Here is a 114262-nt window from a genome sequence, read left to right on the forward strand (position 1 = left end):
CCCCTCCCCACAACTTTCTTCCTGCAGGGGGGGGTTTCCCTCCCCCCCCCCCCCCCCCCCCCCACCAAAGGGGGGTGGTGCCTTTTTCCCAGGAAACCCCCCCCCCACCCCTCGGGGTTCATCACCGGCCGGCGCCTCGCAGGGAGGCACTGCCGCTCCGCGTCAGGCGGCGAGCGCCTCGCGCCATGCGGACTCGGCAGCCTCGGTCGCCGCCGTGGCGTCGGCCGTCACGCCATGGGCCTCCAGCCCGGCGGCCAGCGCCGCCAGCGAGGACTGCACCACGGAGAGATCAGCGGCCCGGCCGTAGTGGTTCACCCGGATCATCTCCGTGGCGAGCGCCCCCGCCGCAGCCTGGACCGGGACAGTGCCGTCGGCCGTCAGCGCAGCCTCTACCACCTCGCGGGCGTCCAGCCCGTCCGGCGTCCGGAGGGTGGTCGCCGCCGGGGCCGCGTCCTCGTCGCGGGTCACGTACGGGGTGAGCCCGCCCAGCGCCCGGATGCCCGCCCGGGTGGCGGCCGACGCCGCGCGGTGCCGGGCGATGGCCGTGTCCAGCGTCTCGGCGTCGACGCGGTCGACGGCCTGCTCCAGGGCGAGCATCTCCAGCTGGGCCGGGGCGTGCGGGAGTGCGGTACGGCCACCGTCGATCCAGCGGTGCTTCCAGTCCAGCAGCGAAAGGTACGAGCGCCGGGGCGCCTGCGGATTGGCCTCGATCTGCCCCCAGGCGCGGGCGCTGACCGACACCGCGGAGACGCCCGCCGGGCCCGCCAGCGCCTTCTGCCCGCCGATCACGCAGAGGTCCACGCCCCACTCGTCGGTGAGCAGCGGCTCGGCGCCCACCGAGGCCACCGCGTCCAGCATCAGCAGCGCGCCGTGCTCCCGCACCACGGCGCCGATCTCCGCCACCGGGTTGGTGTTGCCGGTCGCCGCCTCCGCATGCACCAGGCTGACGAAAGTGATCTCCGGGTGCTCCCGCAGCGCCTCCGCGACCTGCTCCGGGGTGACCGCTCCGGTGAACGGTGCGCTCACTGTCACCACCTCGGCGCCGCAGGACCGCAGCCAGCCGCCGAAGGTCTCGCCGTACGGGCCGGTGATGATGTTGAGCGCCGTGCTCCCGGGCCGTACCGCCGAGCGGATGCACGCCTCCAGCGGCAGCAGCGCCTCCCCCTGCGTCGCCACGACATCGCAGCGGGTCCGCATCAGCGCGGCGACCTTGTCCTCGATCCGCGCGAAGCGGGCCGCGTCGAGCGGCGGCAGATCCAGCAGAACCGGGGCTTCGGCATTCGCAGTCACGGCAGTCACAGTGGCCTTCCAGCGGTAGCGAGCCGCACGGTGGCGCGGCTCCTGACGTCTCGCTCGACTGTACGTCCGGGCCTGCCACCCCCGCCGTACGGGCCCGAGACACCTGATGGTGGCCCGCACAGGCGACCTGTGCGGGTCCCACAACCGGCAGGAGTCAGACCCGCCAGCCCTCCGGATCCACACCGCCCGGCACCGGTGCCTGCGGTGCGTACGGGCCCCGGGTGAGGACGAATGTTCCCAGGTCGAGATGGCTGACGGACCCGTCGGCGTCGCGCACCACGCGGAGCGTCTCGCCCGCGTAGTAGCCATCGAGGCCGGTCCAGGTGCCGTCCGGTTTCACGTGAAACCGTGAGGCGCGGCCGGTGCCGGAGAGAGGTGACAGCTCCAGCCACCGCGCCTCGCGCAGCCGCAGTGCGAACGGGTTCGCGCCCCAGTACCAGGGGCCGGTGAGCGCCAGCAGCTCCTCGTCCAGCGGTCCCGACAGTGGCCGCCACGGCTCCGGGATGCGCGGTTCGCGGTCGGCCACGGTCTCCAGCAGACCGGTGGCGATCCCGGAGATGGAGGGCCCGTGTGTGCAGTTGGCCAGCGCGATGGCGGCGAGGTCCTGGTCAGGGTCGCACCACAGCGAGGCGAGGAAGCCGGGCATCGACCCGTTGTGCCCGGCCGACAGCCGCCCGCCCGGCGCCTGCGCCGTCCCGTCCGGCGCCGTACGAGGGCTCGTCCGCGCCAGTTGCAGGCCCAGGCCGTACCCCGCGTCCCAGCCGTCGCCCTCCGGCGGCACCGCGGGGACCCGCATCTCCGCGAGGCTCGCCGCGGACAGCACCCGTTCGTCACCGCGCAGCAGGAACGCCGCCCACCGGCACAGATCCTCCACCGTGGACCACAGCTGACCTGCCGGGCCCATCAGCCCCGTGTCGTGCGCCGGTTCCGGCAGCAGCGCGTCGGCCCACGGGTGCACCGCCCAACCCCGCGCGTGCGGCTCCCGGGGCCGCGTCGTCGTCTCCTTCATGCCGAGCGGCTCCAGCACCTCCGCGCGCAGCACGTCGTCCCAGGAGCGGCCGTCCCGGTGCCGTTCGACGAGCGCGCCCAGCAGCGCGTAGCCGAGGTTCGAGTAGTGGTGGCGGACACCGGCCGGCAGGCGCTGCGGACGGTCGCCGAAGAGGTCCGCGGGCTCCGGACGCAGCGTGCCCGCGGTCCGTTCCCACCAGGGGCCGCGCGGCTCGGCGGCGAGCCCGGACCGGTGCGCCAGCAGCTGCCCGATCGTCGCGTCGGGCGCCTCGGTCCCGTCGAGATGACGCCCCAACGGATCGTCCAGCCGGAGTACGCCCTCGTCGCGCAGCCGCAGCACCAGCACCGCGACGAAGGTCTTCGTGAGCGAGCCGATGCGGTACTGCACGGTGCCGTACGACGCGGGCGGATCCGCCGCCCGCACCCCGCTCCACACCATGCGGCCACCCCGCACCACCGCCCCGACCACGGACGGCGCCCGCCCCTCCCGCTGCCCGACCGCGAGCCGGTACGCCAACTCCCGCCGGGTCTCCGGCAACAGCCCGGCGAATTCCTCGTCCCCGGGAAGGGCCGCTACGGCCCCGCCTCCCGACACACGGACGGACTCAGGACCCGAACCCTCGGACGGCACGGTGGACATGCTCCTCCTCGACAGCGGCCAACCGGCGGACCCGGCCCGGCCCGCCGCCGCGTCCACTCTTCCTCACCGGGGCGCACCGGGACACCCGGTCCGCGTCGTCCACGGCGCTTCGGTCGGCCATGGCCTGGCGGAGAAGGGCGGTGAGCACCTCATGCGCAGCGGGAGTCCCGGTGACCGGGTGTCAGTCTCCGGCGGTGCCGGATGCCGGTGGGACGGTGGCCGGGGCGCGGTGACGTGCTCGGACGCGAACGGCCAGCACCGTCATACAGAGGAGAGCGACCGCGGCGGCAAAGTACTGCACCGCGGCAAGAAGTCCGGCGACGGTGGCGAGGAAACCGACTCCGATGACGGGCAGGCCGACCCCGAGGTAGATGATCACGTAGAAGCTGGACAGCACCTCGGCCTGACGGTGGGGCGGAGCTGCCTGGCTGACGGCGGTGAGGCCGCCGAGGAACGCCCACCCCTGGCCGACACCGGCGACCACCGTCGCGGTGATCAGCAGCGCCGACGAGGCCAGGGCGCCCGCGAGAGCGAGCAGCACCAGGCCGGTGGCCAGCAGCGGAAGGCCGAGCAGCTCCAGGGTCCGGGCCGGCCGGCCGTAGCCGACGAGTTGGGCGAGGGCGGAGCAGATCAGCATCAGGGCCACGGCCGCGCCGCCCCACAGGAGGTTGCTGCTGCCCGACAGGGTGGTCACGTAGGTGGGGATGAGGGTCAGGAACAGCCCGATCACGGCGAACGCGAGGAAGCCGGCGGTCCCGCTGGTGGCGAAGGTGGCCCGCATCGCGGCGGGGATCCCGGGGCGGCGGGGCCGCCGGCGGGCCGTGGAACGGGTCACCGGCAGCGCGATGATCACTGCTGCCGCCGGTACCAACAGCACGACCTCCACCGCGAACGGCAGCACATACGGCGCCGGGGCGTACTGGGCGAGGAGACCGGCGAGCACCGGACCCAGGCCGAGGCCGGCCACGGAGGCGAGGGTGGACACCAGCGCCGCCTTGCGCCGGTTGCCGCCCGGTTCCAGTTCCGTCAGCGCTGCGGTCAACGACCCCGAGGCCGCACCGAGCGCTACACCCTGCAGAATGCGCGCCGCGAAAAGCCACCCCGTATCCGCCGCGAAGGCGAAGACCACCGACCCCAGGGCGGCCAGGGCCACCGCCGGCAGCAGCACCTTCCGGCGTCCGATCGCATCCGACAGCGGGCCTGCCACCAGCAGGGAAGGGATCAGTGTGACGACGTACGCCGCGAAGATCAGCGTGACGACGAGCGGTGAGAAGCCGAACCGCGCCGCATAGCCCCGGTACAGCGGGGTGGGCAGGGTCGCGCCGGCGAGCAGGATCAACAGTGCATAGGCCGCACCCCAGAACCGCCACCTGCCCATCGGCCCGGGACCCGTGTCCTGCTCTGTACGCGGTAACCCCGAGGGCTCGGCCCTGCGGTCGCGGCGCGGTGGCCGGCAGCGGTGCTCGGCGGAAAGTCGATCGAGCGGCATGCGTTCCTCCACAACCTCATGTTCGAGTAGCGCGAACATAACAGATGTTCGCCACCCCCGAACATGTTTGGTTATGCTGCGGACATGGCCAGCCGTACCGCGACGAAGCTCGTGCACCCCGACCGCGCCCACCTGCGGTTCACCACCGTCCTGGCAGCGCTGAGCGACCCGGTCCGGCTGGCGATCGTCGCCCGGCTCGCGGATGCCGGGCCCAACGGCGAACTGGCCTGCACGACGTTCGCGCTACCGGTCAGCAAGTCCACCCAGAGCGGCCACTTCAAGGCGCTTCGCGAAGCGGGCGTGATCCACCAACGGGACGAGGGGACCCGACGGCTGAACCGGCTGCGCCGGGACGATCTCGACGCTCGCTTCCCCGGCCTGCTCGATCTCGCCATCCCCCAAGGGCGGGCCGTGATCTCCGGTTGGTGACTACGCCGCTCAACGGTCCGCCGAGCCCTCAATGCCGACGGGGCCGCCGCAGTGGATGCGACGGCCCCGCCCGGTGACGGCTGATGGCAACGACTACGTCTGCGCCATATCCACAAACCGCGAGTAGTGCCCCTGGAACGCCACCGTGATCGTGGCCGTCGGGCCGTTACGGTGCTTGGCGACGATCAGGTCCGCCTCGCCGGCGCGGGGGGACTCCTTCTCGTAGGCGTCCTCGCGGTGCAGCAGGATGACCATGTCCGCGTCCTGCTCGATGGAGCCGGATTCACGCAGGTCGGAGACCATCGGCTTCTTGTCGGTGCGCTGCTCGGGGCCACGGTTCAGCTGCGAGAGGGCGATGACCGGGAGCTCCAGCTCCTTGGCGAGCAGCTTCAGGTTTCGGGACATGTCCGAGACCTCCTGCTGGCGGCTCTCGGCGCGCTTGGAGCCGCCCGACTGCATCAGCTGGAGGTAGTCGATGACCACCAGCTTCAGTTCGTTGCGCTGCTTGAGGCGGCGGCACTTCGCGCGGATCTCCATCATGGAGAGGTTCGGCGAGTCGTCGATGTAGAGCGGCGCGGCGGACACGTCCGGCATCCGGCGGGCCAGCCGCGTCCAGTCCTCGTCGGTCATCGAACCGGACCGCATGTGGTGCAGCGCCACCCGCGCCTCGGCGGAGAGCAGACGCATCGCGATCTCGTTGCGCCCCATTTCCAGGGAGAAGATCACGCTCGGCAGATTGCTCTTGATCGAGCAGGCGCGGGCGAAGTCCAGCGCGAGGGTCGACTTACCCATGGCGGGACGCGCGGCGATGACGATCATCTGGCCCGGGTGCAGGCCGTTGGTGAGCGCATCGAGGTCGGTGAAGCCGGTGGGGACGCCGGTCATCTGGCCCTGGCGGGAGCCGATCGCCTCGATCTCGTCGAGCGCGCCCTCCATGATGTCGCCGAGCGGGAGGTAGTCCTCGCTGGTCCGCTGCTCGGTGACGGCGTAGATCTCCGCCTGGGCGCTGTTGACGATCTCGTCGACGTCGCCGTCCGCCGCGTATCCCATCTGCGTGATGCGGGTGCCGGCCTCGACCAGGCGGCGCAGCACCGCTCGCTCGTGGACGATCTCGGCGTAGTACTCCGCGTTGGCCGCCGTCGGGACGGACTGCACCAGGGTGTGCAGATAGGAGGCGCCGCCGACGCGGGCGATCTCGCCGCGCTTGGTCAGCTCCGCCGCGATGGTGATCGGGTCGGCCGGTTCGCCCTTGGCGTAGAGGTCGAGGATGGCCTGGTAGACCAGCTCATGGGCGGGGCGGTAGAAGTCCTCGCCCTTGAGGACCTCGACGACGTCGGCGATGGCGTCCTTGGACAGCAGCATGCCGCCGAGGACGGACTGCTCGGCGTCCAGGTCCTGCGGCGGGACGCGCTCGAAGCCGCCGGACCAGGAGCCGCCCTCCTCGTCGCGCTCGGAGCGGTCACCGCGGCCGCGGCCCTTGCTCTCGCCCCGGCGGAAGCGGCCGGCCGGCAGCCGGTCCCCCGGACCGGAGTCCGCCCAGGGGTCGTCCATGGGCTCTGCCACGCTCACCCCGGCACCTCCTCCCGTCCGCGGCGCGGACCTCGCCGTGCCTCTTCCTTCTTACGGCACGGCTCCGACAATTGAGACGCCCGACTCCGGTTACGGCGCGTCGAGTTCACTGGACACTCGGGCCGAAAACAGGTGGCGGGCGCCGGTCAACGGTAGGCCCGTACGCACCGTCCGCCAATCTGGTTATCCACAGGCGGTGTGGATGAGTGGCCCTCAGCTGTGGAGAACTCCCCCGTTCCTGTGCACGGCCTGGGGGAAACCACTGTGGACAAGCACACAATCAACCCGATCGCACCCCTGTGACCTGCGGATTCACCATCCATAGGCTGTGGGGGAGAAAAACTTCGACAACCTGTTCATGATCGACGCCTCAGACGCGCATCCCCTCACCCCGTCCAGCGAAAAGTAAGGATCACAATCGTCTTGCGTCTATTACCTGTGGAAGATTAGATTGTGCGCATGACACAGGCTCCCGCGACGCCACGGCGCTCCGCCCGCCGCCACGACCGCGAGATCATCGCACTCGCCCTGCCTGCCTTCGGCTCCCTCGTCGCGGAACCCCTGTTCGTGATGGTCGACAGCGCCGTCATCGGCCACCTCGGCACCCCGCAGCTCGCCGGTCTCGGCGTCGCCGCCGCGCTGCTGACCACCGCCGTCTCCGTCTTCGTCTTCCTCGCCTACGCCACCACCGCCGCGGTCGCCCGCCGGGTCGGCGCCGGCGACCTGCCCGCCGCCATACGGCAGGGCATGGACGGCATCTGGCTCGCCCTCCTCCTCGGCGCCGCCGTCATCGCCGCCGTCCTGCCGACCGCCCCCGCACTCGTCGAGCTGTTCGGCGCCTCCGGCACCGCCGCCCCGTACGCCACCACCTACCTGCGGATCAGCGCCCTCGGCATCCCCGCGATGCTCGTCGTGCTGGCCGCCACCGGCGTCCTCCGCGGCCTCCAGGACACCCGCACCCCGCTCTACGTCGCCATCGGCGGTTTCACGGCCAACGCCGCCCTCAACATCGGCCTGGTCTACGGCGCCGGGCTCGGCATCGCCGGCTCCGCCTGGGGCACGGTCATCGCCCAGTGCGCCATGGCCGCCGTCTACCTCGTCGTGGTGGTCCGCGGCGCCCGCCGGCACGGCGCCTCGCTGCGCCCCGACGCCGCCGGGATCCGGGCCAGTGCCCAGGCGGGCGTGCCCCTTCTCGTCCGCACCCTCTCGCTCCGCGCCGTACTCATGATCGCCACCGCGGTCGCCGCCCGGCTGGGCGACGCCGAGGTCGCCGCCCACCAGATCGTCCTCACCCTCTGGTCGCTGCTGGCCTTCGCCCTGGACGCCATCGCCATCGCCGGACAGGCCATCATCGGCCGCTACCTCGGCTCGGGCGACGAGGACGGCGCCAGGGCGGCCTGCCGCCGCATGGTGCAGTGGGGCATCGCCTCCGGCGTCGTCCTCGGCATCCTCGTCGTGGCCGCCCGGCCACTGTTCATCCCCCTCTTCACCAGCGATCCCGCGGTGCGCGGACCGCTGCTCACCACTCTTCTGGTCGTCGCTCTCACCCAGCCCGTCTCCGGCATCGTCTTCATCCTCGACGGCGTGCTGATGGGCGCCGGGGACGGGCCGTATCTGGCCTGGGCGATGCTGGTGACGCTCGCGCTGTTCGCCCCCGCGGCGCTGGCCGTCCCGGCGCTCGGCGGCGGGCTCACGGCACTGTGGTGGGCGATGGCCCTGATGATGACCGTCCGGATGCTCACCCTCTGGCTCCGGGCACGCTCCGGCCGGTGGATTGTGACCGGCGCCTTCCGCTGAACCACTACCGATCTTCGGAGCGTTGCCGATAATGACGGAGTGCGCCCGCTTGCCTGGAAATCGCTGCTCCCCCTGACGCTCGTGGTCATCGGGGCGGGCGTCCTCACGGGTTATGCGACCGAGGAGCCGCCATCGCCCCTCGCCGCGCCGAACGGCTTCGGGAAATCCGGCACCGGTGACGAGCCGCCCCAGGACCAGGACCCCGCGGCGACCGCCCCCGCATCGGACGGCAGCGCCTACACCCCGCGCCGTACGGAGGAGAACGCCCGGATCGGCGCGGTCTTCGAGAAGGACGACAGCGGCAACCACTTCTGCACCGCCAGCGTGGTGCAGAGCCCCGGGCGGAACATGCTGGTCACCGCCGCGCACTGCGCCTTCGACCCGGAGACCGGAAAGCCGGTCGACGATCTCGTCTTCGCCCCGGACTACCGCGACGGCGACGAACCCACCGGCCTGTGGAAGGTCCGGAAGATCTTCGTCGACCACCGCTGGTCCTCCTCCGACGACGAGGACCTCGACGTCGCCTTCCTCACCCTCGACGGCAAGGGCGGCAAGCAGATCCAGGACGTCCTCGGCGGCAACACCCTCGGCATAGACCGCGGCTTCGAGAACGAGGTCAAGGTCACCGGCTACCCCAGCAGCCGGGACACCCCGATCTCCTGCCAGAACCGCACCACGAAGTACAGCAGCACGCAGATGCGCATCCACTGCGACGACTTCGCGGGCGGCACCAGCGGCAGCCCCTGGCTCGCCGACTACGACCCCAAGAGCCAGACCGGCACGGTCATCGGCGTCCTCGGCGGCCACCTCGGCGGCGGGGACGAGGACGACGTCTCGTACGCCGCCTACTTCGACGAGGACATCGCCGCCCTCTACCGGCGCGCCCAGGCGGGCGACTGAGCCGCCCCGGACACGGCGAAGGGCCGCACCCCGTTCCCGGGATGCGGCCCTTCGGCATTTACTGCCCAGCTCAGGCGGCGACGACCTCAACGCCGACCTTCGCGGAGACCTCGGCGTGCAGACGCACGGAGATCTGGTGCGCGCCCAGGGTCTTGATCGGCGAACCGATCTCGACGCGGCGCTTGTCGATGTCCGGACCACCGGCAGCCTTGACCGCCGAGGCGATGTCGGCCGGGGTGACGGAACCGAACAGACGGCCGGCCTCGCCGGCGCGGACCGCGAGCTTCACCTTGACGCCCTCGAGCTGGCCCTTGACCTCGTTGGCCTGCTCGATCGTGGCGATCTCGCGGATCTTGCGACCGCGGCGGATCTGCTCGACGTCCTTCTCGCCGCCCTTGGTCCAGCGGATCGCGAAACCGCGCGGGACCAGGTAGTTGCGGGCGTACCCGTCCTTGACGTCAACGACGTCGCCGGCGGTGCCGAGGCCGGAGACCTCGTGGGTGAGGATGATCTTCATATCTCGGTCACCCTTCCCTTATCGCGCGGTGGACGTGTAGGGCAGCAGCGCCATCTCACGGCTGTTCTTCACGGCCGTGGCGACGTCGCGCTGGTGCTGGGTGCAGTTGCCGGTGACTCGGCGGGCACGGATCTTGCCGCGGTCGGAAATGAACTTCCGCAGCAGGTTCGTGTCCTTGTAGTCGACGTAGGAGATCTTCTCCTTGCAGAACACGCAAACCTTCTTCTTAGGCTTGCGAGCAGGCGGCTTCGCCATTGTCTCTCTCCAGTGAGTTCAAGAAGTTTGTGCTGACGCCCTGAGGCCGCGGGCCGGAATTCCGAGCCGTTTCACGTGAAACGTCGCGGACGGCCGCACGGACCTAGAAGGGCGGCTCGTCCGAGTAGCCGCCGCCGGAGCCACCGCCCCAGCCACCGCCGCCGCCACCCTGCTGGCCGCCGCCGGAGGGGCCGCCGGTCGCCCACGGGTCGTCGGCGGGAGCCCCGCCGCCGCCCTGCTGCTGGCCGCCGCCGGGGCCGCCGCCCCAGCCGCCGCCACCCTGGCCACCGCCCTGCGGACCGCCGCCGAAGCCGCCCCCGCCCTGGCCACCGCGGCCGCTGGTCTTGGTGACCTTGGCCGTGGCGTTGCGCAGGCTCGCGCCGACCTCGTCGACATCGAGCTCGTAGACCGTGCGCTTCACGCCCTCGCGGTCCTCGTACGACCGCTGCTTGAGACGGCCCTGCACGATCACGCGGGTGCCCCGCGTGAGGGACTCGGCGACGTTCTCCGCCGCCTGACGCCACACCGAGCAGGTCAGGAACAGGCTCTCGCCGTCCTTCCACTCATTGGTCTGACGGTCGAAGGTGCGGGGAGTGGACGCGACGCGGAACTTCGCGACCGCCGCACCGGACGGGGTGAAGCGCAGCTCGGGGTCGTCGACAAGATTGCCGACGACCGTGATGACGGTCTCGCCTGCCATTAGGGGAACCTCTCGGCGGGTGTGCTGCTGGCTGCTGGTGTTGCTGCTACTCGGACCCGGTTACCGCTGACGCCGAAGCGTTCAGTGGGTCTCGGGACGGAGGACCTTGGTCCGGAGGACCGACTCGTTCAGGTTCATCTGACGGTCGAGCTCCTTGACGACCGCAGGCTCGGCCTGCAGGTCGATGACCGAGTAGATGCCCTCGGGCTTCTTGTTGATCTCGTACGAGAGACGACGACGGCCCCAGGTGTCGACCTTCTCGACCTTTCCGTTGCCCTCACGGACGACGGAAAGGAAGTTCTCGATCAGGGGAGAGACAGCGCGCTCCTCCAGATCGGGGTCGAGGATGACCATCACCTCGTAGTGACGCATGTGGAACCCACCTCCTTTGGACTCAGCGGCCACGGTCGTTCCGTGGCAGGAGGGTCGTGATGCGTTCCGCGCCGGCCCTGCCGGGATATCCGGACAGAGATGGGCGCAGACCGTACAGCGTACCCGCTGCCACGCTTCCGGTTGAAATCCGACCGCGAAGCCCCGCAATCTGGAACACATCGGGTGTGAGCGGCGCGACACCGCGCCGCCTCTCATGGGAGGTGCCGCATGGCACAGGCAGTAAGGACCCAGCGCAACCGGCTCGCGTTCCTCAACAGCGACGGCAGGTCACATCCCGTCGAGAACACGCTGGCCACCGTCACCCTGGTGCTCGGCGCCATCGCCGTGTTCACCACCCTCGCGCCCGGCCTGCACCTGGTCAGCTCCTGGGTCGGCATCGTCGGCATCGCCACGGGGCTCTGGAGCCAGTTCGTCTCGTCCACGACCGGTGAGCGCTTCATGACGATCATCGGCCTCGGCGCCTCGGCCGTCGGCCTCTACATCGGCATCGCACACGGCGGCCCCTTCGGCGGCCTCTTCTGACCCCTCCGGACCGCTCCGCACCCGAGGCGGCGCCCACCGCGGGCGCCGCCTCCACCGTGGCCCGCGGCCCCCTCGCCGCCCGGCGGGGCGGGCGCGGACGCGGCTCCCGTACGCCTGAACGGGATGCTCCCCAGTAGGCTTCGGCGCGAGAGCCGGAGCCCCGACCCTGGGGACACACCTGCCGAGGAGCGCCCCGCATGAGCCTGACCCTGAGGACCATCAGCCGAGAGCAGCATCTGGCGTACATCCAGAATCTGCCCGCGGCGAGCCACATGCAGGTCCCGGCCTGGGCAGACGTCAAGTCCGAGTGGCGTTCGGAGAACCTCGGCTGGTTCGACACCAGCGGTGAGCTGGTCGGCGTGGGCCTGGTCCTCTACCGCCAGCTCCCCAAGATCAAGCGGTACCTCGCCTACCTGCCCGAGGGCCCGGTCATCAACTGGTACGCCCCGAACCTGGAGGACTGGCTCCAGCCCATGCTGGCGCACCTCAAGCAGCAGGGCGCGTTCACCGTGAAGATGGGCCCGCCGGTGATCATCCGTCGCTGGGACGCCCCCGCGATCAAGGCCGGTATCCAGGACCCGGACGTCAAGCGGCTGCGCGACGTCGAGGCGACACACATCGAGCCGCGCGCCTTCGAGGTCGCCGACCGGCTGCGCAAGATGGGCTGGCAGCAGGGCGAGGACGGCGGCGCCGGATTCGGTGACGTCCAGCCCCGCTACGTCTACCAGGTGCCGCTCGCCAACCGTTCGCTGGAAGAGGTCCACAAGGGCTTCAACCAGCTCTGGCGCCGCAACATCAAGAAGGCCGAGAAGGCCGGCGTCGAGGTCGTCCAGGGCGGCTACGAGGACCTGGCCGAGTGGCAGCGGCTCTACGAGATCACCGCGGAGCGCGACAAGTTCCGTCCGCGCCCGCTCGGCTACTTCCAGCGCATGTGGACGGCCCTCAACTCCGAGGACCCCAACCGCATGCGGCTCTACTTCGCCCGCCACAACGGCGTGAACCTCTCGGCCGCGACGATGCTGGTCGTCGGCGGACACGTCTGGTACTCCTACGGCGCCTCCGACAACATCGGCCGCGAGGTGCGCCCGTCCAACGCCATGCAGTGGCGGATGCTGCGGGACGCCTACGCGCTCGGCGCGACCGTGTACGACCTGCGCGGCATCAGCGACTCGCTGGACGAGAACGACCACCTCTTCGGTCTGATCCAGTTCAAGGTCGGCACCGGCGGTCAGGCGGCGGAGTACCTCGGCGAGTGGGACTTCCCGCTCAACAAGCTGCTCCACAAGGCGCTCGACATGTATATGTCGCGCCGCTGACCACCCTTGCGTACGTCCTTCCGACACCAAGCCACGAGAAAGGTCCCGGGCCCGGCCATGGCGCTCACCCTCTACGTCGACACCGCGCGCTGGCGGGCGCATCACCAGAGCGTTCTCCAGCAGTTCCCCGGGCTCGTCCCGGTCTGCAAGGGCAACGGCTACGGCTTCGGCCACGAACGCCTGGCGGACGAGGCCGCCCGCCTCGGGGCCGACATCCTCGCCGTGGGGACGACCTACGAAGCGGCCCGGATCAAGGACTTCTTCAGTGGTGACCTCCTCGTTCTGACACCGTTCCGCCACGGCGAGGAGCCGGTGCCGCTGCCCGACCGCGCGATCCGTTCGGTCTCCTCGGTCGAGGGGGTGGGCGGCCTGGTGGGCGCCCGCGTCGTCATCGAGGTCATGAGCAGCATGAAGCGGCACGGTGTCACGCCGGAGGACCTGCCCAAGCTGGCCGCCGCGATCGAGGACGTCCGGCTGGAGGGCTTCGCCATCCACCTGCCGCTGGACCGCACCGACGGCTCCGACGCCGTCGAGGAGGTCATCGGCTGGATGGACCGGCTGCGGGCCGCCCGCCTCCCGCTGCACACCATGTTCGTCAGCCATCTCAAGGCGGAGGAGCTGGCCCGTCTGCAGCAGCAGTTCCCGCAGACCCGCTTCCGCGCGCGCATCGGCACCCGGCTCTGGCTCGGCGACCACGAGGCCACCGAGTACCGCGGTTCGGTGCTCGACGTCACCCGCGTCGCCAAGGGCGAGCGTTTCGGCTACCGCCAGCAGAAGGCCGCGTCCGACGGCTATCTGGTGGTCGTGGCCGGCGGTACCTCGCACGGCGTCGGCCTGGAGTCGCCCAAGGCGCTGCACGGTGTGATGCCGCGGGCCAAGGGTGTGGCACGGGCCGGTCTGGCGACGGTCAACCGCAACCTCGCCCCGTACGTCTGGTCCGGCAAGCAGCGCTGGTTCGCGGAGCCGCCGCACATGCAGGTGTCGATCCTCTTCGTCCCGAGCGACGCGCCCGCGCCGCAGGTCGGCGAGGAGCTGGTGGCGCATCTGCGGCACACCACGACGCAGTTCGACCGGATCGTCGACCGCTGACCTGGGCCCACGGCCCGTACGACGAAGGCCCGGCACCGCGGCACTCCCGCGGCGCCGGGCCTTCGCCCGTCCCGGACGGTCACTCCCGTACGGCGCCCCAGCGCACCCGTGGGGCGGCCTCGAAGTGCACGGCGGGGCGGGGGAGCGGGGGCCGGCCCAGGACGAAGACGTCGGACGCCCGGTCGAGGACGCCGCCGGACGGGTCGTCCTCGCCGTCCCGGCGGACCACGTCACGCTCCGGCAGCAGCACATCGCGGACGACGACGGCGCAGAGGTAGAGCGTGCCCAGCAGATGCACCAGGATCGCCAACTGGTAGCCCTCCGGCGGCAGGCCCTGGTGCTTGTCGCCGCTGCCCGTGTAGGCGAGGTACATCCAGATCCCCAGGTAGTAGAGGACCTCGCACCCCTGCCAGATCAGGAAGTCCCGCCACCGCGGCCGGGCCAGCGCCGCCAGCGGGATCAGCCACAGCACGTACTGCGGGGAGTACACCTTGTTTGTCAGGATGAAGAGCGCGACGACGAGGAAGGCGAGCTGGGCGAAGCGCGGCCGGCGCGGCGCGTAGAGGGTGAGCAGGGCCAGGCCGCCGCAGCCGAGGAGCATCAGCAGCGTGGCGTAGAGGTTGGCGTTCTCCAGCGGGTTGCCGGTGCGCTGGGAGATCAGCAGCCATACGGAGCCGAAGTCGATCGGCCGCTCCTGGCTGAAGGTGTAGAACTTCGCCCACCCCTCGCGGAGGTGGAAGCCGCTGGCGTCGTACGCGAACATCACCGGGAGGTTCACCACGAGCCAGGAGGCCGCGGCGCCGGTCAGACACCGCCCGTAGGCGCGCCAGGTACCGGCCCGCCAGCAGAGCATCAGCAGGGGGCCCAGGAGGAGGACGGGGTAGAGCTTGGCGGCGGTCGCCAGCCCGATGAGCACTCCGGCGCGGAGCGGGTGGCTGCGGGACCACAGGAGCATGCCCGCGGCGGTGAGCGCGACGGCGAGCAGGTCCCAGTTGATCGTGGCGGTCAGCGCCAGCGCGGGCGCCAGCGCGACGAGCAGCCCGTCCCAGGGGCGGTTGCGGTGCGTACGGGCCACGCAGACGACGAGGACGGCGGCGCAGACCATCAGCATCCCGGCGTTGACCAGCCAGTAGATCTGCTCGCGCTGGACGATGTCGCCGCCGTTCGGGGTCATCCAGGAGGCGACCTCCATGAACAGTCCGGTCAGGACGGGGTACTCCAGGTACTCCATGTCGCCGGGCAGGCGGTCGAAGTAGGGGATGAGCCCGTCGGCGAAGCCGCGCCCGGAGAAGAGGTGGGGGATGTCGGAGTAGCAGGCGTGGACGTACTGCGTGGTGGCGCCGAAGAACCAGCCGCCGTTGTAGCAGGGGAGCTTCTGCACCATCCCGAGCGCGAACATGCCGAGGGCGACGAGCACGATCACCCGGACGGGGGTGAGCCGGCTGGTACCGGGCAGCGCCCGGCGGCCGAGCGGGCCACCGAGCAGCTCGCTGCCGGCTGCCGCGACCTCGTCCCGCTGTGTGGGCCGTACGGACTCGTCCCCGCGCACGCTCGTCATGGCCCCATCCTGCCGCACGCCCCTGTGCGGAACGCGGCGAAGCCCCCGCCCGGTCGAGCCGGGGCGGGGGCTTCGTGAGGCGCTGTTTCACGTGAAACAGCCGTGGGTTCGGCTGCCGAGGCGGCGCGCCGTTTCACGTGAAACGGAGGTGGATCAGGGCTTCCCCCCGCTGGGTCCTCCGAGCCAGCCGCCGGGGCCGCCGCCGCCCGTCGGATCCGGCGACTGGGTGTCGCCACCGGTGTCGCCGCCCGGGCCACCGCCAGGACCGCCACCGGGGCCACCGCCGGGACCGCCGCCAGGACCGCCACCGGCACCGCCGTCGTTCTGGCAACCGATGTCCCAGTCGGCACACGTCTCCGTGGCCGTGGGCGTCGGCGAGTGGGTCGGCGTCTCGGAGTGCGAAGGCTTCTCCGAGGGCGTCTCGGACGGCTTCTCCGAGGGCGTGATGGTCGGCGTCGGAGACGGCATGCCCGCCTCGTCGAAACGCTGGCCGATGGGCGTGGCCGCCGGGAAGTCCTCCACCGGCGTGCCCTCCAGCGCCTGGATCATGTACTGCGTCCAGACCTCTGTGGGCAGCGCGCCACCGTGGATCGAGTCGAAGCCACCGACGCCCTTCATGGAGAGCTGGCGGGGGTTCTTCGGGTCCTCACGAAACATCGAGATCGCGGTCGACAGCTGCGGGGTGTACCCCACGAACCATGCCGACTTGTTCTCGTCGGTGGTACCGGTCTTGCCCGCCGCGGGACGGCCCAGCTTCGTCGCCTCCGCCTTGGCCGTACCGTTCGTGATGACGTTCTCCAGCACCTTGGTGACGTTGTTGGCGATGTCCGGGTCGATCGTCGACTCCTTCGTGGGTGCCTCGATACCGTCCACCGCCTCTCCGTGGTGCTTCACCTCGGTGACCGAGTACGGCTCCACCTTGGTGCCCGACTTCGCGAACGTCGCATAGGCGTTGGCCATGCGGATCGCGCTCGGCGTAGAGGTGCCGAGGGCGAACGAGGGGTTGAGGTACTTGTCGAAGCTCGCGTCCGCGATGCCCGCGGCCCGCGCCATGTCCCGCACCTTGCTCATCCCGACGTCCATGCCGAGCTGCACGAACGGGGTGTTGACCGACTGCTCCATCGCCTTGTTGAGGCTGATGTAGCCCCAGGGATGGTTGCTCTCGTTTACCTGGTAGAAGGGCGAGTTGTCCTTCGACAGGTAGTCGGTGCCGTCGGCGTTCTTCACCTTGAGGTGGTCGTTGCCGTTGTAGCGGCTCTCCGGTGACAGCGGTTGGCCGTTGCTGTGCTGTGTCCCGTACTTCATCGCCGCCGCGAGGACGAACGGCTTCCAGGTCGAGCCGACCGGCACACCGAAGGTGTCGGCGTTGTTGCTGAAGTGGCCCTTGTCGTAGCCCTCACCGCCGTATATCGCGACGATCTTGCCGGTCCCCGGCTCCACCGAGGCGCCACCGAACTGGACGTACTTGTCCTTCTCCCGCTTCTCCGGGTTGATGTAGCGCTTGTCGACCTTCTTGACCGAGTTGGCCAGCGCGGTGACCTTCTTCCTGTCGAAGGTCGTGTAGATCTGGTAGCCGCCCTTGTCGAACGCCGCCTGGCTGAGGTGGGTGTTCTTGAGGACGTACTTCTTGGCCGTGTCCATCAGGTAGCCGATCTGGCCGTTCTGGCTGGCCGACGACTTCTGCTGCTTCGGCATGGGGAACTTCGTGTACTTGGCCCGCTCGCTCTTGGACATCAGGCCCACCTGGACCTCACGGTCGAGCACCCACGACCAGCGCTCCTTGGCCCGCCTGGTGTTCTCCTGGGGGCTGGCGTGCGGAACCGAACCGCCCGCGGGGTCGTAGAGCTCGGGACCCTTGAGCACCGACACCAGCAGGGCGGCCTCGTCCGGCTTCAGCTCGCGGGCGTCCTTGCCGTAGTACGACTGGGCAGCCGCCTGGATGCCGTAGGAACTGCGTCCGAAGTAACTGGTGTTGAAGTACCCCTGGAGGATCTGGGGCTTCCCCACCTTCCAGCCGACCTTGATGGAGATGAACAGCTCTTTGAACTTACGGGTGAGCGTCTGGTCCTGGCTCAGCATGGCGTTCTTGACGTACTGCTGAGTGATCGTCGAACCGCTCTGGGTCTCCTCGCCCTTGGCCATCTTGACCAGGGCGCGGACGATGCCCATGGGGGCGACGCCGGAGTCGTCCCGGAACGACGCGTTCTCCGCGGCGATCGCCGCGTTCTGCATCGACATCGGGATGTCGCTGATCGGCACGATCTGCCGGTTGGTCTCGCCGTCGCGGGCCATGACGTCGCCGTTGGCCCAGTAGTAGATGTTGTTCTCCTGGCGGGCCGCGACGCTCTCCTTGGGCACCTCCACCAGCCACAGAGCGATGCCGGCGATCCCGACTATGACGCCGACGAAGGCGACACACAGCGTCGTGACCAACCGCCACGAGGGAACGAAGCGGCGCCACCCCTCGCGTCCGGCCCGCGGGTAGTCGATGAAGCGCTTCTTGGCAGGACCATTTCCACCACGGCCACGGCCGCCGCCCGCACCACCCGCGCCGCCCGCACCACCACCGCGACGACCCCTGCCACCGCCTCGTCCGCCACCGGCTCCCGCCGCGTCGTCCGCCCGCCGGCGACCGCCGCGTTGAGCTGCACGGCGCGCTTCCGCCCGCCCGCCCGGAGGCCGCTCCTGACCGTGCGCGGCGGAATGGGATGTGGAGCCGGAAGCAGCACCACGGGGCGCCGCGCGACGCCCCGTTGATTGCTGCGCGGCACGTCGGGCCGCGGCGCGACCGCCACCTTGCGGCTGTGGCGGTTTGCGACGGTGCTCGCTCATGGAACGGATACTCCTCGGGCAGGCGCGCTATCTCGTCGCCTGAAGGCGGTGGTTGTCTTCAGGTCCCCCCGATGCACGGCCCGTTCCTGACGCGCGGGCCGCACTACACCGAGCACGGGGACGCCAGTTATCGGCCCACGGTTCCCGGCAGTCTGCATGCCGCACAGACTACGCACGGCCAAAACCTGCCCACCGTCTAAATTCACTCCAAATCAGGCAGGTTGGACCCTATGAATCGGTGATGTGACGCCGTTCACCGCCCCCTTGCTTGTCCCGTCCCACATGGCGTTCTATCGTCTGGATGTATCGAGTCGATACATCAGCACGGCATAAAGAGCGCGCGAGGTCGAGGAGGCGGAGGATGAGCAGACGCTCCGGCGTCCTCGAATTCGCCGTTCTGGGCCTGCTGCGCGAGTCCCCGATGCACGGCTACGAGTTGCGCAAGCGGCTCAACACTTCACTCGGGGTTTTCCGTGCGTTCAGCTACGGCACCCTCTATCCCTGCCTCAAGGCGCTGGTCGCGAACGGCTGGCTCATGGAGGAGCCGGGCGGACCGCCCGCGGGCGCGCCCCCCACGGCTCTGACCGGACGCCGGGCGAAGATCGTCTACCGCTTGACCGGGGAGGGGAAGGAGCACTTCGAGGAGCTGCTCTCGCACTCCGGCCCGGACGCGTGGGAGGACGAACACTTCGGCGTCCGTTTCGCGTTCTTCGGCCAGACGTCGCGGGACGTCCGCATGCGCGTCCTGGAAGGACGCCGCAGCCGACTGGAGGAACGTCTCGAAAGGATGCGTACCTCCCTGGCCCGCAGCCGTGAACGGCTGGACGACTACACCCTCGAACTCCAGCGCCACGGCATGGAATCCGTGGAGCGCGAGGTCCGCTGGCTGAACGGACTCATCGAGAGCGAGCGCACCGGGCGCGATCGGCATACGCCCGGGACCGCTGAGCGGGACAAGCAGGATCGGTCAGGAGAGACGGACGGCCTGCCCCGGCACCGGGGTGGTTCCCGGCCGGATCCGTCCGATGACACCACCACATGAGGTCCTGTCCGGCAGGACCTCAGCGAGAACACAGGGAGCAACCGGAATGGGTTCGGTTCGCGTAGCCATCGTCGGCGTGGGCAACTGCGCCGCCTCGCTGGTACAGGGCGTCGAGTTCTACAAGGACGCCGATCCGGAGAGCCGTGTGCCCGGCCTCATGCATGTGCAGTTCGGCGACTACCACGTCCGGGACATCGAGTTCGTGGCCGCCTTCGACGTCGACGCCAAGAAGGTCGGCCTGGATCTCGCGGACGCCATCGGCGCCAGCGAGAACAACACCATCAAGATCTGCGACGTGCCGAACGCCGGTGTGACGGTCCAGCGCGGCCACACCCTCGACGGCCTGGGCAAGTACTACCGCATGACGATCGAGGAGTCGGAGCAGGCTCCGGTCGACATCGTCCAGGTCCTGAAGGACAAGCAGGTCGACGTCCTGGTCTGCTACCTCCCTGTCGGTTCCGAGGAGGCGGCGAAGTACTACGCGCAGTGCGCCATCGACGCCAAGGTCGCCTTCGTCAACGCCCTCCCGGTCTTCATCGCCGGTACCAAGGAGTGGGCGGACAAGTTCACCGAGGCCGGTGTCCCGATCGTCGGTGACGACATCAAGTCGCAGGTCGGTGCCACCATCACGCACCGTGTGATGGCCAAGCTCTTCGAGGACCGGGGCGTCATCCTGGACCGCACGATGCAGCTGAACGTCGGCGGCAACATGGACTTCAAGAACATGCTGGAGCGGGAGCGGCTGGAGTCCAAGAAGATCTCCAAGACGCAGGCCGTCACCTCGCAGATCAGGGACCGTGAGCTGGGCGAGGACAACGTCCACATCGGCCCCTCGGACTTCGTGGCCTGGCTCGACGACCGCAAGTGGGCATACGTCCGCCTCGAAGGCCGTGCGTTCGGCGACGTCCCGCTGAACCTCGAGTACAAGCTGGAGGTCTGGGACTCTCCGAACTCCGCTGGCGTCATCATCGACGCGCTCCGCGCCGCCAAGATCGCCAAGGACCGCGGCATCGGCGGTCCGGTGCTCTCCGCCTCCTCGTACTTCATGAAGTCGCCGCCCGTGCAGTACTTCGACGACGAGGCGCACGCGAACGTCGAGAAGTTCATCAAGGGCGAGGTCGAGCGCTGACGCTCCCCTCATCGCCACGCTCCGCGGGCCTCCGGGTATCTCTCCCGGGGGCCCGCGGGCTGTGTGAGGCTGTGCCTCATGTCTGCTGTGCGCGACCTCGCCGCCCTGCTCCGCCTGCGTGACTTCCGGTCCCTGCTCTCCGCACGGTTGCTCTCGCAGGCCGCCGACGGCGTCTTCCAGGTGGCGCTCGCGGCGTTCGTCGTCTTCTCCCCGGAGAAGCAGGCCACCCCCGCCGCCATCGCCGGTGCGATGGCCGTCCTGCTGCTGCCCTACTCGCTGCTGGGCCCGTTCACCGGCGTACTGCTGGACCGCTGGCGCCGGCGGCAGGTGCTGCTCCACGGAAATCTGCTGCGCGCGGCGCTCGCCACTCTCACCGCGGCGCTGGTGCTCCTGCCGACGATGCCTATCTGGCTCTTCTACGTCGCGGCGCTGTCCGTCACCGCGGTGAACCGCTTCGTCCTGGCCGGTCTCTCGGCCGCACTGCCCCGAGTCGTCGATGACGGACGGCAGTTGGTCGTCGCAAACTCCCTCACGCCCACGGCCGGGACGCTCGCCGCGACGGCCGGCGGCGGACTGGCGTTCGCGGTCCGGCTCCTCGGCCCCCACGCGGACGTCCTCACCATCCTCCTCAGCGCGGTCCTGTATCTGACGGCGTCACTCACCGCACTGCGGATGACGCCGGATCTGCTCGGCCCGGATGTCGTTCAGCGTCAACTGCGCGTGAAAGACGCTGTGTTGACGACCGCACGCGGCCTCATGGACGGGCTGCGCCACCTCGCCCGGCGGCGGGCTCCGGCGCACGCCCTGGCGGCGATGACCGCGGTCCGGTTCTGTTACGGCGCGCTGACCGTCATGGTGCTGATGCTCTGCCGCTACGCCTGGTCCTCCACACCGGCCGACGGCCTGGCCCTGCTGGGGCTGACGGTTGCCGTTTCGGGGGCGGGCTTCTTCGCCGCGGCGCTCATCACGCCATGGGCCATCTCCCGCGTCACCCTCTTCGGGTGGATCGCCTGCTGCGCCGCCCTCGGAGCCGTACTGGTACCGGCGCTGGGCCTGACGTTCACCCTGCGGCCGATGCTCGTCGCCGCGCTGGTGCTCGGGCTGAGTACCCAGGGAACGAAGATCGCGACGGACACGGTGGTGCAGGCGACGGTCGACGACGCCTATCGCGGCCGGGTGTTCGCCGTCTACGACGTGCTGTTCAACGTCGCGTTCGTCGGCGCCGCGGCGGTCGCCGCGCTCATACTGCCGCCGGACGGGCGCTCGGTCCCGCTCGTGATCGTGATCGCCTGCCTCTACGCGGCGACCGTCCTCGTGATGGCCCGCTCCGGACTACTGCGAATCCGCCCGTCCCTGTGAGTCTCCCCGGCAGCCGTACAGGCGGCCGTACGGATCCGCGCTCCAGCAAGCACACCGGCCGATGTTTCACGGGAAACATTCCTTCGGATGGGGTGCCATGTTTCCCGTGAAACGGTCCGTCGGGCCCGATGTTTCACGGGAAACCGAGACACCCCCGCCCGTGTTTCACGTGAAACGCGGCACGCCTGCCCCCGGTTTCACGTGAAACCACGCGGTCGCCCACCCGGTTTCACGTGAAACACCGCGGCCTCAGCCCTGCTGGCCGGCCCACCATTCCTTGAGCGCGGCAATCGCGTCCTCGCGCTCCATCGGACCGTTCTCCAGCCGGATCTCCAGCATCTGCTTGTACGCCTTGCCGACGGCCGGTCCCGGGGCGATGTCCAGGATCTGCATGATCTCGTTGCCGTCCAGGTCGGGCCGGATCGCATCCAGCTCCTCCTGCTCCTGCAGGCGCGCGATGCGCTCCTCCAGACCGTCGTACGCACGCGACAAGGCATTGGCCTTCCGCTTGTTACGCGTCGTGCAGTCCGAGCGGGTGAGCTTGTGCAGCCGGGTCAGCTGCGGGCCCGCGTCGCGGACGTAGCGGCGGACCGCCGAGTCCGTCCATTCGCCGGTCCCGTAACCGTGGAAGCGCAGATGCAGCTCCACCAGCCGCGAAACGTCCTTCACCAGGTCGTTCGAGTACTTCAGCGCGATCATGCGCTTCTTGGTCATCTTGGCGCCGACCACCTCGTGGTGGTGGAACGAGACCCGGCCGTCGCTCTCGAACCGGCGGGTCTTCGGCTTCCCGATGTCGTGCAGCAGCGCCGCCAGCCGCAGCACCAGGTCCGGCCCGTCCTCTTCGAGGTCGATCGCCTGCTCCAGGACCGTGAGCGTGTGCTCGTAGACGTCCTTGTGGCGGTGATGCTCGTCACGCTCCAGCCGGAGCGCGGGCAGCTCGGGCAGCACCCGCTCGGCGATCCCCGAGTCGACCAGCAGCTTGAGGCCCTTGCGCGGGTGGGGCGCCAGGATCAGCTTGTTCAGCTCGTCCCGGACGCGCTCCGCGGACACGATCTCGATCCGCCCCGCCATCGCCTTCATCGCCGCCACGACGTCGGGGTCGACCTCGAAGTCCAGCTGGGCGGCGAACCGGGCCGCACGCATCATCCGCAGCGGGTCGTCCGAGAAGGAGTCCTGCGGGGTGCCGGGCGTCCGCAGCACCCGGGCCGCCAGGTCCTCCAGGCCGCCGTGCGGGTCGATGAACTCCTTCTGCGGGAGGAAGACGGCCATCGCATTCACCGTGAAGTCACGGCGGACCAGATCTTCCTCGATGGAGTCGCCGTAGGACACCTCCGGCTTGCGCGAGGTGCGGTCGTACGCCTCCGAGCGGTAGGTCGTCACCTCGATGTCGAAGGAGCTCTTCTTGCAGCCGACCGTGCCGAACGCGATGCCGACCTCCCACACCGCGTCGGCCCACGGACGGACGATCTTCAGAACGTCCTCGGGGCGCGCATCCGTGGTGAAGTCCAGGTCGTTGCCGAGCCGGCCCAGGAGCGCATCCCGCACCGAACCACCGACCAGGGCAAGTGTGAACCCGGCCTCCTGGAATCGGCGGGCCAGGTCGTCCGCCACGGGGGAGACCCGCAGCAGCTCGCTCACGGCACGGCGCTGCACCTGGCTCAGCGCATTCGTCGACTGCGCAGACCGCTCGGACTGCGGGGCGGGGATGTCATTGTTGGCGTTCGGCACAACTGAAAAGGGTACGTGCCCGTGCCACGCCCGGTGTCCCGCCGTCGAGGGCGCCGCCGTGACCGGCCGGCCCGTGATCTTGTGGCGTGCACCATGGCACGACGCCACTGCGCACCTCGTTACCATGCGGGGACGCACATTCCGACGACCACTGACGACGACGAGGGACGGGCGAGCGCGTGGCCGATGCGGCAAGGTTCCGGTGGACTGAACGGCCGCGCGGGCGCCGGCTACGACGCTGCGCCGCGCTGTTCACCGGGGTGCCCCTGCTCATGGGCCTGGTGCAGCTCCCGCAGGCCCCGGCGGCGCACGCCGCCACCGGACCGCGCACCGTCGACGTCAGCATCGACTCGCTGACCCCGCAGGCCCCCGGCAAGGGCGACACCGTCACCGTCTCCGGCACCGTGACCAACGAGAGCCGGACCACGGTCACCGACGCCCATGTCGCCGTCCGGCGCGGTCCGGCGCTCAACGGGCGCAGCGCGCTCGACGCCGCCGCCCGGCGCACCGGGTTCTCCCCGGCCGAGGACGGCCCCGAGGTCAAGGGGCGCAGCGCCGACATCGACCCGCTCCGGCCCGGCATCAGCCGCTCCTTCTCGCTCCGCGTCCCGGTCAAGGACCTCGACCTCGGCGACGGCGGCGTGTACCAGCTCGGCGTCTCCCTCTCGGGCCGCTCGCAGGGCCAGTACGAGCAGGTGCTCGGCATGGAGCGGACCTTCCTCCCCTGGCAGGAAGGCGATGCGGGGAAGAAGACGCAGCTCACCTACATGTGGCCGCTGATCTCCTCCACCCATCTCACGGCCCAGACCGACGCCGATGCACAGCAGACGCCGGTCTTCCGTGACGACGATCTCGCCTCGGAGATCAAGCCCGGTGGCCGGCTCCAGCAGATGGTCGCGCTCGGCAAGGACCTCCCGGTGACATTCGTCATCGACCCGGACCTCCTCGCGACGGTCGACGCGATGACCAAGCCGTACCGGGTGCACGGCCCCGACGGCCCCGCGGGCAAGAACCAGGCCGTCGCCAAGCAGTGGCTGAACGACCTCACGGAGGCGGTGAAGACCCACGAGGTCGTCGCGCTCCCGTTCGCCGACCCGGACCTCGCCTCCCTCGCCCACCAGGGCAAGAACGTGCCCAGCGCGCTCGGACACCTCGGCCCGGCCACGGAGCTGGCGTCCACGACCGTCGACACGACCCTGGGGGTGAAGCCGCGCACGGACTTCGCCTGGCCCGTCGACGGCGCGATCGACTCCTCGATCGTGGACGTCGCCACCTCCGCCGGTGCCCACAACGTCATCACCCGCAGCGACAGCCTGCGCGAGTCCGACCAGCTGACCTACACGCCCACCGCGGCCCGGCCGATCGGCGGCGGCAACACCGCCGTCGTCGCGGACGCGGGGCTGTCCACCGCCTTCGAGGGGGACCTGACGCAGAGCGGCCGGGCCACCCGCGCGGTCCAGTCGTTCCTCGCCCAGACCCGGCTGATCGGCCTGCAGGACCCCGGCCGGCAGCGCAGCGTCGTCGTCGCGCCGCAGCGGATGCCGTCCACCAGCCAGGCGCAGGCCATGGCCGCGGCGCTGCGGACGCTGGAGGCCGCCGACTGGACGCAGCCGCTGGATCTCGGCGACGCCGCCAACGCCGAGCCCGACGAGTCGGCCACCCGGCACGTCCCGAGCCGCGCCGCGTACCCGTCGTCGCTGCGCCGCCAGGAGATGCCCACCGAGGCGTTCCGCCAGATCCAGGAGACCCAGACGGCGCTGGACGAGTTCCGGGTGAATCTGGACCGCCCCGAGCGCGTGGTGACGCCGTTCGGGAACGCGATCATGCGGGGCATGTCGACGCAGTGGCGCGGCAACCGCGCCGGCGCCGCCGCGTTCCGCGGCTCGGTGCGGGACTACCTCACCGAGCTGACGCGGAAGGTCCACCTGATCCAGAAGTCGAACGCCACGCTCTCCGGGCGCAGCGCGACGATCCCGGTGACGGTGCAGAACAACCTCCTCCAGGGCGTCGAGGGGATGACGCTGAAGCTGACGTCCTCGCAGCCGAACCGGCTGAGCGCGGGCGAGCCGCAGCGCATCAAGGTGGACGGCGGCCACAGCCAGTCCTTCAAGTTCGACACCACGGCGAACGCCAACGGTCCGGTCCGGGTGAACGCCCAGCTCTACACCGCGGACGGAAAGCCGTACGGTCAGCCGATGACGTTCGTCGTGAACGTCACGGAGATCACCGCGACGGTCATGCTCGTCATCGCGGGCGGTGTGCTGCTGCTGGTCCTGGCCGGTGTGCGGATCTACCTCCAGCGCAAGCGGGCGGCCGCCCGGAAGACGGGCGAGGGCCCGCAGGGCGAAGCGGGTCCGGACGGAACCGACGGGCCCGAGGGCCCGTCCGATCCGAACGACCGCGACGACCGCGACGACCGCGACGGCACGGACGCGACCGACGACACGAGCGGCGAGAACGCCGGGCAGCCGAGTGACCCCGCACCGGACTCCGGTTCGGGAAACTCGGGTCCGTCCGGCTCAGGTGAGAAAGTGGACCGTTGATATTTGGCGGGGCCGGAGGGCCGGCGACGGATGAGGTGGGGCAGCGATGAACGCGCCGTTTGACGGTGACCGCGGCCGGGGCGCCGAGGGCGACCCCGCGGGGCCGGTCCCACCGACCCCGCAGGAGCCGTACGGCCTGAACGGCCGGAGCCCCTACGCGCCGGACGGCCCCCGCCACGAGGCGCACCAGGGGCATGCCCCGGGATACCCGGGCGGCGCGGTACAGCCGCCGTCGGGCGCACCTGCCGAACCGTTCCCGCCGCGCCCCGCGGCCCCGTACGCCCCCGAGCAGCAGGGCTGGGGTGCTCCCGCGCCGACCGGTCCTGCGGGCCCGCCCGCCGCCGCGCCGTACCCCGACGCGGCCGAGACCGTGCAGTTCCCCGGGCTGGGCGACGCCTTCGGACAGGAGGCGGAGCAGCAGCCGGAGCCCGATGCGTTCGCGCATCTCTTCCGCGATCAGCAGCCGCACGAGCCTCGCCGTCCGGTGGCGGCGGAGCCCGGCCCGGCGGCCGTGGTGCCCGAGGCGGCCCCCGCTCCGGAGCCGCCGGCGCCCGAGCCGGAGCCGGTCGCGGCCGCCGGGAAGCCGTCCGGGGGCCGCGCCTCCGGTCTGCTCAAGTCCAGCGCCGTGATGGCCGCCGGCACGATGGTCTCCCGCCTCACCGGCTTCGTCCGCTCCGCGCTGATCGTCGCCGCACTCGGCGGCGCGGTGCTGGGCGACTCCTGGCAGGTGGCGTACCAGCTGCCGACGATGATCTTCATCCTGACCATCGGCGGCGGTCTGAACTCCGTCTTCGTCCCGCAGTTGGTGCGCGCGATGAAGGAGGACGACGACGGTGGCGAGGCATACGCCAACCGGCTGCTGACGCTGGTCATCGTCATCCTGGGCGCGCTCACGGTCCTGGCGGTCGTCGCGGCGCCGTTGCTCGTGAAACTCGTCTCGTTCGACATCTCACGCGATCCGGCGGCCAACGAGGTCGCCGTCGCGTTCACCCGCTACTGCGTGCCCACGATCTTCTTCATGGGGCTGCACGTCGTGATGGGGCAGATCCTCAACGCGCGCGGCCGCTTCGGCGCGATGATGTGGACCCCGGTCCTCAACAACATCGTCATGATCGCCACGTTCGGGCTGTTCATCTGGGTGTACGGCACCGCCAAGACCTCCGGCATCGGCGTCACCACCATCCCCGACGAGGGCATCCGGCTGCTGGGTATCGGCACCCTGCTCGGTCTCGTGGTGCAGGCGCTGGCGATGATCCCGTACCTGCGGGACGCCGACTTCACGTTCCGGCTGCGGTTCGACTGGCGCGGGCACGGGCTCGGCAAGGCCGCCAAGCTCGCGAAGTGGACCGTCCTGTTCGTCCTCGCCAATCAGGCGGGCGTCCTGGTCGTCACCCAGCTCTCCACCTGGGCCGGCAACACCGCGGACGGCCAGGGCCACCCCGGCACCGGCTTCATCTCGTACGCCAGCGCCCAGCTGATCTGGAACATGCCGCAGGCGATCATCACCGTCTCCGTGATGGCGGCGCTGCTGCCGCGGCTGGCCCGGTCGGCGGCGGACGGCGACACCGGCGCGGTCCGGGACGACATGTCCCAGGGCCTGCGGACCTCGGCCGTCGCCATCGTCCCGATCTCGTTCGGCTTCCTGGCGCTCGGCGTCCCGCTGTGCACGCTGGTCTACGGCTCGTCCGGCGCGGGCGTCCCGATGGGCTACATGCTGATGGCCTTCGGTATCGGTCTCATCCCGTTCTCGGTGCAGTACGTGATCCTGCGGGCCTTCTACGCCTACGAGGACACCCGGACGCCCTTCTACAACACCGTGATCGTCGCGGCGGTCAACGCCGCCGCCTCGGCCGCCTGCTTCCTGATCCTGCCCGCGCGCTGGGCGGTGATCGGCATGGCCGCCGCGTACGGCATCGCCTACATGATCGGTGTCGTGGTCGCCTGGCGCCGGCTGAGCCGGCGGATGAACGGTGACCTGGACAGCGCCCGTATCGTGCGCACATACGCCCGTCTGGCGGGCGCAAGCATTCCCGCAACCGTCATCGCCGGTGCGGCGGTGTACGGCATCATGCAGGGACTGGGCACCGGGTTCCTCGGGTCGCTGGCCGCGCTGATCGTGGGTGCGGTCGCCCTTCTGGGGGTCTTCTACGTGGCCGCGCGGAAGATGCGCATCGAGGAGATGACGGCGCTGGTCGGCATGGTCCGGGCCAAGCTGGGGCGCTGAGGCACAACCATCGACCGCCACCGCGTGTCGTGCATAGTGGCGGACTGTGGGCACAATTGTCGTGGCTCATTGAGCCTGCAACGGATGGGGAGGCAGGAACGACGGTGGCGGAACGGAGCACGGCTGCCGTCGACGTGGCCGACACGAGCGGTGACCAACCGCTGACCGCCAAGGCGGAGAAGGCCACGGACGACGGTGCGAAGCCCGACAAGGCGTCCGACGCGGAGAAGGAAGCCGTCGGCACCGATGACGCGGCCGCAGCAGCCGACGCGCAACCCTCCGAGCTGCACAGCGGCCACAAGCTCGCCAAGCGCTACCGCTTGGAGGAGTGCGTCACCCGGCTGGAGGGGTTCAGCAGCTGGCGTGCGGTCGACGAGAAGCTGCGCCGCGCCGTCGGGGTGCACATCCTGCCCGCCGACCACCCACGGGCCCGCCCGGTGCTGTCGGCGGCCCGCTCCGCGGCGCTCCTCGGCGACCCGCGCTTCGTGCAAATCCTCGACGCCGTCGAGGAGAACGACCTCGTCTACGTCGTCCACGAGTGGCTGCCCGACGCCACCGATCTGGCCACCGTGCTCGCCGCGGGCCCCCTGGAGCCGCACGACGCCTATCAGCTCGTCAGCCAGGTCTCCCAGGCGATGGCCGCCGCCCACCGCGAGGGCCTGTCGCATCTGCGGATCAACCCCGGGTCGGTGCTCCGCACGGAATCCGGGCAGTACCGCATCCGCGGCCTCGCGATCATGGCGGCGCTGCGCGGGCTCACCTGCGACGAGCCGCAGCGCTCGGACACCGAGGCGATCGGCGCGCTGCTCTACGCCGCGCTGACCCAGCGCTGGCCGTACGAGAACGACGCCTACGGCATGTCCGGTCTGCCCAAGGGCGTCGGGCTGATCGCCCCCGACCAGGTGCGGGCGGGCGTCCACCGCGGTCTGTCCGAGCTGGCCATGCGCGCGCTGGTCAACGACGGTGCCACCGCCTCCCGCCAGGAACAGCCGTGCACCACCCCGGACGAGCTGGCCAAGGCGGTGGCGGCGATGCCCCGCATCCGGCCCCCGGAGACGGCGTTCACCACCCCGCCGCCGTACCAGCGGACCCAGTACCAGCAGGGCAGCTACGGCCAGGCGGCGCGCAACCATCCGATGAGCCGCGCCACCCAGCCCGTGCCCACGCCGCCGCCTCCGCTGCAGAGCCGCACCGGCAAGGCGCTGAAGTGGTGTGTCTCCGCGCTGCTGATCGCCGCGCTGGGTCTGGGCAGCTGGCAGTTGGCGGACACCCTGCTCAAGCAGGAGAACGACACCTCCGGCAGCGGGACCCCGCAGACCAACGCGCACCACGACACCAAGCCGAACGGCAAGCCGCTCAAGATCGAGAGCGCCGCCGAGTACTACCCGGACGGGCGCCCGCAACATCCCGATCAGGTGCGCTACACCTACGACAAGGACTCCAGCACCTACTGGCGGAGCATGAGCTACCGCGACGGCCCCGACATGAACCCGCACTTCAAGCAGGGTGTCGGCATCGTCTACGACCTCGGCTCGGAGCAGCGGGTCGGAGGCGCGTCGATAGATCTGCACTACGCGGGCCAGCACACCAAGGTCACGCTCTACGCGGCGCCGTCCCTGTCACCCTCCACTCCGCTCAGCTCCATGAAGCGCATCGGCGGTGCGGACACCTCGGAGACCGTCGCGAAGGTCCGCCTCGACTCCCCGGCAAAGGCGCGCTACGTCCTGGTCTGGATGACGGCGATGCCCTACGCACCGAGCGACGACTTCAGCAGCGCGGGCTACAAGCAGGCCATCCGGGAGATCTCCTTCACCGGCTGAGCACGGCTCTCAGGACATCCCGCAGGCATCGCAGGGGCCCGGTCGATCCATCGACCGGGCCCCTGCACTCTCCGCTTCCACCGGACGGATCGACCGGTACCGCCGGTTCTCCCCCGCGTTCCGGAACAGGCCCGGTTTTCCCCGTGCACGAACACCGCATTTCTCCCCCTTTACCGCAGGCCACCGCAGCACGGGCCCGTTTCCGCTGGTCAGTGGCCTTCTTGTGAGGCCGTGCACCCGCCGTTTCATTTACTTTCGCCAGGCGGCGGGATTCAATGGGGCGGGGGGAAAGAGCACCTGTGGGAGGGCCGTGCGCGCCGAAGATGACGAAGCGACCACGTCGAGCGACGCCGAGCTTCTTGCGCTGCACGTCAAAGGTGATCCCGATGCCTTCGGGGAGCTCGTCCGACGCCACCGCGACCGGCTCTGGGCCGTCGCGATCCGTACCCTCGGCGACCGCGAAGAGGCCGCCGATGCCGTGCAGGACGCACTGGTCTCCGCCTATCGGGCCGCCCATACCTTCCGCGGCCAGTCGGCCGTCACCACCTGGCTGCACCGCATCACGGTGAACGCCTGCCTGGACCGGGCCCGCAAGGCGGCCTCCCGGCGGACGTCGCCCGTCGCCGAGACCGACCAGCTGGACCAGCTCCTGGAGCCGCAGGAGTCGGCCGCGGTACCGGCGGAGCGCCAGGACCTCCACCGCGAGCTGCTCGGCGCGCTGCGTACGCTTCCGGAGGAACAACGCGCCGCGCTCGTCCTCGTCGACATGCAGGGCTACCCGGTCGCGGAGGCGGCGACCGTCCTCGATGTGCCCACAGGCACGGTGAAGAGCCGCTGCGCACGCGGTCGGGCCCGTCTGCTGCCGCTGGTCCGGCATCTCAGGGCCGACGACGGAAGCGGAACGGCAGGAGCGGCAAGGAACCAGGAGCCGGGGGGATCCGTCCCACCGACACCAGGACCGAACGACACAGGTGCCGTGAAGGGCGGAGGTGGGCGAGCGTGACGTCGACAACCGGCACGGATGAGCACCCGGAGGTCGCGGAGATCTCGGACCTGACGGAGGGCCTGCTGTCTCCGGCCCGTACCACCGAGGTCCGCGCCCACCTCGCGTCGTGCGCACTCTGCGAGGACGTCTTCGCCTCCCTGGAGGAGATCCGGGACGTGCTCGGTACGCTTCCCGGCCCGGTGTCCATGCCCGCCGAGGTCGCCGGGCGCATCGACGCCGCTCTCGCGGCCGAGGCGCTGCTGAACGCCGCGCCTGAGCCCTCGGTTTCACGTGAAACACCCGACGAGCCGGCCACGGATCCCACTGCCGGCGCTGTTCCCGAGCCCCGTGAAAGTCCTGACCCGGTCGGCCCTGTTTCACGTGAAACAGCCGTGGACACCGCCGATGTTTCACGTGAAACCGAGGCCGCGCCACCGCCCCCGGGCGCCGATCGGCCGGCCGGGCGTCCCCGCGGCGCCACCGGCCCCGGGCGGCGCACCCCGGGCAGCCGCGCACCCCGGTCCCGTCGCTGGCCCCGTGTCCTGCTGGGCACGGCCGCGGCCGCCGCCCTGATCGGGGTGGGCGGAATCGTCGTACAGAGCTCCTCGAACGGGACCGGCGACGACGGCGGGCCGGAGCGGCAGACCACTGCGGCGAACAAGGGCACCGCCACGCCCGGGGAACTGTCCTCCGCGACGCTCGCCACTCAGGTCCACAAGCTCCTCGCCACCAAGGGCGCGCAGAAGGCCCCGGAGATCGGTACCCGCAGCGAACCGGAGACCCCGATGCGCGGCGGGGACGCCACCGTGCCGTCCTGCGTCAGCAGGGGCATCGGCCGCCCCGAGGCCCCGCTCGCCGCCCGGCAGGACACCTACCAGGGCAAGAACGTCTATCTTGTCGTCCTCTCGATGCCCGCCGACTCGAAGCGCGTCACCGCCTATGTGGTCGACGCCTCCTGCATCTCCGCCACGCCGCCGGCGCCCGGGGACGTGCTTCTGAGCCGCTCCTACCCCCGGGACTGATCGGCCACTGTGCGCTGCGGCACGCCGGGAATGCTCGGCCCGTAGGATCCGTTGGGTGGGGTGAGAGTTCCCAGAGCCCCAGCAAGCAGTCGGCAGAGACAAGGAAGACACCCGTGAGCGACGTCCGCAACGTGATCATCATCGGCTCCGGGCCCGCGGGATACACCGCTGCGCTCTACACCGCCCGTGCTTCCCTGAAGCCGTTGGTGTTCGAAGGTGCCGTCACCGCCGGCGGTGCGCTGATGAACACCACCGACGTGGAGAACTTCCCCGGTTTCCGGGACGGCATCATGGGTCCCGACCTCATGGACAACATGCGGGCCCAGGCCGAGCGTTTCGGCGCCGAGTTGGTGCCGGACGACATCGTCGCCGTCGATCTCTCCGGGGAGATCAAGACCGTGACCGACACCGCCGGCACCGTGCACCGTGCGAAGGCCGTCATCGTCACGACCGGCTCGCAGCACCGCAAGCTCGGTCTGCCCCGTGAGGACGAGCTCTCCGGCCGCGGCGTTTCGTGGTGCGCCACCTGCGACGGGTTCTTCTTCAAGGACCAGGACATCGCCGTGATCGGCGGCGGCGACACCGCGATGGAGGAGGCCACCTTCCTCTCCCGGTTCGCCAAGTCCGTGACGATCGTGCACCGCCGCGACACCCTGCGGGCGAGCAAGGCGATGCAGGAGCGCGCCTTCGCCGACCCGAAGATCAAGTTCGTGTGGGACAGCGAGGTCGCCGAGATCCAGGGCGAGAACAAGCTCTCCGGCCTGGCCCTGCGCAACCTCAAGACCGGCGAGACCTCCGAGCTTCCGGTCACCGGCCTGTTCATCGCGATCGGCCACGACCCCCGCACAGAACTGTTCAAGGAGCAGCTGAAGCTCGACGACGAGGGCTACCTCAAGGTCGACGCGCCCAGCACCCGCACCAACCTGCAGGGCGTCTTCGCCGCCGGCGACGTGGTGGACCACACCTACCGCCAGGCGATCACCGCCGCCGGCACCGGCTGCTCCGCCGCACTCGACGCCGAGCGTTTCCTCGCGGCGCTCTCCGACGGCGACGCCACCCCCGAGCCCGAGAAGACCGCGGCCGTCTGAGCCCGCGGTTCCCCGCTTTCCACCACCCCTGAAGCAAAAGGAGACTGCCATGGCCGGCGCCACGGTTACCGTTACGGACGCCAACTTCGAAGAGGTCGTCCTCAAGAGCGACAAGCCCGTTCTCGTCGACTTCTGGGCCACCTGGTGCGGCCCGTGCCGTCAGATTGCCCCGTCGCTGGAGGCCATCGCCGCCGAGCACGACGAGATCGTCATCGCCAAGCTGAACACCGACGAGAACCCGGCCACCACCGCCAAGTACGGCGTCATGTCGATCCCGACCATGAACGTCTACCGGGACGGCGAGGTTGTGAAGACCATCGTCGGCGCCAAGCCCAAGGCCGCCATCGAGCGCGATCTGTCGGACTACCTCGCCTGAGCGAGACGCCCCGATGTTTCACGGGAAACGGGCCTGCCCCTGCGGGGGCGGGCCCGTTTCTCATGCCGTCGCTCACAGCGGCCGTAGCGCGGGCTCCTTCTGCACCGCCCCCAACAGCCGGTCGAGCGCCAGCTCCACATCTTCCTTCCACGACAGTGTCGACCTCAGCTCCAACCGCAGCCGCGGGTACCGGGAGTGCGGTCGTACGGTCTTGAAGCCGACGGCCAGGAGATGGTCGGCGGGCAGTACACACGCCGATTCGGACCACTGGGCGTCACCGAAAGCCTCGATGGCTTTGACGCCCCGCCGGATCAGATCCTTCGCCACGGTCTGCACCATCACCCGGCCCAGCCCCTGACGCTGGAAACCGGGAAGCAACCGGGCCGTCAGCAGCTGTACCGCGTCAGCGGAGACCGGGCTCGTGGGGAACGCCATCGCGCGCGGTACGTACGCGGGCGGCGCGTAGAGGACGAAGCCGGCCGGTACGTCGTCCACGTAGACCACTCGCCCGCAGGACCCCCAGTCCAACAGGACGCCGGAGAGCCAGGCTTCCTTCTCCGGACCGGCACGGCCCGCCGCCACCGCGGCGTCCCCGCTGACAGGGTCCAGCTCCCAGAACACACAGGAGCGACAGGGCTTGGGGATGTCCGACAGGTTGTCCAGGGTGAGCGGTACGAGCCGACGGCCCATGGCGCCAGAACCTCACTTCTCTCGCCCGCCGCACGCGGCCGCCCTCCGCACCGTCGGCACCCGGCGAACCGCGGTGCCTCCTCCGGCAGCCGAGCCGGGCCGACGGCGAGCGGTTCCGTGCGGCTCACCGATCGCATGGCCATTCACCGATGTGAGAGCACAGGGTGTGTGAGCCACTCCGCCCGCATCGTATCCAGCCTTCCGTGACGGGAGTACCGCGAGAACGCAAAGGGCGGGCCGTGTCCCGGCATCCCTCCGGTACACGGCCCGCCTTTTCCCCAGCGGTCAGCTCACTTCTTGCCGTCGTTCTCCTGGGGCGCGCCGAGCACGGGGCCTTCGCCCGGGGCGAGGGTGCCCAGGATGCGCTCCAGATCGTCCATGGAGGCGAACTCCACGACGATCTTCCCCTTCTTCTGGCCGAGGTCGACCTTCACCCGGGTCTCGAAACGGTCCGACAGCCGGGAGGCAAGGCCGGTGAGCGCGGGGGAGACGCGGGCACCGGCCCGGGGCCCCTTCGCCTTCGTCTTGGCAGCCGGTTCCGACCCCTGGAGCGCCACGATCTCCTCGGTGGCACGGACCGACAGCCCCTCCGCGACGATCCGCCGGGCAAGCTCGTCCTGCACCTCGGGGTCGTCGACCGAGAGCAGCGCGCGGGCGTGCCCCGCGGAGAGCACCCCCGCCGCGACCCGTCGCTGCACGGACGGGGAGAGCTTGAGAAGGCGCAGCGTGTTGGTGACCTGCGGGCGGGAGCGCCCGATCCGGTCCGCCAGCTGGTCATGCGTGCAGGCGAAGTCCTTCAGCAGCTGGTCGTAGGCCGCGGCCTCTTCCAGCGGGTTGAGCTGTGCCCGGTGGAGGTTCTCCAGGAGCGCGTCGAGCAGCAGCTTCTCGTCGTCCGTGGCCCGGACGATGGCGGGGATCTTCGCCAGCCCCGCCTCGCGGCACGCCCGCCACCGGCGCTCACCCATGATGAGCTCATACCGGCCGGGCGACGCCTGCCGCACCACGACCGGCTGCAGCAGCCCCACCTCGCGGATGGAGGTGACCAGCTCCGCCAGCGCGTCCTCGTCGAACACCTCACGCGGCTGGCGGGGGTTCGGCGTGATCGCATCCAGCTCCAGCTCGGCGAAGTGCGCACCCGCGACCTCCGCGCCCGCCGCCGGACCACCCGTGGACGGCTCGGATGTTTCACGTGAAACAGGGGCCGTCGGCAGTGAGGCCACCTTGGCTGCCGCCACTCCCCGTTCCGGCGCCAGCACCGGAACCGCCGACGGTGACGTCGCGCCGCGACCCACCGCCGGACCACCCTGCTCGGCGCTCTGCGGCGCTGCGGGAATCAGCGCACCGAGCCCACGGCCCAGTCCCCTACGTCGTTCGCTCACTGCGTCCCCTCCGGCGTACCGTGCTGCGGTTCATAATTCACACTCAGTTCCTGTGCCGCGGTACCACCCGCGCCGCGCAGGGCAATCTCTCTGGCCGCCTCCAGATAGGAGAGCGAGCCGCTGGATCCCGGGGCGTAGGTGAGCACCGTCTGGCCGTAGCTGGGCGCTTCGGAGATACGCACCGATCGCGGGATGCTGGTGCGGAGCACTTCTTTCCCGAAGTGGCTGCGCACCTCCTCGGCGACCTGGGAGGCGAGCCGCGTACGGCCGTCGTACATCGTGAGCAGGATGGTCGAGACATGGAGCTTGGGGTTGAGATGACCCCGCACCAACTCGACGTTGCGCAGCAGCTGCCCCAGGCCCTCCAGCGCGTAGTACTCGCACTGGATCGGGATCAGTACCTCGGCGCCGGCCACCAGCGCGTTCACGGTGAGCAGGCCGAGTGAGGGCGGACAGTCGATGAGGACGTAGTCCAGCGGCTGTTCGTACGCCTGGATCGCGCGGAGCAACCGGCTCTCCCGCGCCACGAGGGAGACCAGCTCGATCTCGGCACCGGCCAGATCGATGGTCGCCGGCGCACAGAACAGGCCCTCGACGTCGGGCACCGGCTGCACCACGTCCGACAGCGGCTTGCTGTCCACCAGGACGTCGTAGATGGACGGCACCTCGGCATGGTGGTCGATCCCGAGCGCGGTGGAGGCGTTGCCCTGCGGGTCGAGGTCGACGACCAGGACGCGCGCTCCGTGCAGCGCCAGCGATGCGGCCAGATTCACGGTCGTGGTGGTCTTGCCCACGCCGCCCTTCTGGTTGGCGACCACCATGACGCGTGTCTGCTCCGGGCGGGGCAGTGCCTCGCCCGAGCGGCCGACTGCCTGCACCGCCAGCTGAGCTGCACGACCGATCGGGGTGTCGTCCATCGGGGACGGCGTTTCACGTGAAACGTCCTCCCCGAGCGACTCGCTGCGGGGACCGGGGACCGGATCGGTCATCGGTCCCGCGATATTGGCGTCGGACCGCAAGGATTCACTCTCCTCGACATCAGGCTCACAGTCCTCTGAGCCTGCCATGCTTTCGGTACCACGAACCAGTGAGGTCCGCTCTCCTGTGGATGAACCCACGTCTGTGGACACTTCGGTGCCCCGTGTGGGTTTTCGGTCCCGCGCCTCGGCTGAGGCTTGACCACGCACGAAAATCCCTTGCAGCAGAGAACGACGTTTCACGTGAAACACGATGCCAGCGCCACGCCCGATTGGGACGCGACACTCCGCCTTGCCTCATTTGCCTGGACCACGAGGTGGGCGCCCCTCAACGATCGAGGATGCGCCCACCGGTGCAAAATGACGGCTCCGCCGCGGTCGGGTCAGCGGCGGCGCCCCCGCGACGCACGGCTGGGCCGGGCCGCCTTGGCACGCTTCGCGGCGAACCGCACACCGCCGGGGCTCTCCCCGACCTCGACCCGGACCACGGTCGACAGCGGATCCACCACGCCTTCGCCGACGTGCACCACCGAGGTCTCCACCACGCCCAGCTTGCTCAGGGCGGCCCGGGCGCTCTTCAGCTCCTCCTCCGCGGTGTCTCCCTTGAGCGCCAGCATCTGACCGTACGGACGCAGCAGGGGCACGCCCCAGCCCGCCAGCCGGTCCAGCGGCGCCACCGCACGCGCGGTCACCACGTGGACCTGCGGCAGCTTGCCCATGACCTCTTCGGCCCGCCCACGCACGACCGTCACATGGTCCAGGCCCAGCAGCTCGACGACCTCCTGGAGGAAGTTGGTCCGCCGCAGCAGCGGCTCCAGCAGGGTGATCTTGAGGTCCGGCCGGACCAGGGCCAGCGGGATGCCGGGCAGGCCCGCGCCCGAGCCGACGTCGCAGACCGAGACGCCCTCGGGGACGACCTCGGAGAGCACCGCACAGTTCAGCAGGTGCCGCTCCCACAGCCGCGGCACCTCTCGGGGGCCGATCAGGCCCCGGGTCACACCGGCGTCGGCGAGCAGTTCGCCGTACCGCACGGCCTCCGCAAAGCGCTCACCGAATACCTCCCGCGCCTCTTTCGGCGCGGGAGGGAGCTCCGCTGCTTCCTCCGTCACGGGAACCGCCCTTCCTCTGGACTGCTGCTGGTGCTGCCGGAACCGGGATTTCCCCCGGGATAACACAGAAGGCTGACAAGATTTGGCCCCGCCTGGCGTGCAGACGGGGCCAACGACACGGAGTGGGGAGAGTCAGGCCGGAAGGACGACCACGCGTCGCTGCGGCTCCTCGCCCTCGGACTCGCTGCGCAGCCCCGCCGCCGCCACGGCGTCGTGGACGACCTTGCGCTCGAACGGCGTCATCGGGTCCAGCTTCACCGGCTGACCGGTCTCCTTCGCCTCCTCCGCCGCCTTGGCGCCCAGCTCGGCCAGCTCCTCGCGCTTCCGCGCCCGGAATCCGCCGATGTCGAGCATCAGACGGCTGCGGTCACCGGTCTCCCGGTGCACGGCGAGGCGGGTCAGCTCCTGGAGCGCCTCCAGCACCTCGCCGTCGCGGCCCACCAGCTTCTGCAGATCGCGGCTGGTCGAGTCGCTGATGATCGACACGGCGGCGCGGTCGGCCTCGACGTCCATGTCGATGTCGCCGTCGAGGTCGGCGATGTCCAGCAGACCCTCGAGGTAGTCGGCCGCGATCTCGCCTTCCTGCTCCAGGCGGGTCAGGGTGTCGGTGCCCTTGGCGGCAGGGGTCGTGTCCGTCACGAAAGGACTCCTCTTACTTCTTGGACGGGTGCTTGGGGCGCTGCTGGCCCTTGCGCTGTCCGGACTTGGTGGTACGGGATCCGGAGGAGCTGCCCTTCTCGGCAGTGCCGCCCTTCCCCTTGCCGCTCTCGGTGGACGTGCTGCCCTGCGGGGACTGCTTCTCCTCGTCGCTCTCCGCACCGGACTGCGAGCTGGCCCGGGTGCGGGCGCCGGCGGGACGCGCGGCGGCAGGACCGGCGGGCGCCTGACGCTTGGACTTCGGCTGACGCTTGGGCTGCTGGCGGTTCTGGCGCGCCTCCTCGGCGGCCTTCTTCGCCTCGACCTCGGCCGGGTCCTCGACGATCTTGCCCTTGGCCCGCAGCCGCTCCTGACGCTCCTGGAACGCCTTGCTGCCGGGGGTGGGGTTCCGGCGGATGACGAACATCTGCTGGCCCATGGTCCACACGTTGGTGGTCAGCCAGTAGACGAGGACACCGACGGGGAAGTTGATACCGAAGACGGCGAACATGATCGGGAAGACGTACATCAGCATCTTCTGCTGCTGCATGAACGGCGTCTTCACCGTCAGGTCGACGTTCTTCGTCATCAGCTGGCGCTGCGTGTAGAACTGCGACGCCGACATCAGGACGATCATGATGACGGTGACGACGCGGACGTCCGTCAGGGAGGCGCCGAGCGCCTCGACCTTCTGCGCGGAGTCCATGAACTTCACGGACAGCGGGGCACCGAAGATGTGCGCCTGCTGGGCGCTCTCCAGCAGCGGCCGGTCGATGACGCCGACGACCTTGTTCTGCGCGATGTGGTTCAGAACCTGGTACAGCGAGATGAAGAACGGCGACTGGGCCAGAATCGGGAGACAGCTCGAGAGCGGGTTGGTGCCCGACTCCTTGTAGAGCTTCATCATCTCTTCGGACTGGCGCTGCTTGTCGCTCTTGTAACGCTCCTGGATCGCCTTCATCTTCGGCTGGAGCACCTGCATGTTCCGCGTCGCCTTGATCTGCTTCACGAAGAGCGGGATCAGGCAGATACGGATCAGTACCACCAGCGAGACGATGGACAGACCCCACGCCGCGCCACTGTTCTTGTCGAAGATCAGGCTGTAGAACGAGTGGAACTGGACGATGATCCAGGAAACGGCGTAATAGAGGGGATTCAGGATCGTGTCCACGAATCAGGCTCCTTGGGCATTGGGCTGAGTCTCGGGCTGGGCGACGACGGGCTCAGAGGCGGTGGGCCCGCCCAGGCGGCTCCTCAGCCGCTGATGCCACACCGGACGCTTCCGGGGAGGTACGTGGTCGACACCACCGAGCGACCACGGGTTGCAACGCAGAATGCGCCAGGCGGTCAGCGCAGTCCCTTTCACCGCGCCATGCCGGTCGATGGCGGTGAAGCCATAGTGCGAACACGACGGGTAGTACTTGCAGACCGGGCCCAGCAAGGGGCTGATGGTCCACTGATACAGCTTGATCAACAGCAGCAGCGGGTACTTCACTGTGCGCTCCCTCCCGGTCCCCTGTCGGGGATCCGAGGGTCGCCCCCCTTGGGATGGCAGCCGCGCGGCGCCTCGCCCAGCAGCCGCTTCAGGGCGGCGTCCAGGTCGCGGGCCAGCTGTTCGTGGTCCGACTCACCCGCACCGGGCAGTGCCCGTACGACAACCAGGCTACCGGCGGGCAGTGCGGACAGCCGATCACGTAGGAGATGACGGAGTCGGCGCTTGACCTTGTTGCGGACGACGGCAACGCCAACGGCCTTGCTGACGACGAAACCCGCACGCGCGGGGGAAGCGTGTTCCCCCGCTGCGTGCGGGTCCGTTGCACCGCTACGTAGATGAACGACAAGGAGCGGGCGCCCGGCCCTGCGTCCCCGGCGTACCGCGGTCGCGAAGTCCTCGCGCCGCCTCAGCCGATGTTCGGTAGGCAGCACGTCATGGACCTAGGGTCTGGCTGCTCAGGCCGACAGGCGGGCGCGACCCTTGCCACGGCGGGAGGCCAGGATGGCGCGACCGGCGCGGGTCCGCATGCGCAGACGGAAGCCGTGGGTCTTCGCGCGACGGCGGTTGTTCGGCTGGAAGGTGCGCTTGCTCACTCGGGGGCTCCAGGAATGCTTGTTGCCTCATGCGAGACAAATGTGGGGCGTCGACTGGCTGTCACCGTGCGCCCACGAGTAGCTCGCAACGCCTAAGTGCACCGCTTCTTGACCGCTTGAGCGATCTTTGCCCGTCGGAGGCAGGCGGCAGCAGCCATCGACAACTCGACCTGGTCACGGTACGCGCGACTACGCCATCCGGTCAAACCACCAGCCGATCACCCCGGACCGGCGCCGACCGGGACACACTATGCACAGCCTGTGGACAACAACTTGAATCCCCAGGCCCGGCCTGACTACCGTGGCTGAACTCCGATTACTTCCCGCCCGTCCTGAGAATCACACATTCGTGGGACTGCTGAGAGAGCGTGTTCCGTGGCTGATGTACCTGCCGATCTTGCCGCAGTGTGGCCGCGTGTACTCGACCACCTCCTACGGGCGGACGCCGACGGCCTCAAGCCCAAGGACCAGGACTGGCTCAAGCGCACGCAGCCGCTGGCGCTGGTCGCCGACACCGCGCTGCTCGCCGTCCCCAACGAATTCGCCAAGGGCGTGCTCGAAGGCCGGCTGGCACCGCTGATCGGCGAGGCCCTCAGCCATGAGTGCGGCCGCCCGATCCGGATCGCGATCACCGTCGACGACTCCTCCGAGGAGCCCGCGGCGCCCGCGCCCGCCCCGCAGCCGCAGGCCCCTCAGCATCCGCAGCAGGGCCAGCACCCGCAGCACCAGCAGCACCAGCAGCCGCACGAGTCGTACGAGGGGTACGACGGACGGCAGAGCTACCCGCGGCAGGGCGACGACCTGCACATCCGGCCCGCCTACCCCGACTACCCGCAGCACCAGCAGCCCCGGCACGAGCCCGGCTCCTGGCCGCAGCACTCCTCCGCGCTGCCGCCCGCGCCCGGTCCGCGCGAGGACTACGGCTGGCAGCAGCAGCGCCTCGGCTTCCCCGAGCGTGATCCGTACGGCACGCCGCCGCCCGCCCACGTCCAGCAGCAGGGCGACTACCGCGGGCAGGCACCCGAGCACCCCCGGGCGCAGCGCTCCGAGGGGCGTGACCCCTATGACCCGCAGGCGCAGCGGCGGGACGCCGCCGAGCACCAGTCCGGGCGCCACGCCGGCCCCGGCTCGTCGCTGCCCGCGCCCAGCGGTGCGCCCGGTCCGCTCGCGGCACAGCCCGCGCCCGCGACCGGCCCCGGGGAGCCGACCGCCCGGCTGAATCCGAAGTACCTCTTCGACACCTTCGTCATCGGGGCGTCGAACCGCTTCGCGCACGCCGCGGCGGTCGCCGTCGCGGAGGCGCCGGCCAAGGCGTACAACCCGCTGTTCATCTACGGCGAGTCCGGGCTCGGCAAGACGCATCTGCTGCACGCGATCGGGCACTACGCGCGGAGCCTGTACCCGGGAACCCGGGTGCGGTACGTGAGCTCGGAGGAGTTCACCAACGAGTTCATCAACTCCATCCGCGACGGCAAGGCGGACGCGTTCCGCAAGCGCTACCGCGACATGGACATCCTGCTCGTCGACGACATCCAGTTCCTGGCGAGCAAGGAGTCGACGCAGGAGGAGTTCTTCCACACCTTCAACACGCTGCACAACGCCAACAAGCAGATCGTGCTCTCCTCGGACCGGCCGCCCAAGCAGCTGGTCACCCTGGAGGACCGGCTGCGCAACCGCTTCGAGTGGGGTCTGATCACGGACGTCCAGCCGCCCGAGCTGGAGACCCGGATCGCGATCCTGCGGAAGAAGGCGGTGCAGGAGCAGCTGAACGCGCCGCCCGAGGTGCTGGAGTTCATCGCGTCCCGGATCTCGCGCAACATCCGCGAGCTGGAGGGCGCGCTGATCCGGGTGACGGCGTTCGCGTCGCTCAACCGGCAGCCGGTCGACCTCGGGCTCACCGAGATCGTGTTGAAGGACCTGATCCCCGGCGGCGAGGACGCGGCGCCGGAGATCACCGCGACGGCGATCATGGCGTCGACGGCCGACTACTTCGGGCTGACCGTCGACGACCTGTGCGGCTCCTCGCGCAGCCGGGTGCTGGTGACGGCCCGGCAGATCGCGATGTACCTCTGCCGGGAGCTGACGGATCTGTCGCTGCCGAAGATCGGCGCACAGTTCGGCGGGCGGGACCATACGACGGTGATGCACGCCGACCGCAAGATCCGGGCGCTGATGGCGGAGCGCCGGTCCATCTACAACCAGGTCACCGAGTTGACCAACCGCATCAAGAACGGCTGACGCGCCACCGGTGGTGGTGCGCCCAGGGCGCTCCGGGAGATCCCGGGGCGCCCTCCGTGCTTCCGGGCCCGCCGCACCGGCCCAGGCGCCGCTGCGGCCTCTTCCGTACCTCTTCCGTCTCCGTTCCCCGTCCGCGTCCAGGTGGCGCCGCGGGGCGGTGCGGCTTCGCTGTGCGGCGTTCTGCGGTGGCGGTGCGGTCGTCCCCAGGTGGGGTGGAGAGGTGTCGAGAGGGGGTCGGGAAGGGGTTTCGAGCCCGTCGGCGGGGGTTCCAAACCTGTGGATGGCGCCCGGCTCTGTTCGATTCCGGGGGAGGTCACGGCCTCTCTCCACAGATTGGGGGAAAATCTTCCGTCCACACCCTGGGGACTGGAAAGTTATCCCTGTGCTGTCCACAGGCCGGGCTTCTGACGGATCATCGGGCGAGGTCAGGCGGGTGTGGATTTGTGGCAAACCGTAATCCACAGGCTGTGGACAGAGCATCCGTCCACAGGGGGCCGTTCGGGTTGTCCACCGGCTGCCCACAGGCTGGGGGCGGTTGTCCCCAGCTTCTCCACACCCCTGTCCACTGTTCGGCAACGCGACACCGGCTCTCACCGTCCCGAGTGAAAGCGGTCACATCAACACCGGGGGTTGGGCTGTGGGGAACCGGGGTAAAACTGGGGACGGCGCTGGGGAGAAGTCGCCTTCCCCTGTGCATGGGGTGTGCAGAACTTTCGGCGGTCCACAGATCCGCCCGGTTATCCACGACCGCCACCCACAGGCCCGGTGGATAAAAAATCCGCGTTGACCTGCGAAAAAGCAGTTGTCCACGGTTTCCACAGGCCCTACTACTACGACCACGGATATCTACCGGGGAACTCGTTCGGAAACGGGGCCTGTGCACAACTCGCGCTCGGAGCGCCGACCGCCCGCCGAGCCGACTTGACCCCGAGCAGCAACGGCTGTCGGTGGCGTGCGTCAGACTGGAATCCGGCAACTCAGCCGACGACGAAAGCCAGCAGGGCGAGAGCCAGCAACAGCAGGAGGCGGTTTCCGGTGAAGATCCGGGTGGAGCGCGATGTACTCGCGGAGGCAGTGGCCTGGGCGGCCAAGAGCCTCCCGGCCCGTCCGCCGGTGCCCGTCCTCGCGGGCCTGCTGCTGAAGTCGGAGGACGGCAAGCTGTCGCTCTCCGGCTTCGACTACGAGGTCTCGGCGCGGGTCTCGGTCGAGGCGGAGATCGAGGAGGAGGGCACCGTCCTCGTCTCCGGCCGGCTGCTCGCCGACATCTGCCGGGCGCTCCCCAACCGCCCGGTGGAGATCTCCACCGACGGCGTCCGCGTCACCGTCGTCTGCGGCTCGTCCCGCTTCACCCTCCACACCCTGCCGGTGGAGGAGTACCCGGCCCTGCCGACGATGCCCACCGCCACCGGCACCGTCCCCGGTGAGGTCTTCGCCGCCGCCGCCGCGCAGGTGGCCATCGCCGCCGGCCGTGACGACACCCTGCCGGTGCTCACCGGTGTGCGGATCGAGATCGAGGGCGACACCGTCACGCTGGCCTCCACCGACCGGTACCGCTTCGCCGTCCGCGAGTTCCTGTGGAAGCCGGAGAACCCGGACGCCTCCGCCGTCGCGCTGGTCCCCGCCAAGACGCTCCAGGACACCGCCAAGTCGCTGAGCAGCGGCGACACCGTCACGCTGGCGCTGTCCGGCTCGGGTGCGGGCGAGGGCCTGATCGGCTTCGAGGGCGCCGGCCGCCGGACGACGACGCGGCTGCTGGAAGGCGATCTGCCGAAGTACCGCACGCTCTTCCCGACCGAGTTCAACTCCGTCGCCGTGATCGAGACCGCGCCGTTCGTCGAGGCGGTCAAGCGGGTGGCGCTGGTGGCCGAGCGGAACACCCCGGTGCGGCTCAGCTTCGAGCAGGGCGTGCTGATCCTGGAGGCCGGCTCCAGCGACGATGCACAGGCTGTGGAGCGCGTCGACGCGGACCTGGAGGGCGACGACATCTCGATCGCCTTCAACCCCGGCTTCCTGCTGGAGGGCCTGTCGGCGATCGACTCCCCGGTCGCGCAGCTGTCCTTCACGACGTCGACCAAGCCCGCGCTGCTCAGCGGCCGTCCCGCCAAGGACGCCGAGGCGGACGAGACGTACAAGTACCTGATCATGCCGGTGCGGCTCTCCGGCTGACGTCCGCGCGTCACGGGCCGGCCGGGGCTCCCGGCCGGCCCTCCGCGTCCCCGGACGGGCGGAGCCGATGAGCGCTCGGGCCCACAGGTGTGCACGCACCACCCGGCGTAGGCTCGGACTCGGGTACGAACAGCAACGACTACGTGCAAATGAGGGTCTCTGATGGAGCTCGGTCTCGTCGGTCTCGGCAAGATGGGCGGCAACATGCGCGAGCGCATCCGCCGCGCCGGCCACACCGTCGTCGGATACGACCGCAACCCCGATCTCGCGGATGTCCACAGCCTGGAAGAGCTTGTGGGCAAGCTCAAGGGTCCGCGGGTCGTGTGGGTCATGGTCCCGGCCGGTGACGCCACCCAGGCGACCATCGACGCGCTCGGTGAGCTGCTGTCCGAGGGCGACATCGTCGTCGACGGCGGCAACTCCCGCTGGACCGACGACGAGAAGCACGCCGCGGAGCTGGCGGCCAAGGGCATCGGCTTCGTCGACTGCGGCGTCTCCGGCGGTGTCTGGGGCCTGGAGAACGGCTACGCGCTGATGTACGGCGGCGCCGCCGCCGACGTCGCCAAGGTGCAGCCGATCTTCGACGCGCTCAAGCCCGAGGGCGAGTTCGGCTCCGTGCACGCCGGCAAGGTCGGCGCCGGCCACTTCGCGAAGATGGTCCACAACGGCATCGAGTACGCGATGATGCAGGCGTACGCCGAGGGCTGGGAGCTGCTGGAGAAGGTCGACTCCGTCACCGATGTGCGCGAGGTCTTCCGCTCCTGGCAGGAGGGCACGGTCATCCGTTCCTGGCTGCTCGACCTCGCGGTCAACGCCCTCGACGACGACGAGCACCTGGACAAGCTGCGGGGCTACGCCGCCGACTCCGGTGAGGGCCGCTGGACGGTCGAGGCGGCGATCGACAACGCCGTGCCGCTGCCCGCGATCACCGCGTCGCTGTTCGCCCGGTTCGCCTCCCGTCAGGAGGACTCACCGCAGATGAAGATGATCGCGGCGCTGCGTAACCAGTTCGGCGGCCACGCCGTCGAGAACAAGAAGTAACCAGCAGGTCCGCAGCCGCGGGAGGTCGGCGCAGCTCCATGCACGTCACGCATCTGTCGCTCGCCGACTTCCGCTCGTACGCCCGGGTCGAGGTCCCGCTCGAACCGGGCGTCACGGCCTTCGTCGGCCCCAACGGCCAGGGCAAGACCAACCTCGTCGAGGCGGTCGGCTATCTGGCGACGCTCGGCAGCCACCGGGTCTCCTCGGACGCGCCGCTGGTGCGGATGGGCGCCGAGCGGGCGATCGTCCGCGCCGCCGTCGCCCAGGGCGACCGGCAGCAGCTGATCGAGCTGGAGCTGAACCCGGGCCGCGCCAACCGCGCCCGGATCAACCGCTCCTCCCAGGTGAAGCCGCGCGATGTGCTCGGCATCGTCCGTACGGTGCTCTTCGCGCCGGAGGACCTCGCGCTGATCAAGGGCGATCCCGGGGAGCGGCGGCGGTTCCTGGACGAGCTGATCACCGCGCGGGCGCCGCGGATGGCCGGGGTACGCGGCGACTACGACCGCGTCCTCAAGCAGCGCAACACCCTGCTGAAGTCCGCCGCCCTCGCCCGGCGCCACGGCGGCCGGAAGATGGACCTCTCGACGCTGGACATCTGGGACCAGCACCTGGCGCGCGCCGGTGCCGAGCTGCTGGCGCAGCGCCTCGACCTGATCGCCGCACTGCGCCCGCTGACCGACAAGGCGTACGGACAACTGGCGCCCGGCGGCGGTCCGGTCGGTCTGGAGTACCGCGGTTCGGCGGGCGAGGCGATGGCCCGTGCGACCAACCGCGAGGAGCTGTACGGCGCGCTGCTGGAGGCGCTGGGCGAGGCGCGGAAGAACGAGATCGAGCGCGGGGTGACGCTGGTCGGCCCGCACCGCGACGATCTGCTGCTGAAGCTGGGCGACCTGCCCGCGAAGGGGTACGCCAGCCACGGTGAGTCCTGGTCGTACGCGCTGGCGCTGCGGCTGGCCTCGTACGACCTGCTGCGGTCGGAGGGCGAGCCGCTCCGGATGCCGGAGGGCGAAGGGCGGCGCAGCGGCGAGCCGGTGCTCGTCCTGGACGACGTCTTCGCCGAGCTGGACGCGCGGCGCCGGGAGCGGCTGGCGGAGCTGGTGGCGCCGGGCGAGCAGGTGCTGGTCACGGCGGCGGTCGAGGACGACGTGCCCGGGGCGCTGGCCGGGCGGCGGTTCGCGGTGTCCGGCGGCACGGTCCGCGCGGAGACGCCGTGAGCGACGGGCCCGCGAAGGAGCCGAAGCCGCCGGAGCTGTCGGGCATCGATCTGGCCCGGCAGGCGCTGGTGGCGGCGAAGGAGCAGGCGCGGGCGCGGGGCGCCGCCGCGCAGCAGAAGAAGCAGGCGCGCCGCGGCGGGCTGCGCTCCGGCGCGCGCGCCGACGGCCGCGATCCGCTGCCGCTGGGCGCGGCGATCAACCGTCTGATCACCGAGCGCGGCTGGGAGACCCCGGCGGCGGTCGGCGGGGTGATGGGGCGCTGGCCGCAGCTGGTCGGCCCCGAGGTGGCGCAGCACTGCGAGCCGCAGCGGTACGACGAGGACGCCCGGGTGCTGACGGTGCAGTGCGACTCGACGGCGTGGGCGACGCAGCTGCGGCTGCTGGCGCCGCAGCTGGTGCGGCGGCTCAACCAGGACCTGGGCCAGGGCACCGTGAAGCTGATCAAGGTGCTGGGTCCGGGGGGTCCGGCGCGGCGGTACGGACCGCTGCGCGCGCCCGGCAGCACGGGCCCCGGGGACACGTACGGCTGAGGCGGTTCGTGCTGCCTGGGACGGTTGTGCACAGGGGTTGTGGATGAGACTCCGCTCACGGTTGCGACCGGTTGACAGTCCGAAGCGCTGAGTGCCGGTTTGAACGTCCTCAGGCCCCGTTCCAGATATGGGGAGTCGGTGGACGTGAGTTCAGGGCGGCACATGCGGACTCAGGTACCCGCAAAGCCCCATGAGTGTCGGCGCCACCGGTACACTGGTACGCAATCCCGCCGGCTCGCGGGACACGTCGATCAAGACAGAACGACGCAGCCGCTCCCCTTCGACTCCGTGGGGTGTCCCCCACAGGCTGGGGAGGGCTCGTGCTGTGCCAGAAAGGGCGCTTCGTGGCCGACTCCGGCGACCTCAACGAGAACAACACGGCTTCCACCGACGAGGGGGTCCCGGCAGGCGCCGTGGACGACACCTCGGGTGAGAAGTCGTACGACGCCAGCGCGATCACCGTCCTGGAGGGTCTGGACGCGGTCCGCAAGCGACCCGGCATGTACATCGGCTCGACCGGCGAGCGTGGCCTGCACCACCTGGTGCAGGAGGTCGTCGACAACTCCGTCGACGAGGCGATGGCCGGGCACGCCGACACCATCGACGTCACGATCCTCGCCGACGGCGGGGTGCGCGTCGTCGACAACGGCCGTGGCATCCCGGTCGGCATCGTGCCGTCGGAGAACAAGCCGGCCGTCGAGGTCGTGATGACCGTGCTGCACGCCGGCGGCAAGTTCGGCGGCGGCGGGTACGCGGTCTCCGGTGGTCTGCACGGCGTGGGCGTCTCCGTCGTGAACGCGCTGTCCACGCGGGTGGCGGTCGAGGTCCGCACGGACGGCTACCGCTGGACCCAGGAGTACAAGCTCGGCGTGCCGACCGCCCCGCTGGCGCGGAACGAGGCGACCGAGGAGACGGGCACCTCCGTCACCTTCTGGGCCGACGGCGACATCTTCGAGACCACGGTCTACAGCTTCGAGACGCTCTCGCGCCGCTTCCAGGAGATGGCGTTCCTCAACAAGGGCCTCTCGATCGCGCTGACCGACGAGCGCCCCGACCACGTGGACGAGGAGGGCAAGCCGCTCTCCGTCCGCTACCACTACGAGGGCGGCATCGTCGACTTCGTGAAGTACCTGAACTCCCGCAAGGGGGAGCTGGTGCATCCGACGGTCATCGACGTCGAGGCCGAGGACAAGGAGCGGCTCCTCTCGGCGGAGATCGCGATGCAGTGGAACACCCAGTACAGCGAGGGTGTCTACAGCTTCGCCAACACCATCCACACCCACGAGGGCGGCACCCACGAAGAGGGCTTCCGCGCGGCGCTGACGGGTCTGATCAACCGTTACGCCCGCGACAAGAAGCTGCTGCGCGAGAAGGACGACAACCTCACGGGTGAGGACATCCGCGAGGGTCTGACCGCGATCATCTCCGTCAAGCTCGGCGAGCCGCAGTTCGAGGGCCAGACGAAGACGAAGCTCGGCAACACCGAGGCGAAGACCTTCGTCCAGAAGGTCGTCCACGAGCACCTGACGGACTGGCTGGACCGCAACCCCAACGAGGCCGCGGACATCATCCGCAAGGGCATCCAGGCCGCCACCGCCCGCGTCGCGGCCCGTAAGGCGCGCGATCTGACCCGCCGTAAGGGGCTGCTGGAGACGGCGTCGCTGCCGGGCAAGCTGAGCGACTGCCAGTCCAACGACCCGACCAAGTGCGAGATCTTCATCGTCGAGGGTGACTCCGCCGGCGGCTCGGCCAAGTCCGGCCGTAACCCGGAGTACCAGGCGATCCTCCCGATCCGCGGCAAGATCCTCAACGTCGAGAAGGCCCGGGTCGACAAGATCCTCCAGAACAACGAGGTCCAGGCGCTGATCTCGGCGTTCGGCACCGGTGTGCACGAGGACTTCGACATCGAGAAGCTCCGCTACCACAAGATCATCTTGATGGCGGACGCCGACGTCGACGGTCAGCACATCAACACCCTGCTGCTGACCTTCCTCTTCCGCTTCATGCGGCCGCTGGTCGAGGCGGGGCACGTCTACCTCTCCCGTCCGCCGCTGTACAAGATCAAGTGGGGCCGGGACGACTTCGAGTACGCCTACTCCGACCCCGAGCGCGATGTGCTGATCGAGGCCGGCAAGCGGGCCGGCAAGCGCATCAAGGACGACTCCGTCCAGCGCTTCAAGGGTCTGGGCGAGATGAACGCCGAGGAGCTGCGCGTCACCACCATGGACACCGACCACCGCGTGCTCGGGCAGGTCTCCCTGGACGACGCCGCCCGCGCCGACGACCTGTTCTCGGTGCTGATGGGCGAGGACGTCGAGGCGCGTCGCTCGTTCATCCAGCGCAACGCCAAGGACGTCCGCTTCCTCGACATCTGAGTCTGTCGGCCCCTCAACAGCCGCAGCGCGAAAGGACTTTGATCAACCATGGCCGACGAGACTCCCCCCGTCACCCCGGACGGCACCACCGCCGAGGGCGCACCCGCCGCCATCGAGGGCGTGGGTATGCGCGTAGAGCCGGTCGGGCTCGAAACGGAGATGCAGCGCTCCTACCTCGACTACGCGATGTCCGTCATCGTCTCGCGTGCGCTGCCCGACGTCCGCGACGGTCTCAAGCCGGTGCACCGCCGCGTGCTCTACGCGATGTACGACGGCGGGTACCGCCCCGAGAAGGGCTTCTACAAGTGCGCCCGCGTCGTCGGTGACGTCATGGGTACGTACCACCCGCACGGCGACTCCTCGATCTACGACGCGCTGGTCCGCCTGGCGCAGCCGTGGTCGATGCGGATGCCGCTGGTCGACTCCAACGGCAACTTCGGCTCCCCGGGCAACGACCCGGCGGCGGCCATGCGGTACACCGAGTGCAAGATGAAGCAGCTCTCCATGGAGATGCTGCGGGACATCGACGAGGAGACCGTCGATTTCCAGGACAACTACGACGGCCGGAACCAGGAGCCGACGGTCCTGCCGGCGCGTTTCCCGAACCTGCTGATCAACGGCTCGGCCGGTATCGCCGTCGGTATGGCCACCAACATCCCGCCGCACAACCTCCGCGAGGTCGCCGCCGGTGCCCAGTGGGCGCTGGAGAACCCCGAGGCGACGTCGGAGGAGCTGCTGGAGGCGCTCATCGAGCGCATCAAGGGCCCCGACTTCCCGACCGGCGCGCTGGTGGTGGGCCGCAAGGGCATCGAGGAGGCGTACCGCACCGGCCGCGGCTCGATCACGATGCGCGCGGTGGTGGCGGTCGAGGAGATCCAGAACCGCCAGTGCCTGGTCGTCACCGAGCTGCCCTACCAGGTCAACCCGGACAACCTCGCGCAGAAGATCGCCGACCTCGTCAAGGACGGCAAGATCGGCGGCATCGCGGACGTCCGTGACGAGACGTCGTCCCGTACGGGGCAGCGCCTGGTCATCGTCCTCAAGCGGGACGCGGTCGCCAAGGTCGTCCTCAACAACCTCTACAAGCACACCGACCTCCAGACCAACTTCGGCGCCAACATGCTGGCGCTGGTCGACGGCGTGCCGCGCACCCTCTCGCTGGACGCGTTCATCCGCCACTGGGTGACCCACCAGGTCGAGGTCATCGTCCGGCGGACCCGCTTCCGGCTGCGCAAGGCCGAGGAGCGCGCCCACATCCTGCGCGGTCTGCTCAAGGCGCTGGACGCGATCGACGAGGTCATCGCGCTGATCCGGCGCAGCGACACGGTCGACGTGGCGCGCGAGGGTCTGATGGGCCTGCTGTCCATCGACGAGATCCAGGCCAACGCGATCCTGGAGATGCAGCTGCGCCGGCTGGCCGCCCTGGAGCGCCAGAAGATCACCGCCGAGCACGACGAGCTGCAGCAGAAGATCAACGAGTACAAGGCGATCCTCGCCTCGCCGGAGAAGCAGCGGCAGATCATCAGCGAGGAACTGGCCGCGCTGGTCGAGAAGTTCGGCGACGACCGCCGCTCCAAGCTGGTGCCCTTCGAGGGCGACATGTCCATCGAGGACCTGATCGCCGAAGAGGACATCGTCGTCACCATCACGCGCGGCGGCTACGTCAAGCGCACCAAGACCGACGACTACCGCTCCCAGAAGCGCGGCGGCAAGGGCGTGCGCGGCACGAAGCTGAAGGAAGACGACATCGTCGACCACTTCTTCGTCTCGACCACCCACCACTGGCTGCTGTTCTTCACCAACAAGGGCCGCGTCTACCGCGCCAAGGCGTACGAACTCCCCGACGCCGGACGGGACGCGCGCGGCCAGCACGTCGCCAACCTCCTGGCCTTCCAGCCGGACGAGCAGATCGCCCGCATCCTGGCGATCCGCGACTACGAGGCCGCGCCGTACCTGGTCCTCGCCACCCAGGCGGGCCTGGTGAAGAAGACCCCGCTGAAGGACTACGACTCGCCGCGCTCCGGCGGTGTCATCGCGATCAACCTCCGTGAGCAGGAGGACGGCAGCGACGACGAGCTGATCGGCGCCGAGCTGGTCTCCGGCGAGGACGACCTGCTGCTGATCAGCAAGAAGGCGCAGTCGATCCGCTTCACCGCCACGGACGAGGCGCTGCGCCCGATGGGCCGCGCCACCTCCGGTGTGAAGGGCATGAGCTTCCGCGAGGGCGACGAGCTGCTGTCGATGAACGTGGTGCGCGCGGGGACGTTCGTCTTCACCGCGACGGACGGCGGCTACGCCAAGCGCACCCCGGTCGACGAGTACCGCGTCCAGGGCCGCGGCGGCCTCGGCATCAAGGCGGCGAAGATCGTGGAGGACCGCGGTTCGCTGGTCGGTGCGCTGGTCGTCGAGGAGAGTGACGAGATTCTTGCGATCACCCTCGGCGGAGGCGTCATTCGTACGCGGGTCAACGAGGTCCGGGAGACCGGTCGTGACACGATGGGCGTCCAACTGATCAACCTGGGCAAGCGTGATGCCGTCGTGGGCATCGCACGGAACGCCGAGGCCGGGCGCGAAGCCGAAGAGGTCGACGGGGCCGAGGGGCCCGAGGAGACCGCCGAGGCGGCAGGTACCGAGCCGGCCGAGGGCGGGCAGCCCGCGGCGGAATAAGCACAAGGAGTAGGTCGTGAGTGGAGCCACGGGCGCTGCGGCGGGCGGACAGGGAGCCGGAAAGGTCACCTCGTCAGGGCCCGCAACCGTGACGGAGGACAGCGCCCGTGGCTCCGGTATGTCCGGCAGCCCGCACCAGGGGGGAAGCATGACCGACACCCGTCAGCCGTATCCGCAGCACCAGCAGCCGCAGCCCGAGGCGCAGCCGCCGCACAAGCCGTACGAGCCGCCGCGGGCGTACCCGGCGGAGGGCGGCACCGGTTCGGTCCGGCTGCCGCGTACCGACGCCCGTACGGCGCCGCGCACCCGTAAGGCGCGGCTGCGGGTGGCGCGCACCGATCCGTGGTCGGTGATGAAGGTGAGCTTCCTGCTCTCCCTCGCGCTGGGCGTCTGCACCATCGTGGCGGTCTCCGTGCTGTGGATGGTGATGGACGCGATGGGCGTCTTCTCCACGGTCGGCACGGCGATCAGCGAGGCGAGCGGCTCCGCGGACGGCAAGGGCTTCGATCTCCAGTCGTTCCTGTCGCTGCCGCGGGTGCTGCTGTTCACCACCGTCATCGCGGTGATCGACGTGGTGCTGGCGACGGCGCTGGCAACTCTCGGTTCGTTCATCTACAACCTGTCGGCGGGCTTCGTCGGCGGCGTCGAGCTGACGCTCGCGGAGGACGAATGACCCTGGGGGCCTGTCGCCCAACTCCCGCCTGCCTTGCGACGCCCGGCACGCACCCTCGCCGCGTTGTCGGATCGCCCCGATACGCCCAGTATCGGGGCGACCCTCCGCCTTGCGAGGGCACGCACCGGACGCCGCAAGGCCGCCCTTCGGGCAACGACGGGAGTTGGGCGACAGGCCCCCGGGGAGCGGGCCGTGAAGGCGGCCCGCTCCCCGATTTTGGGAACGCCTCTGAAGTGCGCTAATCTTCTGGTGCAGCGAACGAGCGGCTATAGCTCAGACGGTTAGAGCGCTTCCCTGATAAGGAAGAGGTCCCAGGTTCAAGTCCTGGTAGCCGCACCGCCCATCGGCCCGGCCGGAGATTTTCTCCGGCCGGGCCGATGTCGTTGTGCGGGTGCGTCAGTTGGTGTGGCGCGGGCGGCGGTGGACCGGTCGTCGCCCGGTGCGGAGGAGATAACCGATCGGTATCGGCCGGTGTGTATCATCGGCCCACATAGGTCCCCTACGTCAACGAAAGACGAGGTCGCGCGGTGAAGAAGCTTCTCCTGGTCGCACTGGCCGCCATCGGCGGGCTCCTCGTGTACCGCCAGATCCAGGCGGATCGCGCCGAGCAGGATCTGTGGACGGAGGCGACCGACTCCGTGCCCGCAGGTTCGGGTGTGTGAGACCAAACGCCCAGCACAGTTTGTACGGACCCCGGTTGCCGCTGGCTTCCGGGGTTTCGTGCGTCGGGAGGCGGGTGTGCACGGCCCCGGGCGTGGATGCCGCGGTGCGGACGTGACTCCTCTCCCTTCTGTTTGCCATAGCACATGATTGAGTTGCACTAGCAAAGTTACGTGGTGGGGCACCCGTACGGCGCGAGGGGGACGAGAGCATGGCACGACGGCTCGGACGGTGGCGGGCGGCGCTGACCTGCGGACTGCTGCTGGCGGCGGCCGCGGGACCGGCACCGGCACAGGCCGCCCGTACCGCCGCCCCGGCCGACGGCGGCGGCATGGTGATGGTCCTCGACTCCTCCGGTTCGATGGCGAAGGACGCCGGCTCCGGCACCACCCGGATCGCCGCCGCCCGCAAGGCCGTCGGTGCCGTCGCCGACGCCCTGCCGGACGGCTACCCCACCGGGCTGCGGGTCTACGGCGCCGACAAGACCCGGGGCTGCGACGACACCCGGCTCGTACGGCCGGTCGCCCCGCTGGACCGCACCGGCCTCAAGAAGGCGGTCGCCAGCGTCGAGCCCAAGGGGGACACCCCCATCGGCACATCGCTCCAGGCCGCCGCGGCCGATCTGCGGGCGCACGGCGGGGGTTCCGGTGGCGGCCGGACGATCCTGCTGGTCTCGGACGGTGAGGACAGCTGCCGTACGCCCTCGCCCTGCGCGGTCGCCGCGCAGCTCGGCCGGTCCGCCGGGGATCTGCGGATCGACACCGTCGGCTTCCAGGTCACCGAGCCCGCCCGGCAGCAGCTGGAGTGTGTCGCCAAGGCCGGTAACGGGCGGTACTACGACGCCCCGGACGCCGGTTCGCTCGTCCGTCAGCTCCAGCGGGCCGGACAACTCTCCGCCGACGGCTACCGCCTGAAGGGCGAGCAGGTGCGCGGCGAGCCCGCCCGGGACACCGCGCCGCGGATCACGCCCGGTCAGTACACCGACACCATCGGCCCGAACGAGAAGCGGTACTACGCCGTCGATCTGGACGGCTCCGCCACCGCCGACTTCTCGGCGACCGTGGCTCCGAAGCCCGGCGCCGCCGTCGACACCTCCGATGCGCTGCACACCGAGATCGCGTACGGCGCCGACGGCGTCTGCGATTCCGCCACGGAGCGGTTCGGCCAGCGGGAGGGCGCCACCCCGCTCGCCTCCGGGCTCAGCCGGGTGCCGTCGGAGAGCGGCTACCGCAGCTGCGACAAGGCCGGGCGGTACTGGTTCGCGGTCGAACGCAAGGCGGCGCCGGGCTCGGACGCCGCGCGGTGGCCGCTGGAGCTGACGTTTCACGTGGAACATCCGCTGAAGAAGGGCGTCACGCCCGCGCAGTCGGCACCGGAGTACGGCGCCGGCGGCAAGGACGCGACGCTGCCCACGAGCGCCCCGCAGGACGTCCGCGGCGGCACCGGCTTCAACGACGCCCGGACGCTGAAGCCGGGCGTCTGGCGCGACCGGCTGCTGCCCGCACAGACCCTCTGGTACAAGGTGCCGGTCGGCTGGGGCCAGCAGCTCCGCTACGACGTGCAGTTCGCCAACGAGCCGACGGTCAACGACCGCGGCGTCCACTACTCCTACGCCGCCACCCAGGTCTACACACCGGACCGGGTGCCGGTGGGCAGCGGCACCGGCGAGTTCACCCCGCGCAAGCTGTACGCCGGGAAGCCGACGTCGCTGCAGATGGGGACGGTGCCGGTGGCCTGGAGCAACCGCTACGAGTCCGGCACCCATGTCGTCCCGGTGCACCGCGCGGGCAATTTCTACCTCGCGGTGACCCTGGGCGCCGGGGCGGCCGAGATCGCCCGGAACCCGGAGATCGGGGTGGTGCTGCGGGTCGCCGTACCGGGCACCGCGAAGTCCGGCCCGGGGGCGGGCGCGGGCCGCGCCACCCACACCGCGTCCGGCGACTCCGTGCCCGCGGACGGCAACGCCGGTGCATCCGGTGGCGGGTGGAAGCCGGGCCCGGTGGTGGCCGGATGCTCCCTCGGCGTGGGCGTCCTGCTGCTGGCCTGGCTCGCGGCGGCCTACCTCCGCGCGCGCCGCCCCGTGGCGGGCGGCGCCGGGCCGGTGGACCCGCGGACCTCGGGGCAGCCGTTGCCGCCGGCGGTTCCGGGGCAGGAGCAGCAGGCGCAGGAACACCAGGGGAACGCGGTGCAGGGGGAGCCATGGTGACGGGGTGTGCGGTACGGAGGGTGCTGCGCGACAGCACGGTGGCGTTGGCGGCGCTCTCGGCGGTGGCCTGGGCGCCGGGCGCGGTGGGCACGGCGTCCGCCGCCGACGGCACCGCGGACCTCACGAAGGTGCCCCGCTACACCACGGCGCCGGACGCCACCCCGGTCAAGGGCCGGGCCAGTGCGGCCGACGCCCCGGAGATCGGCAAGGGGACGTACACCGACTCCATCGAGCGGGGGGAGCAGAAGTACTACACCGTCCCCCTCGACGCCCGGTCCACCGCGTACTTCTCCGTGGTCGCCGCCCCGCCGCCGGGCACCAAGGTCGAGGACCACACCGACCGGCTCAAGATCAGCGTCCAGGACGTCGACGGCACCATCTGCGACCGCGAGGCCGATCCGGCGTTCCGCGGGGACGGCATGGCCTACCCCATCGCCGACTACGCGACCCGCGGCGTCGACGGCGACAGCGCGCAGTGCAAGAACGCCGGGGCGTACTACCTCGTCGTCACCCGGGAGGGCTCGGCGACCTCCGGGCCGCAGGCGTGGCCCATCGAGATCACCCACCTCTCCGAGCCGGGCCTCAAGAGCGCCGCCCCGACCACGCCCGCCGAGAGCAGCCGCCCGTCCGCCACGCCCCCGCCGCCCGCCTCCGGCGCCAAACGCACGGTCCGTGGCGGCTCCGGTTTCCACAGCGCGGGCACCGTGGGCGCGGGCCTGTGGAAGGACCGCATCCGGCCCGGCGAGTCCCGTTTCTACCGGGTGCCGGTCGACTGGGGCCAGCGCCTCAACCTCAGCGCGGAGCTGCCCAACGCGGCCACCGGCACCGCCGAGGGCATCTCCAAGGCGCTCGGAGTCACCGCGTACAACCCGGCGCGCGGCGTGATCGACGACGACACCTTCGTCTTCTACGACGGACGGCCCGCCGCCTCCAAGCTCTTCACCGCTCCCGTGGCGTACGGCAACCGCTTCGCCGTCTCCGACGACATCCGCGCGATGCGGGTGGCCGGCTGGTACTACCTGGAGGTCACCCTCCACCCCGACGCCGCACGGTACTTCCCGCAGGGCGCGGACCTCACGCTGCGGGTGGACGTCCGCGGCGCGGCACGGCCCGGGCCGGGGTACGCCGGGCCCGCCGGGGACTTCTCGGTGACGCCCGGCGACGAGGGGACGGCCGGGGAGCAGACGGGCGGCGGGAACCTGCGGACGCTGGGCTACGCCGGGATCGCCACCGGCGCGGTGCTGCTGGCGGTCCTCGGGGGCTGGACGCTGCTGGCCCGCCGGACGGCCACCGCCACTGCTGCCGTCGGCCCCGCGCTGTCGCCGCAGGCGCACGCCGCGGAGCCCACCCGCTCCGGCCCGCGCGCCCCGGGCACCCCGCCCGGCCGGCCGGAGCGCCGCTAGCGGGGCGTTTCCCGGCGCCCCCTGACGGTCAGGAGGTGGTGAGCGCCCAGATGCCGAAGGCGATGCAGAGCAGCGCGACGACGAACACCGGGACCGCCACCTTCGCCGGCGGCCCGGCGCGCCGCGCCGCCGCGGGCGCGGTCCGCTCCGGGACGCCGGACGGCACCGGCGGCGCCGCGGCGGGCGGCTGCGGCGAGGTGTAGGGTCGGGTCGCCGGCGGCTGCTGCCAGGAGCCCGCGGTCGGCCGGTACGTGCCCGAGGGCGGCGTGCCCGGCGGTACCGCGGGGGCCGGGACGTGCGGGGCGGCCGACGGGACCGGCGGGGTGGCGGGCGGCTGCGGGAGCGGCTGGGGCAGCGACTGTCCGGGCGGGGCGAGGACGAAGCTTCCGGTGTCGGACGGGGAGAGCGGTGCGCCGCCGCCCGGCGCCCCGGCCGCGCCGCCGTCGCGCGGTGCGGTGAGTGGCCCGTCCGGCCCGAACCCCTCGGGCAGCGGACCTATGTGGTCGAAGACCTCGACCGCCTCGTCGTCGAGCCCCGCCTCGGGCAGCAGCTCCACGGCGGCCAGCAGCGCCTTCCGGGCGCCGGTGGCGGTACGGAACCGGGAGTCCGGGTCGGGGTGCAGCAGCGTCGCCAGCACCTGCCACAGCGGCTCCGGGACGCCCTCGGGCGCGTGCGGGACGCCGTGGTCGGTGAAGTGCCGCACCAGGGCCTCGGCGTCCGGTTTGGTGCCGGTGATCAGATACAGCGCGACCAGGCCGACGGCGAACAGGTCGGCGGGGAAGTCCGGTTCGGCGCCGAGCATCTGCTCGGGCGCGAAGTACCCGGGCGTGCCCACCACGTAGTTGGTCTCGGTGAGCCGCGGCTCACCCTTGCGCATGGCGATGCCGAAGTCGGAGAGGCGCAGATGCGGACGGCCGGTGCCGGTCGCCTCCAGCAGGATGTTCGCCGGTTTGATGTCGCGGTGCACCACGCCCTCGTCGTGCACCGCGGTCAGCCCGGCGAGCAGTTGGTCGAGCAGGGTGCAGACGTACCGCGGGGGCAGCGGGCCGTAGTCGCCGATGAGGTGGGCGAGCGAGCCGCCGTGCACCAGATCCATGGTGAACAGGACCTTGGCGTCGTCGGCGGCCCAGCTCGCCGGGGCGAGGACGTGCGGATGGTCGATCCGCAGCGCCTGTTCGCGGACGAACCGCAGCAGGGTGTGCGCATCGCTCTGCTGGAGCACCTTGGCGGCGACATAGCGGCGCCGCCGGTGGTCCCAGGCGCGCCAGACGGCGCCCACACCCCCGCGCCCGACCGGGTCGACCAGCTCGTACCGCCCGGCGAAGATCTCACCCATGGTGCCCCGTCGCTTTCTGACCTGTGCGTACCCCGCGGTGACCGGCCCGCTGTACGGCTAGCTCTGGTGCGCCTCGTAGTGCGCGACCGCGTCCCCGGTGCGGCCGGCACCGTAGACCCGGAGGAACTCTGCCAGCTCCGGGTGGGTGGCGGCGAGGGCGTTCGCCGCCTCGATGATCTCTCCCGCGTCCGAAACCGACCGGAGCAGCGACTGGATCTCGCGCACCACGCGCCGCACGGTGGTCGAACCGGTCGACGAGACGGTCTGCGCGGTGTTGCTCAGCACCGAACCCCCCGCGGTCTTCTTGATCTCGTCCATCCGGTCGGTGGCCTCGGCGGCGCTGACGCTGCCGTCGGCGACCTGACCGGCCAACTCCTGGAGCGCCTGGACCCGCTGGACCACGGCGGGGTTGCCTATCTTCGCCCGCTGACCACTCATCAGCTGCGACAACATCGGCGCCGACAGACCGAGCACCCCCGCGAGGCGGGCCTGGTTGAGCCCGAGATCGTCGATGAGGCGGCGGAAGAGGGCACCGAGCGGTTCCCCGTACCAATTCCGCTGCAGCTCCCGGGCCCGCGCGGTGGCTTCCTGCTGTGCTGCGTCCATGCCGTCTCCCCATCTCCCCGGTCGCGCTTCGCTGCCGCGAATCTTGCGAAGCATCCTACGGAGAGCGACGGTCCCGGGCGATACCCGGTCGGGAAAGCGCCCCCGCACCAGGTACCCTGGTCGGCGACGGGGCCTTAGCTCAGTTGGTAGAGCGCTGTCTTTGCATGGCAGATGTCAGGGGTTCGACTCCCCTAGGCTCCACATAGGAAACGCCCTCTGACCTGCGGAAACGCGGGGTCGGGGGGCGTTTTTGTGTGCGTGCGGTGGGCGCGGGGGCGGCGATGGCCGGGAGGCGGCCGAGCGCAGAGACCCGAGTCGATGACCCGGGCCTCTTGCCGGAGCGGGCAGCGGCGGTCAGGGCGTAGCCGTCAGGGCGCACGGGATCTGGAGGCTTGCGGCCACCTGGACCTGGAGGCGGCTCTCCGTCGCGAGGGAGCGGACGGCGTCACCAGGCCGCGGTGCAGCGGTGCTCAACAAGCGGTGCTCGACAGCGGCCGTGCACCGCATCCCGCCGTCTGATCCCCACCATTCCCCATGGTTTCTGTACTTTGGTCCACGCCTTATGGCCGCCTCTTCCATGGGCGGCGACCTTCTCGAACCCTTCACAGGAGGAACCGAGTTGAGCGAGCAGGCAGTGACGGAAGTACGTGAGAGCTTCGATGCCGGGGCCGAGTTCGACCGGCAGCTGGCGAATCTGATCGCACAGGGGTACCCGGAGCTGGCCGGGCAGGACGTGGACGGGTTCCGGGCGCTGGTGGCGTCGTTGAGGGAGAGCGCCGTGGCCGTGGCGCCCGAGGGGCGTGGGCCGGAGGGCGGCCGGGTGCCGTTCGTGCTGGTCGTACCGCGTGCGCTGGTGCCCGTCGAGGAGGCGATGGCCCGCACCGCGCTGCTCGGCGGCCGCGAACCCGGCTTCGTCGACGGCTCCTTCGAGCCCGGTGCGCTGGAGCGGTTCGTCTCGATCGGGCGGACCGGCGCCCCCGAGTCGGCCGTCTATCTGTTGTGCGACGTCGAGCGGGGCGAGGAGTTCTGCGGTGCCGTGCCCCGCGACGCCCTGGGGACCATCGAGGGGCGCGGCCGTACGCCGCTCACCGTCGAGGAGGGCGTCGCGCTCCTGACCCAGTACCCGCAGGTGCTGGTCAAGAACAAGTGCTTCTCCCTCGGCGGCTCGCGCTCCGGTGACCGCCGGGTGCCCGCGCTGTGGATCAGCCGACGGGCGCCGAAGCTGGGTTGGTGCTGGGAGGGCAACCCGCACACCTGGCTCGGCATGGCCTCCGCGGGCGCCCGCCGCACGGCCGGGTGACCGCGGAGGCGGCCGGTGGACGCGCCCGTCCCGGGCCGCCCCGCCGCTGCTCGGCCCTCTGCCTCCTCCGGCCTGCTCGGTGCCCGTACGAGAGGGCTGTGGCGGTGGGGCTGTTTCACGTGAAACCGGCGCGGTCGGGCTGGGACGGTGGTCGTTTCACGTGAAACGTCGGCGGTCTTGAGGGGTGAGGGCGCGTTGTTTCCCGTGAAACAACGCGGTGCCCTGGGCGTGCGCGTACCGCCTGTACGCATCGGTGCCCGCCACCTACCGGGGTGGCGGGCACCGATGGGTGTGCGGGGCCGGGGCGGCCGACCCGAGGCGTCGGGCCGGGTACGGCTCCTGGCGGAGAAGCCGAGCCGTCGCGTCAGGCCGACGCCCCGCGCAGGCCGGGTTCCGCGTCAGGCCGACGCTCCGCCCGGGCCGTCGCCGTGCTCCTTGTCCTCGTCCTGGCCGTCGGTCCGCGCCGTGGACCCGCTGCCGTCGACGGAGCTGAGCCGGCCGCGTTCGTTCACCTCGGTGGGGGCGGGCGGCTCCACCAGCCAGTCCGGGTTGGCCTGCTTGTCCCACCACTTCCAGGCGGCGACGGCGCCCCCGGCCAGCAGCCCCACCACCAGCAGCCGCTTGGCGGCCTTCCCGGCCCGGGCCCGGCAGCGGTTCTTCCGCGCCAGCTTCTCGATCTCGGCGGCGGTCACCTCGCCGCGCAGTGCCGCGAGCGCCGCGGTGCCACGGGCGAACGCCTCGTCGCGGACGGGTTCGGCGGCCGCGCGGGCGGAGTGCACGGCGCTCTCCACCCGGGGTGCGGCGTAGTCCGCGGCCTGCCGTGCCGCACAGCGGGTGCGATGGGCGGCACGGCACGCCGCCGCGTCCACCTTCGGCGGCAGCGCGCCACGGGCGTGCTCGATACGCGGCACCAGATGGGTGTCGTAGCGGGCGCGGGCCTGCTGCGCGGCATCCGACACCATGGGGGCCACCCGGGTGCGGGCCTGCTGCGCGGCCTCCGCCATCATCGGCGCCACACGCGTCCGCGCCTCCTGGGCGAACTGCACCGCGGTGTCCCTGGCCGTACCGGCGTACGGAGCCACCACCTCAGCGGCGTGCCGCACGCTGTCCCTGGCCGAACCGGTCGCGGCGCGCACGCTGTCCTTGCGGGTCACTGGATCCTCCTCCTCGGTGGCGTGTCCGGGTCCGTGGGGGCTGCTCCCCCAGCTCTGCTGTCTCGCCTGTCCACCCAGTTGACGATCATGCCTGCTCGTCCGCCGCACGGCATGTACGCGCGGGCATCCGGGTCATGGCGGGTGCGTCGGCGACGAGGCCGGGTGCGTGCCCGCCGTCGGGGCCGTCCGCGCCGGGGCGGGGCGCGGCACGGGCCGCGCCTCGCGGCGGTCCGTGCGAGGATCGGAGCCCGATCAGCGAAGACTCATGGAAGGCAGATCCGTGGCTGAGCAGCTCTACGCCACCCTGAAGACCAACCAGGGCGACATCACCCTTCGGCTGCTGCCGAACCACGCCCCCAAGACGGTGAAGAACTTCGTCCAGCTCGCCGCGGGCGAGCGGGAGTGGACCAACCCGGCGACCGGCCAGAAGTCCACGGACAAGCTCTACGACGGCACCGTCTTCCACCGCGTGATCAGCGGCTTCATGATCCAGGGCGGCGACCCGCTCGGCAACGGCACCGGCGGCCCGGGGTACGAGTTCGCCGACGAGTTCCACCCCGACCTGGCCTTCACCAAGCCGTACCTGCTCGCCATGGCCAACGCCGGTCCGGGCACCAACGGCTCGCAGTTCTTCATCACCGTCGCGCCGACCGCCTGGCTGACCGGCAAGCACACCATCTTCGGTGAGGTCGCCGACGAGGCGGGCAAGAAGGTCGTGGACGCGATCGCCGCCACCCAGACCAACCCGCGCACCGACCGCCCGGTGCAGGACATCGTCATCGAGTCGGTCGTCATCGAGAACCGCGAGAGCTGACCCGGGCGCCGTCGCGCCCGCCGTCCCCGGGAACCTTGCGCCCCGTCCGGTCGTAGACCAGGCGGGGCGCCCCACGTGCTGGCCCGGTGGTGGGCGGGTGTGTTGTGATGACGCGTCCAGCCGCAGAGAGGACGACCGAGCGATGGACCAGGTGCCAGGCACCCCGCAGGAGCCGCAGGGCGCGGGCGGCGCGAGCGGCCTGCCGGGCTGCTACCGCCATCCCGACCGTGCGACGGGCGTCACCTGCACCCGCTGCGAGCGGCCGATCTGCCCCGAGTGCATGGTCAGCGCCTCGGTCGGCTTCCAGTGCCCGGAGTGCGTACGCACCGGCAGCGGCACGGGCCACTCGGCGCACGCCACCACCCCGCGCACCCTCGCGGGCGGCGCCGTCGCCTCCGACCCCAAGCTGGTCACCAAGATCCTGCTGGGCCTCAACGTCGCCGTCTTCATCGCGGTCTACGCCTCCAGCGGTCTCGTCGGACGCCTCGACCTGATCGGCCTGGCCTTCGACCCGCAGCACTACCAGCTCGTCGGGGTCGCCGAGGGCCAGTGGTACCGCTTGATCACCGCGGTCTTCCTGCACCAGGAGATCCCGCACATCGCGTTCAACATGCTGTCCCTGTGGTGGCTGGGCCCGCCCCTGGAAGCCGCGCTCGGCCGGCTGCGCTACACCGCGCTCTATCTGCTCGCCGGGCTGGGCGGCAGCGCGCTGTCGTATCTGCTCGCCGCGCAGAACCAGCCCTCGCTCGGCGCCTCCGGCGCGATCTTCGGTCTGCTGGGCGCCACCGCGGTGCTGCTGCGGCGGCTGAACTACGACATGAAGCCCGTGCTGATCCTGCTGGGCCTCAACCTCGTCTTCACCTTCCTGTGGCCGAATATCGCCTGGCAGGCGCATGTCGGCGGCCTGGTGGTGGGCGCGGCGGTGGCGTACGGCATGGTCCATGCGCCGCGTGAGCGCCGGACACTGGTGCACACCCTGACGTGTGTCGCCGCGCTGTTGGTGATCATCGCCGTGGTCGTGCTGCGGACGTTCCAGCTGACCGGCTGAGGGCCGACGCGGGCCTGGGGGTAACGGCTCTCCGCGGGCCCGTTCCACGGTGTTGTCCACAGTGCGTGGCGGATCTTGTGCACGCTGTGGGGAACGCCCGTCCCGGATCGTACGAACCTGCGTTTCCCCAGTACGTAAGGGGGAAGCAGCTCACCGGGACGGGCGTGGCCGGTCACACCGGCGTCAATGTCCCGAGAGGTTATCCACAGATCTTCTGAAGTTTTCCCCGGCTGTGGATAACTGTGTGGATGGCCTTGGGCAGGGCTTGCGTCACTTCCACTGCGTGGAGACGCCGAAGCCCACCGCGATGAAGCCGAATCCGCACACGATGTTCCAGTCGCCCATCGCCTTGACCGGCAGATCGGCCTCGGAGACGTAGTACAGCACGATCCAGGCGAGCCCGATCAGGAACATCGCCAGCATCACCGGGGCGACCCAGCCACGGCCGGAATTCATCTTCAGGCTGGTGGTCTTCGCCGGCGGCGGCGTGAAGTCGTCCTTCTTGCGGATCCGTGACTTCGGCACGAGGAACTCTCCTGTCGATGCGCTGCTCTTCCGCTCTCGACTCCTCTTGAGCGGGAGGTGCCCCCGTCCGCGCGGGCGTACGGGCGGGAGCCGGACGGATGCGCCGGGGAGCGGTTCGACGCCCCGGGGCGTCCGTTAGCGTAGTGCTTCCGCGGCGTCGTAAGGAGCAAGGGTACGTTGAGCACTTCAGCTGACTCCTCCGGCCGCCCGGCCCGCTCGCGGCTGCGACCCGTACGCCTGCTCACACTCGCCGTCTTCGCGCTCGCGGGCCTGATGTTCTGGCTCAGCTTCGACACCGCGCGCGGCACCGATCTGCGCTCCGACGACTCCATGCTCCGCCTTTCCGACCTCATCCAGCAACGGAGCCAGAAGAACGGCGCCCACGACGAACGCAACGCGACGCTCCGCGCGGACGTCGAGGCCCTCGCCCGGCGCGACAACGGCACCTCCCGCGCGGAGGAGACCAAGCTCAGGGCGCTGGAGGAGCGGGCGGGCACGGAGAAGCTGAAGGGCGAGGGCCTCTCGGTCACCCTCACCGACGCCCCGCCGAACGCCACCGCCAAGATCCCCGGCGTCCCCGAACCGCAGCCCAACGACCTCGTCATCCACCAGCAGGACCTCCAGGCCGTGGTGAACGCGCTGTGGCGGGGCGGCGCCAAGGGCATCGAGGTCATGGACCAGCGGCTGATCTCCACCAGCGCGGTGCGCTGCGTCGGCAACACCCTCATCCTCCAGGGCCGCGTCTACTCCCCGCCCTACAAGATCACCGCCGTCGGTGACCGGGACGCCCTCAACCGCGCGCTGACCGAGGCACCCGCGATCCAGAACTACCTCCAGTACGTCAACGCCTACGGGCTCGGCTGGAAAGTCGACCCGCGCGAGGCGGTGACTCTCCCCGGCTACTCCGGCACAGTGGAGCTCCACTACGCACAGCCGGTGCAGCCGTAGGGGTGTCCCCCGCCCGCGCGCCGGTGACGGCGACGGGAAGGGGCGCGGCCGGTGACGGTGCGGTGGATCGTCCGGACTCTCAGCGAGCTGTGCGTCACGACCGGCACGCTCATCGTGCTCTTCGTCTGCTACCTCCTCTTCTGGACCGGCGTGCGCGCCGACAACGCCATGGACCAGGAGATCGGCCGCCTCCAGGAACGCTGGTCGGCCGCCGCGCCAGCGGCAGGCGCGGCGCGCCCCGGTCCGTCCACCGCCCCGGCGCCGTCCGGCAGCCCCCGCCCGTACGGGAGCGGCGCGGCGTTCGCCGTCATGTACATCCCCCGCCTCGGCGCCGACTGGTCCAAGCCGGTCCTCGAAGGCACCGGCACCGGCGTGCTGCGGCGCGGCCTCGGGCACTACGCGGCCACCGCGCACCTCGGTGCGGTGGGCAACTTCGCCGTCGCGGGGCACCGGCGCACGTACGGCGATCCGTTCAAGGACTTCCCGCTGCTGCGGCCCGGCGACGCGGTGGTGGTCTCCGACGGCACCACCTGGTTCACCTACCGCATCGACCGGCGGCCCTACCGGACGCTGCCCGACGACATCGGCGTGATCGACCCCGTGCCCCGCGCCTCCGGCTACCGCGGACCCGGCCGCTATCTGACCCTGACCACCTGCGAGCCGGAGTGGGGACACAGTCACCGGCTCATCACCTGGGCACATCTGGACGCGACGCAGCCGGTGGCGGCCGGAAGGCCCCCGGCTTTGTCCGGCTGACCCACCCGGGCCCCTCCTCGCCCCGTAGTCTGGTGGGGCAATCGACACCGTCATCGGCGAGTAGGGACAGCATGTACGGCTGGATCTGGCGGCATTTGCCGGGCAACACATGGGTGAAGGCGCTGATTTCCCTGGTGCTGGTGCTGGCGGTCGTCTTCGTGCTTTTCCAGTACGTCTTTCCGTGGGCGGAGCCGCTGCTCCCCTTCAATGACGTCACGGTCGATCAAGGGATGGCAGCCGTCCGATGAGTGCCCGCATTCTCGTCGTCGACAACTACGACAGCTTCGTCTTCAACCTCGTGCAGTACCTCTACCAACTCGGTGCCGAGTGCGAGGTGCTGCGCAACGACGAGGTCACCCCCGCCCATGCGCAGGACGGCTTCGACGGGGTGCTGCTGTCACCCGGCCCGGGCGCGCCGGAAGAGGCCGGGGTCTGCATCGACATGGTCCGGCACTGCGCGGAGACCGGCGTCCCGGTCTTCGGCGTCTGCCTGGGCATGCAGTCCATGGCGGTCGCCTACGGCGGCGTGGTCGGCCGCGCCCCCGAGCTGCTGCACGGCAAGACCTCGCTGGTCTCGCACGCGGGCGACGGCGTCTTCAGCGGTCTGCCCTCGCCGTTCACGGCCACCCGCTACCACTCGCTCGCCGTCCAGGAGGGCACGGTGCCGGACGAGTTGACCGTCACCGCCTGGACCGACAACGGCATCGCGATGGGGCTGCGCCACCGTGAACTGCCCGTGGAGGGCGTCCAGTTCCACCCCGAGTCGGTGCTCACCGAGTGGGGCCACCGGATGCTCGCCAACTGGCTCGTCGCCTGCGGTGACGCGGGAGCGGTGGAGCGCTCGACGGGGCTCGCCCCGGTGGTCGGCAAGGCCGGCGCGTGACCGCCACACGCCCCGAGCGTGACGGCACCCCCCACGATCCGTACGGCGGGGACGCGGCGTTCGAGGCGGCGGTGGGACAGCTCAACGACCCGTTGATGGACCCGCTGCCGAGCCCGGGCGGCGGTGCGGACACCGCACCCGGCGAGGAGCCGGGGCCCACCGGCCCGGCAGCCACCGGCGCCCCCACGCCCGGCAGCCCCGGCACCCGGCTCACCGGCTCACCGGCGCCCGGCCACGCCTCCCCGTGGTTCCGCCCCCGCCCGGCGGCGGAGGAGACACCGGCGGAGGCCGTACCACCCGCCCCCGCCACCGGATTCGGGCCCGAGACGCCCGTGGGCCGCCACACCGCCGAGGGCCCGGACCAGGTCCCGGCGTTCGGCCCCGCGGTCGCCCGCCCCCAGACCCGGAGACCGCCCGCTCCCGCCGTACCGTCCCCCAACGCCGGACCGGTGGCCGACGACGAGACCATGGCGCTGCGCCAGGCGGAACGGGCGGGGGCTCCGGGCGGCGGCACCTTCGACGGTGACGCCGTTTCACGTGAAACAGCGTCGGACACGGCCTCGGTTTCACGTGAAACCGAGGGGGACTCCCCCGAGGACGTTTCACGTGAAACAGCGGACGCCCCGGCCCCCGGCGGACGCGCCGCCCGCCGAAAGGCGGCCCAGCAGGCGGCGAAGCGCGGCGGTCGTCGCGGCAGGCGCGGCGGCGCGGCCACCGGCGCCCCGCCGACGCCGCCGCCCGCACCCACCTCCCGGCTGGAGGCCCGCCGCGCCGCCCGCGCCGCGAAGGAGAGCCTGAGCCTCATCGCCAGCCGCGCCATCGGCGAAGTGTTCATCACGCTCGGCGTGGTCATGCTGCTGTTCGTCACCTACCAGCTGTGGTGGACCAACGTCCTCGCCCAGCAGGAGGCGGGCGGCGCCGCCAACACCCTCCAGCACCAGTGGCAGGAGGGCGGCGGCGAGAAGAAGTCGCTGGTCCCGGGCGAGCGCTTCGCCATCATGTACATCCCGAAGCTGGACGTGAAGGCGCCGATCGCCGAGGGCATCGACAAGCACTCGGTGCTGGACCGGGGCATGGTCGGGCACTACGACAAGAGCAGCGGGATCAACACGGCGATGCCCTGGGACAAGAAGGGCAACTTCGCGGTGGCCGCCCACCGCAACACCCACGGCGAGCCGTTCCGCTACATCAACAAGCTCAACCCGGGCGACAAGATCGTCGTGGAGACGCAGAGTACGTACTACACGTACGAGATGGAGAGCATCCTCCCGCAGACCAGCCCGCAAAATGTCAGCGTCATCCAGCCGGTGCCACAGGGGTCCGGTTTCAAGACGCCGGGCCGCTACCTCACCCTCACGACCTGCACCCCGGAATTCACCAGTACCTACCGGATGATCGTCTGGGGCAAGATGGTCGCGGCGCAGCCGCGGAGCAAGGGCGAACCGGATGCGCTCACCGGCTGACCGAAGGTAAGAGGGGTACTACGCGGTGACTGCCACGGGCCATGACGAGGACATCGAACGGTCCGCGCCGCCGAACCGACCACGCCGGATGCGCCGCTCCATCGCCGCCGTGATCAGCGTGATCGGCGAACTGCTGATCACCGCCGGGCTGATCCTCGGCCTGTTCGTCGTGTACTCGCTGTGGTGGACGAACGTTCTCGCCGACCGCGCCGCCGACAAACAGGGCGACGAGGTGCGCCGCCACTGGGCCGCCCCCTCGCCGAAGGGGCCGGGGAAGCTGGACACCAAGGACGGCATCGGCTTCCTGCACGTTCCGGCGATGAAGAACGGCGAGGTGCTGGTCAAGAAGGGCACCGGCTCCGAGATCCTCAACGAGGGCGTGGCCGGCTACTACACCAAGCCGATCGCGTCCGGGCTGCCGCAGGACAAGAAGGGCAACTTCACCCTCGCCGCCCACCGGGACGGCCACGGTGCGAAGTTCCACAACATCGACAAGCTCCACGAGGGCGACCCGATTGTCTTCGAGACCAAGGACACCTGGTACGTCTACAAGGTCTACGCGGTGCTCGACCAGACCTCGAAGTACAACGTCGACGTCCTCGACCGGATCCCCAAGGAGTCCGGGAAGGACAAGGCCGGCCGCTACATCACGCTGACGACCTGCACCCCGGTCTACACCTCGAACTACCGCTACATCGTCTGGGGCGAGCTGGAGCGCACCGAGAAGGTCGACGCGGACCGCACCCCGCCGGAGGAACTGCGCTGACCGCGCGGCCCCCGCAAGCCGGCGGACGGCCCCACCGCACATGACATGAGCCCCGGCCCCTTCACAAGGGGCCGGGGCTCATGTGTGCCGCTGGTGGGATCAGCCGAACGGCCAGCCGCCGCCGTCCCCGTGGTCACCGCCGCCACCGCCGATGGTGGTCAGCGTCACCGTCGTGGAGGCGGGGTCGGACGGGGTGTCGCCCGTGGGGTCCTGCTGCATGACGTGGGCGTTGTCGTCCTGGTTGCTGCCGTCCGCGAACTGGATGTTGGTGAACCCGGCGTCCTGGAGCGCCTTCTTCGCGTCCTTCACCTTCTGGCCGACGACATTGGGCACCGGCTTCTGCGCCGCCGCCTTGCCGACGGTCAGCGTGACCGTGGTGTTGACGTCGACCTCGCTCTGGCCCGCCGGATCCATGGCGGTGACCTTGCCGACCTGCGCCGGGTCGGACACCTCCTGCTCCTGCTTGGTGACCTGGAGCTGGAGGTCCTTCAGCTGCTTCTCCGCCGAGGCGAAGTCGTTGCCGAGGACGTCGGGGACCTTCACCTTCGGGTTGGCCTTGGCGACCGTCAGCGTGATCGTGGCGCTCTTCGGCTTGCTGGCGCCCGGCTTCGGGTCCTGGTCGAGGACGGTGCCCGGGTCCTGGTCGGCGACCTTCTGCGTGACCTCGACGTTCTCGAAGCCCTTGGCCTTCAGCTCGGACCGGGCCTCGCTCTCGCTGAAGCCGCGGACGTTGGGGACCTGCACCTGCTTGGGGCCGGTGCACATCGTGACGTTGATCGTGCCGCCCTCGTCGATGGCGGCGCCTTCCGCCGGTTCCTGCTTGGTGATCTGGCCCTTGTCGACGTTCTCGCAGGCCTCGCTGCCGCTCTTGGAGATCTTCAGATCGCCGTTGTTCCGGGCGGAATCCTTCGCCTGCGCCAGCGTTTCGCCGACGACGTTGGGCGCCGTCACCCCGTTGCCGGTCTTGCCGCCGCTGAACATCGCCTTACCGATGAAGATCGCACCGACCAGGACGAGGACACCGGCGACTGCCAGCAGGATCGTCGAGGTGTGGCTCTTCTTCGGCGGACCGGAGGCACCGGCGCGACGGCCCGAGGGCCGCTCGTCGTAGCCGTAGCCACCGTCGTCGGGGTTCATCGGCGGCAGCATCGCGGTCTGCGCGCCCGGGTCCTGCGGCCGCAGCATCGTCGTGGGCTGGTCCTGGTCGAAACCGCCCGCACCCATCGCCGAGGCCGCCGCGACCGGCTGGCCGTCCAGCGCCGCCTCGATGTCGGCGCGCATCTCGTCGGCCGACTGATAGCGGTAGTCCGGATCCTTGGTCAGCGCCTTGAGGACGATGGCGTCCATCTCCGGCGTGATCTCGGGATCGAAGGTGCTGGGCTTCTGCGGCTCTTCGCGCACATGCTGGTACGCCACGGCGACCGGCGAGTCACCGATGAACGGCGGCCGGACGGTGAGCAGCTCGTAGAGCAGACAGCCGGTGGAGTAGAGGTCGGAGCGGGCGTCGACCTGCTCGCCCTTGGCCTGCTCGGGGGAGAGGTACTGCGCCGTGCCGATGACCGCGGCGGTCTGCGTCATGGTCATCCCGGCGTCGCCCATCGCACGGGCGATGCCGAAGTCCATGACCTTGACCTGGCCGGTGCGGTTGAGCATGACGTTGGCGGGCTTGATGTCACGGTGGACGATGCCGGCGCGGTGCGAGTACTCCAGCGCCTGGAGCACCCCGATGGTCATCTCCAGGGACCGCTCGGGCAGCAGCTTCCGCCCGGAGTGCAGCAGCTCCCGCAGCGTGGAACCGTCGACGTACTCCATGACGATGTACGGGATCGAGACGCCGTCGACGTAGTCCTCGCCGGTGTCGTAGACCGCGACGATGGACGGGTGGTTCAGCGAGGCGGCCGACTGGGCCTCACGGCGGAACCGGGCCTGGAAGGACGGGTCACGGGCGAGGTCCACCCGCAGCGTCTTCACCGCCACGGTGCGGCCCAGGCGGCTGTCGTGGGCGAGGTACACCTCGGCCATGCCACCGCGACCGAGCACCGAGCCCAGCTCGTACCGGCCGCCGAGGCGACGCGGCTCATCCATAAGCTTCTCCAGCCCTCTCCGTCAGTCCCGACCGCACCCGTGTGTGGTCCGGCGGTGTGCTGTCCGGGCATACGGTACCCGGCGCGTTGCACCGGGCCGGGCCGTAACAGCAACCTGATATCTGACCGGTACGGCCCTGCCCAGGAGTCACTTCTTGTCGCTGAGCACCGCTTCCATCACGCTCTTCGCGATCGGGGCGGCGAGCTTGCCACCCGCGATGTCACCGCGAAGTGTGTCGGAACCCTCAATGACGACGGCGACGGCGACCGGGGTGCCCTTGTCGGTCTTCGCGTAGGAGATGAACCACGCGTACGGGTTCTCGCTGTTGCCCTCACCGTGCTGCGCGGTACCGGTCTTGCCACCGACCGTCACGCCCGGGATCTGCGCGGAGGTACCCGTACCGTTCTTGACGACGGTCTCCATCATGTCCTGGAGCTTCTGGGCGTTCTCCGGCTTGAGCGGCTGGCTCATCTCCTTCGGCGTGTGCTGCTCCACGACGTTGAGGTTGGGCGCGACCAGCTTGTCGACCATGTACGGCTCCATCAGCTTGCCGCCGTTGGCGATCGCCGCGGTGACCATGGCCATCTGCATCGGGGTGGCGCGGTTCGACGCCTGGCCGATGCCCGCCTGGGCGTTCTGCGGGCGGTTGTCCTCCGGGTAGATGCTCTCGGCGAGACGGACCGGGGTGTCGACCTTCGGGTTGTTGAACCCGAACTTCTCCGCCTCGGACATCATCTTCTTGTTGCCGAGGTCGGCGCTGATCTTGCCGAAGACGGTGTTGCACGACCACCGCAGCGCCTCGCGGAGGCTGGCGTCCTTGCAGGGGATGTTGCCCTCGTTCGGCAGCGGGACGTGGTTGGTGTCCGGCAGGTAATACGGCAGCGGCGACCGCGTCGGGGCGTCGATGTCGGTGTAGAGACCGTTCTCCAGCGCCGCCGCCGCGGTGACGACCTTGAAGGTGGAGCCGGGCGGGTACGTCTGGCGCAGCGCGCGGTTGAGCGTCGGGTCGTCCGGGTTGTTCTTCTTCAGCAGCGCGTTGTAGTTCTCGGAGTCCTTGTCGGTCATCCCGGCGAAGACGGACGGGTCGTACGAAGGCGCCGTGGCCAGCGCGAGGATCGCGCCGGTCTCCGGGTTGAGCGCGGCGACCGCGCCCTTCTTGTTACCCAGTCCCTCGAAGGCGGCCTTCTGGGCCTTGGCGTTGAGGGTGGTGACGACGTCACCGCCCTCCTGCTTGCGGCCGGTCAGCATGTCGACGGTGCGGCTGAAGAAGAGCCGGTCGTCGGTGCCGGTGAGGATCTTGTCGTACAGATTCTCCAGCTGGTTGGCGCCGAACGCCTGCGAGGCGTGCCCCGTGACCGGGGCCCACATCTTGCCGTCCTTGTACGTCCGCTTGTACTTGAAGTCGCCGACGCCGGTCGTCGTGGAACCGGTGACCGGCTTGTCGCCGACGATGATGTCGCCGCGCGGCTTGCTGTACCGCTCGATGGCGACACGGCGGTTGTTGTCGTCGTTCTTCAACTCGTCGGCCTGGACGAACTGCACCCAGTTGACGCGGACGAGCAGGGCGAGGACGAGCAGGCCGCAGAAGATCGCGACCCGGCGCAGGGGCTTGTTCACGGGCGGACCACCTGGGTCATCTCGGCGTCGGTGGAGGGGGCGGGGGCCGGGGCGGGCCGCCGGGCGGTGTCGCTGATCCGCAGCAGGATCCCGACCAGCGCCCAGTTGGCGATGACGGACGAACCACCCTGGGCGAGGAACGGCATCGTCATACCGGTCAGCGGGATCAGGCCCGTCACACCGCCGGCGACGACGAAGACCTGGAGCGCGAAGGCGCCGGACAGGCCGATGGCCAGCAGCTTGCCGAACGGGTCGCGGGCCGCGAGCGCCGTGCGGATGCCCCGCTCGATGAGCAGGCCGTACAGCAGCAGGACGGCCATCAGACCGGCCAGCCCGGTCTCCTCGCCGACGGTGGCGAGGATGTAGTCGCTCTTCGGTGCGATGCCGCCGATCAGCCGGGAGTAGCCCTGGCCGAGACCGGAGCCGAGGATGCCGCCGGAGCCGAAGGAGTACATCGACTGCGCGGTCTCGGTGACACCGCCGTCCAGCTTCTCCAGCGGGTTGAGCCAGTTGTGCACACGGACCTGCACATGGGACTCGAAGGTGGCCACCGCGACGGCGCCACCGGCGCTCAGCAGCAGACCGAAGACGATCCAGCTGGTGCGCTCGGTCGCGACGTACAGCATGATCACGAAGAGACCGAAGAAGAGCAGCGAGGTACCCAGGTCGGTCTCGAAGACCAGGATCATCAGGCTCAGCGCCCAGATGACGAGGATCGGGCCGAGGTCCCGGCCACGCGGCAGGTACAGCCCCATGAACCGGCGGCTGGCCAGCGCCAGCGCATCCCGCTTCACCATCAGGTACCCGGCGAAGAACACCGCGATGACGATCTTCGCGAACTCACCGGGCTGCAGCGAACCGATGCCCGGCAGCGTGATCCAGATGCGCGCGCCGTAGCGGGCGGGGAAGAAGATCGGCGCGATCAGCAGCACCAGCGCGACCACCATCGAGATGTAGGTGTAGCGCTGCAGGACGCGGTGGTCCTTGAGCAGGATCAGCACGCCGAGGAAGAGGGCGACACCCAGCGTCGACCACATCAGCTGGCCGGGCGCCATCGGGCCGCCCAGCTTCGGGGTGGTGATCGCCGGCTCCTGGTCGAGCCGCCAGATGAAGACCAGCCCGAGACCGTTGAGGAGGGTGGCGATCGGCAGCATCAGCGGGTCGGCGTACGGCGCCCACTTACGGACGACGAGGTGCGCGACGCCCGCCAGCAGCGCCAGCCCGAGGGCGTAGCCGAAGACCCCGGCGGGGATCGTCTGTTCCTTGGCGAGCCCGACGTTGATGTACGCGAAGACCGGGATGATCACCGCGAAGACGAGCAGCGCCAGCTCGGTGTTGCGGCGGCTCGGGGCTCCGATGGTGCCGATCGTGGTGGTGTTGGTGGTACTGCTCATGACGTGTACGGCCCCCTACGCCCTCACTGCTGGGTGCTGCAATTCTTTTCCAGCTTCAACTGCTCCTCGGAGGGGGCCTGGCTGGTGATGTCGGCCGGGGGAGTCGACGGGGACACGAGCGCACCGGGGGTGCCGGACGTCGCGGTCCGGTCGCCGGGGGCCGTGGGAGTGCCGGGAGCAACGGGCTGGTGACCGGTCGTGCCGTCGGTCTTGCCGTGCTCCTGCTGCGCCTTCTCCCGGTCCTTCTTGGCCTTGGCCGCGGCGCGTTCGGCGGCCTCCCGCTGCTGCTTGCTCAGACAGGCGTGCGCCTGCTTGCCCAGCTCGGTGACCTTGAGGGTCGCCTCGTCGCGGCTGTCGGCCGGGATCGTCTCCTTGACCTGGTTCCGCTGGTACAGCGGTAGGTACTTGAGTTCGATCTCGGGGTGGTCCTGATCGACCTTGTTCAGTGTGATCCACGCGAGGTCCTGGTTCAGGCCCCGGTAGAGCGCGACGTGGTTGTCCTTGACGCCGACGAAGTACTGGGTCTGTGTCCAGCGGTAGCCCGCGTAGAGCCCGCCGCCGACGACGGCCAGGGCGAGCGCGGAGAAGAGCGACCGCTTGATCCAGGTGCCGCGGCGCCGCGGCTTGACGAAGTCCTCGTCGGCGAAGGCGCCGAACGAGCCCGGCACCTCGCCGTCGGCGTCGTCCCCGCTGCCGGGCGGGCCGAAGGCGCCGCCGGGGGCCTGCGGCGGGACGTCCCGGCCGCGGCCCAGTTCGGCGGCGCGGGCGGCCGGGGTCTGCAGGGTGCTCGGGTCGCTGAGCTGGTGCTGGTTCTCGGCGACCGCGCCGACGATGACCGGGGTGTCGTTGAGCTGCCCGGCCAGCGCCTCGTTGCCGTCGACGTCGAGGACGTCGGCGACGATGCAGGTGATGTTGTCGGGACCGCCGCCGCGCAGCGCGAGCTGGATCAGCTCCTGGACCGTCTCGTGCGGACCGTGGTAGCTGGCGAGCGTCTCCTCCAGCGTCTGGTGGCTGACGACACCGGAGAGACCGTCGGAGCAGATCAGATAGCGGTCACCGGCGCGGACCTCGCGGATCGACAGATCCGGCTCCACGCGGTCGCCGCTGCCCAGGGCCCGCATCAGCAGCGAGCGCTGCGGATGCGTGGTGGCCTCCTCCTCGGTGATCCGGCCCTCGTCGACGAGGCGCTGCACCCAGGTGTGGTCCTGCGTGATCTGGGTGAGCTGGCCGTCGCGCAGCAGATAGGCGCGGGAGTCGCCGACGTGCACCAGGCCCAGCCGCTGGCCCGTCCACAGCAGCGCGGTCAGAGTGGTGCCCATGCCGTCGAGCTGCGGGTCCTCCTCGACCATGACGCGCAGCTGGTCGTTGGCGCGCTGCACGGCGGTGCCGAGGGAGGTGAGGATGTCGGAGCCGGGGACGTCGTCGTCGAGCTGGACGAGGGTGGAGATCACCTCGGACGAGGCGACCTCGCCCGCGGCCTGACCGCCCATGCCGTCGGCGATGGCGAGCAGCCGCGGTCCGGCGTAACCCGAGTCCTCGTTGCCCTCCCGGATCATGCCCTTGTGCGATCCGGCGGCGAAGCGCAGGGAAAGACTCATGCGCACCTCACCTGTCGGCTCGGGGTACAGCCGGTCTCGTCGAGCCACACTGCCCACCCTCCGGTCGGGAGCACGCTCGGGGCCGTCGAGTGGACCGCCGCGGCTCGCTCGCTCCGCTCGCTCATAAGTCGTACTACTTCCGCAGCTCGATGACGGTCTTGCCGATGCGGATCGGGGCCCCCAGCGGGATCGGGGTCGGCGTCGTCAGGCGGTTCCGGTCCAGGTACGTGCCGTTGGTGGAACCGAGGTCCTCGACGATCCACTGGCCGTCACGGTCCGGGTAGATCCTGGCATGCCGGCTGGACGCGTAGTCGTCGTCGAGGACGATCGTCGAATCGTGCGCCCGGCCCAGCGAGATGGTCTGGCCCTGGAGGGCGACGGTGGTCCCCTGCAGCGTGCCTTCGGAGACGACCAGCTTGGTGGGCGCGCCCCGGCGCTGCCGGTTGTTGCCGCGCCCGCCGTCCTGGCGGCGCTGCTGCGGCGGCGCGGCCTGCTGCCGCTGGCCGCGCGCCTCCTGACCGCCCCTACGGGCGGCGCCGCGCTGTGTGACGCGCGTGCCGAACAGATCGCTGCGGATGACCTGGACGGCCACGATGACGAACAGCCACAGTACGGCGAGGAAACCCAACCGCATGACCGTGAGGGTCAGCTCTGACATTGCCCCCGCTTCACCCTTCGGCTTGCCGGTAAACGATGGTGGTACTGCCCACGACGATCCGCGAGCCGTCGCGGAGACTAGCGCGGGTGGTGTGCTGCCCGTCCACCACGATCCCGTTCGTGGAGCCCAGGTCCTGGACCATGGGGGGCGTGCCGACGCGGATCTCGCAGTGCCGCCGGGAAACCCCGGGGTCGTCGATCCGGACGTCGGCGTCGGTGCTGCGGCCCAGTACGAGCGAGTTGCGCGAAATCTGGTGACGCGTGCCGTTGATCTCGATCCAGCGCCGGGTCTGCGCCTGCGGCTGCGGACCGGCGCCGGGCGGTGCCGTACGGGGCGGGGCGCCGGGCGGCGGGGACGAGGGCATGGGGGGCGGGCCCACATGACCGCCGCCGTTGTAACCGCCCCGGGATGCCGACGAGCCGCGCCCGGCGGGCGCCTGCCCTCCCGGCGGTTCCTGGGACGTGCTGGAGGCGAGGGTGCGGCTGCGCACCCGGTAGAGGCCGGTGTCGAGATCGTCGGCCTTCTCCAGGTGCACCTTGATGTCGCCCATGAAGGTGTAGCGCTGCTGCTTGGCGTAGTCGCGGACCATTCCGGACAGTTCGTCACCGAGCTGTCCGCTGTACGGGCTGAGCCGCTCGTAGTCGGGTGTGCTCAGCTCGACGATGAAGTCGTTGGGGACGACTGTGCGATCGCGGTTCCAGATGGTGGCGTTGTTGTCGCATTCGCGCTGCAGCGCGCCGGCGATCTCAACGGGCTGCACCTCGGACTTGAACACCTTGGCGAAGGTGCCGTTGACGAGACCTTCGAGACGCTGCTCGAAGCGCTTCAGTACTCCCACGGGGCACCTCCTTCCTCAGTCTTCGACAGGGTCGTCCTGATACTGCTTACCGATCGTATCCACGCGCCGGGAAATCAGCTGGTTCCCCTTTCCCGCCCGGAGTGACGAGTGTCCCCCCTCACAGGGTTGCCTGTTGGGGCGTTGTGCCGTGCCCGCCGTCCGTGCACTGCGATGGTAGAGGTGCCCCGCCGACAGTGTCCCGCAACTGTTCACCTCGCTCCGTGCGGGGCCGGGTCCCGACGCCGGGTGGCCGGGACCGAGGGGGTGTGGTCTGCGACGGAGCGCTGCGGGGGCCGTCGGGCGGTCGGGGACCGGGGCTGCGGCCCGCCGTCGGCCGCCGGTGCGCGGTCCGGGCCGGGGGCCGGGAAAGGGCAGGTGAAACCACCCGCCGCGCCGTGCTAATGTTCTGCATGTCGCAAGGCGCTCCCCCGGAACGGGAAAGAAAAACCCGGATCGCGCGGGAGAATCCAAACGGCAACACCCATGCGCGGGTGGCGGAATAGGCAGACGCGCTGGATTCAGGTTCCAGTGCCCGAAAGGGCGTGGGGGTTCAACTCCCCCCTCGCGCACAGATGAGACCCCTGGTCTCCGGAGAAATCCGGAGACCAGGGGTTTTTCGTTGTGCTTCTCACATCTTCCGTCCCGGGCGCGGGAGATCGCCTCCGTACGGGACTTCGGGCCCCGTTCCGGCCCCGGGGTGACGCGGTGTGGCCGGCCGCCCCCGGGGCGTACGGAAGGGGGATGTCAGGCGGCGACGCGGGTCGCGGCCTCGCGGCCCTTCGTGGCGGCCTCGGTGAGGGCCTTCTCGCGGGACGCCTCGTAGAGCGGGATCAGGTCGCTCATCGCGAGGTTGGTGGGGGCCATGGTCAGCTCGGGCACGACGAAGGTGACCTCCAGGCCGAAGCCGTCGCCGAGGACGGTCTCCAGGTAGTTCTGCACGAAGTCGGAGCCCTCGCGGGGGGTGCCCGGGGCGTACGAGCCGCCGCGGCTGGCGACGACGGTGACGGGGGTGCCCTTGGCGGAGGGCTCGGCGCCGCCCGTGCGGCCCATGAGAAGCGTCTGGTCGATCCACGCCTTGAGCGTCGAGGGGATCGTGAAGTTGTACATCGGGGCGCCTATGACGATGGCGTCGGCCTGCTCCAGCTCCTCGGCGAGGCGGGTGCGGAGGGCGAAGGCGGCCTGCTGCTCCGGGGTGTGGGTGGCCGGGTCGGAGAAGCCGGCCGCGGCGGCGGTGCCGTCGAGGTGGGGCAGCGGGTCGGCGGCGAGGTCGCGGTAGATGACGGTGCCCTCGGGGTGCTCCGCCTCCCAGGCCGTGCGGAAGGCGGCGGTCACGGTGCGGGACGCGGAGCCGTCCTCGGGGAAGACGGAGGAGTCGAGGTGGAGGAGTGTGGCCATGGTGATCGGTCCTTCGGTCGTGGCCGGACGCGGCAGGGGTAAATGGTTGAACTTTGTACGTGACTATTCATAACACAGGTACTTACTTTTCCGCAGTACCCAACGGGAAGGCGGTAGGCTGGAGCCATGGCGGACCACGGCGAGACGGCGTGCAGGCAGGTCGACGGCGGAATGACGCGCGTCTTCGAGCTGTTCGGGAAGCGCTGGACCGGTCTGATCGTGGCCACGCTGATGCCCGGACCGGTGCACTTCGCCGATCTGCGGCGGGCGATCCCCGGTATCAGCGAGCGGATGCTCTCCGACCGGCTCGCGGAGCTGACCGCGGCCGGTCTGGTGGTGCGCGAGGTGGCCGCCGGGCCGCCGCTGCGCGTGGCCTACCGGCTGAGCGAGGCCGGGCTCGCCATGGAGCCCGCGCTCAAGGAGCTGGCGCGGTGGGCCGAGACGTATCTCGGCGAGGGCGGGCGGTGCCCGGAGCGCTTCCGTAAGTAGCCGCCGGAAACGCCCCGCGGGCGGCCGCGGTGCGTCAGCCCTTCAGTTCCTGCGCGGCGTTGTAGCGCAGCAGATAGGACGCGAAGCGGTCGAGATCGGCCTCGTCCCAGTCGGCGAGCCGCTCGTGGAACGCCTGGCGGCGGCTGGTCATGGCGTTCGACAGCACCGCGGCCCCCGCCGGTGTGGGATGCAGCACCTGTACGCGGTGGTCCTCCGGGTCCACCCGGCGCTCCACGAACCCCAGCTTCTCCAGCGCGGCGATCTGCCGGCTGACGGTTGACTTGTCCAGGAGGTAGTGCGCCGCAAGGTCCGTCGCCCGACATCCCTGCTGGTCATCGAGGTGCGCCAGCAAGGTGTACGAGACCAGGGACAGCTCGGGATGGATGCGGGCGGCGGTGGCGCGGGCGCGCCGGGCGAAGGCGGTGAGCTGCCGCTGGATGATCTCGACGGACGCGTCGCGCTGGGTCATGGATTGCCTTTCGAGAATGTAGTTGTATAGTGCAACGTGAATCAAGTTGCATAAGCCAACCATCAATGCGATCCGAGAGTTGCAAAAGCCATCCATCGGCTCCAGCTGATCCGTCCCACGTGAGAAGGCATTCCCCATGAGTCCGGTCCGCTCCGACCACCACCCCGATCACGGACGTGAGCACCGCCGCAACCCGCACGCCGCCGGGCTGCGCCACGTACTCACGCACCTGATCACCCCGCTGCTGATGTGCATCGGGATGGGCCTGGCCTACCTCGGCGCGTTCGCCAACCCGGCACCGCACGACCTGCCGGTCGCCGTCGTCGGCTCCGGACCGAGCGCCCAACTGCTCGCCCAGTCGATCAACGACAAGGCCGCCGGAGAGCTCCAGGTACGGACCGTCGCACACCGCGCGGACGCCATGGAGCACCTCCGCCACCAGGACATCTTCGGCGCGTACGTCCCCAAGGGCGGCGCGTCCCACGGCGGGCAGCGGCAGGCGCCCGAACTCCTCGTGGCCACCGCCGGATCCGACACCAGCGCCACCGTCGTCCAGAAGATCTTCACCCCCCTCGCCGCCGCACAGGGACAGCCGCTGAAGGTCACCGACATCGCACCGACCGCGAAGGACGACCCCACCGGACAGGGCATCTTCTTCCTGCTCGTGGCGATCAGCATCGGCTCGTACGCCTCGGTCGCGGTGATCGGCGGCGCCGGGGCGGTCCTCCCGATGCGGCTGCGGGCCGCGCTGGTGGCCGGTACGTCCTTCGTGGTGAGCATCCTCGGCGTGCTCTTCGCCGGCCCCGTCTTCCACCTCGTCGACCACGGACTGTGGGGACTGTGGGGCATGGCCTGGCTGTATTCGGCAGGGATCCTGCTGATCGGCGTCGGACTGCACACCTTCCTCAAGCGCTGGACCACGCTCGGCGTGATGGCCCTCTTCGTGATGCTCAACTTCACCTCGTCCGGCGGCATCTTCCGCCCCGAGATGCAGAACGGCTTCTTCGCCGCCCTGCACTCCTTCTGGAACGGGGCGGGCTTCGTCGAAGGCACCCGCAGCCACGTCTACTTCGACGGCCACGGGCTGGCCGGACACGTCTGGACCCTGATCGCCTGGCTGCTCGTCGGCGCCGTCATGATCACCGTCGCGGGCCTGGCGGAACGGCGCCGCACGGCTGCCGAGAAGGAAGCCGCCGCACGCGCCACGGCGGTGGCGGCAGCGGCCGTGGCGGCCACCGTGACCGAGAGCGGACCGCGGGCGGCGGCCGGGCACGGCGCGAACCGTACGGCCGCCGAACAGGACGCGGAGGAAGAGGAGATGGAGGAGGCGGTGGGAGTCTGAGCCGGAACGCCGCCGGAGGCGCGGCGCGCTGACGGCGGGTGAGGACGGCTGCTGAGGGCCGGAGGTGTCGGGGTGCCTCCGGCCCTCGGGCGTGTCTGTGGGCTGCGGCCGGTGAACTGTGGTGGCGTGCGCGGGCGTTGCCTGTGGACGACAGTGAGGGGCGTGGCGAACACGCAGCTCGGAACGGGTGCGGGGCAGGGACGCCGTGGACCGGTGCGGAGGGGCTACGGGTGCCTCCGGCCGGACTTTTCCACAGGGCCGCCGCGCGGCCTTCGCGATGGGTAGCGTCCTCTGCGACAGGCCGGACCGGGCACCACGCCCACGGCCGGGCACCGCCCGGCACCGGCTCGGCAGGGCGACCGAAGAGGAGGTGACCACGGTGGTGCGGGTGCCGTACGTACCGGGTTTCGCACGGGCGGAGAGCCAGGAACGGGCCGCGAAAGCAGCCGGACGGGCCCTGCGGCAACAGCTGCCACGCTCGGCGCATGCATTGCTCCCGCCCACGGCGACCGACCGGCCGGACATGGTCACCGCAGTGGAGATGACCAACGCCGGACGGCTGCCCGAACTCACCCCGATCCGCGTCGGACGCATGGTCGCCGGCCCCTTCGCCTTCCTCCGCGGCTCCGCCGGCCTGATGGCCCACGACCTGGCGCCGGCGCCCGTCACCGGCATCGGCGCCCAGATCTGCGGCGACGCCCACGCCGCCAACTTCGGGCTCTACGGCGACGCCCGCGGCGGCCTCGTCATCGACCTCAACGACTTCGACGAAACCCTGCACGGCCCCTGGGAATGGGACCTCAAACGGCTCGCGACCTCACTCGTCCTGGCCGGACGGGAAGCAGGCGCGCCGGAGGACACCTGCCGCACCGCGGCACGGGACGCGGCCGGCGCCTACCGCCGCACCCTGCGGCTGCTGGCGAAACTCCCCGCCACCGAGGCATGGAACGCCATCGCCGACGAACACCTCGTCTCCCACACCGACGCCCACGACCTCCTGGGCACCCTGGAACGCGTGGCGGCCAAGGCACGCCACAACACCAGCGCACGGTTCGCCGCCAAGTCGACCGAGCGGACCCCCGACGGCGGACGGCGGTTCGTGGACGCACTCCCGGTGCTCCGGCGCATACCGGACGCGGAAGCCGCAGCCGTCATCTCCTCCCTCGGCGGCTACCTGAGAACGCTCCCCGAGGACCGGCTGCCGCTGCTGGCCCGCTACGCACCGCACGACGTGGCGTTCCGCGTCGTCGGCACCGGAAGCGTCGGACTCCGCTCGTACGTGGTGCTCCTCCTCGACCACCGGGGCGAGCCGCTCGTCCTCCAGGTCAAAGAAGCCCGCAGCTCCGCGATCGCACCCCATGTGGCGAACGCCGGATTCGAGGTCCCCGCGATACGCCACGAAGGGCGCCGGGTGGTGCTCGGCCAACGCAGCATGCAGGTGGTGAGCGACCCCCTGCTGGGCTGGACCACCGCACGCATACCGGCCCCCGGCACCGCCGGGGACGCCCGCGGCACGGACACGGCCTTCCAGGTACGGCAGTTCCGCAACCGCAAGGGCAGCGTGGACCCGGCTGCACTGAGCGGTGAGCAGCTCGACGACTACGCCCGGATGACCGGCGCGCTGCTGGCCCGCGCCCACGCCCACAGCGCCGACCCCCGCATCCTCGCCGGCTACTGCGGGAAGTCGGAGGCACTGGACGACGCCCTGGCCGCCTTCGCGACGGCCTACGCCGACCGGACGGAAGCCGATCACGCGGAACTCGCCGCGGCGGTGGCGAGCGGGCGGGTGGCGGCTGAGACGGGGGTGTGAGGGGGAGGTGGGGTGGGTGAGGGGTGGAGGGGAGGGAGGGGGAGGGGAGGGAGGGGGAGGGGGAGGGCCCCGCCCCCCCCAGAGCCCCAGAAGCCCGGCCGTCCCCGCCCCACCCCCAGCACCACCCCGCCCCTCTCCCCCAGGGCCGTACGCTGGCCGGGTGACGAACTCGTACGCGGAGAACGCGCAGGACGGCCGGAACGGAGCCGACGCCATGGGGGCGGCGGATGCCGCCGACTCCAGGGGGGCGGCGGATGCGACGGATGTGCCGGGGGCGTCCGGTGCGGACGGTGCGGCCGAGGCGGCGGCGACTGCGCGGCTTGCGGCGGCGGTGCGCGCCGCGGAGCAGGCGTTGATCGAGTTCGAGATCGCGGTGGAGACGTTCCGGGTGGAGGTGGAGAACTTCTCCCGCCTGCACCATCAGCGGCTGGGCCCGATGTATGCCCGGCTCGACGAGCTGGACGCGCAGATCGCGGAGGCGGTCGCCGCGCGGACCGGTGACCCCGAGGACGTCCGTAAGGCCCAGGAGGCGCGGGCGGCGGTGTTGCCGATGCCCGAGGTGGAGGAGTTGTTCCACGGTTGGATGGGGTCGGACGGGCTGTTCCCGGAGGCGCAGGCGATGCTCACCGAGCAGCCGGTGCAGCCGCCGCAGAAGGTGCGGCCGAGTGAGGAGGCGCGTCGGGCCTACCGGGATCTGGTGCGCAAGGCGCATCCGGATCTGGCGCGGGACGATGCGGAGCGCCGGCGCCGGGACGAGTTCATCGCGCGGGTCAACGCCGCGTACGCCGCGGGGGACGAGGCGACGCTGGGTGCGTTGACGCGGGAGTGGGAGGCCGGTCCGGTGCCCGCCGAGGAGCGGCTGAGCGCGAGCGAGGAGTTGTACGCGCGGTTGGAGTGGCTGGCGGAGCGCAAGGAGATGCTGGCGGCGGTCGCGTCCGAACTGGAGGAGAGCGCGATCGGCGCGATGATCAAGATGGCGCAGCAGGACCCGGACCGGTTGCTGGACGAGATCGCCGAGAAGCTGCTCGCCGATGTGGCCGAGCGGGAGGCACACCTCTCCCAGCTGGTCGGGTAGCGTCGGGGGCATGCACACAGGTTCTCTGCCCACGGTTGGTGTCGACGCGCTCACGTCCGAGGATTTCCTGCTGGACGTCCGTGAGGACGACGAGTGGGCGGCGGGGCACGCCGAGGGCGCCCTGCACCTTCCGATGAGCGATTTCGTGGCCCGTTACGGCGAGTTGACCGAGGCGGCGCCGGCCGACGGCAAGGTCTATGTGATCTGCCGCTCCGGCGGGCGGTCCGCCCAGGTCGCGCAGTACCTGATCCAGCAGGGCATCGACGCGGTGAACGTCGTCGGCGGGATGCAGGCGTGGGAGGCCGCCGGCCGTCCGGTCTCGGACGGCAAGGGCGGCACCGGCGCCGTCATCTGAGGCCCGGGCGGGCCGGGCACTGCGCCCGGCCCGTTTTCCGGCCGTTTTCGGCCACGACGGCTTCCTTCTGGATCAGCTGCCTTCCCGTAGGGGATGGGCGGCGAGGAGGTCGCCGAGGGTTTCCTCGTGGGCGGCGGCGGGGCCGAGGGCGAGTTCCAGCTGTTTGGCCCAGGCGTGGTAGCGGTGCAGTGCGTAGTCGGTGTCCGCGCCGAATCCGCCGTGCAGATGCTGGGCGGTCTGCACGGTGCGGCGGATTCCGTCCGACGCCCAGATCTTGGCGACCGCCACGTCGCCCTCCGGCGGCAGTGCGCCCGTCGCGCCCGTTTCGATGCGCCAGGCGGCCTGCCAGAGGGTGGCCGCCATCGCCCGGAGATCGATGAACCGGTCGGCGGTCTGCACCGCGACCGCCTGGAACGTGGCGAGGGGGAAGCCGAACTGTTCGCGCTTCCCGGTGTAGTCGGCGGTCATCGCGAGCACCGCTTCGCCCAGGCCCAGCGCGAGGGCGCAGGTTCCGCAGGTCAGCAGTTGCTGTAGCTCCTCGGCGGCGCCGGGGGCGGTCAGTATGTCCGGGGTGGTGAGCCGTACCGAGGTGAGCCGCAGCTCGGCGTGGCGTTCGCCGGTGGTGGAGATCTGCTCGTGGCGGGTGAGTCCGGGGGCGGTGAGCGGGGCGAGGGCGAGGACCGTCCGGCCGTCGGGGGTGTGGGCGGGCAGCAGTACCAGGTCGGCGCCGTAGGCCCAGGGGACGGTGGTCTGGACGCCGTCGAGCAGCCAGCCGTCGGCGTCCTGTTGTGCGGTGACGGCCAGGTGCGCCGCGTCGTGGCCGGTGCGGCCGGCGGAGGCCGTGGTGATGACGAGTTCGCCGCGGCCGATACGGGGCAGCAGTTCGGCGCGTACCGCTTGTGGCGCATGGTGTTGCAGCAGGTGGGAGGCGGCGGCGCACTCCAGGAGCGGGATCCGGGCCAGGACCCGGCCGGCTTCGCGGAGCACCAGGCAGAGGGCGATCGGGTCGAGTCCGGCGCCGCCGTGTTCGGGTGCGGTCAGCAGGCTCAGCAGGTCGGCGTGGGCGAGGGTGCGCCACAGGTCCCGGTCGAAGTCGTCGGCGACGGCGCCCGCGGTGAGTGCCGGGCTGGGCACCGCGTCGGGCGCCACGTGGGCGAAGACGGCCTGTGCCGCCTCGGTGGCGGCCTGCTGCTCCTCGGTGAAGGTGAAGTCCACTGGTTGTCCTTCCGCGGGCGGCGACCTGACGGGCCGTCAAGGTAGAACAGGTTGCAGGAATTGGGAATGCGTACGGCTGCGGGGCGCGGTTCCTCGCCCGGTGGGTGCGGGAGCGCGTACGGGTGGGTGCCCGACGGACGGCCGGCGGGCCCGGCCCCGGGCTGCATCGGGCCTGCGGTGGCCGGGTGAAGCTGTGCCCGGTCGGGGTATCTGGGTACGGTTCCGGGGCGTAGTGGGCCGATCGGGAATCTGGGAACGGGGCGGGAATGCAGTCAACCGGGGACGAATCGCGGTCGGTGGCCGCGCTCTCGCTGCCCTCGCGGATCGTCATATGCATGGCGGTCAGTGCCGTGGCCGTGGCCGTGGCGATCCATCTGGCCATGATGTTTCTGCACATCGCGCCGGAGAACACGCTGACCAAGGCGCAGGGGTCGGCGATCAGTGAGTACGTCTACCCCGAGTACGAGCAGAACTGGAAGCTGTTCGCCCCCAATCCGATGCAGCAGAACGTCGCCGTGCAGGTGCGCGCGGAGCTGCGGAGCGGCGACGGCGGGTTGCGGACCACCGGTTGGACCGATCTCACCGCGCGCGACAGCCGGGCGATCCACCACAATCCGGTGCCCAGTCATACGCAGCAGAACCAACTGCGGCGTGCCTGGGAGTACTTCGGCAGCACGCACAATGCGCAGAACGCGCCGATCGGGGTCCGTGGTGAGCTGTCCGAGCAGTACATCCGGCGGATCACGGTGCGGCGGATGGGGCCGGAGTGGTCGCGGCTGGGCCGTCTCGAACGGCTTCAGGTCCGCTCGGTGACGACGGCGGTCGCTCCGCCGCACTGGAGCAGCGAGAAGATCAGCGACAAGCCCGCGTTCCGGGTGCTGCCCTGGTGGCCAGTCACCACGGCCGATCTGCCCGAGGGGACGGAGACCAAGTGACCGCAGCACCGGGCGCACCACGGGATCAGCGGGACCGGCAGGAGCAGGAGCACCGGGAGGGCCGGGACCGGCGGGTCCCGCAGGCACGGGAGGAGGCCGCACCGGCCACCGTGGTCGTGCCGTCCGCATCCGCCACACCCGCCGCGTCATTCTCCGAAACCCGTATCGAACGCCTCGTAGGGCGTGGTTTCCGGCTGGTCACGGGGCGGGCGATGGCGCCGTACCAGACGGCGGTGGTCCGGATCGGGTTCGCGGCGACCTGGCTGCTGTTCCTGCTGCGGGAGTGGCCGCACCGTGCGGCGCTCTACGGGCCGGACAGTCCGTTCAGCCTGGACATGGCGCGGCGGCTGCTCGACGGCAACCACGCCTTCTCGGTGCTGCCGTGGTCGGACGGGCGCGGCTGGTTCGAGGTGGTCTATCTCCTCGCGGTCGTCTCCGCCGCGCTGCTGATGCTGGGCTGGCGCACCCGCACCATGTCGGTGCTGTTCATGCTGGGTGTGCTGTCGCTGCAGAACCGCAGCATCCTCATCGGCGACGGCGGCGACAACATCATCCATCTGATGTCGATGTACCTGGTGCTGACCCGGTGCGGTCAGGTGTGGTCGCTGGACGCCCGTCGCGCCCGGCGCGCGGCCGAGCGGGGTGAGGGCGCCGGGCGTGATCTGCCCGGTGTCGTGCTGTGGGCCGTCCTGGGGGTGGCTCTCGCCGTCGCGCAGCTGCTCGGCTGTTCCGGTCTGAGCTGGTTCGGGCACGGCCCGTTCCCGTACGTCGGGTGGGGGCTGGCGCTGTGGCTGCTGTGGGCCGCGCACGGGCTGCGGTGGGCGGTGGACCGGCGGGCTCCGGGCGAGCCGCGGATCGTGCTCGATGTGCTGGGCGCGGTGCTGCACAACGGCGCCCTGCTGGTGATCATGGCGCAGGTCTGTCTCGTCTACGCGACCGCCGGCTGGCTCAAGATCCAGGGCTCGCGCTGGCAGGACGGCACCGCGGTCTACTACCCGATGCATCTGGACTACTTCTCGCCGTGGCCGGAGCTGTCCGTGCTGCTCGGCACCAGCGGGCTGCTGGTGCTGCTGATCACCTACGGCACGGTGATCGTGCAGGTCGCCTTCCCGTTCACCGTCTTCAACCGGCGGCTGAAGAACGTCCTGCTGGTCGTGATGGTCTGCGAGCACCTGTCGATCGCGTTCCTGCTGGGGCTGCCGTTCTTCTCCCTGGCGATGGTCGCCGCGGACCTGGTGTTCCTGCCGACGCCCTTCCTGACCTGGGTCGGCGGCCGGATCTCGGCGCTTGGCGCCCTGCGTGCCGGGCGGGGCGGTCCGGCGGAGCCGTCCGCCGCCGAGGAGGGGGAGCGGGCACCGGCCGGTGCGTAGCGCTCCGGCGGGGTTCTACGCTCGTGGGGTGAGCAGCGAGACAACCATCCCGGCCGAGCAGGGCCCCGACGCCGCGGCGGAGCCGTCCGCCGCGGCCGAACCGCTCCAGTACGACGAGGGCTACGGGCCGAAGATCGGCGTCGGGCCGCACCCCGAGCCGTGGCCGGAGGGCGACCGGTACGACCCGGAGCTGCTCGCCGGGGGTGACCGGCGCAATGTCGTCGACCGCTACCGGTACTGGACGCGGGAGGCGATCGTCGCGGATCTCGACACCCGGCGCCACGACTTCCATGTCGCCGTCGAGAACTGGGGCCACGACTTCAACATCGGCTCCGTGGTGCGGACCGCCAACGCCTTTCTGGCCAAGGAGATTCACATCGTCGGGCAGCGGCGCTGGAACCGCCGCGGTGCGATGGTGACCGACCGCTACCAGCACGTCCGGCACCACCCGGGCACCGAGGAGCTGACCGCCTGGGCCGCCGCCGAGGGGTTGCCGATCATCGGGATCGACAACCTGCCGGGCGCGGTGCCGCTGGAGACCACCGCGCTGCCGCGCCGCTGTGTGCTGCTCTTCGGCCAGGAGGGCCCGGGGCTGACGGAGGAGGCGCGGCGCCACGCCTCGGTGGTCTGCTCGATCGCGCAGTTCGGCTCGACGCGGTCGATCAACGCGGGTGCCGCCGCGGCCATCGCCATGCACGCCTGGATCGGCCGCCACGCCGTCATCGAACCGCCCGCCGCACCCTGACGCGGAAGCGCGGACGCCCCGGCCGGAGGCGAGTGGTGCCTCCGGCCGGGGCGTCGGGGTCCGGACCGCGGACGGGTGACCCGGACCGGCTCGGTGTTTCACGTGAAACCGATGCGGCGTTTCACGTGAAACGTGGCCGGCGGACCGCCCGGCCCGCCGGGTTTCACGCCGGGCGCCGTACCTCCACCGTCCGGAAGCGGTTGGCGACGAACGCGCCGTCGCACAGGGCCGCGTTGGCGGACGGGTTGCCGCCGGAGCCGTGGAAGTCGGAGAACGCCGCGGTCTGGTTCACATAGACCCCGCCGGTCAGGTTGAGCGACAGCTGGGCACACTCGTCCAGGCAGACGTCCTGCACCTGGCGCTCCACCTCGGGCGAGGTGGTGTACGCGCCGACCGTCATGGCGCCCTGCTCGCGGACGGTGTCCCGCAGCAGCGCCACCGCGTCGTCCGCGGAGTCGACGGCGACCGCGAAGAAGACGGGGCCGAAGCACTCCGTCCGGCAGACCGCCTCGGACTCCGGCTTCGCGCCGTCCAGCTTGATGATCGCCGGGGTGCGCACCGTCGCCCCGGGGAACTCCGGATGCGTCACCGTCCGGGAGGCCAGCGCCACCTCACCCAGCTTGCCTACGCCGTCCAGACGTGCCTTGACCTGCGGGTTCACCAGCGCGCCGAGCAGGGCGTTGGCGCGGGCGTCGTCCCCGAGCAGACCGCTGACCGCGCCCGCCAGATCGGTGACCACCTCGTCGTACGACTTGGGTCCGGCGTCCGTGGTGATGCCGCCCCGGGGGATGAGGAGGTTCTGCGGGGTGGTGCACATCTGGCCGCTGTAGAGGGAGAGGGAGAAGGCGAGGTTGCCGAGCATGCCCTTGTAGTCGTCGGTCGACTCGATGAGGACGGTGTTGACCCCGGCCTTCTCGGTGTAGACCTGCGCCTGGCGGGCGTGGGTCTCCAGCCAGTCGCCGAAGGCGGTCGATCCGGTGTAGTCGATGATCCGGATCTCCGGGCGTACGGCGAGCGTCTTGGCCAGGCCCTCGCCGGGGCGGTCCACGGCCAGGCACACCAGGTCGGCGGGGAACCCGGCCTCGGCGAGCACCTCGCGGGCCACCCGCACCGTGAGGGCGAGCGGCAGCACGGCCCGGGGGTGCGGCTTGACCAGCACCGGGTTGCCGGTCGCCAGGGAGGCGAAGAGGCCCGGGTAGCCGTTCCAGGTGGGGAAGGTATTGCAGCCGATCATCAGGGCCACACCGCGCGGTACGGCGGTGAACGCCTTGGTCAGCTCCAGCGGATCGCGCTTGCCCTGTGGCTTCGACCAGGGCGCCTGCTCCGGGACGCGCGCCTGCTCGGTGTAGGCGTAGGCCACCGCCTCCAGGCCGCGGTCCTGGGCGTGCGGCCCGCCGGCCTGGAACGCCATCATGAACGCCTGTCCGCTGGTGTGCATCACGGCCTGGGCGAACTCATGGGTGCGGGCGCTGATCCGGGCCAGGATCTCCAGACAGACGGCCGCCCGCGTCTCGGGGCCCGCGTCCCGCCAGGCCGGCAGCGCCGCGCGCATCGCGGGCAGCAGCACATCGGGGTCGGGGTGCGGGTAGGTGATGCCCAACTCCGGGCCGTACGGGGAGACTTCCTCGCCGACCCAGTCGTCGGTGCCGGGCTGGTCGAGGTCGAAGCGGGTGCCACGCAGCGCCTCGAAGGCGGCCAGGCCGTCGGGTGCCGCGGTCTCGCCGTACGCCTTGGGGTGCTCGGGGTGGGGCGACCAGTAGGCGCGGGTGCGGATGGTCTCCAGCGCCTTGTCGAGCGTCGGGCGGTGCTTCTCGATCAACTGCGCGGGGGTCATGTCGGCGGCCATCGAAGACCAACTCCTCGTCGAACCGGGCGGAGGGTGAACAGGAATGCGGAGTGCAGAGGCTGGGCGGATGGAGTAACGGAGTTAGAGTAACCGAACGATCGGTCGGGGCAAGGGGGTCCGGTGAGCCTGTGGAGAACTCGGCCGGGAAGCGCCGGGAGACGGACGGCACGCGGCGCGTGCCCGTACGGAGAAAGTGCTGGTCAGGCGGGTGTCGCCCGTTCCTGTGGGGACGGTCCAGGGCGCCCGGCGGGAATTCCGCCCGCCGCCGGCCGGCCGCGGAAACGGCCGACCGATGCCGCCCGGTTTCCGAGGCGCCGTGCGCGGGCGGCGGAAGGGGTGCTGTAATCATGACCATGGCCAAGCGCGACACCTACACGCCCGATTCGCTGCTCGCGGTCGCCGTCGAGGTGTTCAACGAGCGCGGATACGACGGCACGTCCATGGAGCACCTCTCCCGGGCGGCCGGTATCTCCAAGTCCTCGATCTACCACCACGTCCGCAGCAAGGAAGAGCTGCTGCGGCGGGCCATAAGCCGTGCGCTGGACGGGCTCTTCGGCGTCCTGGAGGAGCCGGGTGCCACCGGCGGCCGGGCGATCGAGCGCCTGGAGTACGTCACCCGCCGCGTGGCCGAGGTCCTGCTGGACGAGCTGCCCTATGTGACGCTGCTGCTGCGGGTGCGGGGCAACACCGACACCGAGCGGTGGGCCATGGAGCGCCGCCGTGAGTTCGACCACCGGGTCGCCGCGCTGCTGAAGGAGGCCGCCGCCGACGGCGACCTCAGCCCGGATGTCGACATCCCGCTGGCGACCCGGCTGCTCTTCGGCATGATCAACTCGATCGTCGAGTGGTACCGCCCCGGACGCGGCGCCGGCCGGGACGAGGTCGCCGAAGCCGTCGTCCGCACCGCCTTCGCGGGGCTGCGCACCTCCTGACGGGCCGCCCGTGATCACTGGGACTGCGGGCCCAGCCCCGTCTCCTCGAAGACCAGCAGGGTGCGGGTGCTGAGCACCTCCGGCATCGCCTGGATCCGGGTCAGCACCAGCTCCCGCAGCTCGCGGTTGTCCTTGGTGTGCACCAGCAGCAGCACATCGAAATCCCCGCTGACCAGCGCGATGTGTGAGGCGCCGGGGAGCGCGGTGAGCTGCTCGCGCACGGTGCGCCAGGAGTTCTGGACGATCTTCAGCGTGATGTAGGCGGACGCGCCCTGGCCCGCCCGTTCCTGGTCGACGCGGGCGCTGAAGCCGCGGATCACGCCGTCGTCGATCAGCCTGTTGATGCGCGCGTACGCATTGGCGCGCGAGACATGGACGCGCTCGGCGACCGACCGTATCGAGGCGCGTCCGTCGGTCTGCAGCATGTGCAGGATCGACCGGTCGATGGTGTCCAGCGGGCGGGCCGGAGGTGCCGCCGGCAGGGGTGGCGGCGGCGGTCCCGTCACTCCCGACGGCGCTGCGCCGGGATGGGCCATCTGTTCGTCCGGCATATGGTCCCGCCTCCCCTTCTTGGACGCCCTGTCTTCATCTGAAGCTGTGGAGAACCGTTTGTCCACAGGCTGGGCCCGCCTGTAGCCAAAATGCATCAGCGACCGAACAATCGGTAGGGAAGGGCTGTGCGCCCCGACCCGTTTCATCCTGCCCACGCGTCGCCCGCCCCCATCCCACGAGGCGCTCCGCGCCACCCCTTCGATTCGAGGAGGTGCTCGTCATGACGGTCCTTGAGCAGCCCGGCAGCAGCAGGCGCAAGGGCGACCTGCCCGGCCCGCCGCCCGCCTGGCACCCCCGCGTCGCCCCGGCGCCGCTCCTGCCCGACGCGGAACCCCACCGGGTACTCGGCACGGACGCCGCCCGGCACCTCGACGCCGCGCTCCTGAAGCGGCTCTACGTCCAGCTCGTGCGCGGCCGCCGGTACAACACCCAGGCCACCGCCCTCACCCGCCAGGGGCGCCTCGCGGTCTACCCGTCGTCCACCGGCCAGGAGGCGTGCCAGGTCGCCGCGGCGCTCGCCCTCCAGGAGCGGGACTGGCTCTTCCCCAGCTACCGCGACACCCTCGCCGCCGTCGCCCGCGGTCTCGACCCGGTCGAGGCGCTGACCCTGCTGCGCGGCGACTGGCACACCGGCTACGACCCCCGCGCCTGCCGCATCGCCCCCCTGTGCACCCCGCTCGCCACCCAGCTCCCGCACGCCGTCGGGCTGGCCCACGCCGCCCGTCTGAAGGGGGACGACGTGGTCGCGCTCGCCCTGGTCGGCGACGGCGGCACCAGCGAGGGAGACTTCCACGAGGCGCTGAACTTCGCCGCCGTGTGGCAGGCACCGGTCGTCTTCCTGGTGCAGAACAACGGCTTCGCGATCTCCGTCCCGCTCGCCAAGCAGACCGCCGCGCCGTCCCTGGCCCACAAGGCCGTCGGCTACGGCATGCCGGGCCGCCTGGTGGACGGCAACGACGCCCCGGCGGTCCACGGCGTCCTCACCGAGGCCGTCCGCCGGGCCCGGGAGGGCGGCGGCCCCACCCTCGTCGAGGCCATCACCTACCGCGTCGAGGCCCACACCAACGCCGACGACGCCACCCGGTACCGCACCGCCGACGAGGTCGAGACCTGGCGGGCGCACGACCCGATAGCCCTGATGGAGCGCGAGCTGACCGCCCGGGGCCTGCTCACCGACGACTTCACCGCCGAGGTACGGGACGGCGCCGAGGCGATGGCGGCCGACCTGCGCGAGCGGATGCACCAGGACCCGGCGCTCGACCCGGACGACCTGTTCACCCACGTCTACGCCGAGCCGACCACCCAGCTCCGGCAGCAGTCCGACCAGTTGCACGCCGAGCTGGCCGCCGAAGCCGCCACCGACGAGCCCGCCCAGGAGGCCCGGCCATGACCCCGACCGCCGCCGCCACCGCGCGCAAGCCCGCCACCATGGCGCAGGCGCTCACCCGCGCGCTGCGCGACGCCCTGGCCGAGGACCCGACCGTCCATGTGATGGGCGAGGACGTCGGCACCCTGGGCGGTGTCTTCCGCGTCACCGACGGACTGACCGCCGAATTCGGCGAGGACCGCTGTACGGACACCCCGCTCGCCGAGGCGGGCATCCTCGGCACCGCGGTCGGCATGGCCATGTACGGTCTGCGGCCGGTGGTCGAGATGCAGTTCGACGCCTTCGCCTACCCGGCGTTCGAGCAGCTGGTCAGCCATGTCGCCAAGATGCGCAACCGCACCCGCGGCGCCCTCCCGATGCCGCTGACGATCCGCATCCCCTACGGCGGCGGCATCGGCGGTGTCGAGCACCACAGCGACGCCTCCGAGGCGTACTACCTGGCGACTCCGGGGCTCCAGGTCGTCACGCCCGCCACGGTCGAGGACGCGTACGGGCTGCTGCGCGCCGCCATCGCCTCGGACGACCCGGTCGTCTTCCTCGAACCGAAGCGCCTCTACTGGTCCAAGGCCGACTGGTCCCCCGAGGCACCCGGCGAGGTGCCGCCCCTGGGGCGCGCCGCGGTGCGCCGCCGGGGCGCGGACGCCACGCTGATCACGTACGGTCCTTCGCTGCCGGTCTGCCTGGAGGCGGCTGAGGCGGCGCGGGCCGAGGGCTGGGATCTGGAGGTCGTCGATCTGCGGTCGCTGATGCCGTTCGACGACGAGACGGTCTGCGCGTCGGTGCGGCGCACCGGGCGGGCGGTCGTCGTCCACGAGTCCAGCGGGTTCGGTGGCCCGGGCGGCGAGATCGCGGCGCGGATCACGGAGCGCTGTTTCCACCACCTGGAAGCCCCGGTCCTGCGGGTGGCGGGATTCGACATTCCCTATCCGCCGCCGATGCTGGAGAGGCATCATCTCCCTGGAGTGGACCGCATTCTCGACACCGTCGCCCGCCTCCAGTGGGAGTCGGACTGGACCGAAGGGAGGGGCGCGTGATGGCTGTGGTCCGTGAATTCACCCTGCCCGACCTGGGGGAGGGCCTCACCGAGGCCACCATCGTGCAGTGGATGGTCGAGGTCGGCGAGGTCGTCTCGGTCGATCAGCCGGTCGTCGAGGTCGAGACGGCCAAGGCGATGGTCGAGGTGCCCTGCCCGTACGGCGGTGTGGTCACCGCGCGCTTCGGGGACGAGGGCACCGACCTCCCGGTCGGCGCCCCGCTGATCACCGTCGCGGTCGGCGCGTCCGCCCCCGCGGAGGAGACCGCGGACCTGTCCCCGGACGCGGCGCCGGAGGAGGCCCCCGCTCCGCAGGAGACCGTTCCGGCGGAGTCCGGCGAGGGCTCGGGAAACGTCCTGGTCGGCTACGGCACGAGCGCGTCGGCCGCCCGCCGGCGGCGGGTCCGGCCCGGCGGCGGCCCCGCCGGGAGCGGTGGCACGGCGGACGGTTCCGCCGCCCGGCCGGAGCCCGCCGCACCTGAGGAGCCCCGGGAGACCGAGGAGTCCGACGCCGGCCGTACGGTGGCGGTCATCTCCCCGCTGGTCCGCCGGATGGCCCGGGAGCACGGCCTGGATCTGGCCACGCTGCGTGGCACCGGGCGGCACGGGCTGATCCTGCGGACGGACGTCGAGCGCGCGGTCCGGGAGCGGCAGGTGCCCGCCGCCACCGCGCCCGCCGCCCCCGTCGTCGCCACCGCCGGGCAGCCGCGGGCCGAGGGCGAGCGGATACCGCTGCGGGGGATGCGCGGGGCGGCGGCCGAGAAGTTCAGCCGCAGCCGCCGGGAGATCCCGGACGCCACCTGCTGGGTCGACGCCGACGCCACCGAACTCCTCGCCGCCCGGCGGGCGATGAACGCGCCGGGCGCCCCCAAGGTGTCGCTGCTGGCGCTGCTCGCCCGTATCTGCACGGCGGCGCTCGCGCGTTTCCCGGAGCTGAACGCCACGATCGACACCGAGACCCAGGAGATCGTCCGGCTGCCCGAGGTCCATCTGGGCTTCGCCGCGCAGACCGACCGCGGTCTGGTGGTGCCGGTGGTGCGCGACGCCCACACCCGTACGGTCGAGGGCCTCTCCGCGGAGATCGCCCGGCTCACCGAGAGCGCTCGCTCCGGCGGACTCTCCCTCGCCGATCTGACCCGCGGCACCTTCACCCTCAACAACTACGGCGTCTTCGGCGTGGACGGCTCGACGCCGATCATCAACCACCCCGAGGCCGCGATGCTCGGCGTGGGCCGGATATCCCCCAAACCCTGGGTCCACAACGGCGAACTGGCGGTACGCCAGGTCGTCCAGCTGTCCTTCACCTTCGACCACCGGGTGTGCGACGGCGGGACGTCCGGCGGTTTCCTGCGCTATGTCGCGGACTGCGTGGAGCAGCCGGCGGTGTTGCTGCGGGGCCTGTGAGCGGACGCTTCGGGAGCCGGGCGGGGGTGCGGCTTCCGGGGCGTTGGCCCCGGGGGTGTGCCGGGTGCCGGTGTTTCGGTCGTCTCCCCGGTGGCCGGTGTGGTCCGCGGTGTGCGGTCGGTGCGTGCCGGGCGCCGTTCACGGGCCGGTGCGGCCGGGCGGTGCGCGTACCGCGTCGTCCTCGGCGTGGCCCGCGGGCGGCGGGCGGTGTGAGCGCCGCGGACCTGGCGATACTCAAGAGGTGAGCGATACGCGACGGCCGCCCGCGGGCCGCACCGGGACACCCGAGGCCCTCCCCGTCCATGACGTCCTCGTCCTGGCCGGGGGCGCCGCCCGGCGGCTCGGCGGGGCGGACAAGCCCGCGCTCTCCGTCGGCGGCCGCCCGCTGCTCGACCGGGTGCTGGCCGCCTGCCCCGATGCGGCGACGACCGTCGTCGTCGGCCCCGTACGCCCGACCACCCGCACCGTGGTGCACACCCTGGAGGACCCGCCGGGCGGCGGCCCGCTGGCCGCACTCGACGCGGGCCTGCGGCACACCACCGCCCCGACGGTGCTGGTCCTCGCCGCCGACCTGCCCTTTCTGACCCCGGCCACGGTGCGGGCGCTGCTGACGGCGGTGGTCGGCGCGCCCGCGGACGGCGCCGCCCGTGTGGACGGTGCGCTGCTGCGGGACGCCGGGGGACGCGATCAGCCGCTGGTGGCGGCGTACCGACGGGCGGCGCTGCACCGGGAGTTGGCTGCGCTGCGCGCGGCCCACGGCACGCTCTCCGGTCTGCCGCTGCGTGCGGTGACGGCCGCCCTGACGCTGGAATGCGTCGCGGATGTACCGGCCGAGGCGTCCTTCGACTGCGACACCTGGGAGCACGTCGGCGCGGCCCGCGCCCGGATCAGGGAGCATGGAGGCGTGTTGGACGAATGGATCACCGCAGTCAAGGCCGAACTGGGCATCGAGCTGGATGTCGACACCAAGGCGCTGTTGGACCTCGCCCGTGACGCGGCGCACGGCGTGGCCCGCCCGGCCGCGCCGCTGACGACGTTTCTGATCGGGTACGCGGCGGGTCGTCAGGAGAGCGGCGGTGACGTGGCGGACGCGTCCCGGCGGATCGCCGCGCTCGCCGAACGCTGGGCGGCGGAGAACGCTTCCGGCGACGGTGCCTCCGGCGGCAGCGCCTCCGGCGACGCGGGGCGGCCCGAGCCGAAGTCCGCTCCATGACCGAGGGCGATTTCGACGACGCCTTCGCCGATGCCTTGGCCGTCGCCAACGGCGACCGGTACGCGCGGGCGGGATCCGAGGCGGCGGGCACCGGCGAGGGCGCCGGTCCGGACCGCCGTACCTCCGGCAGCCCCTCCGCCCCCGACGACCATTGCGCTTCCGACGACCTCCCCACCTCAGAAGATCGCCCCACGCCCGGCTCCCATCGCCCGCGACGCCGGACGGTCGCCCCCGTCTCCTGGCCGGTCGCCCGGGAGCGGGCCGCGCGGGCGGCCGACGGCCCACGGGCCCCGGAATCCTGTGCGCCGGAGGACGCGTTGGGGCGGACGCTGGCGGAGGCGCTCACCGCGCTGACCGACCTGCCGCCGTTCGACACCTCTGCCATGGACGGCTGGGCCGTCTCCGGGCCCGGCCCCTGGAACCTTGACCGCGCGGCCGGCGGCGACGGCTCCGACCAGGGCATCCTCGCCGGTCACGCCGCCACGGCGCTGGCCGACGGGCACGCCGTCGCCATCGCCACCGGGGCGCGGGTCCCGGACGGTGCCACCGCGGTGCTGCGCAGTGAGCACGGCGAGGTGCACGACCGCGGCGACGGGCGGGCCCGGCTCGCCGCGTCGCGTGCCGTGCCGCTCGGCCAGGACATCCGGCCGCGCGGCCAGGAGTGCGGCCACGGCGAACCGCTGCTGCCGGCCGGGGTGCCGGTGACGCCCGCCGTCCTCGGGCTGGCCGCGGCCGCCGGGTACGACCGGCTGACGGTCCACCCCCGGCCCCGCGTCGAGGTGCTGGTCCTGGGCGATGAACTGCTCGGGCACGGGCTGCCCCGGGAGGGCCGGATCCGGGACGCTCTCGGGCCGATGCTCGGGCCCTGGCTGCGGGCGCTGGGCGCCGACGCCCTCGCGCCCCGGCCGCTCGGCGACGATGCCGACGCCCTCCACGCGGCGATCACCGGCTCCACCGCCGATCTCGTCCTCACCACCGGCGGCACCGCTTCCGGACCCGTCGACCACGTCCACCCGGCGCTGCGCCGCATCGGCGCCGAGGTGCTGGTCGACGGTGTGGCGGTACGCCCGGGACACCCGATGCTGCTGGCCAGGATCGCCCCGGGACGGCACCTCGTGGGGCTGCCCGGCAACCCGCTCGCCGCGGTCTCCGGACTGCTGACCCTGGCCGAGCCGCTGCTGCGGACGCTCGCCGCCCACCCGCCCGCGACGCCGTCCCGTGCCCCGCTGGGCGCGGCGGTGGACGGCCATCCGCGCGATACCCGGCTCGTCCCGGTCGCCTACCGCGACGACCCCCGCCACGGCCGTACCGCGACGCCGGTGCCGTTCCACGGACCGGCCATGCTGCGCGGTATCGCCGCGGCCGATGCGCTTGCCGTCGTCCCGCCCGGCGGCGTCGGCCGCGGCGACCTGGTCGACGTGCTGGAGCTGCCCTGGCCGACGGGGAGCGCGGCGTACGGCCCGGAGGGTGCCGGGGCGTCGTACGGACCCGGCGCACACCCCGGCGACGGCCGTCCCGTACGCTCCACCTTTTCCGCACCCCCGACCGGAGGCGCCGCGTGAAGCTCCCCTCCTACGACGCCGCGGCGCGCGAGGTCCCCGAGGACGACTCCCGCCGGGTCCTGCTGCCGCGCCGGACACCCGTGGAGCCGATCCGGCAGGTCGCCCGACGGCTTCTGATGGCGTTGCTCGTCCTCATCGCGACGGTCTTCATCGTCTGGATAGACCGCGACGAGTACCACGACAGCGCCAACAACACGGTCGACTTCCTCGACTGCGTCTACTACGCCACCGTCACACTCTCCACCACCGGTTACGGCGATATCGTCCCGTACGGCGACACGGCGCGGCTGCTGAACATCGTGCTGATCACGCCGCTGCGGGTGCTCTTTCTGATCATCCTGGTCGGCACCACACTGGAGGTGCTGACGGAACGCACCCGTGAGCAGTGGCAACTGAAACGCTGGAGAAAAACCTTGCGTGACCACACCGTCGTCGTCGGATTCGGCACCAAGGGCCGGTCCGCCGTCCAGACCCTCTGCGCCACCGGACTGACCCGCGAGCGCATCGTCATCGTCGACCCGAGTCCGAAGGTGATCGACTCCGCCGTCGCCGAGGGGTTCGTGGGCGTGGTCGGCGACGCCACCCGCAGCGATGTCCTCGTCCGCGCGGAGATCCAGCGTGCACTCCAGGTGGTCATCGCCACCCAGCGCGACGACACCGCCGTGCTCGTCGCGCTGACCGCGCGGCAGCTGAACAAGAAGGCCAACATCGTCGCCGCGGTACGGGAGGAGGAGAACGCCCCGCTGCTGCGGCAGTCCGGCGCCGACTCCGTGATCACCTCGGCCAGCGCCGCCGGCCGGCTGCTGGGCCTCTCCGTCCACAGCCCCAGCGCCGGAACGGTCATGGAAGACCTCATCCAGCAGGGCAGCGGTCTCGACCTGGTCGAGCGCCCGGTCGTGAAGTCCGAGGTCGGCAAGTCGGTGCGGGAGACCGATGACCTGGTCGTCTCCGTGCTGCGCGGCCACCGGCTCCTCGGATACGACGACCCGGCGGCCAGCCCGCTGCAGGCCGCCGACCGGCTGATCACGATCGTCCGTGCCGCTGCCCCCGAGGTCGCCGATCTGCCGGGCAAGCCGGGGGTGCCCAAGGCGCCGCTGCCGGGCTCCGGGGTCTCCCCGATGCGTCGCGCCGACGACTGACCGCACATATCCTCCGCCGGACTCCCGGCCCGCGATCCGGCTCGTTTCACGTGAAACGAGCCGTTTCACGTGAAACACGGTGGGCCGGATGGCCTGTCAACTCCCTTACCGCTCGGCCTGTTTCACGTGAAACAGGCCGAGCGGTTCGTCGTATGGCGTCCCTTCGGGGGGCGTGTGGGCGTCAGCGGTGCGTGCACGGTCGCTGCGGGCATCCCCGGCGAGTAGCCTCGCGGCCATGCGAGCGATCACCATTCCCGAACCCGGTGGCCCCGACGCCCTCGTCTGGGCCGAGGTGCCCGATCCGCAGCCCGCCGAGGGCGAGATCCTGATCGACGTCGCGGCGAGCGCCGTCAACCGCGCCGATCTGCTGCAACGTCAGGGCTTCTACGACCCGCCGCCCGGCTCCTCCCCGTACCCCGGACTGGAGTGCGCGGGCCGGATCGCGGCGCTCGGTCCGGGGGTGCACGGCTGGACGGTCGGCGACGAGGTCTGTGCGCTGCTGGTCGGTGGCGGTTACGCGGAGAAGGTGGCGGTCCCGGCCGGTCAGGTGCTGCCCCTGCCGGACGGCATCGACCTGGTGACCGCTGCCGCGTTGCCCGAGGTCACCTGCACCGTGTGGTCCAACGTCTTCATGATCGCCCACCTGCGGCCCGGCGAGACGCTGCTGGTCCACGGCGGGTCCAGCGGCATCGGCACCATGGCGATCCAGCTCGCCAAGGCGGTCGGCGCCCGCGTCGCGGTCACTGCGGGCAGTGCGGAAAAGCTGGCGCGCTGTGCGGAGTTGGGTGCCGATGTGCTCATCGACTACCACCAGCAGGACTTCGTGGCGGAGGTGCGCGAGGCCACCGGCGGCAAGGGCGCCGATGTCATCCTCGACATCGTCGGTGCGAAGTACCTGGAGCGGAATGTGAAGGCGCTGGCCGTCAACGGCCGCCTCGCCATCATCGGCATGCAGGGCGGGGTGAAGGCGGAGCTGAACATCGGCGCCCTGCTGGCCAAGCGCGCCGCGATCACCGCGGCCGGGCTGCGCGCCCGCCCGTTGCAGGAGAAGGCCGCGATCGTGGCGGCGGTCCGCGAACATGTCTGGCCGCTGATCGGCAACGGTCAGATCCGTCCGGTCGTCGACCGCACCCTCCCGATGGCGGACGCCGCCGAGGCCCACCGCGTGGTCGACGCGAGCGGCCACATCGGCAAGGTCGTCCTGACGGTCTGAGCGACGGCGCCGACAGCGGCCACAGCGATACGGGGGCGGGCGGCGGCGAGGCCGGTTCCTTGACCGGCGCCGGTGCCGAGCCCTGGTGCCGGGCGTACGGGCGCCAGGGCTCGGCACCGGCGGGTGAGCCCCCGCCCGTACCCCGGCTTCAGGGTGCGGCCCTCCACCCACCTCGCCCCCGATCGCCACCGCCCTCCCTCAGCTGCGGCCACCCGACTGCCGCCACCCGGTGGCCCGGCTCCGGCCCGATCCAGCCCGGTCCGATCCCCGTCCCTCCCCCGTCCGGATCGCCCGAGATGCCGGAATTGTGACCCCATGTGACGCTGAGGAAGTCACATGGCGGCTCGGCACGGGAGGGGCACATCCGTGGCTCGAATCCCTACGCGTATCCCCGGCGGCCTGCTGGTGGTCACGGTGGCCTTGCCCTTCTCCCTGGCGCTCGGCACGGTGACGGCCCATGCAGCCGCGCCCCTGGGGCAGGGAGCGCTGCGCACCTCCCGGGTCCTCGCGCCCGAGACGCCGGAGGTCCGGGACCCCCAGCTGGCCGAGCGCCGGCACCGCTTGGGCGAGGAGGCCGGTCTGTTCGGCCTCCCCGACGCCTTCGGGGTCACCGGCGCCGGAGGTCCGGCGTGGGACTTCACCGAGCTGCCCGGACAGGACGCGTCGCCCGGCGAACAGCCCCGGCCACACCGCCCCACCCATGACACGGCAGGCCCGCCACGGCCGCACGTACCGCCGCACAAGCCGCACCGGCCGCCGGCTCCTACGCCGCCGACACCGCCCGCGCCGGGCTCCGCCGCCCCACGTCCCCCGGCTCCGCCGACCCACGCACCCGCCCCGCACCGCACCCCGGACGATCATCCGGCCAAGACCACCACCCCGCACCACGAGGCCGGCCCGTCGCGCCACCCCGCGCACCACCGCCCCGCCCCGCCGCACCGCCCGAAGCGGGCGCCCGTCGCCGTACCGCATGCGGTCCCGGCGGAGCCCCCCGCGCCGGCCACCCGGACGGCCCGGGAGGCGGACGACCACCAGGAGCCGGGCGCCCAGGCCGAACCGCCGTCCGGCGGCAGCTCGTACCCCTTCGCCGGGACGGGCACCCACGCCGAGCGGGTGCTCCCGATGGGCGCGGGGATGGCGCTCACCGGCCTGGGGCTGGCCTTTCTCGGGCTCCGGCTGCGGCGCGGCTGAAACGGCGGTCCGGACCGGTCCGCCGTTTCACGTGAAACACCGCCGACGGCCCGCCCCGACCGATCCGCTCACCCTCGAAATCCGGACCACCGGCCCGCGCTCACCGCCGCTCCCACAGCCTCCGGCCCAGCACCCCGGCCGGGCGTTGCGGCGTGGTGGGGTCACCGCCTCCGGCGTACCCGTGTACGAGAGAATGGCGGTATGGATATGCCGATGAACGAACGGTCGCAGGAGAACCAGCACGTCCTGGTAGTCGGCCCGGACGGCATGGCGCTGGGCAGCGCCGCCGCCGGAGGCGGCGAGGGCGACGGGGAGTCCCGGGAGACACCGGTGACGGACATGGTCGAGCAGCCTGCCAAGGTCATGCGGATCGGCAGCATGATCAAGCAGCTGCTGGAAGAGGTGAAGGCCGCGCCGCTCGACGAGGCCAGCCGGGTCCGCCTCAAGGAGATCCACGCCAGCTCGGTGAAGGAGCTGGAGGACGGGCTCGCGCCCGAGCTGGTCGAGGAGCTGGAGCGGCTGTCCCTGCCGTTCACCGACGAGTCGGTGCCCACCGATTCGGAACTCCGTATCGCCCAGGCCCAGCTGGTCGGCTGGCTGGAGGGGCTGTTCCACGGCATCCAGACGGCGCTGTTCGCCCAGCAGATGGCCGCCCGTGCCCAGCTGGAGACGATGCGCCGCGCGCTGCCGCCCGGCGCCACCCCTGCCGACGAGAGCGAGCAGCCCGGCCACGGCGGCGGCGCCCGCTCCGGCCCCTACCTCTGAGCGGCGGCAACAGACCGCCGAGGAACCACGAAGGGCCGGGCACACACTCCGTGTGCCCGGCCCTTCGGCGTCTGCGCGCCCGGCGGATCAGTCGCTGTGGCCCGTCGAGACCGTCAGCTCAAGCGGCTCGCCGCCGTCCGGATCCCAGGAGCTGAAGCCGGTCGGCGACTGCTTGGTGATGGTGTTCTTCCCCCAGAGCGAGTCGTTCTGCTCCTTGACGGTGTACTTCCAGCCCGCCGCGTCCATGCACTCCTTCGCCGATTCCAGGTTCTTGAACAGGAAGGAGGGGACGTAGATCTTCTGCTTCTCGCCGTAGGGGTGCGAGGGGTTGGTGCACTGGGTGGTCTGGACCGTCAGGGACTTGTCCTCGGGCCGGGTGCTGACCGTCGACGAGGGCTCGGGGTCGGAGTACTCCGACGTCGGCGACGAATCCGCGATGTTCTTGTTGCTGTCGCTGCCGCCACCGGCGCTCAGACCGATACCGATCGCGATGGCGGTCACCACCACCACGCCCACGATCGTCGCGACGACGATCACCGGGGTGTTGTTCTTGCGGGGCCGCGGTCCGCCGTTCGCCGGCGGCATCGTCGGCGCCACCGGCGGCTGCGCGAACGGTGTTGGCGTCGGGTACCCGCCCGCGTTGTACGGCGCGGGGCCGGGAGCCGGGGTCGGGAAGGCGTTGTTCACCGGCGGCGGCGTCGACGGGCCGTACCCGGGTGTCGGCATCGGCTGGTACGGCTGCTGGACGTTCTGCGGCCCGGGGGCGGGCGGGGCGCCGGTCGCCGTGGGGAAGACCGCCGAGGAGACGGACGCGCCGCTGGTGCGTGCCCGCGGGCCCTCGCTGATGATCAGCGGCGAACCGCCGGACTGGGCGGAACCGGCGATCCGCAGGCACTCGTCCCGCATCGCCTCCGCCGTGGGGAAGCGCTCGTTGGGGTTCTTCTTGAGCGCCCGGGCGACCAGCGCGTCCACCGCTGGCGGGACCGACTGGTTGATGCTCGACGGGAGCGGCGGCTCCTCCTGCACATGCGCGTAGGCGATGGCGAGCGGGGAGTCCGCGTCGAACGGCAGCTGCCCGGTGAGCAGCTCGAAGAGCATGATGCCGACGGAGTAGAGGTCCGAGCGGGCGTCCACGCCGCGGCCCAGCGCCTGCTCCGGCGAGAGGTACTGCGGGGTGCCGACGACCATGCCGGTCTGTGTCATCGATGTCACACCGGACTGCATGGCGCGGGCGATGCCGAAGTCCATGACCTTGACGACGTTGCGCTTGGTCAGCATGACGTTGCCCGGCTTGATGTCCCGGTGGACCAGGCCCATCTCATGGCTCACCTCCAGCGCGGCGAGCACATCGGCGGTGATCTTCAGCGCCTTCTGCGTCGGCATCGCGCCGTGCTGGGCGATGTCGCCGTCCAGCTCCGAGCGGAGCGGCTGGCCGGAGACGTACTCCATGACGATGTACGGCACCATGCCGCCGTCGAGCTCGTCCTCGCCGGAGTCGAAGACCGAGACGATGTTGGTGTGCGTCAGCTTGGCGACGGACTGCGCCTCGCGCCGGAAACGCTCGCGAAATGCCTGCTCACGGCCGAGTTCGCTGTGCAGGGTCTTGATGGCGACCTCGCGGTCGAGGACGCTGTCGTAGGCGAGGTGGACGGAGGCCATGCCGCCCTCGCCGAGAAGATCACGAAGCTGGTAACGTCCGCCGCCGACCGAACGGCCTTCGTACGGGCCCTGAGCGCCGTCCTGGCTCATCGTTCCGCTTCCCCCTCGGCGCACTGCCCGCACGTATGGCGATCAAATCGGTGATTGCGCAGCCAAGTCTGCCCCAGGGCAGTGACACGTCAAGCTGTGTGCCCGTTCCGTGACAGTTGCGCCCGATGCCGATGGGGCGGCCTGAAGTGGTCCGCCGATGGTCAACTTGCGACGTGGGGCGGCCGGAAGGTTTGATGGCCGGTCCGCTCGGACCGGCGGGCGTTCCCGAGCCTGTAGCGTGCTCCGGAGGGGCGGTGCGATCAGCGCGTCCGTCCCGGCGAGGACCGAGACCTTACCGCTCAGGCGGATCGATTTCGACGGCGAGGACCGATGGCACCGACGCAGGGCCCGCAAGGCCCGTCCGATCCTGACGCCACCGGCTCCCACACCTCCGACGCACCGGAGACGTGGGGCAACGGTGGACTGGTCGGCGACGGCCGCTACCGCCTCACCCGCCGCCTGGGCCGTGGTGGCATGGCGGAGGTGTTCGCCGCCGAGGACGTACGGCTGGGCCGCACGGTCGCCGTGAAGCTGCTCCGTGCCGACCTGGCCGAGGACCCGGTGTCCAAGGCCCGCTTCACCCGCGAGGCACAGTCCGTCGCCGGGCTGAACCACCACGCCGTCGTCGCCGTGTACGACTCCGGCGAGGACTACGTCGGCGGCAACACCGTGCCATACATCGTGATGGAGCTGGTCGAGGGCCGCACCATCCGTGACCTGCTGCTCAACGCCGATGCACCGCCGCCGGACCAGGCGCTGATCATCGTCTCGGGGGTGCTGGAGGCGCTGGCCTACAGCCATCAGCACGGCATCGTGCACCGTGACATCAAGCCCGCGAACGTGATCATCACCAACAGCGGCGCCGTCAAGGTCATGGACTTCGGCATCGCCCGTGCGCTGCACGGCGCCCAGTCGACGATGACGCAGACCGGCATGGTCATGGGCACCCCGCAGTACCTCTCCCCGGAGCAGGCGCTCGGCAAGACCGTCGACACCCGCTCCGACCTGTACGCCACCGGCTGTCTGCTCTACGAACTGCTGGCGCTGCGGCCGCCGTTCACCGGTGAGACACCGCTGTCGGTGGTCTACCAGCACGTCCAGGACATGCCGGTGCCGCCGTCGCAGGTCGCCGACGTGCCGCCGGAGCTGGACGGCCTCGTCATGCGCTCCCTGGCCAAGGACCCGGACGACCGGTTCCAGACCGCCGAGGAGATGCGCGGTCTGGTGCAGTACTCGCTGCAGATGCTGCACGAGCAGGGCGGCCACACCGGCACCTGGAGCACCGGCCCGGTCGCCGCGCACGAGGGCGGCACTTCCGCGATGGGCGTCGCCGCGACCACCGCGATGCCGCACGCGGACGCCGGGCAGACCGCCGCCAACCCGATCCTGCCGCCCGGTATGCACGCCGACGACGGGGGTTTCGAAGGCGGTCACCGGCCCGCACGGCGCAGCCGCGGCAAGATCTGGCTGATCGCCGCGCTCGCACTGATCGCCATTGCGGTGGGCGTGGCCTTCGCGGTGCGCAACAGTGACAACGGCGGCGGCTCCGCGCCCGGCCCCACCAAGTCGCCCACGTCCTCCTCCTCGACCAAGGACGAGCAGACCGAAGAGCCCAGCGACGAGCCGACGGACGAGACCACCGAGCCCGACGGCATCGGCGGCTACACCCCGCCGACCGAGAACTACCCGCCGCGGACCCAGTACCCCACCGCGCCGGAGTCCCCGACCGCCCCGACCGAGACCCCGCAGACGACGCCGCCGACCTCGTCGAACGGCGGTGGCAACAACGGTGGCGGCAACAACGGCGGTGGCAACAACGGCGGCAACAACGGCGGTACGGACACGGGCGGTACCGACACCGGTGGCACCGCCACCGGAGGTGCGGACGCCGGTGGCACGGACGCCGGCGGTGCGGACGCGGGTGGTGCGGACGCGGGCACGGCGGCCGGCACCACCCCCTGACCGCGCCGGAGGCCCGTACCTCCCCACGCGGCTGCACGGCCCCGGACGGCGACCGCCCGTCCGGGGCCGTCGTTCATCCCGTGAACGCGTCCCGGACCGCCTGGTACTCGCGGGTCCACCACACCGCCAGCGCGGACGCGGCGGGGAACTGCGGGTCGGTGCGCCGGTCGCCGAGGCGGTAGCGCCAGGTCAGCATCCAGAAGTCGTTCAGCCGCTCCCACCACACCCGGTGGACGGCCGCGGCCAGCTCCCCGGCGTCCGCGCCGCGGGCGCCGCGGTAGGCGCCCGCGTACGCCGCGACCTTCGCCAGGTCCAGCGTGCCGCAGGGCCGGACGAAGAAGATCGCGGCGGCGCGGACCGCCTCCTCGGCGCGCGGCTGGACGCCCAGCCGGTCCCAGTCGACGATCGCGGCGGGCGCGGTCCCCTGATAGAGGACGTTGAGCGGGTGGAAGTCGCCGTGCACCCAGCCGACGGCCGCGGCGCCGGGGTCGGCGGGGCGGCGGTGGGCGTGGCGTTCCAGGAGCGCCCGGCGCTCGCGCAGCCGGTGCTCGGCCAGCTCCTCGAAGCTGGTGCGCGGGCGGGTCACCCGGGCCAGCGCCAGCAGCTCGTCGATGACGTCGAAGGTCTGCGCGGGCTCGGCGCTGGGCTGGGCGTGCGGGGCGGGGCCCGGTCGCCGCTGGGCCGGCATGACCCGTTCCAGTGCGGTGTGGACGAGGCCGAGCAGCGCGCCGAGGCGGCGGGACTGGGCGAGGGTGAGCGCGGTGCCGCCGAGGTGTTCGCCGTCGACCCAGGGGTGGAGGGCGTAGCAGCGGCCGTCGAGCACGGTGACGGTGCGGCCGTCGGCGCGGGCGAGGGGCGGGGCGAGCGGCAGTCCGAGCGCGGCGAGCCGGAGGGTGGCGCGGTGCTGGCGGGAGATGGAGCCGCGGTCCCCGTCGAGGTGGTGCTTGAGGAAGTATCTGCCGTCCGTGGTGACCAGCGTGTATCCGCGGTTGAGCAGGCCCTCGGCGACGGGCTCGCAGGAGAGCGGCTCCCCGGCGTCGGCATAGTGGGCGAGTAAGGAGCCGAGCGTGCGGCCGTCGGGGGCAGCCGCCGTCCGGACTACAGATGAGCGCAGCACGCGCCAGATGTTAGATCACTGGCCAGGGGTCCAAGGAACGGTTCCGAAAACCGGTACATCGGTCAGGTGGTGCAAGGCGATGAATTCCGGCTCAATCCGCAGGAAAACCGGATCGAACGGAACACCGTCCGCCAGCCGTGGCGTACGGCCGAAACGCTGCCGTTCGGCGTCGGTCGGCTCGGTGAGCCGTGCGGTTCCGGTCAGATGCACCGACCAGGCGTCCTCGGCCCCGTGGTGGAGGGTGTCCGCCTCGTACGCGACGACCGAGCCGTCCATGGCGCGGTGGTATCCGAAGCCGCGGTGCAGGCGCACGATCAGCCGGTCTCCGGTGACCAGATGCCGGGAGATCGCGGTGAAGGGCAGCGCCCGCAGGCTCGACGACAGCCGCCCGTAGGGGGTGCGGTCCAGCAGTTCCGTGGCGCGAGGGTCGTCGCAGGGCATGGCTCCCAGCCTGCCGCCGCGCAGGCCGCCGCCGACAGGGGCAGCGGCCCTCACCTGGCCGGGACGTTGGTCCCGCCGGGCCCGCGCGGCGGCTGCCGTCAGCGGCGCTCGGCCTGGCGCCGGGCGACATAGGCGGCGGCCTGGGAGCGGCGCTCCATGCCGAGCTTGGACAGCAGGCTGGAGACGTAGTTCTTGATGGTCTTCTCGGCGAGGTGGAGGCGCTCGCCGATGGCGCGGTTGGTCAGGCCCTCGCCGATGAGGTCGAGGATCCGGCGCTCCTGGTCGGTGAGGGAGGCCAGCTTGTCGTCGCTCTTGGTGCCGCCGCCCCGCAGCCGCTCCAGGACCTGCGCGGTGGCCACCGGGTCGAGGAGGGACTTGCCGGCGGCGACGTCGCGTACGGCGGCGAGGAGTTCGTTGCCCCGGATGGCCTTGAGGACATAACCGGCCGCACCGGCCATGATCGCGTCGAAAAGGGCCTCGTCGTCCGCGAAGGACGTCAGCATCAGACAGTTGATCTCGTCGTTCTGCGAGCGGATCTCCCGGCAGACCTCGACACCGCTGCCGTCCGGTAGCCGGACATCGAGCACCGCGACATCCGGTCGGGTGGCCGGGATCCTGACCAGGGCGTCTGCGGCGGTGCCGGCCTCGCCGATGACCTCGATGTCCGGTTCACCCGCCAGCATTTCGTGGACGCCACGCCGCACCACTTCATGATCATCGAGCAGGAATACCCTGATTTTTCCATCCTCGTGCACGGCTCCAGTCTCACACACCGACCCTTCCCGTGCTCCAGGTCACCGATATAACGTGCCGGTGTCCCGGCGGCCTGCAACGCTGTGACCAGGAGTTGTTCCCAGCTTTCGCGATTTACTTGGAAATCCAAGCAAAATCGCAGGTCAGGGCCGTTTCCACTTAGGCTTTGACAATGGGTAACGTGCGATGAGCAGGCCACCTTCCGGGACGCTTTGTTCCACCCGGATCCGGCCGCGTTCGCACCCACCCCGTGCGCCGTATCGGATACCGGGTGAGCCGCAATACGGCCACCGGCGGACCCCGGGGGCCGGACAGACGGAGGAGCAGCACGTGACCGTGGAAGGCACTGCGCAGCGGAAAACCACCCGCAGCGGCAGCAAGCGCACCACCGCCAAGAAGGCGTCACCGGCCAGGACCAAGGCCACGCGCCCGGCGGAGCAGGACGAGCTCGTACAACTGCTGACCCCTGAGGGGGAGCGGGTCGAGCACCCGGATTACGCGATCGACCTGTCGCCCGAGGAACTGCGCGGTCTCTACCGCGACATGGTGCTGACGCGGAAGTTCGACGCCGAGGCCACCACGCTGCAGCGCCAGGGGGAACTGGGGCTGTGGGCCTCGCTGCTCGGCCAGGAGGCGGCCCAGATCGGCTCCGGGCGAGCCCTGCGCGACGACGACTACGTCTTCCCGACCTACCGCGAGCACGGCGTCGCCTGGTGCCGCGGGGTCGACCCGACGAATCTGCTCGGCATGTTCCGCGGCGTGAATCACGGCGGCTGGGATCCGAACAGCAACAACTTCCACCTCTACACCATCGTCATCGGTTCGCAGACGCTGCACGCGACCGGATATGCGATGGGGGTGCAGAAGGACGGCGCGGATTCCGCGGTGCTCGCCTATTTCGGTGACGGCGCCTCCAGCCAGGGCGATGTCGCCGAGTCGTTCACCTTCTCCGCGGTCTACAACGCCCCGGTGGTCTTCTTCTGCCAGAACAATCAATGGGCGATTTCCGAGCCGACGGAGCGCCAGACCCGGGTGCCGCTGTATCAGCGCGCCCGCGGTTTCGGCTTCCCCGGCGTCCGCGTCGACGGCAACGACGTGCTGGCCTGTCTGGCCGTGACCCGCGCGGCGCTGGAGCGGGCCCGCACCGGCCAGGGCCCGATGCTGGTCGAGGCGTTCACCTACCGGATGGGCGCCCACACCACCTCCGACGACCCGACGAAGTACCGCGCCGACGAGGAGACCCGCGCCTGGGAGGCGAAGGACCCGATCCTGCGGCTGCGCCGGTATCTGGAGGCCGAGGGGTTCGTCGACGACGCCTACCTCGCCGCCGTCGAGGAGGAGAGCGAGGCGCTGGGCAAGCGGGTGCGGGACGCCGTCCGGGCGATGCCCGACCCCGACACCATGGCGATCTTCGAGAACGTCTATGCGGACGGGCATGCGCTCGTCGACGAGGAGCGCGCGCAGTTCGCCGCGTACCAGGCGTCGTTCGCCGACGCCGATGCCGCCGCGGAGGAGAACTGACCATGGCCGTCCACGAGAAGATCACCATCGCCAAGGCGATCAACGCCTCACTGCGCGCCTCCATGGAGGCCGACCCCAAGGTCCTCGTGATGGGTGAGGACGTCGGCAAGCTCGGCGGCGTCTTCCGCGTCACCGACGGCCTTCAGAAGGACTTCGGCGAGGAGCGGGTGATCGACACCCCGCTCGCCGAGTCCGGCATCGTCGGCACCGCCATCGGCCTGGCGCTGCGCGGCTACCGCCCGGTCGTGGAGATCCAGTTCGACGGGTTCGTCTTCCCCGCCTACGACCAGATCGTCACCCAGCTCGCGAAGATGCACGCCCGGGCGCTGGGCAAGGTCAAGGTGCCCGTCGTCATCCGCATCCCGTACGCGGGCGGCATCGGCGCGGTCGAGCACCACTCGGAGTCGCCGGAGGCGCTGTTCGCGCATGTCGCGGGCCTCAAGTGCGTGACGCCGTCGAACGCCTCGGACGCCTACTGGATGCTCCAGCAGGCCATCGCCGGGGACGACCCGGTCATCTACTTCGAGCCCAAGCGCCGCTACCACGACAAGTCGCGCCTGGACACCGAGGCGATCCCGGACCCGCTGCACTCCGCCCGGATCGCCCGCAGCGGCTCGGACCTCACGCTCGCGGCGTACGGCCCGATGGTGAAGGTCTGCCAGGACGTCGCCAACGTCGCGGCGGAGGAGGGCAAGTCGATCGAGGTCGTCGACCTGCGGTCGCTCTCCCCCATCGACTTCGACACCGTCCAGGCGTCGGTCGAGCGGACCGGCCGGCTGGTCCTGGTGCACGAGGCGCCGGTCTTCCTCGGGGTGGGCGCCGAGATCGCCGCCCGGATCACCGAGCGCTGCTTCTACCACCTGGAGGCCCCGGTGCTGCGCGTCGGCGGCTTCCACGCGCCGTACCCGCCGTCCCGCCTGGAGGACGAGTACCTGCCGGGCCTGGACCGGGTGCTGGACGCCGTCGACCGCGCGCTGGCGTACTGAGGGGGAGAGGAGAGCCGTGACCATGACTGCAACCACCGCCTCGGCGCAGCGTTTCCGCGAGTTCAAGATGCCCGACGTGGGCGAGGGCCTCACCGAGGCCGAGATCCTCAAGTGGTACGTCCGGCCCGGTGACACCGTCACCGACGGCCAGGTCGTCTGCGAGGTCGAGACCGCGAAGGCCGCCGTCGAACTGCCCATCCCCTACGACGGGGTGGTGCACACGCTCAACTTCGACGAGGGCACCACCGTCGACGTCGGCACCGTCATCATCTCCGTGGACACCGACCCGGGCGCCGGTCCCGCGCCGTCGGCCGGATCCGCGCCGGCCGCCGAGCCGGAGCCCGCCGAGCCCGCCGAGGCCGAGGAGCCGCAGGGCCGCCAGGCGGTGCTCGTCGGCTACGGCGCCGCCCCGGCGTCGACGAAGCGGCGGCCGCGCAAGGCGCAGCCGCAGCCCGCGGCGCAGCCGGCGACCGCCGGGCTCCAGGCCGAGCTGAACGGGCGGGCCGCGGTGCCCGCACCGGCCGCCCCGGCACCGGCCGCGCCCGCGCCCGCCGTGTCTGCACCGGCTGTTCCCGGCGCTCCCCGGCCGCTGGCCAAGCCGCCGGTGCGCAAGCTCGCCAAGGACCTCGGCGTCGACCTGGCCACGGTGGTGCCGACCGGCGCCGACGGGATCGTCACCCGTGAGGACGTGCACGCCGCCGCGGCCGCCGCGGCGCCTGTTTCACGTGAAACAGCGCCGGTCTCCGCCGCGCTGCCGGAGGCGGTCGCCGCACCGGCGGCCGGGGAGACCCGGATCCCGGTCAAGGGCGTCCGCAAGGCCACCGCGCAGGCGATGGTCGCCTCGGCCTTCACCGCGCCGCACGTCACGGAGTTCATCACCGTCGATGTGACGCGCACGATGAAGCTGGTCCAGGAGCTGAAGCAGGACCCGGACATGGCGGGGCTGCGCGTCAACCCGCTGCTGTTCGTCGCGAAGGCGTTCCTGGTCGCCCTCAAGCGGCACCCGGAGGTCAATGCGTCGTGGGACGAGGCGAACCAGGAGATCGTGCTGAAGCACGAGGTGAACCTCGGCATCGCCGCGGCCACCCCGCGCGGGCTGATCGTGCCGAACATCAAGGACGCGGGCGCCAAGACGCTGCCGCAGCTCGCCGAGGCGCTGAGCGAACTGGTGGCGACCGCCCGCGAGGGCAAGACCTCCCCGGCGGCCATGTCCGGCGGGACGGTCACCATCACCAACGTCGGCGTCTTCGGCGTCGACACCGGTACGCCGATCCTCAACCCGGGGGAGTCGGCGATCCTCGCCTTCGGCGCGGTCAAGCTCCAGCCGTGGGTCCACAAGGGCAAGGTCAAGCCCCGTCAGGTCACCACGCTGGCGCTCTCGTTCGACCACCGGCTGATCGACGGCGAGCTGGGCTCGAAGCTCCTCGCCGACATCGCGGGCGTCCTGGAGAAGCCGAAGCGGCTGATCACCTGGGGCTGACCCGGTAGCGCACGGAGAACGGCCGGCCTTCGCATCCGCGGAGGTCGGCCGTTGTGCTGTGTGCGGTGACGCGGCGGTCGCCCGGCGGCGTGGATCAGCCGCGGATGAGCTCGACGGCGTTCCGGAGGTGGGCGACCGGGCCGGTCGGCGCGGAGGTGTCCGCGTGCGAAGAGTTGCGGACCACCGTGGTGCCGGCCCAGACGGCGGCGGCGATCAGCACCACCACGGCGGTGGTCCGGACACGGCGGGTGGTGTTCGTCCTGCTCTGCATGTCTCTCCCCCTCGGGTGCCGGAACCTTCCCGGCGTCATGCCTCCATTCACCCATGGATTTCGGGCCCGCCCGTACGCGTCAGGTACGGATCCGGCTACGACTTGAGAGGGACCCCGTACCGCACCTCCGAAGGACCGGCGGCGTACGAACACTGCGGTGAGCGGGGCCCCGGGGGACCGGTTCGAAAAGGACTTGCCGCAGGCCAGGGCGGTGCTTAGCTTCGGTGCCATGAGCACCAGCGACTTGATCATCCGGCGTTACCGGGAAGACGACGAGAGCGTCGTCGTCGACCTGTGGTCCCGCGCCGTCCGCCAGGCCCACCCCTTCCTCCCCGGTGAGGGCGGCGGTGAGCGGGCCCGCATGCTCCGGGAGGTGTACCTCGTCCGGGCGGACAACTGGGTCGCCGAGCGGGACGGCGCCGTCGTCGGGCTGCTGGGGCTGATGGGCGCGGAGATCGGCGGGCTCTTCGTCGACCCCGAGGCGCAGGGACACGGCACCGGCCGGGCGCTGATCGAGCACGCCGCGACGCTGCACGGTGCGCTGACCCTGGAGGTCTACGAGCGCAACGACCGCGCCCGCCGCTTCTACGACCACCTCGGCTTCACCGAGCGCTCCCGCCGCTCCGAGGAGGAGACGGGCGAGACCGTGATCGCCCTGGACCGTGTCGCGCCGCTGCGGTCGGTGTCCTGGCTGCATGTGCGTGAGGGACGGCTGCTCAGCGTGCGGACGCGCGGCAACGACACGTTCTACCTGCCCGGCGGCAAGTACGAGGACGGCGAGACCGCACCGGAGGCGCTGTCGCGGGAGCTGGCGGAGGAGCTGGGCCTGACGGTTCCGGCGGCGGAGCTGACCGAGGCGTTCGTCATCCACGACGTGGCCCACGGGCAGGGCGGCCGCCGGCTGCACATGACCTGCTTCACCGGCGGCCCGCAGGACATCACCCCGCGCCCCGGCCGGGAGATCGCGGAGTACGCCTGGTTCGGCCGCGCGGAGGCGCGGGAGCGCTGCGCCCCGGCCCATGGTCAGGTCGTCGACCGGCTGGTCGCCCAGGGGCTGATGGCCGACTGACCAGGC

Annotated in this window: 98 protein-coding genes, 3 tRNA genes and 1 pseudogene; 62 read left to right on the top strand and 40 right to left on the bottom strand. The window is 71.0% G+C overall.

Features of this window, described 5'->3' with window-relative positions; genetic code table 11:
- Positions 1-162 precede the first annotated feature (162 nt).
- From ACZ4U4_RS02650 to ACZ4U4_RS02660, 3 genes are all read right to left on the bottom strand, one after another.
- Complete coding sequence (locus tag ACZ4U4_RS02650) at positions 163-1299, bottom strand: pyridoxal-phosphate-dependent aminotransferase family protein (RefSeq protein ID WP_467868524.1); 1137 nt, start codon at positions 1297-1299, stop codon at positions 163-165.
- Positions 1300-1453: 154 nt separating this feature from the next.
- The gene (locus ACZ4U4_RS02655) at positions 1454-2947 is read right to left on the bottom strand and encodes a serine hydrolase domain-containing protein (RefSeq protein ID WP_467868526.1); all 1494 of its coding nucleotides are present in this window, start codon (positions 2945-2947) and stop codon (positions 1454-1456) included.
- A 181-nt stretch (positions 2948-3128) separates the two neighbouring features.
- A complete protein-coding gene (locus tag ACZ4U4_RS02660) occupies positions 3129-4325 on the bottom strand; it encodes an MFS transporter (RefSeq protein WP_467868527.1) in 1197 nt (398 codons plus the stop codon).
- 195 nt (positions 4326-4520) lie between these two features.
- Between ACZ4U4_RS02660 and ACZ4U4_RS02665 the strand changes: the two genes are divergently transcribed.
- A complete protein-coding gene (locus ACZ4U4_RS02665) occupies positions 4521-4865 on the top strand; it encodes an ArsR/SmtB family transcription factor (protein ID WP_467868529.1) in 345 nt (114 codons plus the stop codon).
- Between the two features lie 93 nt (positions 4866-4958).
- On the opposite strand, the gene dnaB is transcribed toward ACZ4U4_RS02665, so the two are convergent.
- Complete coding sequence (dnaB, locus tag ACZ4U4_RS02670; protein WP_467868931.1) at positions 4959-6416, bottom strand: replicative DNA helicase; 1458 nt, start codon at positions 6414-6416, stop codon at positions 4959-4961.
- 477 nt (positions 6417-6893) lie between these two features.
- Between dnaB and ACZ4U4_RS02675 the strand changes: the two genes are divergently transcribed.
- Positions 6894-8231 carry an MATE family efflux transporter gene (locus ACZ4U4_RS02675; RefSeq protein ID WP_467868531.1) on the top strand — a complete coding sequence of 446 codons (1338 nt, stop codon included), beginning with the start codon at positions 6894-6896 and terminating at the stop codon, positions 8229-8231.
- Positions 8232-8270: 39 nt separating this feature from the next.
- Positions 8271-9131 carry a trypsin-like serine peptidase gene (locus tag ACZ4U4_RS02680; RefSeq protein WP_467868533.1) on the top strand — a complete coding sequence of 287 codons (861 nt, stop codon included), beginning with the start codon at positions 8271-8273 and terminating at the stop codon, positions 9129-9131.
- Between the two features lie 70 nt (positions 9132-9201).
- On the opposite strand, the gene rplI is transcribed toward ACZ4U4_RS02680, so the two are convergent.
- The 4 genes from rplI to rpsF form a co-directional block, all read right to left on the bottom strand.
- Complete coding sequence (gene rplI, locus ACZ4U4_RS02685; RefSeq protein WP_467868535.1) at positions 9202-9648, bottom strand: 50S ribosomal protein L9; 447 nt, start codon at positions 9646-9648, stop codon at positions 9202-9204.
- 18 nt (positions 9649-9666) lie between these two features.
- Entirely contained in the window at positions 9667-9903 is a 237-nt protein-coding gene (rpsR, locus tag ACZ4U4_RS02690) for a 30S ribosomal protein S18 (RefSeq protein ID WP_003978893.1), read from the bottom strand.
- 103 nt (positions 9904-10006) lie between these two features.
- Positions 10007-10603: a single-stranded DNA-binding protein gene (locus ACZ4U4_RS02695; protein ID WP_399088375.1), complete on the bottom strand. Its 597-nt coding sequence runs from the start codon at positions 10601-10603 to the stop codon at positions 10007-10009.
- A gap of 81 nt (positions 10604-10684) precedes the next feature.
- A complete protein-coding gene (gene rpsF, locus ACZ4U4_RS02700; RefSeq protein ID WP_003978891.1) occupies positions 10685-10975 on the bottom strand; it encodes a 30S ribosomal protein S6 in 291 nt (96 codons plus the stop codon).
- 228 nt (positions 10976-11203) lie between these two features.
- Here rpsF and ACZ4U4_RS02705 point away from each other — a divergent pair, with 228 nt between their 5' ends.
- The 3 genes from ACZ4U4_RS02705 to ACZ4U4_RS02715 all read left to right on the top strand — a co-directional run bounded on the left by ACZ4U4_RS02705 (position 11204) and on the right by ACZ4U4_RS02715 (position 13923).
- Positions 11204-11518 (top strand): hypothetical protein, encoded by a 315-nt coding sequence (locus tag ACZ4U4_RS02705; RefSeq protein ID WP_030285634.1) that lies wholly within the window; start codon positions 11204-11206, stop codon positions 11516-11518.
- Positions 11519-11715: 197 nt separating this feature from the next.
- On the top strand, positions 11716-12834 hold the full coding sequence (locus ACZ4U4_RS02710) for a lipid II:glycine glycyltransferase FemX (protein WP_467868538.1): 1119 nt from the start codon (positions 11716-11718) through the stop codon (positions 12832-12834).
- 57 nt (positions 12835-12891) lie between these two features.
- A complete protein-coding gene (locus ACZ4U4_RS02715; protein ID WP_345089327.1) occupies positions 12892-13923 on the top strand; it encodes an alanine racemase in 1032 nt (343 codons plus the stop codon).
- 79 nt (positions 13924-14002) lie between these two features.
- Here ACZ4U4_RS02715 and ACZ4U4_RS02720 read toward each other — a convergent pair whose 3' ends face one another.
- Positions 14003-15481, bottom strand: a complete 1479-nt coding sequence (locus ACZ4U4_RS02720) for a glycosyltransferase family 87 protein (RefSeq protein ID WP_467868540.1) — start codon at positions 15479-15481, stop codon at positions 14003-14005.
- 153 nt (positions 15482-15634) lie between these two features.
- On the bottom strand, positions 15635-18313 hold the full coding sequence (locus ACZ4U4_RS02725; RefSeq protein ID WP_467868542.1) for a transglycosylase domain-containing protein: 2679 nt from the start codon (positions 18311-18313) through the stop codon (positions 15635-15637).
- A gap of 361 nt (positions 18314-18674) precedes the next feature.
- Here ACZ4U4_RS02725 and ACZ4U4_RS02730 point away from each other — a divergent pair, with 361 nt between their 5' ends.
- From ACZ4U4_RS02730 to ACZ4U4_RS02740, 3 genes are all read left to right on the top strand, one after another.
- Positions 18675-19355, top strand: a complete 681-nt coding sequence (locus tag ACZ4U4_RS02730; protein WP_467868544.1) for a PadR family transcriptional regulator — start codon at positions 18675-18677, stop codon at positions 19353-19355.
- A 46-nt stretch (positions 19356-19401) separates the two neighbouring features.
- Positions 19402-20484 (top strand): inositol-3-phosphate synthase, encoded by a 1083-nt coding sequence (locus tag ACZ4U4_RS02735; RefSeq protein WP_467868546.1) that lies wholly within the window; start codon positions 19402-19404, stop codon positions 20482-20484.
- A 78-nt stretch (positions 20485-20562) separates the two neighbouring features.
- The gene (locus tag ACZ4U4_RS02740; RefSeq protein WP_467868548.1) at positions 20563-21843 is read left to right on the top strand and encodes an MFS transporter; all 1281 of its coding nucleotides are present in this window, start codon (positions 20563-20565) and stop codon (positions 21841-21843) included.
- A gap of 249 nt (positions 21844-22092) precedes the next feature.
- On the opposite strand, the gene ACZ4U4_RS02745 is transcribed toward ACZ4U4_RS02740, so the two are convergent.
- Positions 22093-23571, bottom strand: coding sequence for a CCA tRNA nucleotidyltransferase (locus ACZ4U4_RS02745; protein ID WP_467868550.1), 1479 nt, complete (start codon positions 23569-23571; stop codon positions 22093-22095).
- 272 nt (positions 23572-23843) lie between these two features.
- On the opposite strand from ACZ4U4_RS02745, the gene ACZ4U4_RS02750 reads away from it, so the two are divergent.
- From ACZ4U4_RS02750 to trxA, 7 genes are all read left to right on the top strand, one after another.
- A complete protein-coding gene (locus ACZ4U4_RS02750) occupies positions 23844-26114 on the top strand; it encodes a DUF6049 family protein (RefSeq protein ID WP_467868552.1) in 2271 nt (756 codons plus the stop codon).
- 46 nt (positions 26115-26160) lie between these two features.
- A complete protein-coding gene (gene murJ / locus ACZ4U4_RS02755) occupies positions 26161-28338 on the top strand; it encodes a murein biosynthesis integral membrane protein MurJ (RefSeq protein ID WP_467868554.1) in 2178 nt (725 codons plus the stop codon).
- Positions 28339-28442: 104 nt separating this feature from the next.
- Positions 28443-30158, top strand: coding sequence for a protein kinase family protein (locus tag ACZ4U4_RS02760; protein WP_467868556.1), 1716 nt, complete (start codon positions 28443-28445; stop codon positions 30156-30158).
- 310 nt (positions 30159-30468) lie between these two features.
- Positions 30469-31161: an RNA polymerase sigma factor SigM gene (gene sigM / locus ACZ4U4_RS02765; protein WP_467868558.1), complete on the top strand. Its 693-nt coding sequence runs from the start codon at positions 30469-30471 to the stop codon at positions 31159-31161.
- Positions 31158-32165, top strand: a complete 1008-nt coding sequence (locus ACZ4U4_RS02770; protein ID WP_467868560.1) for an anti-sigma factor family protein — start codon at positions 31158-31160, stop codon at positions 32163-32165. The genes sigM and ACZ4U4_RS02770 overlap by 4 nt, the downstream gene beginning before the upstream one ends.
- A 113-nt stretch (positions 32166-32278) precedes the next feature.
- Positions 32279-33253, top strand: coding sequence for a thioredoxin-disulfide reductase (trxB, locus tag ACZ4U4_RS02775; RefSeq protein ID WP_467868562.1), 975 nt, complete (start codon positions 32279-32281; stop codon positions 33251-33253).
- 49 nt (positions 33254-33302) lie between these two features.
- The gene (gene trxA / locus ACZ4U4_RS02780; RefSeq protein ID WP_467868564.1) at positions 33303-33629 is read left to right on the top strand and encodes a thioredoxin; all 327 of its coding nucleotides are present in this window, start codon (positions 33303-33305) and stop codon (positions 33627-33629) included.
- A 72-nt stretch (positions 33630-33701) separates the two neighbouring features.
- Here the strand turns inward: trxA and ACZ4U4_RS02785 are convergent, their stop codons facing one another.
- The 9 genes and pseudogenes from ACZ4U4_RS02785 to rpmH form a co-directional block, all read right to left on the bottom strand.
- Positions 33702-34319: a GNAT family N-acetyltransferase gene (locus ACZ4U4_RS02785; protein WP_467868566.1), complete on the bottom strand. Its 618-nt coding sequence runs from the start codon at positions 34317-34319 to the stop codon at positions 33702-33704.
- Between the two features lie 290 nt (positions 34320-34609).
- Positions 34610-35698: a ParB/RepB/Spo0J family partition protein gene (locus ACZ4U4_RS02790; RefSeq protein WP_467868568.1), complete on the bottom strand. Its 1089-nt coding sequence runs from the start codon at positions 35696-35698 to the stop codon at positions 34610-34612.
- A complete protein-coding gene (locus tag ACZ4U4_RS02795; protein ID WP_467868570.1) occupies positions 35695-36765 on the bottom strand; it encodes a ParA family protein in 1071 nt (356 codons plus the stop codon). The genes ACZ4U4_RS02790 and ACZ4U4_RS02795 overlap by 4 nt, the downstream gene beginning before the upstream one ends.
- Before the next feature lie 293 nt (positions 36766-37058).
- Positions 37059-37784 carry a 16S rRNA (guanine(527)-N(7))-methyltransferase RsmG gene (rsmG, locus tag ACZ4U4_RS02800; protein WP_467868572.1) on the bottom strand — a complete coding sequence of 242 codons (726 nt, stop codon included), beginning with the start codon at positions 37782-37784 and terminating at the stop codon, positions 37059-37061.
- Between the two features lie 132 nt (positions 37785-37916).
- The gene (locus tag ACZ4U4_RS02805) at positions 37917-38423 is read right to left on the bottom strand and encodes a Jag family protein (protein ID WP_467868574.1); all 507 of its coding nucleotides are present in this window, start codon (positions 38421-38423) and stop codon (positions 37917-37919) included.
- Positions 38424-38436: 13 nt separating this feature from the next.
- Positions 38437-39591 carry a membrane protein insertase YidC gene (gene yidC, locus ACZ4U4_RS02810; RefSeq protein WP_467868576.1) on the bottom strand — a complete coding sequence of 385 codons (1155 nt, stop codon included), beginning with the start codon at positions 39589-39591 and terminating at the stop codon, positions 38437-38439.
- Positions 39592-39594: 3 nt separating this feature from the next.
- The gene (yidD, locus tag ACZ4U4_RS02815; protein ID WP_467868578.1) at positions 39595-39915 is read right to left on the bottom strand and encodes a membrane protein insertion efficiency factor YidD; all 321 of its coding nucleotides are present in this window, start codon (positions 39913-39915) and stop codon (positions 39595-39597) included.
- A gap of 62 nt (positions 39916-39977) precedes the next feature.
- A pseudogene (gene rnpA / locus ACZ4U4_RS02820) lies at positions 39978-40346 on the bottom strand (ribonuclease P protein component); the annotation flags it as partial.
- A 24-nt stretch (positions 40347-40370) separates the two neighbouring features.
- Positions 40371-40508 (bottom strand): 50S ribosomal protein L34, encoded by a 138-nt coding sequence (gene rpmH / locus ACZ4U4_RS02825; RefSeq protein WP_003949374.1) that lies wholly within the window; start codon positions 40506-40508, stop codon positions 40371-40373.
- Positions 40509-40883: 375 nt separating this feature from the next.
- On the opposite strand from rpmH, the gene dnaA reads away from it, so the two are divergent.
- The 12 genes from dnaA (at position 40884) to ACZ4U4_RS02885 (ending at position 57681) form a co-directional block, all read left to right on the top strand.
- Complete coding sequence (gene dnaA / locus ACZ4U4_RS02830; RefSeq protein ID WP_467868581.1) at positions 40884-42746, top strand: chromosomal replication initiator protein DnaA; 1863 nt, start codon at positions 40884-40886, stop codon at positions 42744-42746.
- Positions 42747-43781: 1035 nt separating this feature from the next.
- A complete protein-coding gene (dnaN, locus tag ACZ4U4_RS02835) occupies positions 43782-44912 on the top strand; it encodes a DNA polymerase III subunit beta (protein ID WP_467868583.1) in 1131 nt (376 codons plus the stop codon).
- A 162-nt stretch (positions 44913-45074) separates the two neighbouring features.
- Positions 45075-45953: a phosphogluconate dehydrogenase (NAD(+)-dependent, decarboxylating) gene (gene gnd, locus ACZ4U4_RS02840; protein WP_467868585.1), complete on the top strand. Its 879-nt coding sequence runs from the start codon at positions 45075-45077 to the stop codon at positions 45951-45953.
- 38 nt (positions 45954-45991) lie between these two features.
- A complete protein-coding gene (gene recF, locus ACZ4U4_RS02845; RefSeq protein WP_467868587.1) occupies positions 45992-47167 on the top strand; it encodes a DNA replication/repair protein RecF in 1176 nt (391 codons plus the stop codon).
- The gene (locus tag ACZ4U4_RS02850; protein WP_467868589.1) at positions 47164-47697 is read left to right on the top strand and encodes a DciA family protein; all 534 of its coding nucleotides are present in this window, start codon (positions 47164-47166) and stop codon (positions 47695-47697) included. Before recF ends, ACZ4U4_RS02850 begins: the two co-directional genes overlap by 4 nt.
- Before the next feature lie 320 nt (positions 47698-48017).
- Complete coding sequence (gene gyrB / locus ACZ4U4_RS02855) at positions 48018-50072, top strand: DNA topoisomerase (ATP-hydrolyzing) subunit B (protein ID WP_467868591.1); 2055 nt, start codon at positions 48018-48020, stop codon at positions 50070-50072.
- A 48-nt stretch (positions 50073-50120) separates the two neighbouring features.
- Positions 50121-52739, top strand: coding sequence for a DNA gyrase subunit A (gene gyrA, locus ACZ4U4_RS02860; RefSeq protein WP_467868593.1), 2619 nt, complete (start codon positions 50121-50123; stop codon positions 52737-52739).
- A 16-nt stretch (positions 52740-52755) separates the two neighbouring features.
- Positions 52756-53412 carry a DUF3566 domain-containing protein gene (locus ACZ4U4_RS02865; RefSeq protein ID WP_467868595.1) on the top strand — a complete coding sequence of 219 codons (657 nt, stop codon included), beginning with the start codon at positions 52756-52758 and terminating at the stop codon, positions 53410-53412.
- Between the two features lie 262 nt (positions 53413-53674).
- Positions 53675-53748 (top strand) — tRNA-Ile (locus tag ACZ4U4_RS02870).
- A 191-nt stretch (positions 53749-53939) separates the two neighbouring features.
- On the top strand, positions 53940-54074 hold the full coding sequence (locus ACZ4U4_RS02875) for a DLW-39 family protein (RefSeq protein WP_003958712.1): 135 nt from the start codon (positions 53940-53942) through the stop codon (positions 54072-54074).
- A gap of 209 nt (positions 54075-54283) precedes the next feature.
- The gene (locus tag ACZ4U4_RS02880) at positions 54284-56278 is read left to right on the top strand and encodes a vWA domain-containing protein (RefSeq protein WP_467868596.1); all 1995 of its coding nucleotides are present in this window, start codon (positions 54284-54286) and stop codon (positions 56276-56278) included.
- On the top strand, positions 56272-57681 hold the full coding sequence (locus ACZ4U4_RS02885) for a hypothetical protein (RefSeq protein ID WP_467868598.1): 1410 nt from the start codon (positions 56272-56274) through the stop codon (positions 57679-57681). The genes ACZ4U4_RS02880 and ACZ4U4_RS02885 overlap by 7 nt, the downstream gene beginning before the upstream one ends.
- Positions 57682-57709: 28 nt before the next feature.
- Here ACZ4U4_RS02885 and ACZ4U4_RS02890 read toward each other — a convergent pair whose 3' ends face one another.
- A complete protein-coding gene (locus ACZ4U4_RS02890) occupies positions 57710-59017 on the bottom strand; it encodes a serine/threonine-protein kinase (RefSeq protein ID WP_467868599.1) in 1308 nt (435 codons plus the stop codon).
- A 57-nt stretch (positions 59018-59074) separates the two neighbouring features.
- Positions 59075-59623 carry a helix-turn-helix domain-containing protein gene (locus ACZ4U4_RS02895; RefSeq protein WP_030285698.1) on the bottom strand — a complete coding sequence of 183 codons (549 nt, stop codon included), beginning with the start codon at positions 59621-59623 and terminating at the stop codon, positions 59075-59077.
- Between the two features lie 128 nt (positions 59624-59751).
- Here ACZ4U4_RS02895 and ACZ4U4_RS02900 point away from each other — a divergent pair.
- A tRNA-Ala gene (locus ACZ4U4_RS02900) sits at positions 59752-59824 on the top strand.
- Between the two features lie 418 nt (positions 59825-60242).
- Positions 60243-60923 (top strand): DUF5701 family protein, encoded by a 681-nt coding sequence (locus ACZ4U4_RS02905; protein WP_467868601.1) that lies wholly within the window; start codon positions 60243-60245, stop codon positions 60921-60923.
- 398 nt (positions 60924-61321) lie between these two features.
- On the opposite strand, the gene ACZ4U4_RS02910 is transcribed toward ACZ4U4_RS02905, so the two are convergent.
- Positions 61322-62077 carry a DUF5324 family protein gene (locus ACZ4U4_RS02910; RefSeq protein WP_467868603.1) on the bottom strand — a complete coding sequence of 252 codons (756 nt, stop codon included), beginning with the start codon at positions 62075-62077 and terminating at the stop codon, positions 61322-61324.
- 280 nt (positions 62078-62357) lie between these two features.
- Between ACZ4U4_RS02910 and ACZ4U4_RS02915 the strand changes: the two genes are divergently transcribed.
- Both ACZ4U4_RS02915 and ACZ4U4_RS02920 read left to right on the top strand, forming a co-directional pair.
- The gene (locus tag ACZ4U4_RS02915; protein WP_467868605.1) at positions 62358-62891 is read left to right on the top strand and encodes a peptidylprolyl isomerase; all 534 of its coding nucleotides are present in this window, start codon (positions 62358-62360) and stop codon (positions 62889-62891) included.
- 142 nt (positions 62892-63033) lie between these two features.
- Positions 63034-63939, top strand: a complete 906-nt coding sequence (locus ACZ4U4_RS02920; RefSeq protein ID WP_467868607.1) for a rhomboid family intramembrane serine protease — start codon at positions 63034-63036, stop codon at positions 63937-63939.
- Between the two features lie 270 nt (positions 63940-64209).
- Here the strand turns inward: ACZ4U4_RS02920 and crgA are convergent, their stop codons facing one another.
- Positions 64210-64464: a cell division protein CrgA gene (gene crgA / locus ACZ4U4_RS02925; protein WP_030285707.1), complete on the bottom strand. Its 255-nt coding sequence runs from the start codon at positions 64462-64464 to the stop codon at positions 64210-64212.
- Between the two features lie 177 nt (positions 64465-64641).
- Here crgA and ACZ4U4_RS02930 point away from each other — a divergent pair, with 177 nt between their 5' ends.
- From ACZ4U4_RS02930 to ACZ4U4_RS02955, 6 genes are all read left to right on the top strand, one after another.
- Positions 64642-65412, top strand: a complete 771-nt coding sequence (locus ACZ4U4_RS02930; RefSeq protein WP_467868609.1) for a DUF881 domain-containing protein — start codon at positions 64642-64644, stop codon at positions 65410-65412.
- Between the two features lie 51 nt (positions 65413-65463).
- Positions 65464-66168 carry a class E sortase gene (locus ACZ4U4_RS02935; protein ID WP_467868611.1) on the top strand — a complete coding sequence of 235 codons (705 nt, stop codon included), beginning with the start codon at positions 65464-65466 and terminating at the stop codon, positions 66166-66168.
- Positions 66169-66239: 71 nt separating this feature from the next.
- Positions 66240-66416, top strand: a complete 177-nt coding sequence (locus ACZ4U4_RS02940) for a hypothetical protein (RefSeq protein ID WP_033266980.1) — start codon at positions 66240-66242, stop codon at positions 66414-66416.
- Positions 66413-67051 carry an aminodeoxychorismate/anthranilate synthase component II gene (locus ACZ4U4_RS02945; RefSeq protein ID WP_467868613.1) on the top strand — a complete coding sequence of 213 codons (639 nt, stop codon included), beginning with the start codon at positions 66413-66415 and terminating at the stop codon, positions 67049-67051. The genes ACZ4U4_RS02940 and ACZ4U4_RS02945 overlap by 4 nt, the downstream gene beginning before the upstream one ends.
- Positions 67048-68514, top strand: coding sequence for a class E sortase (locus tag ACZ4U4_RS02950; protein ID WP_467868614.1), 1467 nt, complete (start codon positions 67048-67050; stop codon positions 68512-68514). The genes ACZ4U4_RS02945 and ACZ4U4_RS02950 overlap by 4 nt, the downstream gene beginning before the upstream one ends.
- 25 nt (positions 68515-68539) lie before the next feature.
- Complete coding sequence (locus ACZ4U4_RS02955) at positions 68540-69280, top strand: class E sortase (RefSeq protein ID WP_467868616.1); 741 nt, start codon at positions 68540-68542, stop codon at positions 69278-69280.
- A 99-nt stretch (positions 69281-69379) separates the two neighbouring features.
- On the opposite strand, the gene pknB is transcribed toward ACZ4U4_RS02955, so the two are convergent.
- The 6 genes from pknB to ACZ4U4_RS02985 all read right to left on the bottom strand — a co-directional run bounded on the left by pknB (position 69380) and on the right by ACZ4U4_RS02985 (position 77470).
- On the bottom strand, positions 69380-71365 hold the full coding sequence (gene pknB / locus ACZ4U4_RS02960) for a Stk1 family PASTA domain-containing Ser/Thr kinase (protein ID WP_467868617.1): 1986 nt from the start codon (positions 71363-71365) through the stop codon (positions 69380-69382).
- Between the two features lie 147 nt (positions 71366-71512).
- Positions 71513-72982, bottom strand: a complete 1470-nt coding sequence (locus tag ACZ4U4_RS02965) for a peptidoglycan D,D-transpeptidase FtsI family protein (RefSeq protein ID WP_467868619.1) — start codon at positions 72980-72982, stop codon at positions 71513-71515.
- Entirely contained in the window at positions 72979-74376 is a 1398-nt protein-coding gene (locus ACZ4U4_RS02970; protein ID WP_467868621.1) for an FtsW/RodA/SpoVE family cell cycle protein, read from the bottom strand. The genes ACZ4U4_RS02965 and ACZ4U4_RS02970 overlap by 4 nt, the downstream gene beginning before the upstream one ends.
- A gap of 23 nt (positions 74377-74399) precedes the next feature.
- Complete coding sequence (locus ACZ4U4_RS02975) at positions 74400-75974, bottom strand: Stp1/IreP family PP2C-type Ser/Thr phosphatase (RefSeq protein WP_467868623.1); 1575 nt, start codon at positions 75972-75974, stop codon at positions 74400-74402.
- A 133-nt stretch (positions 75975-76107) separates the two neighbouring features.
- The gene (locus ACZ4U4_RS02980) at positions 76108-76632 is read right to left on the bottom strand and encodes an FHA domain-containing protein FhaB/FipA (protein WP_467868625.1); all 525 of its coding nucleotides are present in this window, start codon (positions 76630-76632) and stop codon (positions 76108-76110) included.
- A gap of 10 nt (positions 76633-76642) precedes the next feature.
- Positions 76643-77470: an FhaA domain-containing protein gene (locus ACZ4U4_RS02985; RefSeq protein ID WP_467868627.1), complete on the bottom strand. Its 828-nt coding sequence runs from the start codon at positions 77468-77470 to the stop codon at positions 76643-76645.
- 485 nt (positions 77471-77955) lie between these two features.
- Here ACZ4U4_RS02985 and ACZ4U4_RS02990 point away from each other — a divergent pair.
- Positions 77956-78039 (top strand) — tRNA-Leu (locus ACZ4U4_RS02990).
- A 175-nt stretch (positions 78040-78214) separates the two neighbouring features.
- Here ACZ4U4_RS02990 and ACZ4U4_RS02995 read toward each other — a convergent pair.
- Positions 78215-78865 (bottom strand): FMN-dependent NADH-azoreductase, encoded by a 651-nt coding sequence (locus tag ACZ4U4_RS02995; protein ID WP_467868628.1) that lies wholly within the window; start codon positions 78863-78865, stop codon positions 78215-78217.
- Positions 78866-78991: 126 nt separating this feature from the next.
- On the opposite strand from ACZ4U4_RS02995, the gene ACZ4U4_RS03000 reads away from it, so the two are divergent.
- Complete coding sequence (locus ACZ4U4_RS03000; protein WP_467868630.1) at positions 78992-79354, top strand: winged helix-turn-helix transcriptional regulator; 363 nt, start codon at positions 78992-78994, stop codon at positions 79352-79354.
- 34 nt (positions 79355-79388) lie between these two features.
- On the opposite strand, the gene ACZ4U4_RS03005 is transcribed toward ACZ4U4_RS03000, so the two are convergent.
- On the bottom strand, positions 79389-79823 hold the full coding sequence (locus ACZ4U4_RS03005) for a MarR family winged helix-turn-helix transcriptional regulator (RefSeq protein ID WP_467868632.1): 435 nt from the start codon (positions 79821-79823) through the stop codon (positions 79389-79391).
- Between the two features lie 136 nt (positions 79824-79959).
- On the opposite strand from ACZ4U4_RS03005, the gene ACZ4U4_RS03010 reads away from it, so the two are divergent.
- The 4 genes from ACZ4U4_RS03010 to ACZ4U4_RS03025 all read left to right on the top strand — a co-directional run bounded on the left by ACZ4U4_RS03010 (position 79960) and on the right by ACZ4U4_RS03025 (position 84405).
- A complete protein-coding gene (locus ACZ4U4_RS03010; RefSeq protein WP_467868634.1) occupies positions 79960-81165 on the top strand; it encodes an ABC transporter permease in 1206 nt (401 codons plus the stop codon).
- A 277-nt stretch (positions 81166-81442) separates the two neighbouring features.
- On the top strand, positions 81443-82975 hold the full coding sequence (locus ACZ4U4_RS03015; RefSeq protein WP_467868636.1) for a DUF2252 domain-containing protein: 1533 nt from the start codon (positions 81443-81445) through the stop codon (positions 82973-82975).
- 160 nt (positions 82976-83135) lie between these two features.
- Positions 83136-84050 (top strand): hypothetical protein, encoded by a 915-nt coding sequence (locus ACZ4U4_RS03020; protein ID WP_467868638.1) that lies wholly within the window; start codon positions 83136-83138, stop codon positions 84048-84050.
- A 10-nt stretch (positions 84051-84060) separates the two neighbouring features.
- Entirely contained in the window at positions 84061-84405 is a 345-nt protein-coding gene (locus tag ACZ4U4_RS03025; protein WP_467868639.1) for a rhodanese-like domain-containing protein, read from the top strand.
- 72 nt (positions 84406-84477) lie between these two features.
- On the opposite strand, the gene ACZ4U4_RS03030 is transcribed toward ACZ4U4_RS03025, so the two are convergent.
- Positions 84478-85620 carry an acyl-CoA dehydrogenase family protein gene (locus tag ACZ4U4_RS03030; RefSeq protein WP_467868641.1) on the bottom strand — a complete coding sequence of 381 codons (1143 nt, stop codon included), beginning with the start codon at positions 85618-85620 and terminating at the stop codon, positions 84478-84480.
- Between the two features lie 266 nt (positions 85621-85886).
- Here ACZ4U4_RS03030 and ACZ4U4_RS03035 point away from each other — a divergent pair, with 266 nt between their 5' ends.
- The 3 genes from ACZ4U4_RS03035 to ACZ4U4_RS03045 are packed head-to-tail and all read left to right on the top strand — an operon-like array spanning position 85887 to position 88670.
- Positions 85887-86555, top strand: a complete 669-nt coding sequence (locus tag ACZ4U4_RS03035; protein WP_467868643.1) for a DUF5819 family protein — start codon at positions 85887-85889, stop codon at positions 86553-86555.
- Complete coding sequence (locus ACZ4U4_RS03040) at positions 86552-87925, top strand: HTTM domain-containing protein (RefSeq protein ID WP_467868645.1); 1374 nt, start codon at positions 86552-86554, stop codon at positions 87923-87925. The genes ACZ4U4_RS03035 and ACZ4U4_RS03040 overlap by 4 nt, the downstream gene beginning before the upstream one ends.
- 28 nt (positions 87926-87953) lie before the next feature.
- Entirely contained in the window at positions 87954-88670 is a 717-nt protein-coding gene (locus ACZ4U4_RS03045) for a TrmH family RNA methyltransferase (RefSeq protein ID WP_467868647.1), read from the top strand.
- A gap of 163 nt (positions 88671-88833) precedes the next feature.
- Here the strand turns inward: ACZ4U4_RS03045 and paaN are convergent, their stop codons facing one another.
- A complete protein-coding gene (gene paaN, locus ACZ4U4_RS03050; RefSeq protein ID WP_467868649.1) occupies positions 88834-90516 on the bottom strand; it encodes a phenylacetic acid degradation protein PaaN in 1683 nt (560 codons plus the stop codon).
- A gap of 347 nt (positions 90517-90863) precedes the next feature.
- On the opposite strand from paaN, the gene ACZ4U4_RS03055 reads away from it, so the two are divergent.
- A complete protein-coding gene (locus ACZ4U4_RS03055) occupies positions 90864-91448 on the top strand; it encodes a TetR/AcrR family transcriptional regulator (RefSeq protein WP_467868651.1) in 585 nt (194 codons plus the stop codon).
- 14 nt (positions 91449-91462) lie between these two features.
- Here the strand turns inward: ACZ4U4_RS03055 and ACZ4U4_RS03060 are convergent, their stop codons facing one another.
- The gene (locus ACZ4U4_RS03060; protein ID WP_467868653.1) at positions 91463-91999 is read right to left on the bottom strand and encodes an Lrp/AsnC family transcriptional regulator; all 537 of its coding nucleotides are present in this window, start codon (positions 91997-91999) and stop codon (positions 91463-91465) included.
- A gap of 221 nt (positions 92000-92220) precedes the next feature.
- On the opposite strand from ACZ4U4_RS03060, the gene pdhA (ACZ4U4_RS03065) reads away from it, so the two are divergent.
- The 9 genes from pdhA (ACZ4U4_RS03065) to ACZ4U4_RS03105 all read left to right on the top strand — a co-directional run bounded on the left by pdhA (ACZ4U4_RS03065) (position 92221) and on the right by ACZ4U4_RS03105 (position 102907).
- Positions 92221-93390 carry a pyruvate dehydrogenase (acetyl-transferring) E1 component subunit alpha gene (pdhA, locus tag ACZ4U4_RS03065; RefSeq protein ID WP_467868655.1) on the top strand — a complete coding sequence of 390 codons (1170 nt, stop codon included), beginning with the start codon at positions 92221-92223 and terminating at the stop codon, positions 93388-93390.
- The gene (locus tag ACZ4U4_RS03070) at positions 93387-94421 is read left to right on the top strand and encodes an alpha-ketoacid dehydrogenase subunit beta (protein ID WP_467868656.1); all 1035 of its coding nucleotides are present in this window, start codon (positions 93387-93389) and stop codon (positions 94419-94421) included. Before pdhA (ACZ4U4_RS03065) ends, ACZ4U4_RS03070 begins: the two co-directional genes overlap by 4 nt.
- The gene (locus tag ACZ4U4_RS03075) at positions 94421-95824 is read left to right on the top strand and encodes a dihydrolipoamide acetyltransferase family protein (RefSeq protein WP_467868658.1); all 1404 of its coding nucleotides are present in this window, start codon (positions 94421-94423) and stop codon (positions 95822-95824) included. Before ACZ4U4_RS03070 ends, ACZ4U4_RS03075 begins: the two co-directional genes overlap by 1 nt.
- A 241-nt stretch (positions 95825-96065) precedes the next feature.
- Positions 96066-97037, top strand: coding sequence for an NTP transferase domain-containing protein (locus ACZ4U4_RS03080; RefSeq protein WP_467868660.1), 972 nt, complete (start codon positions 96066-96068; stop codon positions 97035-97037).
- Positions 97034-98599: a molybdopterin molybdotransferase MoeA gene (locus tag ACZ4U4_RS03085; RefSeq protein ID WP_467868661.1), complete on the top strand. Its 1566-nt coding sequence runs from the start codon at positions 97034-97036 to the stop codon at positions 98597-98599. Before ACZ4U4_RS03080 ends, ACZ4U4_RS03085 begins: the two co-directional genes overlap by 4 nt.
- On the top strand, positions 98596-99738 hold the full coding sequence (locus ACZ4U4_RS03090) for a potassium channel family protein (protein WP_467868663.1): 1143 nt from the start codon (positions 98596-98598) through the stop codon (positions 99736-99738). The genes ACZ4U4_RS03085 and ACZ4U4_RS03090 overlap by 4 nt, the downstream gene beginning before the upstream one ends.
- A gap of 235 nt (positions 99739-99973) precedes the next feature.
- Positions 99974-100951, top strand: coding sequence for an NAD(P)H-quinone oxidoreductase (locus ACZ4U4_RS03095; RefSeq protein WP_467868665.1), 978 nt, complete (start codon positions 99974-99976; stop codon positions 100949-100951).
- A gap of 366 nt (positions 100952-101317) precedes the next feature.
- Positions 101318-102142: a hypothetical protein gene (locus ACZ4U4_RS03100; RefSeq protein WP_467868667.1), complete on the top strand. Its 825-nt coding sequence runs from the start codon at positions 101318-101320 to the stop codon at positions 102140-102142.
- A 201-nt stretch (positions 102143-102343) separates the two neighbouring features.
- Positions 102344-102907, top strand: a complete 564-nt coding sequence (locus ACZ4U4_RS03105; protein ID WP_467868669.1) for a bacterial proteasome activator family protein — start codon at positions 102344-102346, stop codon at positions 102905-102907.
- A gap of 87 nt (positions 102908-102994) precedes the next feature.
- Here ACZ4U4_RS03105 and ACZ4U4_RS03110 read toward each other — a convergent pair whose 3' ends face one another.
- Positions 102995-104656, bottom strand: a complete 1662-nt coding sequence (locus tag ACZ4U4_RS03110; RefSeq protein ID WP_467868671.1) for a Stk1 family PASTA domain-containing Ser/Thr kinase — start codon at positions 104654-104656, stop codon at positions 102995-102997.
- 330 nt (positions 104657-104986) lie between these two features.
- Between ACZ4U4_RS03110 and ACZ4U4_RS03115 the strand changes: the two genes are divergently transcribed.
- Positions 104987-106618, top strand: coding sequence for a protein kinase domain-containing protein (locus tag ACZ4U4_RS03115; protein ID WP_467868673.1), 1632 nt, complete (start codon positions 104987-104989; stop codon positions 106616-106618).
- Between the two features lie 73 nt (positions 106619-106691).
- Here ACZ4U4_RS03115 and ACZ4U4_RS03120 read toward each other — a convergent pair whose 3' ends face one another.
- From ACZ4U4_RS03120 to ACZ4U4_RS03130, 3 genes are all read right to left on the bottom strand, one after another.
- A complete protein-coding gene (locus tag ACZ4U4_RS03120; protein WP_467868675.1) occupies positions 106692-107735 on the bottom strand; it encodes a phosphotransferase in 1044 nt (347 codons plus the stop codon).
- A gap of 15 nt (positions 107736-107750) precedes the next feature.
- The gene (locus ACZ4U4_RS03125) at positions 107751-108176 is read right to left on the bottom strand and encodes a pyridoxamine 5'-phosphate oxidase family protein (protein ID WP_467868677.1); all 426 of its coding nucleotides are present in this window, start codon (positions 108174-108176) and stop codon (positions 107751-107753) included.
- A 98-nt stretch (positions 108177-108274) separates the two neighbouring features.
- Entirely contained in the window at positions 108275-108931 is a 657-nt protein-coding gene (locus ACZ4U4_RS03130; protein WP_030286535.1) for a response regulator, read from the bottom strand.
- A 328-nt stretch (positions 108932-109259) separates the two neighbouring features.
- On the opposite strand from ACZ4U4_RS03130, the gene pdhA (ACZ4U4_RS03135) reads away from it, so the two are divergent.
- From pdhA (ACZ4U4_RS03135) to ACZ4U4_RS03145, 3 genes are read left to right on the top strand one after another with little or no spacing between them, the layout of a single operon-like run.
- Positions 109260-110450: a pyruvate dehydrogenase (acetyl-transferring) E1 component subunit alpha gene (gene pdhA, locus ACZ4U4_RS03135; protein WP_467868679.1), complete on the top strand. Its 1191-nt coding sequence runs from the start codon at positions 109260-109262 to the stop codon at positions 110448-110450.
- A gap of 2 nt (positions 110451-110452) precedes the next feature.
- Complete coding sequence (locus tag ACZ4U4_RS03140; protein WP_467868681.1) at positions 110453-111436, top strand: alpha-ketoacid dehydrogenase subunit beta; 984 nt, start codon at positions 110453-110455, stop codon at positions 111434-111436.
- Positions 111437-111458: 22 nt separating this feature from the next.
- Positions 111459-112916, top strand: a complete 1458-nt coding sequence (locus ACZ4U4_RS03145; protein ID WP_467868683.1) for a dihydrolipoamide acetyltransferase family protein — start codon at positions 111459-111461, stop codon at positions 112914-112916.
- A gap of 94 nt (positions 112917-113010) precedes the next feature.
- On the opposite strand, the gene ACZ4U4_RS03150 is transcribed toward ACZ4U4_RS03145, so the two are convergent.
- The gene (locus ACZ4U4_RS03150; RefSeq protein WP_467868685.1) at positions 113011-113187 is read right to left on the bottom strand and encodes a hypothetical protein; all 177 of its coding nucleotides are present in this window, start codon (positions 113185-113187) and stop codon (positions 113011-113013) included.
- A 229-nt stretch (positions 113188-113416) separates the two neighbouring features.
- On the opposite strand from ACZ4U4_RS03150, the gene ACZ4U4_RS03155 reads away from it, so the two are divergent.
- Positions 113417-114256: a GNAT family N-acetyltransferase gene (locus ACZ4U4_RS03155; RefSeq protein ID WP_467868687.1), complete on the top strand. Its 840-nt coding sequence runs from the start codon at positions 113417-113419 to the stop codon at positions 114254-114256.
- The last annotated feature ends 6 nt before the right edge of the window (positions 114257-114262 follow it).

It is taken from the genome of Streptomyces sp. NPDC029159 (genome assembly GCF_055564055.1).

Excerpts from the sequence above, each read along its gene's own strand:
- ACZ4U4_RS02710 (WP_467868538.1), top strand. The coding sequence starts at position 11,716 with ATGAGCCTGACCCTGAGGACCATCAGCCGAGAGCAGCATCTGGCGTAC.
- ACZ4U4_RS03145 (WP_467868683.1), top strand. The coding sequence starts at position 111,459 with ATGACTGCAACCACCGCCTCGGCGCAGCGTTTCCGCGAGTTCAAGATG.
- ACZ4U4_RS02970 (WP_467868621.1), bottom strand. The coding sequence starts at position 74,376 with ATGAGCAGTACCACCAACACCACCACGATCGGCACCATCGGAGCCCCG.
- ACZ4U4_RS02705 (WP_030285634.1), top strand. The coding sequence starts at position 11,204 with ATGGCACAGGCAGTAAGGACCCAGCGCAACCGGCTCGCGTTCCTCAAC.
- ACZ4U4_RS02975 (WP_467868623.1), bottom strand. The coding sequence starts at position 75,974 with ATGAGTCTTTCCCTGCGCTTCGCCGCCGGATCGCACAAGGGCATGATC.
- ACZ4U4_RS02795 (WP_467868570.1), bottom strand. The coding sequence starts at position 36,765 with ATGGCAGGCTCAGAGGACTGTGAGCCTGATGTCGAGGAGAGTGAATCC.
- ACZ4U4_RS02945 (WP_467868613.1), top strand. The coding sequence starts at position 66,413 with ATGAGTGCCCGCATTCTCGTCGTCGACAACTACGACAGCTTCGTCTTC.
- ACZ4U4_RS02655 (WP_467868526.1), bottom strand. The coding sequence starts at position 2,947 with ATGTCCACCGTGCCGTCCGAGGGTTCGGGTCCTGAGTCCGTCCGTGTG.
- ACZ4U4_RS02665 (WP_467868529.1), top strand. The coding sequence starts at position 4,521 with ATGGCCAGCCGTACCGCGACGAAGCTCGTGCACCCCGACCGCGCCCAC.
- ACZ4U4_RS02895 (WP_030285698.1), bottom strand. The coding sequence starts at position 59,623 with ATGGACGCAGCACAGCAGGAAGCCACCGCGCGGGCCCGGGAGCTGCAG.
- murJ (WP_467868554.1), top strand. The coding sequence starts at position 26,161 with ATGAACGCGCCGTTTGACGGTGACCGCGGCCGGGGCGCCGAGGGCGAC.
- ACZ4U4_RS02920 (WP_467868607.1), top strand. The coding sequence starts at position 63,034 with ATGGACCAGGTGCCAGGCACCCCGCAGGAGCCGCAGGGCGCGGGCGGC.
- ACZ4U4_RS02980 (WP_467868625.1), bottom strand. The coding sequence starts at position 76,632 with ATGTCAGAGCTGACCCTCACGGTCATGCGGTTGGGTTTCCTCGCCGTA.
- ACZ4U4_RS03150 (WP_467868685.1), bottom strand. The coding sequence starts at position 113,187 with ATGCAGAGCAGGACGAACACCACCCGCCGTGTCCGGACCACCGCCGTG.
- ACZ4U4_RS02695 (WP_399088375.1), bottom strand. The coding sequence starts at position 10,603 with ATGGCAGGCGAGACCGTCATCACGGTCGTCGGCAATCTTGTCGACGAC.
- ACZ4U4_RS03000 (WP_467868630.1), top strand. The coding sequence starts at position 78,992 with ATGGCGGACCACGGCGAGACGGCGTGCAGGCAGGTCGACGGCGGAATG.
- ACZ4U4_RS03125 (WP_467868677.1), bottom strand. The coding sequence starts at position 108,176 with ATGCCCTGCGACGACCCTCGCGCCACGGAACTGCTGGACCGCACCCCC.
- ACZ4U4_RS02730 (WP_467868544.1), top strand. The coding sequence starts at position 18,675 with ATGAGCAGACGCTCCGGCGTCCTCGAATTCGCCGTTCTGGGCCTGCTG.
- ACZ4U4_RS02890 (WP_467868599.1), bottom strand. The coding sequence starts at position 59,017 with ATGGGTGAGATCTTCGCCGGGCGGTACGAGCTGGTCGACCCGGTCGGG.
- ACZ4U4_RS03055 (WP_467868651.1), top strand. The coding sequence starts at position 90,864 with ATGACCATGGCCAAGCGCGACACCTACACGCCCGATTCGCTGCTCGCG.
- pdhA (WP_467868655.1), top strand. The coding sequence starts at position 92,221 with ATGACGGTCCTTGAGCAGCCCGGCAGCAGCAGGCGCAAGGGCGACCTG.
- dnaB (WP_467868931.1), bottom strand. The coding sequence starts at position 6,416 with ATGGACGACCCCTGGGCGGACTCCGGTCCGGGGGACCGGCTGCCGGCC.
- ACZ4U4_RS03005 (WP_467868632.1), bottom strand. The coding sequence starts at position 79,823 with ATGACCCAGCGCGACGCGTCCGTCGAGATCATCCAGCGGCAGCTCACC.
- ACZ4U4_RS03115 (WP_467868673.1), top strand. The coding sequence starts at position 104,987 with ATGGCACCGACGCAGGGCCCGCAAGGCCCGTCCGATCCTGACGCCACC.
- gyrA (WP_467868593.1), top strand. The coding sequence starts at position 50,121 with ATGGCCGACGAGACTCCCCCCGTCACCCCGGACGGCACCACCGCCGAG.
- ACZ4U4_RS03140 (WP_467868681.1), top strand. The coding sequence starts at position 110,453 with ATGGCCGTCCACGAGAAGATCACCATCGCCAAGGCGATCAACGCCTCA.
- ACZ4U4_RS02995 (WP_467868628.1), bottom strand. The coding sequence starts at position 78,865 with ATGGCCACACTCCTCCACCTCGACTCCTCCGTCTTCCCCGAGGACGGC.
- ACZ4U4_RS02720 (WP_467868540.1), bottom strand. The coding sequence starts at position 15,481 with ATGACGAGCGTGCGCGGGGACGAGTCCGTACGGCCCACACAGCGGGAC.
- ACZ4U4_RS02740 (WP_467868548.1), top strand. The coding sequence starts at position 20,563 with ATGTCTGCTGTGCGCGACCTCGCCGCCCTGCTCCGCCTGCGTGACTTC.
- ACZ4U4_RS02785 (WP_467868566.1), bottom strand. The coding sequence starts at position 34,319 with ATGGGCCGTCGGCTCGTACCGCTCACCCTGGACAACCTGTCGGACATC.
- ACZ4U4_RS03075 (WP_467868658.1), top strand. The coding sequence starts at position 94,421 with ATGGCTGTGGTCCGTGAATTCACCCTGCCCGACCTGGGGGAGGGCCTC.
- ACZ4U4_RS02750 (WP_467868552.1), top strand. The coding sequence starts at position 23,844 with ATGGGCCTGGTGCAGCTCCCGCAGGCCCCGGCGGCGCACGCCGCCACC.
- rpsR (WP_003978893.1), bottom strand. The coding sequence starts at position 9,903 with ATGGCGAAGCCGCCTGCTCGCAAGCCTAAGAAGAAGGTTTGCGTGTTC.
- ACZ4U4_RS02885 (WP_467868598.1), top strand. The coding sequence starts at position 56,272 with ATGGTGACGGGGTGTGCGGTACGGAGGGTGCTGCGCGACAGCACGGTG.
- ACZ4U4_RS03085 (WP_467868661.1), top strand. The coding sequence starts at position 97,034 with ATGACCGAGGGCGATTTCGACGACGCCTTCGCCGATGCCTTGGCCGTC.
- ACZ4U4_RS03060 (WP_467868653.1), bottom strand. The coding sequence starts at position 91,999 with ATGCCGGACGAACAGATGGCCCATCCCGGCGCAGCGCCGTCGGGAGTG.
- ACZ4U4_RS03110 (WP_467868671.1), bottom strand. The coding sequence starts at position 104,656 with ATGAGCCAGGACGGCGCTCAGGGCCCGTACGAAGGCCGTTCGGTCGGC.
- ACZ4U4_RS02715 (WP_345089327.1), top strand. The coding sequence starts at position 12,892 with ATGGCGCTCACCCTCTACGTCGACACCGCGCGCTGGCGGGCGCATCAC.
- paaN (WP_467868649.1), bottom strand. The coding sequence starts at position 90,516 with ATGGCCGCCGACATGACCCCCGCGCAGTTGATCGAGAAGCACCGCCCG.
- ACZ4U4_RS03105 (WP_467868669.1), top strand. The coding sequence starts at position 102,344 with ATGGATATGCCGATGAACGAACGGTCGCAGGAGAACCAGCACGTCCTG.
- ACZ4U4_RS02735 (WP_467868546.1), top strand. The coding sequence starts at position 19,402 with ATGGGTTCGGTTCGCGTAGCCATCGTCGGCGTGGGCAACTGCGCCGCC.
- ACZ4U4_RS03095 (WP_467868665.1), top strand. The coding sequence starts at position 99,974 with ATGCGAGCGATCACCATTCCCGAACCCGGTGGCCCCGACGCCCTCGTC.
- pknB (WP_467868617.1), bottom strand. The coding sequence starts at position 71,365 with ATGGATGAGCCGCGTCGCCTCGGCGGCCGGTACGAGCTGGGCTCGGTG.
- ACZ4U4_RS02725 (WP_467868542.1), bottom strand. The coding sequence starts at position 18,313 with ATGAGCGAGCACCGTCGCAAACCGCCACAGCCGCAAGGTGGCGGTCGC.
- ACZ4U4_RS02880 (WP_467868596.1), top strand. The coding sequence starts at position 54,284 with ATGGCACGACGGCTCGGACGGTGGCGGGCGGCGCTGACCTGCGGACTG.
- ACZ4U4_RS03155 (WP_467868687.1), top strand. The coding sequence starts at position 113,417 with ATGAGCACCAGCGACTTGATCATCCGGCGTTACCGGGAAGACGACGAG.
- ACZ4U4_RS02675 (WP_467868531.1), top strand. The coding sequence starts at position 6,894 with ATGACACAGGCTCCCGCGACGCCACGGCGCTCCGCCCGCCGCCACGAC.
- ACZ4U4_RS03025 (WP_467868639.1), top strand. The coding sequence starts at position 84,061 with ATGCACACAGGTTCTCTGCCCACGGTTGGTGTCGACGCGCTCACGTCC.
- rpsF (WP_003978891.1), bottom strand. The coding sequence starts at position 10,975 with ATGCGTCACTACGAGGTGATGGTCATCCTCGACCCCGATCTGGAGGAG.
- ACZ4U4_RS02660 (WP_467868527.1), bottom strand. The coding sequence starts at position 4,325 with ATGGGCAGGTGGCGGTTCTGGGGTGCGGCCTATGCACTGTTGATCCTG.
- ACZ4U4_RS03035 (WP_467868643.1), top strand. The coding sequence starts at position 85,887 with ATGCAGTCAACCGGGGACGAATCGCGGTCGGTGGCCGCGCTCTCGCTG.
- recF (WP_467868587.1), top strand. The coding sequence starts at position 45,992 with ATGCACGTCACGCATCTGTCGCTCGCCGACTTCCGCTCGTACGCCCGG.
- ACZ4U4_RS02940 (WP_033266980.1), top strand. The coding sequence starts at position 66,240 with ATGTACGGCTGGATCTGGCGGCATTTGCCGGGCAACACATGGGTGAAG.
- rplI (WP_467868535.1), bottom strand. The coding sequence starts at position 9,648 with ATGAAGATCATCCTCACCCACGAGGTCTCCGGCCTCGGCACCGCCGGC.
- ACZ4U4_RS03010 (WP_467868634.1), top strand. The coding sequence starts at position 79,960 with ATGAGTCCGGTCCGCTCCGACCACCACCCCGATCACGGACGTGAGCAC.
- trxA (WP_467868564.1), top strand. The coding sequence starts at position 33,303 with ATGGCCGGCGCCACGGTTACCGTTACGGACGCCAACTTCGAAGAGGTC.
- gnd (WP_467868585.1), top strand. The coding sequence starts at position 45,075 with ATGGAGCTCGGTCTCGTCGGTCTCGGCAAGATGGGCGGCAACATGCGC.
- ACZ4U4_RS03015 (WP_467868636.1), top strand. The coding sequence starts at position 81,443 with ATGGGTAGCGTCCTCTGCGACAGGCCGGACCGGGCACCACGCCCACGG.
- ACZ4U4_RS03070 (WP_467868656.1), top strand. The coding sequence starts at position 93,387 with ATGACCCCGACCGCCGCCGCCACCGCGCGCAAGCCCGCCACCATGGCG.